General features: G+C 67.1%; 110 protein-coding genes and 4 tRNA genes (2 of these 114 only partly in view). 63 read left to right on the forward strand and 51 right to left on the reverse strand.

The window, feature by feature from the left end; all coding sequences use genetic code 11:
• On the reverse strand, window positions 1-910 hold the 5' portion of the coding sequence (locus LX13_RS04060) for a mandelate racemase/muconate lactonizing enzyme family protein (RefSeq protein WP_253660003.1). The gene continues 194 nt to the left of window position 1, outside the view; the window shows 910 of its 1,104 coding nt (coding positions 1-910); its start codon is at window positions 908-910; its stop codon lies beyond the left edge, outside the window.
• Window positions 907-1,857 carry a LysR family transcriptional regulator gene (locus tag LX13_RS04065; RefSeq protein WP_253660004.1) on the reverse strand — a complete coding sequence of 317 codons (951 nt, stop codon included), beginning with the start codon at window positions 1,855-1,857 and terminating at the stop codon, window positions 907-909. Before LX13_RS04065 ends, LX13_RS04060 begins: the two co-directional genes overlap by 4 nt.
• A 222-nt stretch (window positions 1,858-2,079) precedes the next feature.
• Between LX13_RS04065 and benA the strand changes: the two genes are divergently transcribed.
• The 7 genes from benA (at window position 2,080) to LX13_RS04100 (ending at window position 12,047) form a co-directional block, all read left to right on the forward strand.
• Window positions 2,080-3,444: a benzoate 1,2-dioxygenase large subunit gene (gene benA, locus LX13_RS04070; protein ID WP_253660005.1), complete on the forward strand. Its 1,365-nt coding sequence runs from the start codon at window positions 2,080-2,082 to the stop codon at window positions 3,442-3,444.
• Between the two features lies 1 nt (window position 3,445).
• On the forward strand, window positions 3,446-3,979 hold the full coding sequence (gene benB / locus LX13_RS04075; protein WP_253660006.1) for a benzoate 1,2-dioxygenase small subunit: 534 nt from the start codon (window positions 3,446-3,448) through the stop codon (window positions 3,977-3,979).
• A gap of 38 nt (window positions 3,980-4,017) precedes the next feature.
• Window positions 4,018-6,738 carry a benzoate 1,2-dioxygenase electron transfer component BenC gene (benC, locus tag LX13_RS04080; protein ID WP_253660007.1) on the forward strand — a complete coding sequence of 907 codons (2,721 nt, stop codon included), beginning with the start codon at window positions 4,018-4,020 and terminating at the stop codon, window positions 6,736-6,738.
• A gap of 58 nt (window positions 6,739-6,796) precedes the next feature.
• Complete coding sequence (locus tag LX13_RS23400) at window positions 6,797-9,517, forward strand: helix-turn-helix transcriptional regulator (RefSeq protein WP_253660008.1); 2,721 nt, start codon at window positions 6,797-6,799, stop codon at window positions 9,515-9,517.
• Between the two features lie 82 nt (window positions 9,518-9,599).
• The gene (locus LX13_RS04090; RefSeq protein WP_253660009.1) at window positions 9,600-10,898 is read left to right on the forward strand and encodes a PAS domain S-box protein; all 1,299 of its coding nucleotides are present in this window, start codon (window positions 9,600-9,602) and stop codon (window positions 10,896-10,898) included.
• A gap of 117 nt (window positions 10,899-11,015) precedes the next feature.
• Window positions 11,016-11,171: a DUF6131 family protein gene (locus LX13_RS04095; protein WP_253660010.1), complete on the forward strand. Its 156-nt coding sequence runs from the start codon at window positions 11,016-11,018 to the stop codon at window positions 11,169-11,171.
• A gap of 12 nt (window positions 11,172-11,183) precedes the next feature.
• Window positions 11,184-12,047 carry an LLM class F420-dependent oxidoreductase gene (locus LX13_RS04100; protein WP_253660011.1) on the forward strand — a complete coding sequence of 288 codons (864 nt, stop codon included), beginning with the start codon at window positions 11,184-11,186 and terminating at the stop codon, window positions 12,045-12,047.
• A gap of 18 nt (window positions 12,048-12,065) precedes the next feature.
• Here the strand turns inward: LX13_RS04100 and LX13_RS04105 are convergent, their stop codons facing one another.
• Window positions 12,066-12,923 carry an SDR family oxidoreductase gene (locus LX13_RS04105; RefSeq protein ID WP_253660012.1) on the reverse strand — a complete coding sequence of 286 codons (858 nt, stop codon included), beginning with the start codon at window positions 12,921-12,923 and terminating at the stop codon, window positions 12,066-12,068.
• Window positions 12,924-13,005: 82 nt separating this feature from the next.
• Between LX13_RS04105 and LX13_RS04110 the strand changes: the two genes are divergently transcribed.
• A complete protein-coding gene (locus tag LX13_RS04110; protein WP_253660013.1) occupies window positions 13,006-13,722 on the forward strand; it encodes a TetR/AcrR family transcriptional regulator in 717 nt (238 codons plus the stop codon).
• 3 nt (window positions 13,723-13,725) lie between these two features.
• On the opposite strand, the gene LX13_RS04115 is transcribed toward LX13_RS04110, so the two are convergent.
• On the reverse strand, window positions 13,726-14,337 hold the full coding sequence (locus LX13_RS04115) for a flavodoxin family protein (RefSeq protein WP_253660014.1): 612 nt from the start codon (window positions 14,335-14,337) through the stop codon (window positions 13,726-13,728).
• Window positions 14,338-14,689: 352 nt separating this feature from the next.
• On the opposite strand from LX13_RS04115, the gene LX13_RS04120 reads away from it, so the two are divergent.
• The 3 genes from LX13_RS04120 to LX13_RS04130 are packed head-to-tail and all read left to right on the forward strand — an operon-like array spanning window position 14,690 to window position 17,656.
• On the forward strand, window positions 14,690-15,355 hold the full coding sequence (locus tag LX13_RS04120; RefSeq protein ID WP_253660015.1) for an SDR family oxidoreductase: 666 nt from the start codon (window positions 14,690-14,692) through the stop codon (window positions 15,353-15,355).
• Between the two features lie 35 nt (window positions 15,356-15,390).
• Window positions 15,391-16,158 carry an SDR family NAD(P)-dependent oxidoreductase gene (locus tag LX13_RS04125; RefSeq protein ID WP_253660016.1) on the forward strand — a complete coding sequence of 256 codons (768 nt, stop codon included), beginning with the start codon at window positions 15,391-15,393 and terminating at the stop codon, window positions 16,156-16,158.
• A gap of 58 nt (window positions 16,159-16,216) precedes the next feature.
• On the forward strand, window positions 16,217-17,656 hold the full coding sequence (locus LX13_RS04130) for a sensor histidine kinase (protein ID WP_253660017.1): 1,440 nt from the start codon (window positions 16,217-16,219) through the stop codon (window positions 17,654-17,656).
• Here LX13_RS04130 and LX13_RS04135 read toward each other — a convergent pair.
• On the reverse strand, window positions 17,620-18,306 hold the full coding sequence (locus LX13_RS04135; protein ID WP_253660018.1) for a response regulator transcription factor: 687 nt from the start codon (window positions 18,304-18,306) through the stop codon (window positions 17,620-17,622). The two genes, LX13_RS04130 and LX13_RS04135, sit on opposite strands and share 37 nt — an antisense overlap.
• A gap of 76 nt (window positions 18,307-18,382) precedes the next feature.
• On the opposite strand from LX13_RS04135, the gene LX13_RS04140 reads away from it, so the two are divergent.
• The 8 genes from LX13_RS04140 to LX13_RS04175 all read left to right on the forward strand — a co-directional run bounded on the left by LX13_RS04140 (window position 18,383) and on the right by LX13_RS04175 (window position 24,787).
• A complete protein-coding gene (locus LX13_RS04140; protein WP_253660019.1) occupies window positions 18,383-18,874 on the forward strand; it encodes a DUF2231 domain-containing protein in 492 nt (163 codons plus the stop codon).
• Window positions 18,875-19,010: 136 nt separating this feature from the next.
• Window positions 19,011-19,733 carry a VIT1/CCC1 transporter family protein gene (locus tag LX13_RS04145; RefSeq protein WP_253660020.1) on the forward strand — a complete coding sequence of 241 codons (723 nt, stop codon included), beginning with the start codon at window positions 19,011-19,013 and terminating at the stop codon, window positions 19,731-19,733.
• 50 nt (window positions 19,734-19,783) lie between these two features.
• Window positions 19,784-20,485, forward strand: coding sequence for a phosphatase PAP2 family protein (locus LX13_RS04150; protein WP_253660021.1), 702 nt, complete (start codon window positions 19,784-19,786; stop codon window positions 20,483-20,485).
• Between the two features lie 65 nt (window positions 20,486-20,550).
• The gene (locus LX13_RS04155) at window positions 20,551-21,315 is read left to right on the forward strand and encodes a COG4705 family protein (protein WP_308214707.1); all 765 of its coding nucleotides are present in this window, start codon (window positions 20,551-20,553) and stop codon (window positions 21,313-21,315) included.
• 190 nt (window positions 21,316-21,505) lie between these two features.
• Window positions 21,506-22,288 (forward strand): COG4705 family protein, encoded by a 783-nt coding sequence (locus tag LX13_RS04160; RefSeq protein ID WP_253660023.1) that lies wholly within the window; start codon window positions 21,506-21,508, stop codon window positions 22,286-22,288.
• Window positions 22,285-23,529, forward strand: a complete 1,245-nt coding sequence (locus LX13_RS04165; protein WP_253660024.1) for an MFS transporter — start codon at window positions 22,285-22,287, stop codon at window positions 23,527-23,529. The genes LX13_RS04160 and LX13_RS04165 overlap by 4 nt, the downstream gene beginning before the upstream one ends.
• A gap of 67 nt (window positions 23,530-23,596) precedes the next feature.
• Window positions 23,597-23,824 carry a hypothetical protein gene (locus LX13_RS04170; protein ID WP_253660025.1) on the forward strand — a complete coding sequence of 76 codons (228 nt, stop codon included), beginning with the start codon at window positions 23,597-23,599 and terminating at the stop codon, window positions 23,822-23,824.
• 66 nt (window positions 23,825-23,890) lie between these two features.
• Window positions 23,891-24,787, forward strand: a complete 897-nt coding sequence (locus LX13_RS04175; RefSeq protein WP_253660026.1) for a LysR substrate-binding domain-containing protein — start codon at window positions 23,891-23,893, stop codon at window positions 24,785-24,787.
• 19 nt (window positions 24,788-24,806) lie between these two features.
• Here LX13_RS04175 and LX13_RS04180 read toward each other — a convergent pair whose 3' ends face one another.
• The 4 genes from LX13_RS04180 to LX13_RS04195 are packed head-to-tail and all read right to left on the reverse strand — an operon-like array spanning window position 24,807 to window position 29,003.
• Window positions 24,807-25,595, reverse strand: coding sequence for an enoyl-CoA hydratase/isomerase family protein (locus LX13_RS04180; RefSeq protein WP_253660027.1), 789 nt, complete (start codon window positions 25,593-25,595; stop codon window positions 24,807-24,809).
• Window positions 25,592-26,587, reverse strand: coding sequence for an acyl-CoA dehydrogenase family protein (locus LX13_RS04185; RefSeq protein ID WP_253660028.1), 996 nt, complete (start codon window positions 26,585-26,587; stop codon window positions 25,592-25,594). The genes LX13_RS04180 and LX13_RS04185 overlap by 4 nt, the downstream gene beginning before the upstream one ends.
• On the reverse strand, window positions 26,584-27,768 hold the full coding sequence (locus tag LX13_RS04190; RefSeq protein WP_253660029.1) for an acyl-CoA dehydrogenase family protein: 1,185 nt from the start codon (window positions 27,766-27,768) through the stop codon (window positions 26,584-26,586). The genes LX13_RS04185 and LX13_RS04190 overlap by 4 nt, the downstream gene beginning before the upstream one ends.
• Window positions 27,765-29,003 (reverse strand): CaiB/BaiF CoA transferase family protein, encoded by a 1,239-nt coding sequence (locus LX13_RS04195; RefSeq protein ID WP_253660030.1) that lies wholly within the window; start codon window positions 29,001-29,003, stop codon window positions 27,765-27,767. The genes LX13_RS04190 and LX13_RS04195 overlap by 4 nt, the downstream gene beginning before the upstream one ends.
• 178 nt (window positions 29,004-29,181) lie before the next feature.
• On the opposite strand from LX13_RS04195, the gene LX13_RS04200 reads away from it, so the two are divergent.
• Window positions 29,182-29,451, forward strand: a complete 270-nt coding sequence (locus LX13_RS04200; protein ID WP_253660031.1) for a DoxX-related protein — start codon at window positions 29,182-29,184, stop codon at window positions 29,449-29,451.
• A gap of 1 nt (window position 29,452) precedes the next feature.
• Here the strand turns inward: LX13_RS04200 and LX13_RS04205 are convergent, their stop codons facing one another.
• Entirely contained in the window at window positions 29,453-29,806 is a 354-nt protein-coding gene (locus LX13_RS04205; RefSeq protein WP_253660032.1) for a winged helix-turn-helix transcriptional regulator, read from the reverse strand.
• 64 nt (window positions 29,807-29,870) lie between these two features.
• Entirely contained in the window at window positions 29,871-31,334 is a 1,464-nt protein-coding gene (locus LX13_RS04210) for an MFS transporter (RefSeq protein WP_253660033.1), read from the reverse strand.
• 164 nt (window positions 31,335-31,498) lie between these two features.
• Between LX13_RS04210 and LX13_RS04215 the strand changes: the two genes are divergently transcribed.
• Both LX13_RS04215 and LX13_RS04220 read left to right on the forward strand, forming a co-directional pair.
• Window positions 31,499-32,149 carry a helix-turn-helix domain-containing protein gene (locus LX13_RS04215; protein WP_253660034.1) on the forward strand — a complete coding sequence of 217 codons (651 nt, stop codon included), beginning with the start codon at window positions 31,499-31,501 and terminating at the stop codon, window positions 32,147-32,149.
• Entirely contained in the window at window positions 32,146-32,805 is a 660-nt protein-coding gene (locus tag LX13_RS04220) for an enoyl-CoA hydratase/isomerase family protein (RefSeq protein WP_253660035.1), read from the forward strand. The genes LX13_RS04215 and LX13_RS04220 overlap by 4 nt, the downstream gene beginning before the upstream one ends.
• Window positions 32,806-32,838: 33 nt before the next feature.
• On the opposite strand, the gene LX13_RS04225 is transcribed toward LX13_RS04220, so the two are convergent.
• The 7 genes from LX13_RS04225 to LX13_RS04255 all read right to left on the reverse strand — a co-directional run bounded on the left by LX13_RS04225 (window position 32,839) and on the right by LX13_RS04255 (window position 40,204).
• A complete protein-coding gene (locus LX13_RS04225; RefSeq protein ID WP_253660036.1) occupies window positions 32,839-33,984 on the reverse strand; it encodes a PucR family transcriptional regulator in 1,146 nt (381 codons plus the stop codon).
• Window positions 33,985-34,007: 23 nt separating this feature from the next.
• Window positions 34,008-34,835 (reverse strand): SDR family NAD(P)-dependent oxidoreductase, encoded by an 828-nt coding sequence (locus tag LX13_RS04230; RefSeq protein ID WP_253660037.1) that lies wholly within the window; start codon window positions 34,833-34,835, stop codon window positions 34,008-34,010.
• On the reverse strand, window positions 34,832-36,589 hold the full coding sequence (locus LX13_RS04235) for an alpha/beta fold hydrolase (protein WP_253660038.1): 1,758 nt from the start codon (window positions 36,587-36,589) through the stop codon (window positions 34,832-34,834). The genes LX13_RS04230 and LX13_RS04235 overlap by 4 nt, the downstream gene beginning before the upstream one ends.
• Window positions 36,586-37,449, reverse strand: a complete 864-nt coding sequence (locus tag LX13_RS04240; protein WP_253660039.1) for a short-chain dehydrogenase/reductase — start codon at window positions 37,447-37,449, stop codon at window positions 36,586-36,588. Before LX13_RS04240 ends, LX13_RS04235 begins: the two co-directional genes overlap by 4 nt.
• Window positions 37,446-38,936: a flavin-containing monooxygenase gene (locus LX13_RS04245; RefSeq protein ID WP_253660040.1), complete on the reverse strand. Its 1,491-nt coding sequence runs from the start codon at window positions 38,934-38,936 to the stop codon at window positions 37,446-37,448. The genes LX13_RS04240 and LX13_RS04245 overlap by 4 nt, the downstream gene beginning before the upstream one ends.
• A complete protein-coding gene (locus LX13_RS04250; protein WP_253660041.1) occupies window positions 38,933-39,490 on the reverse strand; it encodes an acyl-CoA thioesterase in 558 nt (185 codons plus the stop codon). Before LX13_RS04250 ends, LX13_RS04245 begins: the two co-directional genes overlap by 4 nt.
• A 156-nt stretch (window positions 39,491-39,646) precedes the next feature.
• A complete protein-coding gene (locus LX13_RS04255; protein WP_253660042.1) occupies window positions 39,647-40,204 on the reverse strand; it encodes a TetR/AcrR family transcriptional regulator in 558 nt (185 codons plus the stop codon).
• A gap of 137 nt (window positions 40,205-40,341) precedes the next feature.
• On the opposite strand from LX13_RS04255, the gene LX13_RS04260 reads away from it, so the two are divergent.
• Window positions 40,342-42,066 (forward strand): N-acyl-D-amino-acid deacylase family protein, encoded by a 1,725-nt coding sequence (locus LX13_RS04260; RefSeq protein WP_253660043.1) that lies wholly within the window; start codon window positions 40,342-40,344, stop codon window positions 42,064-42,066.
• A 10-nt stretch (window positions 42,067-42,076) separates the two neighbouring features.
• On the opposite strand, the gene LX13_RS04265 is transcribed toward LX13_RS04260, so the two are convergent.
• From LX13_RS04265 to LX13_RS04280, 4 genes are all read right to left on the reverse strand, one after another.
• On the reverse strand, window positions 42,077-43,198 hold the full coding sequence (locus LX13_RS04265; protein ID WP_253660044.1) for a GGDEF domain-containing protein: 1,122 nt from the start codon (window positions 43,196-43,198) through the stop codon (window positions 42,077-42,079).
• 208 nt (window positions 43,199-43,406) lie between these two features.
• Complete coding sequence (locus tag LX13_RS04270) at window positions 43,407-44,162, reverse strand: SDR family NAD(P)-dependent oxidoreductase (protein ID WP_253660045.1); 756 nt, start codon at window positions 44,160-44,162, stop codon at window positions 43,407-43,409.
• Entirely contained in the window at window positions 44,159-45,730 is a 1,572-nt protein-coding gene (locus LX13_RS04275) for an AMP-binding protein (protein ID WP_253660046.1), read from the reverse strand. The genes LX13_RS04270 and LX13_RS04275 overlap by 4 nt, the downstream gene beginning before the upstream one ends.
• Before the next feature lie 9 nt (window positions 45,731-45,739).
• Window positions 45,740-46,867: a DUF5938 domain-containing protein gene (locus LX13_RS04280; RefSeq protein WP_253660047.1), complete on the reverse strand. Its 1,128-nt coding sequence runs from the start codon at window positions 46,865-46,867 to the stop codon at window positions 45,740-45,742.
• A 160-nt stretch (window positions 46,868-47,027) separates the two neighbouring features.
• On the opposite strand from LX13_RS04280, the gene LX13_RS04285 reads away from it, so the two are divergent.
• Both LX13_RS04285 and LX13_RS04290 read left to right on the forward strand, forming a co-directional pair.
• Window positions 47,028-47,663: a TetR/AcrR family transcriptional regulator gene (locus tag LX13_RS04285; protein WP_253660048.1), complete on the forward strand. Its 636-nt coding sequence runs from the start codon at window positions 47,028-47,030 to the stop codon at window positions 47,661-47,663.
• Between the two features lie 39 nt (window positions 47,664-47,702).
• Entirely contained in the window at window positions 47,703-49,073 is a 1,371-nt protein-coding gene (locus LX13_RS04290; RefSeq protein WP_253660049.1) for an FAD-binding oxidoreductase, read from the forward strand.
• A 30-nt stretch (window positions 49,074-49,103) separates the two neighbouring features.
• Here the strand turns inward: LX13_RS04290 and LX13_RS04295 are convergent, their stop codons facing one another.
• Together LX13_RS04295 and LX13_RS04300 are read right to left on the reverse strand one after the other, a co-directional pair.
• Window positions 49,104-50,450 (reverse strand): outer membrane protein assembly factor BamB family protein, encoded by a 1,347-nt coding sequence (locus LX13_RS04295; RefSeq protein WP_253660050.1) that lies wholly within the window; start codon window positions 50,448-50,450, stop codon window positions 49,104-49,106.
• A gap of 41 nt (window positions 50,451-50,491) precedes the next feature.
• Window positions 50,492-51,859: a hypothetical protein gene (locus tag LX13_RS04300; RefSeq protein WP_253660051.1), complete on the reverse strand. Its 1,368-nt coding sequence runs from the start codon at window positions 51,857-51,859 to the stop codon at window positions 50,492-50,494.
• A 111-nt stretch (window positions 51,860-51,970) separates the two neighbouring features.
• Between LX13_RS04300 and LX13_RS04305 the strand changes: the two genes are divergently transcribed.
• Both LX13_RS04305 and LX13_RS04310 read left to right on the forward strand, forming a co-directional pair.
• Window positions 51,971-53,383 carry a 3' terminal RNA ribose 2'-O-methyltransferase Hen1 gene (locus tag LX13_RS04305; protein ID WP_253660052.1) on the forward strand — a complete coding sequence of 471 codons (1,413 nt, stop codon included), beginning with the start codon at window positions 51,971-51,973 and terminating at the stop codon, window positions 53,381-53,383.
• Window positions 53,380-55,875 (forward strand): polynucleotide kinase-phosphatase, encoded by a 2,496-nt coding sequence (locus LX13_RS04310; RefSeq protein ID WP_253660053.1) that lies wholly within the window; start codon window positions 53,380-53,382, stop codon window positions 55,873-55,875. Before LX13_RS04305 ends, LX13_RS04310 begins: the two co-directional genes overlap by 4 nt.
• Before the next feature lie 11 nt (window positions 55,876-55,886).
• Here the strand turns inward: LX13_RS04310 and LX13_RS04315 are convergent, their stop codons facing one another.
• Complete coding sequence (locus tag LX13_RS04315) at window positions 55,887-57,434, reverse strand: long-chain-fatty-acid--CoA ligase (protein WP_253660054.1); 1,548 nt, start codon at window positions 57,432-57,434, stop codon at window positions 55,887-55,889.
• A gap of 146 nt (window positions 57,435-57,580) precedes the next feature.
• Here LX13_RS04315 and LX13_RS04320 point away from each other — a divergent pair, with 146 nt between their 5' ends.
• On the forward strand, window positions 57,581-58,771 hold the full coding sequence (locus LX13_RS04320) for a TetR/AcrR family transcriptional regulator (protein ID WP_253660055.1): 1,191 nt from the start codon (window positions 57,581-57,583) through the stop codon (window positions 58,769-58,771).
• Here the strand turns inward: LX13_RS04320 and LX13_RS04325 are convergent.
• Window positions 58,759-59,835, reverse strand: a complete 1,077-nt coding sequence (locus tag LX13_RS04325) for a spore photoproduct lyase family protein (RefSeq protein ID WP_253660056.1) — start codon at window positions 59,833-59,835, stop codon at window positions 58,759-58,761. The two genes, LX13_RS04320 and LX13_RS04325, sit on opposite strands and share 13 nt — an antisense overlap.
• A gap of 92 nt (window positions 59,836-59,927) precedes the next feature.
• Window positions 59,928-60,755: an SDR family NAD(P)-dependent oxidoreductase gene (locus LX13_RS04330; RefSeq protein ID WP_253660057.1), complete on the reverse strand. Its 828-nt coding sequence runs from the start codon at window positions 60,753-60,755 to the stop codon at window positions 59,928-59,930.
• Between the two features lie 96 nt (window positions 60,756-60,851).
• Here LX13_RS04330 and LX13_RS04335 point away from each other — a divergent pair, with 96 nt between their 5' ends.
• From LX13_RS04335 to LX13_RS04345, 3 genes are all read left to right on the forward strand, one after another.
• Complete coding sequence (locus tag LX13_RS04335; RefSeq protein WP_253660058.1) at window positions 60,852-61,763, forward strand: LysR family transcriptional regulator; 912 nt, start codon at window positions 60,852-60,854, stop codon at window positions 61,761-61,763.
• Window positions 61,764-61,845: 82 nt separating this feature from the next.
• The gene (locus LX13_RS04340; protein WP_253660059.1) at window positions 61,846-62,643 is read left to right on the forward strand and encodes an SDR family NAD(P)-dependent oxidoreductase; all 798 of its coding nucleotides are present in this window, start codon (window positions 61,846-61,848) and stop codon (window positions 62,641-62,643) included.
• Window positions 62,644-62,780: 137 nt separating this feature from the next.
• Window positions 62,781-64,040, forward strand: coding sequence for a hypothetical protein (locus LX13_RS04345; RefSeq protein ID WP_253660060.1), 1,260 nt, complete (start codon window positions 62,781-62,783; stop codon window positions 64,038-64,040).
• Here the strand turns inward: LX13_RS04345 and LX13_RS04350 are convergent.
• Window positions 64,021-65,037: an aldo/keto reductase gene (locus LX13_RS04350; RefSeq protein WP_253660061.1), complete on the reverse strand. Its 1,017-nt coding sequence runs from the start codon at window positions 65,035-65,037 to the stop codon at window positions 64,021-64,023. The two genes, LX13_RS04345 and LX13_RS04350, sit on opposite strands and share 20 nt — an antisense overlap.
• 29 nt (window positions 65,038-65,066) lie before the next feature.
• Window positions 65,067-65,951, reverse strand: a complete 885-nt coding sequence (locus LX13_RS04355) for a helix-turn-helix transcriptional regulator (RefSeq protein WP_253660062.1) — start codon at window positions 65,949-65,951, stop codon at window positions 65,067-65,069.
• 131 nt (window positions 65,952-66,082) lie between these two features.
• Here LX13_RS04355 and LX13_RS04360 point away from each other — a divergent pair, with 131 nt between their 5' ends.
• From LX13_RS04360 to LX13_RS04370, 3 genes are read left to right on the forward strand one after another with little or no spacing between them, the layout of a single operon-like run.
• A complete protein-coding gene (locus tag LX13_RS04360) occupies window positions 66,083-66,553 on the forward strand; it encodes a GAF domain-containing protein (protein ID WP_253660063.1) in 471 nt (156 codons plus the stop codon).
• Window positions 66,554-66,586: 33 nt separating this feature from the next.
• Window positions 66,587-67,177 carry a TetR/AcrR family transcriptional regulator gene (locus tag LX13_RS04365; protein ID WP_253660064.1) on the forward strand — a complete coding sequence of 197 codons (591 nt, stop codon included), beginning with the start codon at window positions 66,587-66,589 and terminating at the stop codon, window positions 67,175-67,177.
• A 20-nt stretch (window positions 67,178-67,197) separates the two neighbouring features.
• Window positions 67,198-67,881, forward strand: a complete 684-nt coding sequence (locus LX13_RS04370) for a type 1 glutamine amidotransferase domain-containing protein (protein WP_253660065.1) — start codon at window positions 67,198-67,200, stop codon at window positions 67,879-67,881.
• Between the two features lie 67 nt (window positions 67,882-67,948).
• Here LX13_RS04370 and LX13_RS04375 read toward each other — a convergent pair whose 3' ends face one another.
• Entirely contained in the window at window positions 67,949-68,536 is a 588-nt protein-coding gene (locus tag LX13_RS04375) for a TetR/AcrR family transcriptional regulator (RefSeq protein ID WP_253660066.1), read from the reverse strand.
• A gap of 128 nt (window positions 68,537-68,664) precedes the next feature.
• On the opposite strand from LX13_RS04375, the gene LX13_RS04380 reads away from it, so the two are divergent.
• The 6 genes from LX13_RS04380 (at window position 68,665) to LX13_RS04405 (ending at window position 75,026) form a co-directional block, all read left to right on the forward strand.
• The gene (locus tag LX13_RS04380; RefSeq protein ID WP_253660067.1) at window positions 68,665-69,552 is read left to right on the forward strand and encodes an alpha/beta fold hydrolase; all 888 of its coding nucleotides are present in this window, start codon (window positions 68,665-68,667) and stop codon (window positions 69,550-69,552) included.
• Window positions 69,553-69,613: 61 nt separating this feature from the next.
• Entirely contained in the window at window positions 69,614-70,333 is a 720-nt protein-coding gene (locus tag LX13_RS04385; RefSeq protein ID WP_253660068.1) for an SDR family oxidoreductase, read from the forward strand.
• A gap of 142 nt (window positions 70,334-70,475) precedes the next feature.
• The gene (locus LX13_RS04390) at window positions 70,476-71,474 is read left to right on the forward strand and encodes an NADP-dependent oxidoreductase (protein ID WP_253660069.1); all 999 of its coding nucleotides are present in this window, start codon (window positions 70,476-70,478) and stop codon (window positions 71,472-71,474) included.
• Between the two features lie 56 nt (window positions 71,475-71,530).
• On the forward strand, window positions 71,531-72,364 hold the full coding sequence (locus tag LX13_RS04395; protein ID WP_253660070.1) for an SDR family oxidoreductase: 834 nt from the start codon (window positions 71,531-71,533) through the stop codon (window positions 72,362-72,364).
• 101 nt (window positions 72,365-72,465) lie between these two features.
• Complete coding sequence (locus LX13_RS04400) at window positions 72,466-74,097, forward strand: AMP-binding protein (RefSeq protein WP_253660071.1); 1,632 nt, start codon at window positions 72,466-72,468, stop codon at window positions 74,095-74,097.
• 35 nt (window positions 74,098-74,132) lie between these two features.
• The gene (locus LX13_RS04405) at window positions 74,133-75,026 is read left to right on the forward strand and encodes an alpha/beta fold hydrolase (protein ID WP_253660072.1); all 894 of its coding nucleotides are present in this window, start codon (window positions 74,133-74,135) and stop codon (window positions 75,024-75,026) included.
• Between the two features lie 11 nt (window positions 75,027-75,037).
• Here the strand turns inward: LX13_RS04405 and LX13_RS04410 are convergent, their stop codons facing one another.
• Complete coding sequence (locus tag LX13_RS04410; RefSeq protein WP_253660073.1) at window positions 75,038-75,634, reverse strand: TetR/AcrR family transcriptional regulator; 597 nt, start codon at window positions 75,632-75,634, stop codon at window positions 75,038-75,040.
• 71 nt (window positions 75,635-75,705) lie between these two features.
• Between LX13_RS04410 and LX13_RS04415 the strand changes: the two genes are divergently transcribed.
• Both LX13_RS04415 and LX13_RS04420 read left to right on the forward strand, forming a co-directional pair.
• Window positions 75,706-76,692, forward strand: a complete 987-nt coding sequence (locus LX13_RS04415) for an ATP-binding cassette domain-containing protein (protein WP_253660074.1) — start codon at window positions 75,706-75,708, stop codon at window positions 76,690-76,692.
• Window positions 76,689-77,522 (forward strand): ABC transporter permease, encoded by an 834-nt coding sequence (locus LX13_RS04420; protein ID WP_253660075.1) that lies wholly within the window; start codon window positions 76,689-76,691, stop codon window positions 77,520-77,522. The genes LX13_RS04415 and LX13_RS04420 overlap by 4 nt, the downstream gene beginning before the upstream one ends.
• A 30-nt stretch (window positions 77,523-77,552) precedes the next feature.
• Here LX13_RS04420 and fdhA read toward each other — a convergent pair whose 3' ends face one another.
• Window positions 77,553-78,770 carry a formaldehyde dehydrogenase, glutathione-independent gene (gene fdhA / locus LX13_RS04425; protein ID WP_253660076.1) on the reverse strand — a complete coding sequence of 406 codons (1,218 nt, stop codon included), beginning with the start codon at window positions 78,768-78,770 and terminating at the stop codon, window positions 77,553-77,555.
• A 209-nt stretch (window positions 78,771-78,979) separates the two neighbouring features.
• Here fdhA and LX13_RS04430 point away from each other — a divergent pair, with 209 nt between their 5' ends.
• Both LX13_RS04430 and LX13_RS04435 read left to right on the forward strand, forming a co-directional pair.
• A complete protein-coding gene (locus LX13_RS04430) occupies window positions 78,980-80,158 on the forward strand; it encodes a GTP pyrophosphokinase (protein WP_253660077.1) in 1,179 nt (392 codons plus the stop codon).
• A gap of 188 nt (window positions 80,159-80,346) precedes the next feature.
• Window positions 80,347-81,096, forward strand: a complete 750-nt coding sequence (locus tag LX13_RS04435) for a hypothetical protein (RefSeq protein WP_253660078.1) — start codon at window positions 80,347-80,349, stop codon at window positions 81,094-81,096.
• A 60-nt stretch (window positions 81,097-81,156) separates the two neighbouring features.
• On the opposite strand, the gene LX13_RS04440 is transcribed toward LX13_RS04435, so the two are convergent.
• From LX13_RS04440 to LX13_RS04460, 5 genes are all read right to left on the reverse strand, one after another.
• A complete protein-coding gene (locus LX13_RS04440; protein ID WP_253660079.1) occupies window positions 81,157-81,447 on the reverse strand; it encodes a DUF6966 domain-containing protein in 291 nt (96 codons plus the stop codon).
• A 117-nt stretch (window positions 81,448-81,564) separates the two neighbouring features.
• A tRNA-Phe gene (locus LX13_RS04445) sits at window positions 81,565-81,638 on the reverse strand.
• A 69-nt stretch (window positions 81,639-81,707) separates the two neighbouring features.
• A tRNA-Asp gene (locus LX13_RS04450) sits at window positions 81,708-81,781 on the reverse strand.
• A 61-nt stretch (window positions 81,782-81,842) separates the two neighbouring features.
• Window positions 81,843-81,915: transfer RNA gene (locus LX13_RS04455), tRNA-Glu, on the reverse strand.
• Window positions 81,916-82,028: 113 nt separating this feature from the next.
• Window positions 82,029-83,543: a DHA2 family efflux MFS transporter permease subunit gene (locus LX13_RS04460; protein WP_253660080.1), complete on the reverse strand. Its 1,515-nt coding sequence runs from the start codon at window positions 83,541-83,543 to the stop codon at window positions 82,029-82,031.
• A gap of 103 nt (window positions 83,544-83,646) precedes the next feature.
• On the opposite strand from LX13_RS04460, the gene LX13_RS04465 reads away from it, so the two are divergent.
• Window positions 83,647-84,321: a TetR/AcrR family transcriptional regulator gene (locus LX13_RS04465; RefSeq protein WP_253660081.1), complete on the forward strand. Its 675-nt coding sequence runs from the start codon at window positions 83,647-83,649 to the stop codon at window positions 84,319-84,321.
• Between the two features lie 94 nt (window positions 84,322-84,415).
• Window positions 84,416-84,491: transfer RNA gene (locus tag LX13_RS04470), tRNA-Lys, on the forward strand.
• A 3-nt stretch (window positions 84,492-84,494) separates the two neighbouring features.
• On the opposite strand, the gene LX13_RS04475 is transcribed toward LX13_RS04470, so the two are convergent.
• Complete coding sequence (locus LX13_RS04475) at window positions 84,495-85,220, reverse strand: GAF and ANTAR domain-containing protein (RefSeq protein ID WP_253660082.1); 726 nt, start codon at window positions 85,218-85,220, stop codon at window positions 84,495-84,497.
• A 214-nt stretch (window positions 85,221-85,434) separates the two neighbouring features.
• On the opposite strand from LX13_RS04475, the gene LX13_RS04480 reads away from it, so the two are divergent.
• Entirely contained in the window at window positions 85,435-85,644 is a 210-nt protein-coding gene (locus tag LX13_RS04480; protein ID WP_253660083.1) for a hypothetical protein, read from the forward strand.
• A 28-nt stretch (window positions 85,645-85,672) separates the two neighbouring features.
• Here the strand turns inward: LX13_RS04480 and LX13_RS04485 are convergent, their stop codons facing one another.
• The gene (locus LX13_RS04485) at window positions 85,673-86,779 is read right to left on the reverse strand and encodes a GlxA family transcriptional regulator (protein WP_253660084.1); all 1,107 of its coding nucleotides are present in this window, start codon (window positions 86,777-86,779) and stop codon (window positions 85,673-85,675) included.
• A 59-nt stretch (window positions 86,780-86,838) separates the two neighbouring features.
• Between LX13_RS04485 and LX13_RS04490 the strand changes: the two genes are divergently transcribed.
• Window positions 86,839-87,423, forward strand: coding sequence for a TetR/AcrR family transcriptional regulator (locus tag LX13_RS04490; RefSeq protein WP_253660085.1), 585 nt, complete (start codon window positions 86,839-86,841; stop codon window positions 87,421-87,423).
• Here the strand turns inward: LX13_RS04490 and LX13_RS04495 are convergent, their stop codons facing one another.
• The gene (locus tag LX13_RS04495; RefSeq protein WP_253660086.1) at window positions 87,424-87,852 is read right to left on the reverse strand and encodes a winged helix-turn-helix transcriptional regulator; all 429 of its coding nucleotides are present in this window, start codon (window positions 87,850-87,852) and stop codon (window positions 87,424-87,426) included. It lies immediately after the preceding gene.
• Between the two features lie 112 nt (window positions 87,853-87,964).
• On the opposite strand from LX13_RS04495, the gene LX13_RS04500 reads away from it, so the two are divergent.
• Window positions 87,965-88,846 (forward strand): aldo/keto reductase family oxidoreductase, encoded by an 882-nt coding sequence (locus LX13_RS04500; RefSeq protein ID WP_253660087.1) that lies wholly within the window; start codon window positions 87,965-87,967, stop codon window positions 88,844-88,846.
• A 90-nt stretch (window positions 88,847-88,936) separates the two neighbouring features.
• On the opposite strand, the gene LX13_RS04505 is transcribed toward LX13_RS04500, so the two are convergent.
• The 4 genes from LX13_RS04505 to LX13_RS04520 all read right to left on the reverse strand — a co-directional run bounded on the left by LX13_RS04505 (window position 88,937) and on the right by LX13_RS04520 (window position 93,518).
• Window positions 88,937-89,410 (reverse strand): hypothetical protein, encoded by a 474-nt coding sequence (locus LX13_RS04505; protein WP_253660088.1) that lies wholly within the window; start codon window positions 89,408-89,410, stop codon window positions 88,937-88,939.
• A gap of 152 nt (window positions 89,411-89,562) precedes the next feature.
• Entirely contained in the window at window positions 89,563-90,246 is a 684-nt protein-coding gene (locus tag LX13_RS04510; protein WP_253660089.1) for a response regulator, read from the reverse strand.
• Window positions 90,243-91,919, reverse strand: coding sequence for an ATP-binding protein (locus LX13_RS04515; RefSeq protein WP_253660565.1), 1,677 nt, complete (start codon window positions 91,917-91,919; stop codon window positions 90,243-90,245). The genes LX13_RS04510 and LX13_RS04515 overlap by 4 nt, the downstream gene beginning before the upstream one ends.
• A 132-nt stretch (window positions 91,920-92,051) precedes the next feature.
• Window positions 92,052-93,518: a CitMHS family transporter gene (locus LX13_RS04520; protein ID WP_253660090.1), complete on the reverse strand. Its 1,467-nt coding sequence runs from the start codon at window positions 93,516-93,518 to the stop codon at window positions 92,052-92,054.
• 204 nt (window positions 93,519-93,722) lie between these two features.
• Between LX13_RS04520 and LX13_RS04525 the strand changes: the two genes are divergently transcribed.
• The 9 genes from LX13_RS04525 (at window position 93,723) to phoU (ending at window position 103,807) form a co-directional block, all read left to right on the forward strand.
• Window positions 93,723-94,631, forward strand: coding sequence for an alpha/beta fold hydrolase (locus tag LX13_RS04525; RefSeq protein WP_253660091.1), 909 nt, complete (start codon window positions 93,723-93,725; stop codon window positions 94,629-94,631).
• The gene (locus LX13_RS04530; RefSeq protein ID WP_253660092.1) at window positions 94,628-95,455 is read left to right on the forward strand and encodes an endo alpha-1,4 polygalactosaminidase; all 828 of its coding nucleotides are present in this window, start codon (window positions 94,628-94,630) and stop codon (window positions 95,453-95,455) included. Before LX13_RS04525 ends, LX13_RS04530 begins: the two co-directional genes overlap by 4 nt.
• Window positions 95,456-95,667: 212 nt before the next feature.
• The gene (locus tag LX13_RS04535; RefSeq protein ID WP_253660093.1) at window positions 95,668-97,143 is read left to right on the forward strand and encodes an ABC transporter substrate-binding protein/permease; all 1,476 of its coding nucleotides are present in this window, start codon (window positions 95,668-95,670) and stop codon (window positions 97,141-97,143) included.
• A complete protein-coding gene (locus tag LX13_RS04540) occupies window positions 97,140-97,976 on the forward strand; it encodes an amino acid ABC transporter ATP-binding protein (RefSeq protein WP_253660094.1) in 837 nt (278 codons plus the stop codon). The genes LX13_RS04535 and LX13_RS04540 overlap by 4 nt, the downstream gene beginning before the upstream one ends.
• A 51-nt stretch (window positions 97,977-98,027) precedes the next feature.
• Window positions 98,028-98,534 carry a nuclear transport factor 2 family protein gene (locus LX13_RS04545; RefSeq protein WP_253660095.1) on the forward strand — a complete coding sequence of 169 codons (507 nt, stop codon included), beginning with the start codon at window positions 98,028-98,030 and terminating at the stop codon, window positions 98,532-98,534.
• A 106-nt stretch (window positions 98,535-98,640) separates the two neighbouring features.
• A complete protein-coding gene (locus tag LX13_RS04550; RefSeq protein ID WP_253660096.1) occupies window positions 98,641-99,633 on the forward strand; it encodes an acyl-ACP desaturase in 993 nt (330 codons plus the stop codon).
• Between the two features lie 139 nt (window positions 99,634-99,772).
• On the forward strand, window positions 99,773-100,858 hold the full coding sequence (dusB, locus tag LX13_RS04555) for a tRNA dihydrouridine synthase DusB (protein WP_253660566.1): 1,086 nt from the start codon (window positions 99,773-99,775) through the stop codon (window positions 100,856-100,858).
• An 85-nt stretch (window positions 100,859-100,943) separates the two neighbouring features.
• Window positions 100,944-103,028, forward strand: coding sequence for an LCP family glycopolymer transferase (locus tag LX13_RS04560; protein ID WP_253660097.1), 2,085 nt, complete (start codon window positions 100,944-100,946; stop codon window positions 103,026-103,028).
• A 101-nt stretch (window positions 103,029-103,129) separates the two neighbouring features.
• Window positions 103,130-103,807, forward strand: a complete 678-nt coding sequence (phoU, locus tag LX13_RS04565; RefSeq protein ID WP_188491478.1) for a phosphate signaling complex protein PhoU — start codon at window positions 103,130-103,132, stop codon at window positions 103,805-103,807.
• A gap of 75 nt (window positions 103,808-103,882) precedes the next feature.
• Here phoU and pstB read toward each other — a convergent pair whose 3' ends face one another.
• From pstB to LX13_RS04595, 6 genes are all read right to left on the reverse strand, one after another.
• The gene (pstB, locus tag LX13_RS04570; protein ID WP_253660098.1) at window positions 103,883-104,659 is read right to left on the reverse strand and encodes a phosphate ABC transporter ATP-binding protein PstB; all 777 of its coding nucleotides are present in this window, start codon (window positions 104,657-104,659) and stop codon (window positions 103,883-103,885) included.
• A 61-nt stretch (window positions 104,660-104,720) separates the two neighbouring features.
• Window positions 104,721-105,626: a phosphate ABC transporter permease PstA gene (gene pstA, locus LX13_RS04575; RefSeq protein WP_253660099.1), complete on the reverse strand. Its 906-nt coding sequence runs from the start codon at window positions 105,624-105,626 to the stop codon at window positions 104,721-104,723.
• A complete protein-coding gene (gene pstC / locus LX13_RS04580) occupies window positions 105,623-106,654 on the reverse strand; it encodes a phosphate ABC transporter permease subunit PstC (protein ID WP_253660100.1) in 1,032 nt (343 codons plus the stop codon). Before pstC ends, pstA begins: the two co-directional genes overlap by 4 nt.
• A 162-nt stretch (window positions 106,655-106,816) precedes the next feature.
• A complete protein-coding gene (gene pstS / locus LX13_RS04585) occupies window positions 106,817-107,926 on the reverse strand; it encodes a phosphate ABC transporter substrate-binding protein PstS (RefSeq protein ID WP_253660101.1) in 1,110 nt (369 codons plus the stop codon).
• 238 nt (window positions 107,927-108,164) lie between these two features.
• Window positions 108,165-109,106 carry a mycothiol synthase gene (gene mshD, locus LX13_RS04590; protein WP_253660102.1) on the reverse strand — a complete coding sequence of 314 codons (942 nt, stop codon included), beginning with the start codon at window positions 109,104-109,106 and terminating at the stop codon, window positions 108,165-108,167.
• Complete coding sequence (locus tag LX13_RS04595; protein ID WP_253660103.1) at window positions 109,096-109,878, reverse strand: winged helix-turn-helix transcriptional regulator; 783 nt, start codon at window positions 109,876-109,878, stop codon at window positions 109,096-109,098. Before LX13_RS04595 ends, mshD begins: the two co-directional genes overlap by 11 nt.
• A 137-nt stretch (window positions 109,879-110,015) precedes the next feature.
• Here LX13_RS04595 and LX13_RS04600 point away from each other — a divergent pair, with 137 nt between their 5' ends.
• The 3 genes from LX13_RS04600 to LX13_RS04610 all read left to right on the forward strand — a co-directional run bounded on the left by LX13_RS04600 (window position 110,016) and on the right by LX13_RS04610 (window position 112,341).
• Entirely contained in the window at window positions 110,016-110,945 is a 930-nt protein-coding gene (locus LX13_RS04600; RefSeq protein WP_253660104.1) for an LmeA family phospholipid-binding protein, read from the forward strand.
• Between the two features lie 251 nt (window positions 110,946-111,196).
• Window positions 111,197-112,030: a sulfurtransferase gene (locus tag LX13_RS04605; protein ID WP_253660105.1), complete on the forward strand. Its 834-nt coding sequence runs from the start codon at window positions 111,197-111,199 to the stop codon at window positions 112,028-112,030.
• A 2-nt stretch (window positions 112,031-112,032) separates the two neighbouring features.
• Window positions 112,033-112,341: a DUF1416 domain-containing protein gene (locus LX13_RS04610; RefSeq protein ID WP_253660106.1), complete on the forward strand. Its 309-nt coding sequence runs from the start codon at window positions 112,033-112,035 to the stop codon at window positions 112,339-112,341.
• A 70-nt stretch (window positions 112,342-112,411) separates the two neighbouring features.
• Here the strand turns inward: LX13_RS04610 and LX13_RS04615 are convergent, their stop codons facing one another.
• Window positions 112,412-112,795 (reverse strand): nuclear transport factor 2 family protein, encoded by a 384-nt coding sequence (locus LX13_RS04615; protein ID WP_253660107.1) that lies wholly within the window; start codon window positions 112,793-112,795, stop codon window positions 112,412-112,414.
• A 69-nt stretch (window positions 112,796-112,864) separates the two neighbouring features.
• Here LX13_RS04615 and LX13_RS04620 point away from each other — a divergent pair, with 69 nt between their 5' ends.
• Together LX13_RS04620 and LX13_RS04625 are read left to right on the forward strand one after the other, a co-directional pair.
• Complete coding sequence (locus LX13_RS04620; protein ID WP_253660108.1) at window positions 112,865-113,350, forward strand: MarR family winged helix-turn-helix transcriptional regulator; 486 nt, start codon at window positions 112,865-112,867, stop codon at window positions 113,348-113,350.
• A gap of 195 nt (window positions 113,351-113,545) precedes the next feature.
• Window positions 113,546-113,855 carry the 5' portion of a heme-binding beta-barrel domain-containing protein gene (locus tag LX13_RS04625; protein WP_253660109.1) on the forward strand. The gene runs 365 nt beyond the window's last position, so 310 of the gene's 675 nt are visible here — the first part of the coding sequence; the start codon lies at window positions 113,546-113,548; the stop codon falls past the right edge of the window.

The raw sequence follows: 113,855 nt of genomic DNA on the forward strand, positions 1-113,855 counted from the left end.
TGCACGCGGTGCCCAGCTGGCCGTCGATCTGGTTACCCATGACCACCTCGAGTCCGAGGCCCTCGCAGAGATGGTGCGTGCGCAGCGAACCGGTGAAACCGGTGCGCGCGGTCTTGATGCTGATCGCGGTCGCGGCACCGGACAGGACCTCTCGGGTGACCTCGGCCGGTGTCGTCGCGGATTCGTCTGCGACGAAGGGGATGTCGAGTTGCCCGACGAGCCACTTACGACCTAGGACGTCATCGGCCGGACACAGTTCCTCGGCCAGGGTCAGACCCAGGTCCGACATCTCTGCCATTGCCCGCGCCGACTCCGAGGCCGTCCACCCGCGGTTGCCGTCGACGTAGAGCTCGACGTCATCGCCGAGACCCTCGCGCAGTGCGCGGACGACGGCGGTGTCGAGGCCGACCGGACGGCGCCCCACCTTCACCTTGAACACGCTGATGCCGTGGACATCCCGCACGCGGTTGGCCTCGTCGACCATCGCCGCGGGGGTGTCGAAGCCGAGCATGTGACAGACCCGCATACGGTCGGTGTATCCGCCGAGAAGATCGCCGACCGGCAGATCCAACGTCCGACCCAGTGCGTCCCAGATGGCCATGTCGATGGCGGCCTTGGCCACCGGGTTACCCACGGTACGACCGAGACGAGCATGGACGACCTCGCGTTCGACCAGGGTCAGCCCGACGATCTGCGGCGCGAAGATGGTCTCGATGACGGCGACGAGGCCCCGCTGGGTCTCGCCGTAGGTGAAGGGTCGCGGCGGCGCGTCGGCGACACCCACGATCCCGTCGTCGGTGTGTACCCGCACCAGGACGTGTTCGGCCGCGTGCACCTCGCCGCTGGCGAACCGAAGTGGTTTCCGGTAACCGATCCGGTACGGAATGGCGTCGATCCGGGTGATCTTCATCGGTTCTCCTTCGAGCCAGTGGTGATCGGCATCGCGATACCGGTGTGTCGGGCGCCGATCTCGCGGGGGATCACCTCGGCGTCCTCCAGCGCCTCGACCAGCGCCGCGACCAGGGCGGACGGCTGTTCGCGAGACCACGCCAACGCGAGCTGGATGGACCCCGCGCCGCCGAGGTCACGGAAGACCACACCGTTGAGCTGCAGTGCGCGCACCGACTCGGGAACGATCGCGACACCCAGGCCGGCGGCGATCAACGCCAGCAACACCGACGTACCCGGCGCCTCGTGCTCACGTCGCGGGGTGAATCCTGCTGCGCGACAGGCCGTGACGACCGCATCGTTGACCGCCGAGTGCGAGTCCGCGTACATGACGAAGTCGTCGTGGGCCAGGTCGGCCACCTCGAGGGCGGGCTCGGCGGCCAACCGGTGGTCCGCAGGCAGGGCCAGGACCAGACTCTCCGACCTGATCGGCCGCACCTCCACGTCGTCGCCGGCGACCGGAGGTCGCAGCACCGCGAGATCGAGACCACCCGTGCGCAATCCGTCGAGCTGCGCCGGCGTCAACAGGTCGCCGTGGACCTCCAGTGCGATTCCCGGTAGTCGCTGGGAGATGATTCGCGCGATCGACGGGAGCTGGTCGAAAGCCGCTGTCCCGGTGAATCCGATCCGGACGAGTCCGAGCCTGCCGTCGGCGATCCGCCGCACCCCCTGCACGCTCTGCTCGACTCCCCGGAGCAGGCGCACGCTCTCCCGGTAGAAGAAGTCACCGGCCGGGGTGAGGCTCACCGCACGGGTCGTGCGCGCCATCAGGGTGACGCCGAGTTCGGCCTCGAGCTGTCGTATCGAATGCGACAGCGCCGGCTGGGCCAGATGCAGTCGCTGCGCGGCGCGTCCGAAGTGACAGGTCTCGGCGACGGCCACGAAGTGGTGCAGATGTCGAAGCTCCATGTGCCCTCCCGTCTGCGGTGTCGGTCGCGCGACGAGCATCTTGCGCGGTGATGCAGACCACAGTAGGTGCGGAATCGATTAATGGCAAAGACTTAATGGTCGCTGATTGAGAGATTTAATCGATCAATCACACCCTGGCCCAGGCCTAGCGCTATGCCTGGTGTGACGAGGGCCACTCGCTGCCAGCATCGGGGTACCGCACCACATCTTCTGGAGGAAACGATGACCGAGATCGCGGACCACGTCCACGCAACACTGGAGAACGCAGTCATCGATGACGCGGAGGCCGGCGTCTACCGGGCGAACCGCCGCATCTTCACCGACGAAGAGATCTTCGAATTGGAGATGAAGCACATCTTCGAGGGCAACTGGATCTACCTCGCCCACGAGAGTCAGATGGCCGATCCGGGCGACTACTTCACCGTGTACATGGGTCGGCAGCCCGTGGTCATCACCCGCGACAAGGCCGGCGACCTGCACTGCCTCATCAACGCCTGCGCACACCGGGGCGCGATGATCTGCCGGCGCAAGACCGACAATCGGACCACACTCACCTGCCCGTTCCACGGGTGGACGTTCCGCAACGACGGCACACTGCTCAAGGTCAAAGACCCCGAGGGAGCCGGCTACCCCGACACCTTCGACGTCGATGGTTCACACAACCTGACCAAGGTGCCGAAGTTCGAGAGCTACCGCGGGTTCCTGTTCGGCAGCCTGAACCCCGACGTGCCCTCGCTCGCCGAGCACCTCGGTGACACGACCAAGGTGATCGACATGCTCGTCGACCAGTCGCCCGACGGCCTCGAGGTACTGCGGGGATCGTCGTCCTACACCTTCGACGGCAACTGGAAGGTGCAGGCGGAGAACGGCGCCGACGGCTACCACGTGACCGCGACGCACTGGAACTACGCCGCGACGACCTCGCGCCGCAACAACGGCGAGTCGAAGAACACCACCAAGGCACTCGACGCCGGCGGATGGGGCAAGTCCGGCGGTGGGTACTGGTCCTATCCCAACGGCCATCTGTGCCTCTGGACATGGGCCGCGAACCCCCAGGACCGCCCACTGTGGGATCAGATGGACACGCTCAAGGAACAGTTCGGCGACGCCAAGGGCGAGTTCATGGTCAAGGGTTCTCGCAACCTGTGCCTCTATCCGAACGTCTACCTGATGGATCAGTTCAGCACTCAGATCCGCCACTTCCGACCGATCGCGCCGGACAAGACCGAGGTCACCATCTACTGCATCGCGCCGAAGGGTGAGAGCAAGCAGGCCCGGTCGCACCGCATCCGGCAGTACGAGGACTTCTTCAACGCCTCAGGCATGGCGACGCCGGACGATCTGGAGGAGTTCCGCTCCTGCCAGCTGACCTTCCGCGCCACCAACGCACCGTGGAACGACATGAGCCGCGGCGCCGAGCACTGGCTGACCGGACCCGATCCGGTCGCCGAGGCACTCGACATGCCCAACGTCATATCGGCGGGTGTGAAGAACGAGGACGAGGGTTTGTTCGGGGTACAGCACGGATATTGGCGTTCGACCCTGCTCGCCGCCGTCGATGGCGACACCACCGGCAAGGGGGCGTGAGATGACGACAACCGAGACCGGTCGCGACACCGCACGGTCGTCGACGTTGATCACTCAGACGAGCATCGAGCAGTTCCTCTACCGCGAGGCCCGCTACCTCGACGACCGCGAGTTCGAACTCTGGCTGACCTGCTACGCCGACGACGTCGAGTACTGGATGCCGTGCTGGGACGACAACGACCTGCTGACCGAGGATCCCGAGACCGACATCTCGCTGATCTATTACCCCAACAAAGGCGGGCTCGAGGACCGGGTGTTCCGCATCCGCACCGAACGATCCAGCGCCACATCGCTCCCCGAGCCGCGAACCAGCCACAACATCAGCAACGTCGAGGTCATCGAACGTCGCGGCGACATCGTCGACATCCGGTTCAACTGGCACACCATGTACTTCCGGTACAAGACCGTCGATCCGTATTACGGGACCTCGTTCTACACGATCGACTTCTCCGGGGAATCCCCGCTGATCCGCCGGAAGACGGTGGTGCTCAAGAACGACTACATCCACCACGTCGTCGACGTGTATCACTTCTGAACGCGCCGACCCCACTTCTGATCTCGAAGGGTTCTGTCATGAGTCACCGCGTAGCACTGTCGTTCGAGGACGGTGTGACCCGCTTCGTCACCTGCGAGGTCGGCCAGACCGTCGCCGACGCCGCCTACCGGGCGCGGATCAACATCCCGCTCGACTGCCGCGACGGTGCCTGCGGAACCTGCAAAGCGCAGTGCGAGTCCGGGGAGTACGACGGTGGTGACTACATCGACGACGCCCTGACCGCCGACGAGGCCGACGACGGGTTCTGCCTGCCCTGCAGCATGACCCCCGAATCGGATCTGGTCCTACAGATCGCCAGTACCTCAGCGGTGGCCAAGACCCAGGCGGCGACGCACACGACCACGGTCAGCGCGGTGGAGAAGCTGTCCCCGACCACGGTGCGCCTGGCGGTCGCAGCACCCACGGGCAGCGGGTTGGCCTTTCTCCCCGGGCAGTACGTCAACATCGCGGTACCCGGGAGCGACGAGACGCGGTCGTACTCGTTCAGCTGCCCTCCCGGATCAGAGGAGCTGGAGTTCCTCATCAAGCTGATCCCGGGCGGGCTCATGTCGGCCTATCTCGACCGCGCCGCCGTGGGCGACGAGATCTCGTTCACCGGGCCGAACGGGAGCTTCTTCCTGCGCGAGGCCGAACGTCCCGCCCTGCTGCTCGCAGGCGGAACCGGTCTCGCACCGGTCCTGTCGATCCTCCGCAAGCTCGAGCGCGATTCGGATCCCCGACGCACACATCTCGTGTACGGGGTCAGCACCGACGACGATCTGGTGGAGCTGGACACTCTCGCCGAACTCGCGAAGAGCCTGCAGTCGTTCACCTTCGAGCACTGCGTGTCCGACGAGAAGTCCACAGCGGAGAACAAGGGATACGTCACCAGCCTGATCCGTCCCGAGCATCTCAACGACGGAGATGTTGCGGTCTACCTGTGCGGTCCACCGCCGATGGTCGAATCCGTGCGCACACACTTCTCCGACGAGGGCGTCGAACCCACCGGCTTCTACTACGAGAAATTCGCGCCCTCGTCTGCAGTGGCCCCACGACCCGATGCCGGCGACGACGACCCCGACACCGGAGTCGAGGCGGAAGAAGCCGCCGACGTCGACACCGCGGAGAGCCCTCCGGCGCCGCAGGTGGTCGTGTCCGCCGACGTGCTGCTGATCGCACCCGATCCGGTCGCACGAACCATCGCCGGACAGAACGCTTTCGGCTCTCGGGACCTCGAGAGCCCCTCCCGCGCAGCATCACCGGTGTCGCCGGCGGACGAGATGATCGCCATGCGATCGGTGGCCGGGCAACGCGTGGCCCGGGCCGGCTCCGACGCCGAGGTCGTGTCACTCGACCGCGACGGGGGGTTGACAGAGAACCGCGAGGCACGTGCCATCGCGGGTCAGCAGGCCTGGCCCGCCCGCGACATCGCTCCGCTGGTACCGCGACCGGAACCGGTCGCCGCTCCTGCCGACGCGGTCGCCGGAGGCACCTACGAGATCGGCGAGGAACACCCGTCGGTGCACGAGTCCGACGCGGTGTTCGAAGCGCGGCGCGCTCTCGAACTCGGTGCGTTGGAACTCGTGATCGGCCGCATGTCGTCGCAGAAGATCGCCGGCTACCGCCTGCTCGCCGAGGTCACCACCCGTTACGTCGACGGAGACCGATTCGTCGACGCCGCCGCGTACACCGAGACCAACGCCGCGTTCCACGACTACCTGTTCACGCAGACCGGCAACGAGCATCTCCTGCAGGCGTATCAGGCCCTGGGCGTGAAAGCCGCGATGGCCGAGGCGCTCCGGAATGCGACATGGTGCGATCCGCTGTGCGCGCAGGATCATCTCGACATCGTCGACGCCTTCGAGGCGCAGGACCGGGAGCGGGCGCGCACCCTCATCGCCGAGCACGCCGAACGGTCGAAGATCACGATGAAGCGCGCCATGCAGGACACCGTGGCGGCCAAGCGACCCGCCTTCGTCAGCCCCGGCCGCTTCGCAGGCAAGGTCGTCCTGATCACCGGGGCGGCACAGGGTATCGGCGAATGGGTCGCGAGACGAGTGAGTGCCGAGGGCGGATCGGTCGTCCTGGCCGACCGCTCCGAGCTCGTCGAGGCGCTCGCCCTCGAACTCGCCGACGGGGAGATCTCGGCGACCGGCGTGATGGCCGACCTCGAGACCTGGGACGGCGCATCGAAGGTCGTCGACGCCGCACTCGCCGAGCACGGCCGCATCGATGTCGCCGTACATGTCGTCGGCGGGACCATCTGGGCCAAGCCGTTCGCCGAGTACCCGCCCGAGCAGATCGAGAGGGAGGTCTCCCGCTCCCTGTTCCCCACGCTGTGGTCGTGCCGAGCGGTGGTGGGACACATGATGGAGCGGGGTTCGGGCACGATCGTCAACGTCTCGTCGGTCGCCACCCGGGGGATCCACCGTGTTCCCTACGCCGCGGCCAAGGGCGGGGTCAACGCGATCACCTCGGCGCTCGCGTTGGAGGCGGCGCCGTTCGGTGTGCGGGTCGTCGCGACCGCGCCGGGCGGCACCGATGCTCCGCCGCGCCGCATCGCCCGGGGGCCCGGCCCGGCGACCGATCAGGAACGCGATTGGTATCAGTCGATCGTGGACCAGACCGTCGAGTCGTCGTTGCTCAAGCGCTACGGGACCCTCGACGAGCAGGCCGCGGCCATCTGCTTCCTCGCCTCGGACGAGGCCTCGTACATCACCGGGACGATCCTCCCGGTGGCGGGCGGAGACCTGGGCTGAGCGCCTGCCTGCACGCACTTCGCGACGGCCGGGTGCCGCCGACGATTAGGGTCGCGATGTGAGCCCGGTTCCCGATCTCTCCGACCGCCGCGCGATCCGCGAGGAGATCGTCCGCGCGGTCGCCGGTGTGCCCGCGTCGGGTGCCGTTCTGGTGACAGTCGACGGTCCGGCGGGCATCGGCCGCACGTTCGAACTGAACCGAGTGGCCGACGACCTCCGAGCGCAGGACCCGCTCGTGAAGGTGCTGCGGGTCGGGGCAGTTCGGTGGGAGTCCTCGGTGTCGTACGGACTGCTCCACCAGCTGTGGCCCGACATCGACGTGGCCGCCGGCGACGAACCCCAGACCGTCGCACGAGCTGTCGCGGATGCGGCGTCCGACGGTGACGAGACCACCGTGATCGTGGTCGACGACGCCCACCACGGCGATGTGGAGTCACTGCGTGCGATCGCATCCGCCGTGCGTCACCATCGCGATCGTCGGTTGGCGGTGATCTGCACACGTCGCCCGTTCCCCGCCGGGACAACCGCGGTCCACGAGGTGCTCGACCGGGTCGCCGACATCGCGGTGAGCGTGCCGCGACTCGGTGAGAAGGACATCGTCGCCATCGCAGCGGCGCGCGGGATCGTGTTGTCCCCAGCCGCGGCAACCCATCTGACACGCCACTCCGGCGGTCGACCCCGACCCGCCGCGGCGCTGCTCGACGAGCTGCCGCCCGAGGCGTGGAAGACCGTGCATCCCGAACTGCCCGCACCCGGCCACGTCGCCGCGGCGGTCCGGGAGGAGCTCGCGGAGGTCACCGCCGACACCCGCCGGATGATCCAGGCGGTCGCTGTCCTCGCCGGTGCGCACCCCCTTCCCATCGTGTGCGCCATGGCCGAGATCGCCGATCCGTGGTCCACGCTCGACGACGCCGAGCGGTCCGGTCTGGTGGTCGTACGGGGTGGATCGACCGCAACCATGGTCGACACCCCGGATCCGATGGTGCGCGCGGCCGTCGTCGCGACGATGTCGCGGCAGGCGGTGGCGCAGTGGCACAGCCGAGCCGCGGACACGGTCACCGATCCGGCCGACGCCCTGATCCACGTGGCCGCGTCGGGCGCCCTGCCCGATGCGGTGGTGTCGGATCGACTGCACGATCTCGCTCTGGCGCGTGGCGCCAGCGGTGAATGGGGCACGGCCGCAACGCTCTATCGACTCGCCGGCAGGTCCACGCCCGACCCGAGACGTCGGGAGGAACGCCTGACACGCGCCGTCGACGCGTTGATCGCGGCGGGCGACGTCCCCACGGCTTCCGGATACGTCGCCGAGCTGGAGAGTCTGCCGGAGACACCGTTGCGGGACTCCGTGCTCGGGTACCTGGCCATACTCCGCGGCCGACCCCAGGAAGCCGACGCGCGCCTGCGGAGAGCGTGGGAGATGGTGCGTACACGTCACGAACCCGATGTGGCGGCGATGATCTGCCATCGCGAGGTGCTGCACAATCTCGCCCGCTGCAACGGCGACCTCCTCGTCCAGTGGGCCGATCGTGCCGTGGACCTCGTCGGTGCCGAGGACCCGACGGCGGTGGAGGCACAGGCGATCCGCGGGCTCGGACTCGGCAGTACCGGACGGACCGCAGAGGCGCTCGCCAGCTACCGGGAGCTGTGGGGACAGGCCGGCATCGGGGCCGTCGGTCAGCGGGTCCAGATGGGCGCCGGATGGCTGCACCTGGCCACCGACAACATCGAGCTGGCGCGTGCGGAACTCGAGGCCGCGGCCCCGACCGACTTCCTCGGCGGATCCACGCGGATCTCGTTGTGGGCGCACGCCTGGCTGGCGCGGGCCCACTTCGTGACCGGCGACTGGGACGCTGCGCTCCGTCTGGTCGACGCGGGCGTCGATCTCGTCGAACGGTCCGGCGCATCACTCATCCGTCCGCTGCTGCAGTGGACCGCCACCCAGATCCATGCGTTACGGGGTGATTGGGATGCCGCCGATACGAGCAGCCGACGCGGCGCGGCCGGCGCACGCGACTACGAGATCATGCGAGTCCCTGCGGCACTCGCGCAGGCAGCGGTGGCCGAGGCCCACGCCGACTACGCCGGCGTCCTGCGCGCCCTCACCCCACTGACCGAGGCGTGGGCGGTCACCGATGTCGCCGAGCCCGGCTTCTGGCCGTGGCCGGATGTGTACGCGAACGCACTCGTCCAGGAGGGGCGCCTGTCGGAGGCGGAGTCGTTCCTGGTGGTGCACGAGGAGCGGGCGGCCGCGCGGGGCAATCGTTCGGCGGGCGCGCGGTTGGCGTGCGCCCGCGGCCGTCTACTCGGGGCCCACGGTGACGTCGACGGGGCACGGGCCTCGTTCGACACCGCGCTGGCAGCTCTGGAACCACTCCCTCTGCTCTACGACCGCGCCCGGGTGAACTTCGCGTACGGCCAGACCCTGCGGCGGGCGGGGAAACGTCGCGAAGCCGATGTGATCATCAGCGCCGCCCGTGAGGGGTACCTGGCGATCGGCGCCACCACCTACGTCCGTCGCTGCGATCGTGAACTCAAGGCCGGCGGTGTCCGCGCCGATCTGAAGAACCGTGCACACGACGACCTCACCCCGCAGGAGGACGCCGTCGCGGGACTCGTCGCCACCGGTCTCTCCAACCGCGAGGTCGCCGCGGAGCTGTATCTCTCGGTCAAGACGGTGCAATTCCATCTGACCCGCGTCTACGCGAAGATGGGTATCCGCTCGCGGACAGAATTGGCCGCGACCCGCGCGAGCGACCCCGAGGGCCCGGACCAGGGCTGAACGGCGCATCTTCCCGCACGACGGTCCGCCACGCATGGCACCATCGACGTCAACGGACACGGGCGGATCGGGGGGCGAGTCGATGAGTGCATCCCGAGCCGACGACAACGGTGTTCTGCGACGGGTGCTCGACACCGTTCCGGCGTTGATCGGGTACTGGGACGCCGGCCTGCGCAACGTAATGGCCAACCACGCCTACGCCGACTACTTCGGCCTCCGGCCCGACGAGGTGCGAGGCATGCACGTCCGTGACGTGCTCGGCCCGGCTCTCTTCTCCTCGAACCGCGAGTACATCGACGGCGCTCTGCGTGGCGAACACCAACAGTTCGATCGAACCCTCACCGACGCCGCCGGGCAGATCCGCCACACCCAGGCGACCTACATTCCCGACGTCGTCGACGGGGTGGTGGCCGGCTTCGTCGTCCACGTCGTCGATGTCTCGCCGCGTATCGCGGCGGAGCGGGCGCGCGACGACGCGGTGACATTGTTCGAGACCTCGATGCTCAACGCGGCGATCGGGCAGGCAGTGATCGATGCGTCCGGCCGCTGGCTGCAGGTGAACCAGGCAATGTGCGAGCTGACCGGGTACAGCGCGGACGAACTGCGACAACTGTCGTTCCGCGACATCACCCATCCCGATGACGTCGCCGCTGCCGACCTGCACGTCGCGCAACTGCTCGACGGAGAGCGCACACAGATCGAGTCAGAGAAGCGCTACATCCGCAAGGACGGTCAGACGGTGTGGGTGCAACGCAACGCCGTCATCGTGCGCGCGAGCGGCGGCCACTCCGACGACATCATCATCGCCCAGATCCAGGACATCACCCGACGCAAGAACGCGGAGGCCGCACTGGCCCGACAGGCCGTCACCGACGCGCTGACCGGCCTGGGGAACCGCCACTCCCTGATGGCTCAGATCGGAGCACTCGCCCACCCACGCGGCGCCGGGATCGGTCTGCTGTTCCTCGACCTGGACGGGTTCAAGACCGTCAACGACACCTACGGACACGTCGTGGGCGACGAGCTGCTCGTGGCCGTCGCCGGCCGGATCACCCGCACCATCGGGGATCTCGACATCGCCTGCCGGATCGGTGGCGACGAATTCGTGGTCATCATCTTCTCCGCGGCGTCGCAGGAGGAGATGGAGAACCACCGCGTCGAGCTCAAGCGCGCAGTCGGCGGCACCTACGATCTGGCGTCGCTGTCGGCGACGATCACCATCGCCGCGTCGGTGGGTTCGAGCTGGTCCGGGGGCGGCGATCACCGCGATCTGCTGGCCGTTGCGGATCAACACATGTACCGGGACAAGGTCGATACCCGCCGACAAGCCGTTGTCGCCCAGACGATCACGCCACCGAACCTGGAACTCGACGATCGTTAGCGGATTACGAGCTTGGGTTGATGTCGCACTTCCGGACCTGCCAGGCAATTGGCGGGTTAGGGTCAGAATCACAGTCCAGCAGCGGCTCGACCATCCGTAGTTCTCTCGGAGGTACACGTGATCACACTCGGCGTCATCCTGCTCATCATCGGCTTCATCGCCAAGATCTCCATCCTGTGGACGATCGGTATCATTCTCGTCATAGTCGGACTCGTCCTCGTCGTCCTGGGCCGGACCGGCCGCAAGGTGGGCGGGCGCGCACACTACTTCTGACAGGGGATCGAATTGCCTGAGCTCGACGGTGTTGGCATCTGGAGTTCTCAACTGCGGTACGGAGATCCAGCTGAAGCGGCCGAGTCCGCAGCCGAACTGGAAGCCCTCGGTTACAGCGCGCTGTGGATCCCCGATGTCGGTGGGCCGGTGTTCGATTCGGTCGGCAACCTCATGGGCGCCACCGACCACCTGGTCGTCGCCACCGGCATCCTCAACCTCTGGATGCACGAGCCCGCCGACGTGGCCGACGCATATCACTCACTCGTCGGCGACCACGGCGATCGCTTCCTGATGGGGATCGGCGTGAGTCACGCGCCGCTGGTCGACGCCGGCGACCCAGGGCGATACACGAAGCCACTCGCCTCCACCAGGGCGTTCCTCGACGCCATCGACGCGACCGAGCACCCGGTACCCACCGACGCCCGGGTGCTGGCCGCGTTGGGACCGAAGATGTTGGCGCTGTCGGCATCCCGCGCGAACGGATCGCATCCCTATCTGGTGACACCGGAGTTCACCGCCGGCGCCCGTGAGGCGCTCGGCTCCGAACCGCAACTGCTGCCGGAGCAGACCGCGATCCTGACCACCGATGCCGACGAAGCACGCCGCATCGGCACCGAATGGTTGCGCGCCTATCTGCAGTTGCCCAACTACGCGAACAACCTGTTGCGGTCCGGTTTCACCGAGGACGACCTGACGTCGGTGAGCGACAAGCTCTTCGACGCGATCATCGCGTGGGGTGACGAGGACGCCATCGTGCGGCGGGTGCACGAGCACCGGGACGCCGGCGCAAATCACGTGTGCGTGCAGGTCCTCGATGCCGATCCCCAGGCGTTCCCGCGCGAGCAGTGGCGTCGCCTGGCGTCAGCGTTGACCTAGGGAGCGGTCGACGCGTGATCAGTGCGCCTCCGGCGACTCGAGTTCGTCGCCGACGGATCGGGGTTCACGACCCAGGAGTTCTCCGAGCACAGGATCGATGCCGGCGAAGTATCCGTCTGCCGCCGCGCGGTACATCCCGAGCATGAACCGCGCGGCCGACTCCGGCCGCCCAGCGGCCACCTGTGCGGTGATCCACTCGTCGACGTCCATCAGGACCCGTCGGATCGTTCGTCCGGCCACCTCAGAGGCGGTCGTCGCGACGTCCTCGAATGTCGGTGCAGCACCGGCGGTCAACGTGATCGGTCCGTCGTGGGAACCATCTGTGGCGATGATCGCCGCCGCGGCTTCGGCCGCGTCCGCTCGCGACGTCCACGACACCGGACCGTCAGCCGGGACCGTGATCACGCCGGTCTCGCGCCACGGCCCGGCCATCCAGGTGAGGCTGTGAGCGTAGAAGCCGTTGCGCAGCGAGGTCCACGGCAGCCCGGACTCGGCCAACAGGCGTTCGGTCGCCGCATGGTCGCGGCCCGGGCCGAACGGCGTGTCGTCGGCCGCGCCCTGGTGGCTCGTGTACAGAATGCGGCCCACACCTGCGGTCACGGCCGCGTCGATGGCGTTGCGGTGCAGCGCGACCGCGTCCGCATGGGGATCGTTGGAGGACACGAGCAGCAGCTGGTCGGCCCCGTCGAAGGCGCTCGGAAGCGAGGCAGGATCGGCGTAGTCACCCCGTCGCACGGCGACCCCGAGTTCGGCGAAGCGACCGGCTTTCGAGACATCCCTGACCGCCACCGAGATCTCATTCGCGGGCAGGCGTTCGAGCAGGTGGTCGACGGTCGCGCCGTTGAGTGCGCCGGTCGCTCCGGTGATGACGATCATGGTCAGACCTCGATATCGTTGAAACCGTTATATTGTTATCGGTGGAAACACGACGGTAGCAGAAAACCGTTATCGTTGGAACGTGACCGACTCGACCAGCACACGAGACGACATCCGGACGCGGATCGTCGCGGTCTCCGCCGCACTGTTGCGTGACCACGGCGCCTCCGCGGTGACCACCCGCAGGGTCGCCCAGGACGCCGACGTACAACCGCCGACCATCTACCGCCTGTTCGGCGACAAGGACGGCCTCCTCGAGGCGGTCGCCGAACATGTCCTGGCCGAACATGTCTCGACGAAGAGAAGGATCACCGCCGCCGCGGAGTCGGATGGTGTCGATCCACTGGTCGACCTCCAGGACGGATGGAGAACACAAGTCGAGTTCGGCGTCGCCAACCCGGAACTGTTCCGTCTGATGACCGACCCGCAGCGGATGTCGAATTCACGCGCCACCGAGGCTGGGATGGAGGTCTTTCGGACTCGGATACGCAGGGTCGCCGAGACAGGTCGTCTGCAGGTGAGCGAGGCCCGCGCCCTCGGACTCGTTCAGGCGGCGGGCGTGGGGGCCATCCAGGTCCTTCTCGCGACACCACCCCAGGACCGGGATGCCGACCTGCCGGGAGACCTTTTCGACGCCGTCCTCCACCAGATCCTGACCGATGCCCCGACCCGCGACGAGGACGACCGGACAGCGGCCGCCGTGGCATTCCGTGCGATCACGCCCTCTCTCGGGATGCTCAGCGCCTCCGAGCGAGGGCTGTTGGGTGAGTGGCTCGACCGGGTGATCACCGAACTCTGAGTCTCACTCGTAGGGCGGGTACGTCTGGGCACCGAGTTGTCGGGCGAGGTGCGCCGCGTTGCGCGCCAGAGCGGCGGTGGTCGACGCGACCGCTTCGGGCACCTCGGGGAGATCGATGTAGTCACGCGAGCCCATCGCCTCGTCGTTCCAGTAGGTCGATCCCTGCGCAGGAATGGAACAACCGACGTCGTTGAGCGCCTGGAACACATCCGCGACGATCTTGTGGGCACCGTCCTCGTTGCCGACGACGGCGACCGTTCCGACCTTGCCCACCATGCCCGGACGCCCACCCGAGTCGGTGAACGACAGCTCCGCGTCCAGACGTTCCAACACCCGCTGGGCGATGCTCGACATGTGGCCCATCCACGTGGGTGTGGCGATGATCAGGATGTCGGCGACCGCGACCTGTTCTCGGATCTGCGGCCATTCGTCGCCGTCGCCCATGTCGACCTCGACACCGGGCTTGATGTCGAAGTCGGCCATTCGCAGGATCTGGGTGACCACGTCGTGCTTCTCGAACTCTGTCGCCACGTGCTTCGCGATGGTCTCGCTACTCGACTTCGCCGGGCTCGCCTTCAGGCTGCACACCAAGGCGACCGCCACCAGTCCTGCCATGTCTGTCTCCATCTCTGATCGGTGCTGGTCGCAGCCGCGTCTTCTCGACCCAGGCGACCACGGATTGACGTCGATGCGGCGAGAGCACGCGAAGCCGACGGCCAACTGTCCTGCGTGACAAGCGCATACGCTCGAATCACGCAGAGGTGACGTCGGAATCGACGAAGCAGCGGCGTTCTCGGCTACTGCGATCGACGGTACGCCACACCCGTCTGCGGCGCCCCGGTTGTCGGGACCGGCGGGTGATGTTCACACATTTGTCAGACCCTCTCGCTGGTCGGCCGCGGCCCGTCGACCGCGACTCCGACACGTACCGTGGTCACGAGATCCGTGCGACGAAACAGGAGTGACGATGCCGAGTGGCGCAGTGTTCGTGATCGGTGCCGGCCCCGGAATCGGCCGGGCGGTCGCCACGCGCTTCGCGGCGGCCGGGCACACCGTCGGCGTGTTGGCGCGGACGCGCTCCACGATCGACGCCGTCCTTTCCGAGCTGCCCGATGGGGCCGCCGGCGTGACCGCCGACGTCGCCGACGAGTCGTCGTTGCGCGCGGCACTCGACGAGCTCAGCGACCGGCTGGGTGTTCCCGAGTTGGTGGTCTACAACGCCGGGGTCATCCGTACCGACACGATCGATGATCTGGACGCTCGAACACTTCTCGACACCTATGCCGTCAACGTCGGCGGCGCGGTCACCACCGCGGCGACCCTGTTCCCCCGGATGTCGTCCGCGGGCGGCGGGCGCTGTCTGTTCACTGCCGGTATGCCAGATCCATTGCCGGAGTTGGCGAGTCTCTCGCTCGGCAAGGCCGGGCTCCGCGCCCTCGCCGAGCTCCTCGACCGCGGACACCGAGACCACGGTGTGCGGTGCGCGACGATCACCGTGTGCGGACCGGTCGAATCCGGTACCGCCTACGATCCGGACGACATCGCCGAACGATACGAACAGGTTCATCGCACCCCCGAGTCCGAGTGGCAGCACGACGTCCGCTTCGGTGACCCCGCAGACGCAGCCGGCTGACCGGTCGTGACAACCGCCGAGACGAAGGACGACACATGGCACCGTTGACCGGAAAACGCGCTCTGGTGACCGGCGGTGGCCGCGGGATCGGCGCCGCCATCGTTCGTCGGCTCGCCGCGGACGGCGCGGATGTCGCCATCAACTACCGCAGTGGCGAAGAGTCGGCCACCGCATTGGCCCACGAGATCAGCAGCGGCGGAAATGCATCCGTGGCACTGCAGGGTGACCTCGCGAAGGACGGGGCCGCGGCCGACCTGGTGTCCCGCACAGTCGACGCGCTCGGCGGTCTCGACATCCTGGTGAGCAACGCCGGTGTCGAACACTTCGGCGCGCTCGAGACCATCACCCGCGCCGATGTCGACCGCGTCTTCGGCATCAATGTCAGCGGACAACTGTTCGCCGCGCAGGCCGCCGCCGCGGTCATGGGCGAGGGTGGGCGCATCGTGTTGACCTCGTCGGTCAGTGCCCGCATCGCCGTCACCCATCACACCCTTTACGCCGCCAGCAAGGCCGCGGTGTCGGCCATGGCGCTCAATCTCGCGCCGGAACTGGCCCGCCGGGCGATCACCGTCAACGCGATCGCACCCGGTGGCACCCGGACCGACATGGCAGCAGAGAACGCCGCCCGCTACACCCGCCCTCAGTTGCAGGACCTACCCACGGAAACGCAGATGTCCCTGCTCGGTTCCGTGGGCCGACTCGCCGAACCGTCCGAGATCGCCGCTGCGGTGGCGTTCCTCGTCTCGCCGGACTCCTCGTACGTCACCGGGTCGACGCTGGCCGTCGACGGTGGGTGGATGTGAATTCGGGGCTCTTCGGCGCCTGGGCGTTTCCACAGGTCGTCGGATCTACTCTCGTGAGATGGGCGATCCCGGAACCGTGAGCAGCCGTACGACCCGGCTGCGCAGACGTATGGCCGGGGTACGAATCCGCCTGACGGTCATCGCCACCCTGCTGCTCGCGATCGCTCTTGCCCTTGCCGCCGCGATCATGCTGCTCGTTCTGCACGAGTCGCTGCTGAACGCCGCCGACGGGGCCACGTCCGCTCGAGCGGGTCAGATCGCCCAGGCCTTGCAGAGCCAAGCCCCGGCCACCATCGACGCCGGATTGCTGACCCCGTCCAACGACGTCGACGCCATCCAGATCGTCAGCCCGGACGGAACGGTGCTGGCCGGCACACCCAACGCCCGCCGGAGTCCGCTGTCAGGCAGTGTCGCCCCGGGCGCGCGACGCACCGTGGACGACGCGCGCATGCGGGCGGGCGATGACGAGTACCGCGGCAGCGTTCTCGGGGTGACGACCCCGATGGGACCGTTCACCGTGATCGTCGGTGCCGCCGAAGGACCCATCGACGACGTGGTGCTGACCGTCGCGGTGCTCTTCTGTGTGGTGTTCCCGATCATCCTTCTCATGCTGGGCGCTGCGGTCCACTACGTGGTCGGGCGCACCCTCCGACCGGTGGAGCAGATCCGTTCCCAGGTTGCATCGATGTCGAGCTCCGACCTGAGCCGACGGGTGTCGGAACCCGACACGGGCGACGAGATCGCCACGCTCGCATCGACGATGAACCAGATGCTGGACCGGCTGCAGTCCGCCCGGGAACGTCAGCTGCATTTCGTGGGCGACGCCTCCCACGAACTACGCAGCCCGTTGATGACGATCGTCGGCATGCTCGATCTGGCGCATACCAGCGGTCGACCCCTCGACATCGACACGATCGACACGGTGGTCCTACCGGAGGCGCATCGCCTGCAGACCATGGTCGCCGATCTGCTCCTGCTGGCGAGGGCCGACGAGCACGGCGTCCCACTGACCGTGGAGGACGTCGACCTCGACGACATCGTCGACGCCGAGGCGCGTCGTCTCGAGCGGCTCGGACGGGTGCGGGTAAATGCGCACGTCGAGGCGGTACGGGTGCGGGGCGATCGCGACAAGCTGACCCGCGCCGTACGCAACCTCGCCGACAACGCCGAGCGCCACGCCCGCGGTCGTGTCGAGATCTCGATGTCCAGGGATACCGACGCCGGCACCGCATCGGTGACCATCAGCGACGACGGGCCCGGCATCCCCGAGCCGGATCGACAGCGGGTGTTCCACCGGTTCGTGCGACTCGACACCGATCGTCAACGATCAAGCGGCGGTTCGGGCCTGGGGCTCGCGATCGTCGCCGAGATCGTGCACGCACACGACGGCGACGTACACGTGGCCGACGCGGTCGGCGGAGGCGCGGCCGTGACGGTCGTCCTCCCACTCCCGGGCGCGGATCAGACGGACGAGCCACCGTCGGCGGCGAGTCGATAACCCACACCTCGAACGGTCTGAAGGGCGGTACGTCCGAACGGGTTGTCGATGCGGCGCCTCAGATACCCGGCGTACACCTCGACCACGTTCTCGTCGCCGTGATAATTGCTGTCCCATACCGACCGGAGGATGTCAGCCTTGCTGATCACCGTTCCCTTGTTCCGCATCAAGAACTCGAGCATCGAGAATTCCCTGGGGGTCAGGTCGATCTCGGTGTCGCCGCGCCAGACCCGGTGACCACCGGGATCGACGGACAGGTCTCCCGCGGTCAGCGTCACCGGCCGCTGCGGTGCGCCGCGGCGCACCAGCGCTCGCAGTCGGGCGACGAGGACCGCGACCGAGAACGGCTTGATCAGGTAGTCGTCGGCACCGAAATCGAAGGCATCCACCTGGTCGTAGTCGCCGTCTTTGGCGGTCAACATGAGGACGGGTGTCCACACCTGCCTCTTCCTCAGCTCCCGGACCACCTCGTATCCGTTCAGCCGGGGCATCATGATGTCGACGACCAATACGTCGTAGGTGTCGGTGCTCGCCGCGAAGAGACCGTCCTCGCCGTTGTCCTCGACATCGACGACCCAGCCCTCCGCGACCAGTGTTCGTCGCACCGTCTCCGCGCCGTTGCGGTCGTCCTCGATCACCAGTACCCGCACCGTGTCAGTATCCCCCGCTGGGCCGATTCACGATTCTCAGCACCCTCTCAACAACCGACGCCTACCGTCACGACCCATGGACAGTTTCAACGGCTTGCCCCTGCACCCACTCGTCGTGCACTTCGTGGTGGTGCTGATCCCGTTGTCCGCCCTGTTCGCCGTCCTCGGGGTGGTGTGGCCGGCCGCGCGCCGCAAGCTCGGCATCATCACACCCATCGTCGCCGCGGTGGCCCTGGCGTTCACACCGATCGCCACGAGCGCAGGGGAGTCACTGGAGAAGAAGACACCACCGAGCGCGGTTCTGGATCGCCACACCGAGTTGGGTGACCAGATGATCTACTGGGCCGCTCCCCTGTTCGTGTTCGCCTTCCTGTGGTGGGCCTTCACCAGCGAGTGGTTCCGCGAGAGCGCGTGGTTCAACGACCGGGTGCCCGCGTTGACCCACGGCCGAGCGCAGGTGGCGATCGCGTCGACCCTGGGGGTTGTGCTGGTGATCGTGGCCGTGGGCGCGGCGATATGGGTCTATCGCATCGGCGACGCCGGCGCCCGATCGGTCTGGTCGGGTTAGAACAGCCTGTCCTGCCTTCGGCCACTTTCCCACGCGCACATGTGATCCGCACTACAGACAGCGAACCCAACTCGCCCGGTTGAGGTTTGGCTGCACTGCCTGGACGCCGAGAGCGCGATCGGCTTACATGGAACGCATGTCAGCGAGCCCGCCCACTCAGCACTCCGCCGAACCGCACGCCTCGGCGCCCGGCAACAAACTGAATTGGTTGCGCGCCGGTGTGCTCGGAGCGAACGACGGCATCGTCTCGACGGCGGGAATAGTGATTGGGGTCGCAGCCGCATCCGCGGATCGCGGTCACATCTTCACCGCGGGGATAGCCGGTCTGACCGCAGGCGCCGTCTCGATGGCACTCGGTGAGTACGTCTCGGTCAGCACCCAACGCGACACCGAGAAAGCGCTTCTCGCCAAGGAGAGCGCCGAACTCCGCGAACAACCCGAGGAGGAGCTCGAGGAGCTCGCTGCGATCTATGAGGCAAAAGGGTTGACCCCGGAGACCGCCTGGCAGGTCGCGACCGAGCTGACCGAGAACGACGCTTTCGCAGCACATGTCGACGCCGAACTCGGTATCGACCCCGAAGAGCTGACGAATCCCTGGCAGGCCGCGATCTCGTCCGCGATCTCGTTCACCACGGGCGCCGCGCTCCCATTTCTGGCGATCATGCTTCTGCCACCTCATCTTCGGATACCGATCACCTTCCTCGTCGTCGCCGTCGCGCTGGCCCTGACCGGTTTTCTCAGCGCCACCATCGGTGATGCGGGCCGCGGCCGCGCGGTACTGCGCGTGACAGTCGGGGGCGTCATCGCCATGGCCGTGACCTATTTGATCGGGACGCTCGTGGGGACTGCCGTGGGCTGAGGTCGCAGCGACTCAGCGTCACCACAGGATCGGACCATCACAGTGGTCTGATGAAATCTCTTCCCATCCGAATCGAGGTCGCGTTCGCGCTCGTCGCAGCGGTGGTTCTGCTCGGCGTGGCAATCGCACTGCGGTTCAATCCCCTCGGGTCGGTAGACCACCACGTCCTGAACTGGATGCTCGATCATCGCTCGACCGGTGTCACATCGGTGGCAACCACCGTGACCGATCTGTTCGCCCCGTTGTGGACAGGCATGTGGACCGTTCTCGCGGCCGCGATCCTGGTCGTGCTGGATCGCACCTTGATCCGCGCGATCACGCTCCTTGGAACGGTGGCACTCGCCGGCGCCGTCTGCGAGCTCATCAAACTCGCCGTTGACCGGCTCCGCCCACCAAAGTTCGACCAGGTCGCCTCACCGGAGCTCGCGATGTCGTTTCCGTCCGGCCACGTGACCGGTGCGGCCGCACTGCTGATCGGCCTCGCCGTCATCGCGACGACCACCGCACGTTCGCGCACACGGTGGTGGGCTGTGGCCATGGCGGTGGTCGCGGCGTCGGTGGTCGCATTCACCCGTCTGTATCTCGGTGCGCACTGGTTCTCCGACGTCGCCGCGGCGACCGTGCTGGCCACCGCCGCTGTCATCGCGGCACCGCTGCTCGTCGCTCTCGGCGTCCGTTTGCTGGAACCTCACACGTCCGTCCGCGGCCACCGCCTGCTCGCGACCAACCCAACCGCATCTACGAAGGGCTGAACCTCATGCACGGCAGACAGATCCGGTCGAACACACCGAGCACGCGTGGGCAGGCGCTGAGCAAAGTGCCTGAGGTCACCATCTTCTTCTGGCTGATAAAGATTCTGGCCACCACCGTCGGAGAGACCGCAGCCGACTACCTCAACATGACACTGGGTTTCGGACTGACCAACACGACCATCGTCACCGTGTCACTGCTCGCGATCAGCCTTGCTGCACAATTCGCCGTCCGACGCTACCTCCCAATTCTCTACTGGTGGATCGTCGTGGTCATCAGCGTGACGGGAACCCTGATCACCGACAACCTCACCGACAACCTCGGTGTCCCACTCGCGGTCACCGCAACGGTGTTCGCTGTCGCGCTCGCAGTGGTTTTCGTCACGTGGTATCTCGTCGAGAGGACGTTGTCGATCCACTCTATCCGTACACCGCGCCGTGAGGCGTTCTACTGGTTGGCGATCCTGCTCACCTTCGCGCTCGGGACCGCTGCGGGAGACCTCATCGCGGAGAAACTCGATCTCGGTTACTCCTGGTCACTGGTGCTGTTTGCCGCGCTGATCGGTGTGATCACGTTCAGCCACTATCGATTACGTCTGGACGCGGTCGTCGCTTTCTGGGCGGCCTACATCATCACCCGCCCACTCGGCGCCTCGTTGGGGGATCTGCTGACCCAGCCCACCGATTCCGGCGGACTCGCATTGGGGACAGCGGTGGTGAACCTCGTGTTCTTCGCGGTGATCATCGCGCTCGTCGGTTATCTGACCGGAACCGAGGTGGACCGGCTCGAACAAGGCAGCCGCCACTCGGACGTGACGTCGGTCCCATCGTGATCGACTGTCCGGTGCACCACGAGGACCACGAAGCGGTTCGGACCGCGATCGCGAGATCGATGAACGTGGCGGCGGTGTATGCCGTCGGCAACGGCTCGCTGAGTCACACCACGTTCATCTGGCCTCAGCGCCTGCTCAGCATCCTCTCGCCACACTGAACTCTCACTTCGACAACCAGGAGGGTTGCGCCTTGCCGACGCCACACACCGCACGCGTCCATGCCGAACGGTCGACGCACTCACCGCTGATGCGGGTACCCGAGGTCACTGCGATCTTCTGGACCATCAAGATCCTCACCACCGGGATGGGCGAAACCCTGTCGGACTTCCTCGGCACCCACGGAAACGAACTGGTGAACGGGGCCGGGATCGTCCTCGTCTTCGCCGCTGTGTTCGTCGTCCAGTTCCGGGTGCGTCGGTACGTCCCCGGCGTGTACTGGACGTGCGTCGCGATGGTCAGCGTGCTCGGAACCGTCGTCGCCGATGTCGTGCACCTCGTGGGTGTCCCGTACGCGGTGACCAGCGTGGTGTTCCTGGTCGCGGTCGGGGGCATTCTCTTGCTGTGGAAGCGCGACACGGGGTCGTTGGACGTCCACACCATCACGACGCGCACACCGGAGCGGTACTACTGGGCCACGGTCATGGCCACCTTCGCCCTGGGCACCGCGCTCGGTGACCTCACCGCGAGCTCGCTGCATCTCGGCTACCTCGCCAGCACATTGGTGTTCGGTGTCGCGATCCTCATCCCACTGGTGGCATGGCGGCGCGGGGCCGACCCGGTCATCGCTTTCTGGATCGCCTACATCCTGACCCGCCCCCTCGGCGCGTCCGCCGCCGATTGGCTGGCCGACGCGAAGCACCGGAGCGGGCTGGGGTTCGGCACCGGCCCGGTGACCGCGGTGTGGCTCGCCGCGATCATCGCCCTCGTGGGCTACCTGGCCGCCAGGCAGCGTTCGGCTTCCACACCCACGTGACATCTCGCACGGACACCGATCACAGACTGTCCGCCTGGCGGTTCATCACCACGTTCGGGATCGTCAGTCTGCTCGCCGACGTGGTGTACGAGGGCGCGCGGTCCATCACCGGACCACTGCTCGCATCCCTCGGCGCCGGCGGTCTCGTCGTCGGGATCGTCACCGGTGTCGGTGAGGCAGCCGCGTTGGGACTGCGCCTGCTGTCGGGGCCGTTGACCGATCGCACACAACGGTTCTGGGCATGGAGCATCAGCGGATACACCCTGACGATCGTCTCGGTCCCACTCCTCGGTCTCGCCGGAGCGCTGTGGGTCGCTGCCGCACTCGTGATCGCCGAACGTGTCGGCAAGGCCGTCCGCAGCCCGGCCAAGGACACGCTGCTCTCCCACGCGACATCGGTCACCGGACGGGGCCGGGGATTCGCCGTCCACGAGGCTCTCGACCAGATCGGAGCCGTGACCGGGCCGCTGGTGGTCGCGGCGATTCTCGCGGGCACGGGCAACGACTACGGTCCCGCCCTCGGCGTGCTCGCGATACCCGGGGTCCTCGCACTCTCACTTCTGCTGTGGTTACGCCGTCGTGCACCCACACCGGCCGACTACGAGACAGAACCCGTCCTCCTACCGTCCGTCACGGTGACGACCAGGGCGGCGGCGACTGTTTCACTGCCCCGGGCATTCTGGACCTACGCGGTGTTCACCGGAGTGACCATGACCGGCTTCGCGACGTTCGGCGTCCTCTCGTTCCACATGGTGCATCGAGGCGTGATCTCCGCGGCATGGGTGCCCGTCATCTACGCGGCCGCGATGGGCGCGGACGCCGTGTCGGCACTGGTCTCCGGATGGGCGTACGACCGGTTCGGCTCCGTGACGCTCGCCGCGCTCCCGATTCTCGCCGCTCTGATCCCGTTTCTGGCGTTCACGACGACACCGGCGGTCGTGCTCGTCGGAGCGATGGTGTGGGGAGCATCGGTAGGCATCCAGGAGTCCACTCTGCGCGCGGTGGTGGCGGATCTCATCCCACCGCGACGCAGGGCCACCGCCTACGGCATATATGCGGCGGTTCTCGGGGGCGCCACCGCGATCGGCGGGGCTCTCACGGGGTTTCTCTACGACGTGTCCGTACCGGCCCTCGTCATCGTCACCGCCGCGATCCAACTCACTGCGCTCGCTGTCGCCGCCGTCGTACTCCTGCAGAGGCGAGCTCGTGAGCCCGCACGCGACGAAGCTGCACCGCACTGAACCTGGTTCCTCGGATGCGATCGATGCTCTCAGCGTCTTCTCAGGACCGGCGGTCCACTGTGGGCGCATGTGGAACCCGACTGTCGACGCCACCGTCATCGTGCACCCCGGCAGCGACCGCGAGACGTCGGGACGGATCGTCGACGACTTCGGCGAGTTCGATGCCCACGGCGTCGAAGCCAACTCGAAGCACATCTCCGACCCTGCGCGGCGATGGGCTGTTCTGACCGACGACGGTGCACTGGTTTTCGTCGACACGCACCAGCTCGCTGCCGCTCCGGGCACATCTGGGTAGCAGTCGATCGCTGATCCGGATGCCGGACCGTATCTGGCACCGTCATGCCGGATTACAGTCCATGACGTGGAGATCTCCCAGCGAGCCCTGGAGCAGTTCGTTGCGGTCGCCGACGAGGAGCACATCGGCCGCGCCGCGACGCGGTTGATGATGACGCAGCCCCCGCTCACGCAGGCCATCCAGCGACTCGAGCGGGCGGTGGGCGTCGAGTTGTTGGAGCGGTCGCGGCGCGGTGTTCGGCTCACCGCGGCAGGTCGGTCCTTCGCCGACGACGCCCGCCAGTTGCTGGTCGCACAGCGCACGGCCATCGAACGGGCTCGACGGATCGCCGACGGCGCCGAGGGTGACCTGCGGGTCGGATACGTCGCCGGACTCGCCCACGAGACGGTGCCGCGACTGCTCGGGCTGGTGCATCAGGAAATGTCGGGGGTCCGTGTCCACCTGACCCAGCGGTCCTCGGCCGAGCTGGTCATCGCGGTGCGCGCCGGGAGCCTCGACATCGCGCTCGCGCGCTCGCCCCTGGCCGACCACGGCGGCGTCGACCTCCGTGCGCTGCCCGACGAACGTCTGGGTGTTGCGGTGCCGGCCACGCATCGCCTCGCCACCTCGTCGTCCGTCCAGCTGATCGAACTGCGTGACGAACGATTCGCCCTGCTGCCCGACGCATGGTCGGAGCTGGGCGAGCAGGTGCAGTCAGCCTGTCGCCGAGCGGGCTTCGTCCCCACCGTCGCCGCCCGTGCCGACGGACTCCCCGGGTTGCTCGGACATGTCGCGGCCGGCGGGTGCGTCGCGCTCGTACCGACGTCGGTGGCGTCGACGACGGCCCCCGGGGTGTCGGTGGTCGCGGTGGCCGACGTCGACGAGGATCTGACCTTGCGCACCTGCCTGGTGACCCGCTCCGGAACCGCCGATCCGATGGTCGATCGCGTGGTGGCCCTGCTCGGTTCGAGACCGATCACCTGAGGGGACCACGCGTGTGACGTCACCGTCCGAGGAAATGCGGCGCCCGGCGCTCGGTGAACGCGCTCATCGCCTCGGCCGAGTCGGCGGTCGACTGCACGACCGCCTGATGCGAGGCGATGAGATCCAGCGACGTGCGGAGATCACCGTGCGCACCCGCCCTGACCGCGCGTTTGATCAGTTGGATCGCGATCGGCGGCTGTGCGGCCAACCGATGGACCATCGTCTCGAGCGCGGTGCGCATCTCGTCGAACGGGTGCACCTCATCGACCAGGCCCCACTCCAAGGCGGTTGGTGCGGAGACGAACTCACCGGTCCACAGCATGCGCAGGGCGCGTGATCGTCCGACGATGGGCGGCAGGTGGTGGCATCCGCCGTCGCCGGGGACCAGTCCGACGCGGATGTACCCCTCCGAGAAGCGGGCCGTGTCCGCCGCGATGCGATAGTCGCCGGCCAACGCCATGTCGAGACCGGCTCCCACCGCGACACCGTTGAGACCGAACACCAGAGGCTTGGCGAGATTGTCGGCCGCGAGAGCCACCGGTTGGACGTACTCGGTCATCAGTTGCCGACTGGCCAACGGCGAGTCCGACCCCTCCTGCAGGGCCCCCAGATCGGCACCGGCGCAGAACGCGTCCCCGGATGCCGTGACCGCCACCACGCGTACCTCCGGGTCGGTGTCGAAACGCCGGTACGCATCGGTCCACTCGCGCAACATGTCCGGGGTGAAGGCGTTCTTCTTCTCCGGCCGATCCAGCTCGATCCAACCGACGTGGTCGCGGATGGTGACGTGGATTCCCTCGGTGCTCACAGTGTCTCCTCGGTGGTTTCGGTGATCATGGTCCAGAGTCCGTCGGCGCCGGAGACGATGGCAGCTGATCCGAGCTGCGTGGCCCAGTCGCCGGAATCGATCGCCTCCCGCCATGCCCACAGGCGTGTCGTGAACTCGTGCAGCTCGCTGAGTTCGGTGAAACCAATTGCGCCGTGCAGCTGATGGGACAACCGAGCGATCTCGCCTGCGGAGGCACTCGCCTGCACGACTGCGGCCATCACGGCGTCACGCGCGGCCGCATCCAGGGGTGATGGGTCGGCGGCCACGAGGTGCCGACCCGCGAGGGCGGAGACCGCTCGAACCAGGGCGACCTCCTCCAGCAGGATCGCCTGGTTCTGCTTCACCGCCTGGAAGTGATCCAGCGTGCGTCCGAACTGCCTGCGCGTGGCGGTGTGCATCACGGTCATCTCGGCGCATCGCTCCGCCGCCCCGGCGATGAGCAGTGCATGTACCGCTGCGATCCGCAGTCGGGTGTCGTCGGCCATCTCGCGTCGCACCGGTGCGGGATCGGCGACCGTCATTCCGTCGAAGACGAGTGTGGCCAAGGGATTCCCGGCCAGATCGGTCTCCGCGTCGAAGATTGTCACGTCCGAGGTCGCATCGAACACCACCGGGCCGCCGGGGGTGTCGACGAGGACGATCACGGTGTCGGCGTCGCGCGCCCAGGGCACCCGGGCGATCATCCCGGACACCACCAGGACCGTGTCGGTCCCCACGGCGCCCGCGGGACCCACCGACGAATCGGCGTCGACGTCGCGGTACCGGACCGCGAGCGAGTCCGACTCGGCGACGGCCACTGCCACCGACCCCTCCGGCACGGACAACCCCGCCGCCCGCAGGAGGGGGCCGGCAACGAGCAGGGTCTCGCCGATCGGCGTCGCGGCGGCGCGGTATCCGGCCTGACGCACGTCGTCGATGTCGGTGGCGCGGGCGCCGGGAGTGTTTGTCGTGGTGTCTGTCTGAGTGCTCATCGTGCGCTGACCTCCTTGGTGATGACCCCGCGCAGGATCTCGTTCGTACCGCCGCGCAGGGTGTATCCGGGTGTGTGGAGCAAGGCGAAGGCCAGCAGCTCAGCGTGACCACCGATCGTGGCCGACCTGCTGGGGGCGACCGGTGAGACGGCACGGACCTGCTCGACCAGATCGCCCTCGAACCGGGTACCGAGGTCCTTGACGATCGCGGCCTGCACGTCGGGTGAGGCGCCGGCCTGCAGCGCCGACGCAACGCCCAGCGACATCGCGCGCAGCGAGATCAGGCGGGCGACGAGACGTCCCACCACCGACTGCTGGTGCTGCGACGTCGACACCGATGCCAGTAGCCGCACCAGCGATGTCAGCACGGGCAGCGTCGACAGGAATCGTTCAGGTCCGCTTCGCTCGAAGGCGAGTTCGCCGGTGACCTGACGCCACCCGTCCCCCTCCGCCCCGAGGACACGATTGTCGGGTACCACGACGTCGACGAGGTGCACGGCGTTGAAGCGATGCTCCCCGGTCAACAGGCGGATCGGCTCGACCCGTACCCCCGGGGCACGGAGATCGACGATGAACTGGGTGAGTCCCTCGTGACGGTCCTCGTGGTCCGACGATCGAGCGAGCACGATGGCGTGGTCATTGAGATGCGCACCGCCCGTCCACATCTTGGTGCCGTTCAGACGCCAACCGCCCTCGATGCGCTCGGCACGGGTCTGCACCGATGCGAGGTCCGAGCCGCTCTCGCGTTCGCTCATGCCGATCGAGAAGAAGCATCGTCCGGCCGCGATCGCGGGCAGGAAGGTCCGCTTCTGTTCCTCGGTGCCGTGCGTCAGGATCGACACACCGGCCTGACGATCGGACACCCAGTGCGCGGACACCGGGGCGCCGGCGGCCAGCAATTCCTCGATCACGACGTACCGCGCGATCGGACCGGCTCCGCTGCCGCCGAACTCGGTGGGCAGTGCCATGCCGACCCATCCCCTCTCCGCGAGACGTTCGCTGAACCCGCGGTCCCATCCCGACAGCCATGAGTCCGGGCGTCCCAGCACGGTTCCTCTCGCGCCTTCCTCGGCGATGAAATCCCGCACTTCGCTGCGCAACTCCTCCGCGAGGTCGGGAAGCAGCGGATCGGGGAATCGGACCAGGTTCGCCACTGCCAGTGCTCGGTCGTCGGCGGTCATCGGTGAGCTCCGTTCAGGTCGGTGGTCGTTTCGGTCGTCGAGAGAAACGTCGAGCACCCGATCTCGGCGAGCACCTCGTCGGTGTGCTCCCCGATCGACGGGCAGTGCCGCATCGACGGATTGGGGTCCACCGAGTAGCGGATCGGATCAGCTACGAGGCGATAGGTCCCCTCCGTCGGGTGCTCGGCATCGACGACGAGCCCTCCGGTGACCGCGTAGTCGGTCTCGGTGGCCGCCTTGAGATCGAGCACCGGCGCCGCCGGGATGCTGACCCGGTCGCAGAACTCCTGCCACTGGGCCGAGGTCCGCGCCGGCGTCAGTTCGGCGACGAGTCGATACAGGTCGTCGGCATTGTCGGCTCGGGTGGCCATCGACCGGAACCGCGCGTCGTCGATCAGATCGGCGCGGTCGACGAAGGTGAAGAAGTCGCGCCAGTTGCGATCGTTGTAGGGCAGGATGCACATCCAGCCGTCGGCGGTCCGTTGCGCCTTGCGGGTGGTACTCAACGCGCGCCGATATCCGAAGGGCGCCTCCGGGTCCAGGGTCGCCGCCGCGAGATGTTCGACGAGATTGAAGGCGAGCATGGTGTCGACCATTGGCACCTCGATGTCCTGCCCCTCCCCGGTGCGGTCGCGGTAGACCAGCGCCGCGAGAACCGACTGCGCGATCTGCATCCCGCAGATCTTGTCGGCCAGAACGGTGGGCACGAAGTACGGTTCGCCGGAGACCTGGTGGTTGAGAGAGACCAGGCCCGATGCCGCCTGGATGATGTCGTCGTAGGCGGCACGGTCGCGCAATGGGCTGTCGCTTCGGAAGCCCTGTCCGCGTGCGTAGATCAATCGCGGGTTGATGGCCCGGAGGGCCTCCGCGGTCAGGCCGAGACGCTCCATGGCCTGGGGGCGGACGTTGGTGATGAACACGTCGGCGGTGGCGACGAGGGCCTCGATCGCCTCCCGTCCGTGCGGCGCCTTGGCGTCGATCACCACGCTTCGCTTGTTGCGGTTGAGATTCAGCGTCGCGCCGCTCATCCCGGGGTGGCGGGTCTCGCCCATGCTGCGGGTCATGTCGCCGCCCGGGGGTTCGATCTTGATGACGTCCGCTCCGAGGTCGCCGAGTTGCCTGGTCGCGTAGGGCGCCATGATCACGCTTGCGAACTCGATGACCCGTATGCCTGCGAGCAGCCCGCCGGCGCGTGAGTCGGGTTGAGGTACTGGATCTTTCGTCTCTGTTGCCATGTCCTCATCACACGGCAGGATCCCTCCCGCGTCCAATATCAATCACCCGGCCACTGATATTGCGAACAGTATGGATGGACAATCACGGAGACGGCCATATCCGTCGCTCTTGTTTTGAGAGCAGGGGTGCGCTTGACTCTGAGGTGAGATCGCAGTCATCCCCACGTGAAGGACATCCATGAGCAACCAGGCCGCATTCGTTCCCACCGCCGTCGGAGTCACCCTGGCCGCGACCGGTGTCGCGCACTTCGTGGCGCCGCAGGCGTTCCAGGCGATCACCGTGCAGGCGTTCCCCAAGGACACCGACACGTGGATCAAGCGCAACGGCTTCACCGAGACCGTGGTGGGCGTAGCGATCGCGATCCCCGCGACGCGCAAAGCGGGGTGGGTCGCGCTCGGCGCCTACGTGGCCTTCCTCGGCTCGCAGATCGTTCTCGCCAACAAGTGATCTAGGGCCCCGGCGGCGGGTCGAACTTCGCGGCCCACTCGGTGACCCACCCGACCAGCGGCTCGCCTGCCGCAAGGAGTTCGGTGCCGTCGACGGTGAGCGCGTAGCCGTCATCGGTCCGCGTGATCAGATCCACGCCGCGGAGCTCGGCCAGGCGGGTGTTGAGTGTGCTCGCGGCCAGGCCACCGGCGCGTTCCTGCAGCGCCCGGAACGACGCCGGTCCGTCGGAGAGTGCCCACAGCACCCCCAGTGCTGCTCGACGCCCCAACAGATCGAGCAGCACCATGATCGGGCGTCCGGTGGTCGAACCACGTACCGGCTGCCCGGGTCGCGGCGTCGCCTTCGCCCTGTCCATGCCGACGATGCTAGCGGCGCCACGACGTGCTCGCTCTTGTTTCCAGAGCGTTCCGCCGGCACGGTCAGTCGTGACTCTCGGCGGCGTTGCGTGAGTCGGAGAGCGTGAGCGCCCCACCGACCGCGACGATCCCGACGACGACGGCGAGCACCGCGTAGGTGATCCGCTCCCCCTGGAAGAACGAGTCGATCACGGTGTTGCTCCAGGCGCCGATCGGCAACTGGGTGGTGACCAGGGCCGCGATGAGGGTGCCGACCACCGCGGTGCCCACGCTGGTGCCGACCTCCTGGGCGGTGTCGTTGAGGGCCGCGCCGATCGAGGTGCGGTTGGCGGGCATGGCGTCGACCAGAGCGATCGCGCAGATGGTCATCACGGTGCGCAGCCCGATCGTCATCAGGACCATCGAGGCCGCGATGGCGACGTATCCGTGCTCGACGCCCCACGACAGGCCCCCGAGGGAGCCGGCGAGGCAGAGAGCGCCGATGACGCAGGCGATCCGGTGGCCGAAACGTGCGGCGAGCCATTCCGAGAGCGGTGTGGCCGCGATCATCGTCACGATGATCGGGAGGTTCGCCAGTCCGGCTCGCATCGGGCTCCACCCGTAGGCGTACTGGAAGTGCAGGATCAGACCGAACATCACGCTCGCCATGGCGATCGACGTTCCGATCTGTGCGATGGCGGCACCCCGAACCGTTCCGCTCGAGAACAGTCGGAGGTCCACCATCGGCGCGGCACTGCGGCGTTCGTGCCAGACGAAGGTGGCGCCGGCGGCCACGGCACCGAGGATCGAGGTGACGGTCAGGGCCGAGAGCCAGCCGTGTTCCACCCCGCTGGTCAACGACCAGCACGCCAGGCCGATCGTCGTGATGCTGAGCAACGCGCCGGGCAGGTCGAGCTTGTCGGCCGTGAGGTCGCCGGGGCGGTCGGCCGGAACTCCCAGGCGGACACCGATTCCGGCGATCAGCGCGATCGGCGCGTTGACGACGAGCAGCCACTCCCACCGAACGTGGGCCAGTGCGGTGCCACCCAGGACCGGCCCGAGGACGAATCCGGCCATCCCGACGACGATCATCACGGTCATCGCTCGCATCCGCAAGGTCTTGTCGTCGAAGAGCCGGAACACCAGCGAGTTCGTGATCGGCGCCATCGCCGCGGCCGCGACACCGAGCGCCGCGCGCAGACCGATGAGTTCGCCGGTGGAGGCCACGGCGAGGACGAGCAGGCTCACCGAGCCGAACACGCCGAGTCCGATCAGCAGCACCCGGCGGCGGCCGAACCGGTCTGCGATCGATCCCGCGGTGAGCAGCAGGCCGCCGAAGGTCAACGAGTACGCGCCGGTGACCCACTGCAGCGCCGTGGTTCCGCTGCCGAGGTCGCGGCCGATCGTCGGCAACGCGATCGACAACAACGTGTTGTCGACCATCTCGACGAAGAACGCCAGGCACAGCGCGGCGAGCGGGATCCACGCGGCGGCGAGAGAGATGTAGGTACGCGACGGTGCGTCGAGCGCGGTGTCGGTGGTGGTCATGAGAACTCCTGATCAGCGAGGTGTGCCATGACGGTAGGAAGCCGCGCTGTCACGGACCTGTCGCGCGCTGTCGCCCGCACGACAGGCCCGTCCCGGTGCGGCCGACGACGGTGTCGCGCTCGGCGTTGTCAGTTCCAGAGCGCGCGCTCTGTTATGGTTCGACCATGCCCCGACCACGGACGCACGACCTCGACGCGGTGCTGGACGCCGCGCAGAAGCTGGCCGTCGACGCCGGCGCCGCCGCGGTCACGGTGCGGGCATTGGCCGAGGTCACCGGGGTGTCGAACGGGGCGATCTACCACGCCTTCGGTTCTCGGGCGGGCCTTCTCGGTCGGGTCTGGCTCCGCGCCGCGACCCGGTTCCTGGCCGTGCAGAGCGACGCAGTCGATGCCGCCCTGCACTCTGGCCAGACGCCGGAGACCGCGGTCGATGCGATCATCGCCGCCGCCGACGCCCCGGCGGCCTTCGCGCTCGTGTCACCGCAGCAGGGACACTTCCTGCTGACGGTGCGGCGTGGCGAGCTGCTCGGCGACAGCGACATCCCGGCCGACATCGCCGACGAACTGCGGATCCTCGACACCCGACTGACCCGTTTGTTCATCACGCTGTCGACGGCGTTGTGGGGACGATCCGATCGTGAGTCGGTGGCCGTCATCAAGGACTGCGTCGTCGAACTGCCCACCGCCTTGCTGTTGCGCGGACGACGAGACCCCGATCCGGCGACGCGCGCGCGCCTCGCCGCCGCGGTCCGGGGCGTCCTCTCGATCCAATTGCCCGACAGCCCGACGACATCCACCCGAAAGGCCACCTCATGACCGCAACCGTCGACCACCGCGACGACATCGCCGTCCTCACCCTCGGCGACGACGAGAACCGCTTCTCCCCGGACTGGCTCGACACCGTCAACGCGGCACTGACCGAGATCGAGTCGACCGCCTCGGGCCTCGTCACCGTGGGCCACGGCAAGTTCTACTCCAACGGTCTCGACCTCGAATGGCTCATGGCCAACGGCGACCGCGCCGACTGGTACGTGGATCAGGTGCAGGAGCTGTTCCACCGGATCCTGACCTTCCCGCTGCCCACGGTCGCCGCGGTCAACGGCCACACCTTCGGTGCGGGAGCGATGTTCGCGGTCGCGCACGACTTCCGCATCATGCGGGAAGACCGCGGCTACTACTGCTTCCCCGAGGTGGACATCAACATCCCCTTCACCCCGGGGATGGCCGCGCTGATCCAGGCGAAGCTCAGCCCACAGACGGCCATGACCGCGATGACAACCGGCCGCCGTTACAGCGGCGCCGACGCGCTGGCCGCGGGTCTCGTCGACGGAACCGCGGCCGAATCCGAGATCGTCTCCGCCGCAGTCGATCGCCTGACCCCCATCACCGGCAAGGATCGCACCACCCTCGGCGCCATCAAGACCACGATGTTCGCCGGCGTCAGTGCCGCCCTGCATCAGGGCCGCTCCTGAGACCTCCGGTCGCACAGGACAACGTCGGGCGTCTCACCGGCGATTGAGAAGCCACCAGGTGAGCACCAGGTCATCGGTTCGGTCGAGGTCGAGTCCGGTGAGCGAGCCGAACCGACTGACACGATTGCGGACGGTGTTGCGGTGCAGGAACAATGCCGCTGCAGTGTCCTCGACTCGTCGGTCGTGGCGCAGGAACGACGCGACCGTGTCGATGATCTCGGCTCCGACATCACCGCGTTCACGAAGCGGCGCGAGGTGGACGTCGGCGAGGTCGCGGGCGGTGTCGTCGTCGAACGCCAGCAACGGGAGTGCTCCGAGCCCGGCGAGATGGACCAGGCCCGTCCGGTCGAAGCGAGCCGCGATGTCGAGGGTGTGTCGGGCGCGACGGTACGACGTCCCGGCGTCGACCGGCAGTTCGGCCGGCCCCACCGCCACCAGCGCCCCGAGCTCGAGATCGTCGGGCAGCGAAGGCAACAGCGCCACGTAGTACGAGTCGACGACCGCGTCGACCACCGGGACGTCCCGGGAACCGCACCGCAGCCGGATGGTCGCCCGGACCTCGGAGTCGAAGCGCGGGTCATCGTGGTCGGCGCAGACCACCCGGTACCGATGATCGGGCTGCACACCGTGTTCGGCCAGACGGGCAGGCAACGACGTCGGGACGAACTCACCCTCGACCAACCGACGGAGAAAGGTGCTGCGTCGCGCGGCGAGCGACACCGCGTCCTCCTGCAGCACCGCGTTGATGACCGCCGAGTACGAGGTGGCCCAGTGCCACATCATGTCCTGCAGGTCGTCGATCACCTCGGGGCTCATGCCCTGCTCCGTCGCGCGGGCCCGAACGATCTTCGCGAGCAGGCGAGCACCCACCTGGATGCTGTGGGCGACCAACTCGAGCGGGATCTGCTGCGTCGACCACCTGCGGGCGAGTTCGGCGAGTTCGGTGGTGTTGATCTGCGGGGTGTCGCTGCGCACCTGGCGCAGGACGATGTGGAGAACGGCGCGGGTGTTGCGCTCGATCTCGTCTCGAGCGATCAGATCGTAGACCGGGATGCGCTTCCGATAGAGCGCGGTCAATTCCGCTGCCATCGAGTCGATCTCGCCCTCGGCGTCATCGACCAGCGAGGCGATGTGTCCGGCGACCTCGCGCTCCCGCCTGCCCGATGTGTCGTCGTCCACTCGCGTCACCCTCGACCGTTTCGTCATGCGTCTGCGCTGAGCCGTCGGATCTCCGGTGCCACCTTTCGGCTGCGGTGTGTGAACACCGAGGTCTGCAATGCGGCACGCGCGAGGAGCAGACCCCATCCGACACGAGGGTAGATCATCCGCGACGCGCGCCGCTCGATCGCCGAGACCAGATGCGGGGTGATGGCATCGACGGTGCTGACGGCCCCGAACGGACCGGGCAGCGCCCCCAGCAGTGCGGCGAACGCAGGTTGCGTCTCGAGCTTTCCGCTCACCATGGCCGTGTCGATCCACCCCGGGTGGAAGGACCCGACGTCGACACCGGTCCCCGACAGCTCGAGTCGTAGCGAGTCGGCGAACGCCTCGAGTCCTGCCTTCGCCGCGGCGTAGGCGCTGTGCCCGGGTTGGTGCGCGAACGAGGCCCACGAGCAGGTCATCGCGACGTAGCCTCTCGATGACAGCACCGCAGGCAGCGCGGCACGAACGATGTTGTGCGCGCCCACGAGATTGACGTCGATGACGCGTTGCCAGTCACCGTCGGCGAGCGAGTCGACGGGCCCGAACACCGACACACCGGCGTTGGCCCAGACCACGTCGATGCGTCCGTGGTCGGCGATCACCTCGTCGATGACCCGGGTGCAGGCCGCAGGGTCGGTGACGTCGAGGACGTAGGTGCCGACGTCGACGGGAATGTCCGCCGCGGCACGGGCCAGTGCGTCCGCATCGCGGTCGAGCAGGACGACCCGGGCTCCGCGTTCAGCAGCCATCCGAGCCGCCGCGGCGCCCAATCCACCGGCGCCGCCGGTGATCACGAGAACCTGGCCCGCCACGGGTGATGGGTTCATCGGTTCTCCTCGGATCGCGTCGGTAGGTCGATGATCGCGAGCGCCGATTCGGCGACACTGCCCAGGATCAGGTGCGATCCGCGGCGGACCACCGACGTCACCATCGAGTAGTCGACGCTCGACGACTGCAGATCGTGCACCACGCGTCCGTCGCGGTCGACAGCCATCACCCACGTGGTGTCGACCCCGGTACGCAGGTATTCCGGCAGCGCGTAGACCAGTCGCCGGAGGAACCCGGGAAGCGTTGCGAGCGTGTCGAACCGCCGGTCCCGTGGGTTGGCCACCGAGATCCAGATGAGATCACCGTCGGCCGAGATGTTGTCCGGGAAGCCGGGCAGGTTGTCGATGAGGACGTGGCCGCCTCGCTCGCCGTGGATGCCCAGTCGGAAGCTGCCGGATTCGGCCACCGCGATCCGCGACTCGTCGTCGTCGACTACGAGGCCGTTGGCGAAGTCGAGTCCGTCGACCAGAGTGCGGACGGTCCCGTCGGTGTCGCGAACCAGCAGGCGTCCGGTACCGGAGTGTTCGAGCAGGTCGGCGAGATAGTCCTCGAACGGGAACCGTCGGGTGGAGGTCGTGAAGTAGATCCTCCCCGATCGGGCACGCACCACGTTCGACGCGAAGTTGACCAGTTCGCCGTCGATCTCGGCGACCAGGACGCTGACATCGCCGCTGTCGACGTCGACCTGCAGCAGTCCGCGTTCGCTGTCGCAGACGAGCAGGGTGCGCTCGTCGACCACCGCGATGCCGAGTGGTCGGCCGCCGGTGTCGGCGATGGTCTCGATGGTCGGGGTCGCGTCGTCGCGCAGGGTGACGCGCAGAATTCGTCCGTCCTCGACGCCGGTGAGGATCCGACCTTCCGCGTCGAGACGCACGTCCTCCGGACCGCGCCCCGGCAGCTCCACACGCCGGAACCCGGTCAAGGGAAGTGCGCTCTCGGGTCGGCCGGCCCGCTCCGGTGTCGGCGGTGGCGTCCACCGTCGGGGCCGGAGCGTCGGGGCCGGTCGATGCGGTGCGGTGATCGGTGCGGCCGTTGTCGCCTCGTCTTGGACGACCGCCGCGACTGCTCCCGCCGACGACCACGGCGCGCCGTGACCCTCGTGGGCCAACGGATACGCGCGGCGCCCGGGTCCCGTCGCCGAGAGCGCCATGGCGGACGGTTCCACGCGGCGGTCTTCGAGCCCGTAGACCACGTCGACCGGACACGACACCGCCGACAAGCGGTCACCCAGGGGTGCGACGTCGACGTAGTGGTCGATGGCGCTGCTCTCGGCGACGAACTCACCCAGGGTCCGTGCCGCTAGATCGTCCACCGCGAACTGCGGGACCCGGCGACTCGGCGCGAACGCGGTCCCCAGGCCGCGGCGTAGTCGCGCGGGTGGGAGCACCGACCAGACGGCGGTGCCGAGCAGCGGCATCCGCAGCACGCGTTCGGAGACACTGCTCGCGGTGAGGCGACTGGCCACAGTCGGCGGGGTGGCGACGAGGATCAGCCGGTCGACCAGTGCGGGGAACTGTTCGGCCAGCGCCGTGGCGACGAGACCACCCCGGGAGTGCCCGACCACCGTCGCCGGTACCGAGTCGTTCGCGCGCATGAGCCGCGCGACGATCAGGGCGTCGTCGGCGATGGAGGCACCACCCACGAGATGTGGTGTCAGCGATCTCACCGTGTCCCCGAGCAGCTCCTCGACCCGCGTCCAGGTCGCGGGCGAGCCACCGAGTCCGTGCAGCAGAACGATGTTCGGGCGCGTCATGCCGGTTCGGTTGCCCGCAGTGCAGACACCTCGCGCTCGAGGGCGGGGACCGTCGACGATGCGCGCAGGCCCACCGCGATGTCCCAGAGGCGCCCGGTGAACACACCGCGAACCTTGTCGACCGCGGCCAACGCAGCAGGGACGTAGATCTTTCGGCTCCGGTTCTCGATGCCCGCCACGAACGCGGCGGCACAGTCGTCGACGTCGGTGACCACGTTGAACGGCCAGGGAAGACGCTGGATGCCCTCGCGTACGGCGTCGATCCGGTCCTGCGCCGCGTACATCGGGGTGCGGATCCACGCCGGGTGCGCGACGCCCACCGACACTCCCTTGTGGGCCACCTCGAGCCGCAGTGACCCGCCGAACCATTCGACGCCTGCCTTCGACGCGGCGTAGGCCGATCCGCCGGGGACGTTCTTCAACGCAGCGGCCGACGACACGAGCAGGATGTGTCCGCGCTGGTCGATCACATGCAGCAGCGTCGCGTGGACGGTCCGTATGACGCCGATGAGGTTGACCTCCACGGTCCGCGCCAGCGCATCGATGGGGGTGACCGCCACGGTTCCCGCCTCGGCGACACCGGCGTTGGCGACCACGATGTCGATGCACCCGTATTCGTCGATCACCGCGGCGACCGCGGACTCGAGTGAGGCGCTGTCGGTGACATCTGCGCGCAGGCCGAGGTGTCGGTTCCCGTTCGCATGCGGCAGGGCGTCCGCGGCCTGCGTGCTGTCGGCGCGGTCGAGGATCACCACGTGGGCGCCTTTGGCCGCCAACGCCGCCGCGGTCGCGGCACCGATCCCCGATGCGCCGCCGGTCACGACAGCGACTTTCCCTGCGACCGAGATCCTGGGGCTCATGGCTGTCCTCCTGCTGTTCGTGTCAGATGGTCTTCGGAGCGGAATGCCGTTGCCCGCCTGCGGTATCCGACGACTCCCGATGGCCACAGGTTGCTGTTGCGGCCGGTGGGGTCGAGGTACCAGCTCGTGCAGCCGCCGCTTGTCCACACGGTGCCGTCGGTGAGTCCGTCCACCTCGCGGGCGAAGTCGCGCTGGGCTGCGTCGGTGGGTTCGACCGTGGCCGCGTCGCGCTCGGCGCTCAATCGCATCGCCGCGTCGATGTAGCGCAGCTGCGACTCGAACATCATGATCACCGAGGTGTGTCCCAGGCCGATGTTGGGGCCGTGCATCAGATAGAGGTTCGGGAACCCGGCCACCGATGTCCCCATGTAGGCGCGCGGGCTCTCGCCCCAGTCTTCGGACAGGGTGTAGCCCTGGGGTCCGGTGACCGCGTCGGTGAGCGGTAGACGGCTCGTGTGAAAACCGGTCCCGAAGATGATGGCGTCGACCTCGTGCGTCACGCCGGCGGTGTCGACCAGTCCGTGCGCCGTGGCGCGGTCGATGCCGGTGGTCTGGACGTCCACGTTCGGTTGCGCCAGCGCCGGATAGTAGCTGTCGGAGATGAGAATTCGCTTACACCCCATCCGGTAGTCCGGCGTCAGCTTCGCGCGCAGGGCCGGATCGGACACCGCATGTGCGAGGTGCTCGCGCCCCTCCTTCTCCCCGATGGCCATCAGCCGCGGGTGCCGGAACGCCGCCAACTTGACCTCCCGTAGCGCGTAGACCTTCGCGCGACGCAGCTTCTGGACGCCGGGTATCCGTCGGGTGGCAGTGCGAATGCGACGTGAGATCGGCGCGTCGTTGCGGGGCATCACCCACGGTGGGGTCCGCTGGAACAGCGTCAACGACGACACGAGCGGCTGGATCTGCGGGACGAACTGGATCGCCGACGCTCCTGTGCCCACGACCGCGACCCGACGGTTCGTCAGATCCACCGAGTGGTCCCACTCCGCGGAGTGGAAGACCGGCCCCTCGAACTTGTCGAGGTCGGCGATGTCGGGGATGGCCGGGTCGGCCAGCGCGCCGGTGGCGAGGACCACGTGGTCGGCGGTCGAGGTGCCGCGTTCGGTCTCCAGGACCCAGCGCGACCGTGCGGTGTCCCAGGTGATCGAGTCCACCGCGCACCGGGTACGCAACCGGGGCAGCAGACCGTGGTCGCGGGCGACGCGCTCGAGGTAGGCGCGGATCTCTGACTGGCGCGCGAAGGTGTTCCGCCACTTCGCACTCGGCGCGAAAGAGAACGAATACAGCACGCTCTGCACGTCGCACGCCGCGCCCGGATAGGTGTTGTCGCGCCAGACCCCGCCCAAGGATTCGGCGCGTTCGAAGATCACCACACTCCCCTGATGATGGTGAGTCAGGCGGATCGCGGCGCCGACGCCGGCGAATCCCGACCCCACGATCGCCAGGATGTGGTGGTCGTCGCTCGTGGTCTCGGTGCGGGTCATGCGGGTTCTCCTTGCGATGAGGCCGTGGCGGGTCGGTCGGCCGCGGCCTGGGTTCGGATCGCCTCCGACCAGTCGCCCACCCACGTCGGGAGGGAATCCGGCAGCGCCACATCGACGTCGAGGGCGAGGACTTGGTCGGGAAGGACCGACTCACCGGTTCGATCCAGGTAGCGGATGGCGACGACGGCGGTTGCGTGAGTCCGCTCGCCGACGTGGAACTCCTGCTCGAAGTAGACGTTTCGGTCGTCGACGCCGATCAGTGCGGTGCGAACCTGATAGCGGGTACCCAGCGTCAGCGGTCGGCGGTAGCTGATGGTCTGTGCGACGACCACCGGGTGCCACCCTCGGGTCCGCAGACGACGCCACAGTCCGGTCTCGGACATGTAGGCGATCCGGGCTGCGTCGAGTATCGACAGGTAGCGGCCGTTGGTCATGTGCATGAGCAGGTCGAGATCGGACGGCAGCACGCGGAACGTGGCATCGAGTCGATCACCCACCCGTGCAGATCCGTCGGCCCGCAACGGCCTCATCGCGATGATCCATCGCACGGTCATCAACACGCCATCACTCCCCGCCAACCCGTCTCGGACACAGGGACAATGTTCGAGGACATGTGACGCCGTCGACAGGGACACACCGACACGATCGAACGGTCGACGGTGTGCACGTGCACACCGGACCCGCTCACGGCAGGTCGGGGGCATGACCGGTCAGGGTCGCGTCACGAGTCCCCGCACCACGTCGCCCAGCAGGGTCGACGGGACAACCCCGTCGTCGGCCAGGGCCTCGACGGCAAGACCGTTGATCAGTCCGAGCACCACGAACGTCATCTCCTCGGCCGAGATGTCGATGTGCACCGATGTTTCCGCCAGGACAGTCTCGATGCGCTCGGTGACCTGAGCCCGGACCGTCCGACGGTGCTCGGCGAACGCCGCCCGCCGTTCCGGGTCACGCATCGCCCGAGCCCAGTACTCGAAGAACAGCATCTGCCATTCACGGTTCTGTCCGATCGACGCCGTCAACCGCGCACTGAGCTCGTCGATCGCCTCGTCGACGGTTGAGGGCAGGTTGCCGAGAACCCCCACTGCGATGTCGGTACGCGCGTCGATCTGCTGTTGCAACAGCGCGTAGAACAGGTCGTCCTTGCCGCCGAAGTTGGAGTAGACCGCACCTTTGGTGAAGCCCGCCGCCTCGGCGATCGCGTCAACGCGAGCATCGGCGAACCCTTTCCCGGCGAACTCCAGGCGCGCGGCCTCCAGGATTCGCACGCGCACGTCCTCCCGCGACGGGCGCGAGAGCGCAGTTCGGTGGTTCGGCACCGGCCAAGCGTAACGGGCAACTACGATACTGTCGGTATCCAATACCTTTGGTATCGAGATAGAACCCCAACCGGCCAGGAGCCCGCATGCCGCACTTCGACGTACTCATCGCGCACGGAACCGTATTCAACGGTGACGACACCCCACCGCTGGTGGCTGATGTCGGCGTCACCGGCGACACGGTGACCGCGATCGGCGATCTCTCCGCCTCGACCGCGACGAGGACCATCGATGCGCGCGGGCGGTGGGTGATCCCGGGCATCCTCGACGTGCACACGCACTACGACGCCGAGGTCCTCACCAATCCTGGCCTCAGCGAGTCGACTCGGCACGGCGTCACCACGGTGGTCATCGGGAACTGCTCGCTGTCGACGGTGCACGGCGAACCCGACGACGTCGCGGACTGTTTCGCGCGTGTCGAGGCGCTGCCCTGGGATGTGGTGGCAGGTGCGGTGAAGGAACACAAGGTGTGGACCGACGCCGGCAGCTACGTCGAGCATCTCGATTCCCTGCCCCTGGGGGCCAATGTCGCCGCCTTCCTTGGCCATTCCGACATCCGTACAACGGTGATGGGACTCGACCGGTCGACCCGGGAATCGGCGACGCCTGCCGAGGTCGATCAGATGAGTGCGTTGCTCGGCGACGCGCTCGACCACGGCTTCGTCGGACTGTCTACCATCCGGAGCTCCTTCTCGAAGTTGGAGGGAACCCGGTGGCCCGCGCGACAGCTCCCGTCGACGTACGGCACATGGCGGGAATTCCGCCGACTCAACCGCGAGGTCCGCTCCCGCGGCCGCGTGCACCAGAGCACCCCGAACTTGACCCGACGCCTCGAGATCGCGAAGTACTTCGCACAGTCGATGCCGTTTCGTGGCCGCCCTGCCATGCGGACGAGCCTCATCTCCGCGGCCGACATCAAGGCCGACCGTTCGGTGATCAAGGCCGCAACCGTCAGCGCCCGCATCATCAACCGCGTCTTCGGCGCCGACTTTCGATGGCAGCATCTCCCGGTGCCGTTCGAGGTGTACGCCGACGGCGTCGATCTCGTCGTCTTCGAAGAATTCGGCTCCGGCACCGCGGCTTTGGACATCCGCGACGTCATGGAGCGCACCGAGCTGTTGAAGGACGAAGACTACCGCCGCTCGTTCCGCAAGGACATCGCCAAGCGCTTCGGACAGCGTGTGTGGCATCGCGATCTGGGTGACGCCTACATCGTGGCGTGCCCGGACGCCTCGGTGGTCGGGCGGTCGTTCGCCGACGTCGCCGGCGAACGCGGCATCGACCCCGCGGACGCACTGCTCGACCTCGCCGTCGAACACGGTACGGATCTGCGCTGGCGTACGGTGATCGCCAACGACCGCGATGACGAACTCGACTCTCTCGCGCGGTGCCCCGATGTTCAGGTCGGCTTCTCCGATTCCGGTGCGCATCTGCGCAACATGGCGTTCTACAACTTTGGCGTCCGGTTCCTCGAACGTTGTCATGCGCGGGCTTTCATGCCGGTGCACTCGGCAGTACACCGGCTCACCGGGGAACTCGCGGACTGGTACGGACTCGACGCCGGCCACCTACAGGTCGGGCGACGGGCTGATATCGCGGTCATCGACCCCGCCGGCTTCGACGGCTCCTCATCGGCCTACGCCGAGGCCGAACTTCCCGGCACCGGGGTGTCACGGATGGTGAACCGCAACGACTCGGCAGTGGCGGCGACCTTGGTGGGCGGTCAGATCGTGGCTGAATACGGCATGGTCGCAGCCTCATCGGAGTCATCACCACGAGCCGGACGCTTTCTCCGGGCCGCCACGCGCTGACCGCAGTGGACTAGAGCGAATCGCCGACGATCGTGTCGTCGCCCTGTGTCGCAGTGACCGCGTCTCCCCCGCTGCGTTTGGTCGAGTAGAGAACGCTGTCGGCGCGGGCGAGCATCATCCGAACCGCCTCGTCGGACGGCGGCCAACAATCGAGGACTGAAGTGCAGACCCCGATGCTGAGGGTCGGCGACTCGTCACCCGGACGTTCCGCAACCGCAGCCCGGACCCGCTGGGCGAGCACTGTCGCGGTGTCGGAGTCGACGTGGGCGATGACCACGAACTCGTCGCCGCCGAACCGCGCGAGCGCGTCCGCGTGGTCGCCGCAGACCGTGGACAGAATCCGGGCGACGTCGACGAGCAGTCGGTCGCCCTGGTGATGACCGTGGGCGTCGTTGAGCGGCTTGAACTTGTCGATGTCGGCCATGAGCAGGCTGACGGGCGCGTCCGACGGGTGGCGGATGACCGAGTGCGTGACCGCGGCGTGGAAACCACGTCGGTTCAGCAGGCCGGTCAACGGGTCGGTGAACGAGTTGCGGGCGTCGTTGCGCAGGAAAGTGATCGCGACCTGTCCGCCCACCAGACCTGCGGTGCAGACCGAGGTCTGAACGACCATCAACACCAGGGCCGTGACGACGTCGGTGTCGGTGGCGGCCAGGACGTAGCTGCCGGTCCCGATGACCACCGCCAGGACCCAGACGTTGTGGGCGATCATCACCTGCGGGCTGTGCAGGAACATGAGGTACAGCCCGGGCAGGACGTAGAGCGACAGCAGGGCCAGTGCGACGGTGCCGGTGGGCGCCGCGGCTGCCAGCGGCAGCCCGGCCAGCTCCCCGACGATCACGAAACCGAGCGACACCCGTTCGCTCGGCCACGGAAGCGGAGCCCACCACCACAGTGAGATGAGTGCGAACAGGACCACCGCGGTCCCGGCCCAGACGGTGACCGCGATCCCCTGGTCGCCGTCGATCAGCAGCGCTGCGCCGACGGCCGCCAACATCGCGTAGCCGACCGACACCAGCATCCGATCGAGCCGCAACCAGGCGTGGGACTGGGCGAAGGCGTGGACCCACGCGTATTCGAACGGCTGCTCGAGCCACCAGCGCAACAGCGCTCGGGACGATTTGTCCCGCATGGGTGCCGCACCGGGTCCAGGTGGAAGCGGATGCGGCAACAACGGCATAGCGGGCCCTCACCGGTGTCCACAGGTCGAACCCGTGGAGGATGTCTGATCTGCCTCAGCGTATGGCACACCCGACACGGGCCCGACGCCTCCTAGGACTTCACGCGGCAAGGAACCCGACCGGCGACGCGACGGCCCGGGTGGCCGTCGCGTCGGGGACTCAGACCAGCGACGCGGTCAGCCCACCGTCGAGGATGTAGTGGCTGCCGGTGATCCACGACGCCCGATCGGACGCGAGGAACGACACGACCTCGGCGATGTCCTGCGGCGTACCCAGACGGCCCTGCTTCGCGGCGATCAGATCCCCGAACGGGACCTCGGTGGCGGCCTCGAAGTCGGGGATGAGGCGGTCGACCATCTTGGTGTCGGCGAACCCGGGGCACACCGCGTTGACTCGCACCCCGGTGGGACGCATCTCCACCGCGGCCACACGGGTGAGCTGGATGAGCGCCGCCTTCGTCGCGCAGTACGACCCCAGCAGCGGGCTACCGCCGACGCCGGCCACCGAGGAGATGTTGACGATGTTCCCCTTCGATTCGATCAGCGGACCGATAGCGGCCTTCATCGCCAGGAACGGTCCGCGCACGTTGACCGCATAGATCTTGTCGAAGCTCTCGGTGGACTGTTCCAGCAGCGGCGACGACACCTCGATGCCGGCGTTGTTGACCAGCACGTCGAGACCGCCGAGGATCTCGACCCCCTGCGCGATCGCCGCCTGCACCTGGGCTTCGTCGGTGACGTCGCAGTTGGCCACACCGGCTGCACCGATCTCGGATGCGGTTGTCGTCGCAGCATCTTCGTTGATGTCGCTGATGACGACGCGAGCGCCGTTGGCGATGAAGAGTTCGGCGATGGCTCTGCCGATCCCGGATGCGGACCCGGTGACGAAAACCCTCTTGTCGTTCAGTTCGGTCATGATTTCTCAGTCCTTTCGATGGTGGGCACTGCGGTGTTGTTCGCCATGATGGTTCGGACCTCGGTCTTGAGGACCTTGCCCACCTTGGAGCGGGGAAGATCGATCCAGATCTCCACCTGCTTGGGTGCTTTGACGCTGCCGATCCGTTTCTTCACGAACGCGATGAGCTCGTCGGTGGTGGCGGTTTGGTCGGTCCGCAACTCGACGGCGGCGGTGACCCGTTCGCCCCACTTGTCGTCGGGGAGCCCGATCACCGCGCTCTCCTTGACAGCCGGGTGCGCGAGCAATGCCTGCTCGACCTCGGCCGAGTAGACGTTGAAACCTCCGGTGATGATCATGTCCTTCGCCCGGTCGACGACGTAGAGGAAGTTGTCGTCGTCGAGGTACCCGATGTCGCCGGTGTGGTGCCACCCGTACGCACTCACTTCGGCAGTGGCGTCGGGGTTCTGGTGATAGCCGTCCATCACGAGCGGACCGCGGACCACGATCTCGCCGCGCTCACCGTTCTCGACGAGCGCGCCCGCAGCGTCCATGATCGCCACCGTGGTCAGTGGTGTCGGCGTTCCCGCCGACCCCAGTCGTTCGGTGGCGATGCTCCCGTCGGGGCGGAAATGAGCTGCGGGAGCAAGGGTTGCGATCATGTTCGGCGCCTCGGTCTGCCCGAACAGCTGCCCGAGGACCGGACCGATACGGGTCAGCGCCTCGGCGAGACGCGTCGGCGACATCGGTGCGGCGCCGTACCAGAGGCATCGCAACGACGACAGATCGGTGGAGTCGAGAGCGGGATGATCCAGGACCCCGTAGATCACCGTCGGCGGCAGGAACGCATGCGTGATGCCGCGCCCGGCGATCAACGACAGGAACGTGCCGATGTCGGGAGCCGACATGATGACGACCTCACCACCGAGACTGAGAACGGGGAACGTCAGCACCCCGGCGGAGTGCGTGAGCGGCGCCAGCGCGAGATACCGGGGGCGATCGCCGAAGGGGTAGCTCATGAGCGCCGACGCGGTCGACGTCATCATGTTCTCCTCGGTGAGGCGAACACCTTTCGGTTTCCCGGTGGTCCCACCGGTGCCGGCCAGCATGGCCAGTCCCCCGGCCGGTCTGCGTCCCTCGTCGAGAGTGCTGTGATGCTCGGCCAGCCAATCCTCGAACGCCAGTGCGCCGTCGACCTCTGCGTCGAGGCACACGAGCCATTCCAGTTGCGGCAGTTGATCCCGGATGCTGTGCACGAGTCCGGCGAACGCACTCTGGAAGAACAAGAATCGACAGCCGAACAGGTCGAACAGCTGGCGATTCTCGTCGGCTTCATTCCGGGGGTTCACCGGACACCAGACCGCTCCCGCGCGGGAGATCCCGAAGACACACGTGAGTGCGAGGGGGTCGTTTCCCGAGAGCACGGCCACCCGGTCGCCGGTCTCGATACCATTGTGCTGCAACGCGGCCGCGATCCGAACCGTCTGATCGCACACCTCACCGTAGGTTCGCGTCACCGCGCCTGCGCTGAGACAGGGGGCGTCCCGACCGAGGGACGCTCCCTTGTCGAGGTAGTCGGACAGTTTCACCGACCGACCTCAGCTGTGTTCGGTGACAACGGGGTCGAGCACGAGACCGAAGGCCTTCAGCACGCCGAGCAGCTCGCGGTGACCGAACGCCTGGCAGCTCGAGGCGAATCCGACCGCCCGGGGCGGTGCCTGCAGCAGGTGCGACGCGGCGAAAGCGTTGAGCAGCGCGGTCTGCTTGTAGTTGCAGTTGCCGTAGATGACGCAGTGTTTGCGGCCGAGGGGACCCGAGGCGTAAACGGAGTCGAGCGAGGTGTTGATGCGCGGGTTCTCCCTCGGCGGGGTCTCGCTGCGGATCGACGACGAGATCGCGTCGATGATGCCGAACTTCTCGGCGTCGGACTTGCCCTCCATCTGCTCGAGCGCGGCCGCCACCATCTGCGGGACCCCGAGCATCAGCGGGCGGTTGATGACGCCACCGAGCGCACGGGCGTTGGCCACGCGCGGATCGTTCTTGAACCACACGGGGTGCGAGGTCCCGCCCCACGGCAGGGCCAGTCCCAGATCGTGCTGTCCGGGGACCACGACCTGGTAGATGCCGTCCTCGGCGGGCCACTCGACGTACTCGTTCTGCTCGAGGTAGTAGGCCTTGGAGAACGCCGCGTTGGTGAGGATGGTGTTGGTCGAGGCGACGGTGGGGTGCCCCTTCCAGAAGACCTCGATGTCGAGGGTGTCGAGACCCGGGGTCTCCAGGCAGATGTTGGCCGCGATCTCGCCGATGCTGTACATCTGCGCCAGTCCCGGCGTGAAGACGAGGCTCTGACCGGCGAACTCGGCGCCGTAACGCTGTTCCGCGGCGATCATCCAGTCCTGCTCACCGTTGGTGTCGGTGTAGTGGGCGCCGATCTCGAGACAGGCCTGCGCGACCTCGTGGCCCCACCGCGAGAACGGGCCGACCGTGTTCAGCACGACCGTCGCTCCGCGGAACGCCTCGACCAGCGCGGCCGTCGTGTGTTCGACCTCCACGATCTCGTGATCGACGGTGTCGATCCCCGGGACCGCACCGACGACCTCGGTCAGTCGAGCGTGATTCCGGCCGGCGGCGAGGAACGGGATGTTGTATTCGCGCAGGTACTCGCAGATCAATCGGCCGGTGTATCCCGACGCTCCGTAGACGACGACGCGCTTGTCGGTAGGCATGTGCTGAACCCTCTCGTTGTGTGTTGTGGGCCACAGTAGGTCTGTTTTTGGACAGACGTCAAGAAAAATCTTGACGAGTGCCCAATATTCGTTTTGGGCCCTGCGGCCGTACACTGAGACCCGCGCTACCCACCCACGACCTGCGACGAAAGGATCCGACGTGACACAAGTCGTCGATCCGCGCGCTCGCATCGAGCTGCGGGCGCGGGACAAGTTCCAGGCCAAACGCACCGAGTTGGCGCAGGCCACGCTGCACACGCTGGCCGAGCTCGGCTACGCGCGGACGTCGCTGCGAGAGATCGCGCAGAACTCCGAGTACAGCCACGGGGTCCTGCACTACTACTTCTCCGACAAGCTGGACCTGTTGTCGCAGGCCGTGTCGCTCTACGAGGCCACCTGCGTCACCCGGTACGACGAAGCAGTCGAGGCGGCCACCAGTGCCGAGAAGTTGTTGGCCGACTTCGAGAACGCCTACTTCCACACCCTCGTGGCGGACGCGAAGATTCATCGCCTCTGGTACGACCTGCGCAATCAGAGCCTGTTCGAGGCGTCGTTCCGTTCCGAGGTCCTCGACATCGAGGGCCGGCGCGAGGCCATGATCTGGCGCGTCGTCGTCCGCTACTGCGAGTTGAGCGAACAACGCACTGCCGCAGTCGATCAGGGTGTCGCATACATGCTGCTCGACGGGATCTTCCACCGCGCTCTGCTGGCTCATTTCGCGGGTGACGCGGACGTCGTCACCGAGGGCCGCGCACAGCTGCGGGCGGCGTTCGCGATCTTCCTCGCCGACGACTGAGCACCTCCGGCCGCCGACGCCGCAGCTAGTGTCGATGTCATGTCGTTGCTCGACCTGCTGAAGAGTTCGTTACCCGCTGATCGCCTGGTTCTCGACCCGGACGTCGTCGCGACCTACCACCATGACGAGGCGGAATGGGCTCCGTACGGCGCTCCGCTCGTGGTGGTCCGCCCGCGCGCTGCCGACGAGGTCCAGGCGGTGGTGCGTGCCTGCCTCGCCCATGAGACGCCCGTCGTCACCCGCGGTGCCGGCACCGGATTGTCCGGCGGCGCCAACGCCACCGCGGGGTGCGTCGTGATCGCGCTCGACGGGATGAACTCCATAGTGGAGATCGACCAGCTCGAGCGGTACGCCGTGGTCGAGCCGGGCGTCATCAACGACGACCTACGGACGGCGTGCGCCGAGCACGGCCTCTGGTACCCACCGGACCCGGCGAGCTCACCCTGGTCGACGATCGGCGGCAATGTCGCCACGAACGCCGGTGGTCTGTGCTGCGTCAAGTACGGCGTGACACGCGACTACGTGTTGGGGATGCAGATCGTCACCGGCACCGGCGATCTCGTCCGTCTGGGACACAAGACGGCCAAGGGTGTGGCCGGCTACGACCTCGCCGGGCTGATGGTCGGCTCGGAGGGCACGCTCGGGATCATCACCGAGATCACGGTGAAGCTGCGACCGCTACAGGACCCGCAGCGCACCGTGGCCGGCTACTTCGATTCCATCGTCGACGCCGGTCGCGCTGTGAGTGCCGTTGCCGCAGCGGGATTGACGCCGTCCGCGCTCGAACTCATCGACCGCCAGTGCCTGCTCGCCGTGGATGCGTGGAAGAACATGGGGTTGTCGGTGGATGCGAACGTCGTGCTGTTGGGCCGCGTCGACACGCCCGGATCGATCGGCGACCAGGAAGCAGAGAAGATGCACGCCTGCTTCTCCGAGGCGGGCGCGACGTGGGCCGCGGTCTCGACCGACGCCGAGGAGGCCGACGCATTGTTCGCCGCTCGGCGACTCGCCTATCCCGCGATGGAACGCCTCGGACCTGTGCTCACCGAGGACGTCTGCGTCCCCAAGAAGCATGTTCCGGAGATGCTCTCGAGGATCGAGCAGATCGGCATCGAGTTCGGGACCACGATCGCGAACATCGCGCACGCCGGCGACGGGAATCTGCACCCACTGCTGATCACCCCGCACGGCGACGACGAGGCCCGAGCGCGCGCTCAAGCGGCGTTCGCGACGATCATCGACGCCGCACTCGAACTCGGCGGGACGGTGACCGGCGAACACGGCGTCGGGCTGTTGAAGAAGGACGGCCTGGTCCAGGAACTCGACCCCGTTGTCCTGAGCATGCATCGCGCCGTGAAGGCTGCGCTCGATCCGCACGGGATCCTCAACCCGGGCAAGGTTTTCAGCTGAGCCGACACCTCGGCTCGACGATCCGTCCGGTCACAGGGGTGCCAGACCGATCATCCTGCGGTCCGAGGAGAAGATCCACCCGTCGCCGTAGGCCTCGGCCGCACCACCGGACGAGAACGTATCGGGGTCGGGGTCGATGGCCGAGAACGGTGCGGTCCATCTCGTGCGGCCGCTTCGGATGTCGAACGCGGTCAGAGCACTCCCGTCGTTGCCCAGGACAACGGTGCCTGCGGAGGCGAGGGGTTGGAAGTGCTCGGTCTTGTCGTTGCGCCACCTGCGTTTTCCGGTTCTCAGGTCGATGCCCGTCTCGCTCACATCGCTGTCACGCAGGTAGACGGTGTCGGCGGCGATCGCCGTCACCGCGCCGATGTCCTGCCCGGCGACAAGATCTTTGCCGGCCCACAGACGCTTGCCGGTGGAACGGTCATAAGCAGCATCGCCCAGGAGAACCGGCGCGTCCGCATCGTCCTCGTCGTTCTGGTTGCTGACCCGCTGCACGGCCGTGCTCCTCGTACTGGCGAGTACCTTTCCGTCCGGCCCGCGCAGGACCTGCTCCGAGACCTTTCCACCGGTGCTCCCATCAGTGTTCGACTGCACCAGAACACCACCGGGCGCGAGACGCGCATCCTGCACGCGGTAGTCGCTGGTGCGCCACAGTTCGGCGCCCGACCCCGCGGCGAACTGCGCCATCTCCGAACCCGTCCGTACCAGGCCGACGCCATCGATGACGGTGAGGACGTTGTCGGTCTCGTAGATGCCTTCGTAGTCGCCGCCGATGTCAAAACCGTGCGTCCAGTTCGACGACACGTCGGAATACGAACCCGAATGCACTCGCACATCGTTTTCGTCGAGACTTCCCTCTGCGACGTAAAGGGTGTCCGACGTGGTCGTCAGACCGAACACGTTCTCGGCTATCGGACGGCGAGCCGTCAGGCCGGAGTCGATCTCGTAGGTGACGATCGTGCTGCCGGTGCCACCGCCGATCGCGTAGCAGTAAAGCTTTCCGCCGAGTGGTGTCGGGCTGCATTCCTCGATGTCGGCTGCGGGCGCTTTCCAACGCACGCTTCCGTTCGCGGGGTCGATCCCGAGCATGACGGCATCGCCGAGAACGTATTGATCGGTGGGGCTTCCCGCGATCGTCAAGAGCGTGTCGCCGGCGAGCAGGAGCCCAGGGTTGCCCGACCGGTAGGACGCTCCCCCGCGTGGATCAGAGAATTCGCCGAACGAGCGGCCGAGATACGTCGCGGCATCGAGTGACCAGGCGACGCCGGGTGCGTCGGTGTGCGTACCAGCACCCGCTCTGACCGAACTCGATGTCGGCGATGAGCGGTCCATCACCACGACCACCGCCGCGGTGACCGTCACAACCGCGGCCACCGCAGCAACTATGAGGGCCCAGGTGCTCTTCTCGCGGACTCTCACAGCTCCAATCCCGGAGTGAGCGCGATCTCCTCGAGTTCCGCAGGCGGCAGCGCGGGCGCAAACGACGAGCGAGAGACCACTGCGACCTGATTGCCGTTCGGCCTTGTCACAATGACGGTCGTGGACATCTCCGACTGTGCGGCTCCCGGATCGTCGATGGGCGCGGTCGAGTAGAAGCTACGCGACATCGAGATGACTGTGCCGTCACCGAGTCGTCGAATCGAGGTCCGCTCCCCTGAGGTCGGATCGGGTCGCTCTTGGGCGGGCGGCGATTGGCCGCCTGCGATCGAGATGTCGAGTCGTGGCAACGAACCCGCCGCCGGGACCGTGGTGCACAGGCCGTTGTTCGTCGAACCGCTGATCTGCAGCGGAGGCGGCCGGCGGTCGCGGAAATCGATGGTGGCGAGGACGCGGTCCAATCTCGCGGCTTGCTCGCGAGTCACTTCTGGTCCGTCTGCGCCTCCGTAGTACGCAAGGCATTCGTCGCGTGGTGCGGGCGTTCCGGCCGGTACGGCAGTACTGACGCGAAGCCCGGGATCGCCGGCCATACGGACCAGATCGTCGATGGCGAGCGGTATCTTGCCGCTGTTCTGCTTCTTGTTGTCACCGTAGGCGTCGTCGGCGATGGCCTGAATCCATGACCCGTCGCCCGCGTAGGCGTACGCCGAACGTCTGTTGGTGCGGACGCCGTTGATCTCCTGCCAGGTGTCATGCACGTCGACCACGGTGGCGTCGGACAGCACGCGACGCGCGTCGAGCTGTCCCGCCACGCAGGGCGGCACCTTCGCGGAGGTTTTCTGCACCACCACCTGCAGGCTCCCCCGGGCATCACCGTTTGTCACCGACCCGTAGGCGTTCGTCGACCCCATCGGGTCGGGGTCACCGAAGTCGGTGATGGGCTGGAAGACCAACGACTGCGACTCGGTCGCGAACTGAAGCTCGGCCCCCGCCGGCAGGAGTTGCCTCAGCGCATCCGACATCGCCGTCGCCTTGGGTCCGGTGAACCACGGGAACCGGGGGTTGTCGTACGAGGGCTCGCCGGTGGTGAAGCTCGACGTGATCTTGCCGTCCCCGGTGTCGGGCACCTCGACCGTGTCGCACCCGGGGATGGGCGCCTTGGGATCGAACGGTTCGTCGACCACCCTGTTCTCGGTGGGGGCGGCAGCACTGGACGGCACATCACTGGATGATGGCGGGGCGGTCGTCAGTTCCGACTCCGGTCCGGGTAGCAGCAGGCCGACGATCACCACCGCCACGGCGATCACCGACACGGCGATGAGTCCGTACGTCCACACGCGTTTCGTGCGGGAAGGCGTGGGTTCGTCCGCCGGTTCGTCACGCTCGGGATCGGTCACGGACGCCATGTCGTACATCTGATCAGGAACGTTACTTACCGGGAGTATTTTCCCGGTTCTGGCAATTCGCACGGCGAAAAACCCCGGGATTCCGGGGGTGGTGTGCTGCACACTGGCCGGATGCTGTTGACCATCTCCGCGGAACGATCACCGTCCCTGCCGACGCCGGCCGATCTCGGCTACCTGCTGCACAAGCACCCGGATCGTGTCCAGCCGTTCCCCGTCTACGGCGGGACCGCCCACGTGTTCTACCCGGAGGTCAGTGCCGAGCGGTGCACGGCGGCTCTGGTGCTCGAGGTCGATCCGGTGGCGTTGGTCCGCGGTCGATCGGGATCGCGGGACGGGTTCGCACTGGGCCAGTACGTGAACGACCGGCCCTACGTCGCGTCCTCGCTGTTGTCGGTGGCCATGGGCAAGGTGTTCCGCTCCGCGCTGGGCGGCCGCTGCCCGGGACACGAGGCCCTGCTGGCATCCGACCTACAGCTCACGGTCACCGTTCCCGCGGTTCCCGGAGATCCTGATCTGTTGCGGCGGTTGTTCTCCCCCATCGGCTGGGAGGTCACAGCCTCCGAGATCGAGCTGGACGCGACGCGACCGGAATGGGGTGCCGCTCCGGTGGTGTCGTTGACGCTGAACGGATCTCACCGCCTGGCGGACGCCCTGAGTCATCTCTACGTGCTGCTCCCGGTGCTCGACGATGCGAAGCATTACTGGGTCGACGACGACGAGGTGGACAAGCTCGTCCGGGCGGGCGGGGGCTGGTTGGCGACCCATCCCGATCGGGATCTGATCACCCACCGCTACCTGGCCCATCAACGTGGCCTGACCGACGCCGCCATGGCACGTCTGATCGACCTGGACGACCGTCCCGTCGACGAGGCGCTCGAGGACCACGACACCGCGCCGTCCCGGCCGCTGGTCCGCATCCGTCATGACGCGGTGATCGACGTCGTGCACGGATTGCAGCCCGCCTCGGTCGCCGACCTCGGGTGTGGGTCCGGAGCGCTTCTCGGATCGCTTCTCGAGATGCAGGGCATCACGAGGGTCATCGGGACCGACGTGTCGGACACGTCGTTGCGCAAAGCGGCGAAACGTCTGCACGTCGAGCAGATGACGGAGCGGCAGACCGAGAGGTTGTCGTTGTGGTTGTCGTCCCTGCAGTACGAGGACGAGCGACTGGCAGGCGTCGACGTGGCCATCCTGATGGAGGTCATCGAGCACATCGATTCGGCGAGGGTACCGGCGGTTGCCGCGAACGTGTTCGGGGCGATGCGGCCGGGTCACGTCGTGCTCACCACCCCGAACGTCGAGCACAACGTGCGGTATCCGCAGCTGTTCGACGGCGGCCTGCGGCACGCCGATCACCGGTTCGAATGGACGCGTGACGAGTTCGCCGGGTGGGCGAGCCAGATCGGCGACACCTACGGCTACGACCACCGACTCCTCCCGGTGGGCGACGACGATGGCGGTATCGGTCCACCGACACAGATGGCGATCTTCAGTCGGCGCAGCGGGTCTGGAGATTCTCGATGACCGAACTCGCGATCCCGGAACTGTCGCTGGTCCTCCTCATCGGGACCAGCGGATCAGGAAAGTCGACCTTCGCCGCAACGCATTTCGCGGCCTCGGAAGTCGTGTCCAGCGACGGCTGTCGGGCCATGGTGTCCGACGACCCCGACGACCAGGGCGCCACGAAGGACGCCTTCGATCTACTGGAGTACATCGCGGCCAAACGCCTCGCTCGCGGACTGCTGACGGTCGTCGATGCGACCAACGTCCAGGCGTCGGCCCGTCGGTCATTGCTGGCCGTGGCGAAGGAGCACGATGTCCTGCCCGTCGCCATCGTCTTGGACCTGCCGACCGAGGTTTCTCGCACCCGCAACGCATCTCGGGCGGACCGCGATTTCGGATCACACGTCATCAAGCGTCAGCACGACCAACTGCGTAGGTCGATGCGCGGCCTGAAGCGTGAGGGTTTCCGAACCATCCATGTGCTCGACACGGTCGACTCGGTGGCCGAGGCCTCGATCGCTCGGACGCGACTGTTCAACGACCGCAGAGACGATCACGGACCGTTCGACGTCATCGGGGACGTCCACGGCTGCCGCGAGGAGTTGGAGCAACTCCTCGGTCGCCTGGGCTACACGGTCGATCGCGACGACCGGGGACGGGCGGTTGACGCGTCGCATCCGGACGGACGGCGGGTGATGTTCGTCGGCGACCTGGTCGACCGAGGCCCCGACACGGTGGGGGTGCTCCGTCTGGCCATGGGAATGGTCGAGAACGACCACGCCCTCTGCGTGTCGGGCAACCACGAGGCGAAACTGTCACGTGCTCTGGGCCGTAGAGATGTGACACCGAGCCACGGACTGCAGGAGACCCTTGACCAACTGGCAGGCGAGCCGGACTCCTTCGTGGCCCGGGTCCGTGATTTCTGTGACGGTCTCGTCGCCCACTACCTGCTCGACGACGGCCGATTGGTCGTCGCGCATGCCGGGCTGAAGGAGAAGTACCACGGGCGCGCTTCCGGTCGTGTTCGGGCGTTCGCGCTCTACGGCGACACCAGCGGCGAGACGGACGAGTTCGGGATGCCGGTCCGCTATCCGTGGGCAGACGACTACCGCGGTTCGGCGACCGTGTTGTACGGGCACACACCGGTTCCCGAGCCGGAGTGGGTGAACAACACGCTCTGCCTCGACACCGGGTGTGTGTTCGGTGGGAGTCTGACCGCGCTGCGGTATCCGGAACGCGAGCTCGTGTCGGTGCCTGCCACCGCGATCCACTACGCGCCGGTGCGGCCACCGGCACCGCCGGAACGTGACCCCGAGGTGTTGAAGCTGTCCGACGTGATCGGTCCGCGCGTCCTCGAGACCGAGCACATGGGTCGGATCTCGCTGCGCGAGGAGAACGCGGCAGGAGCGCTGGAGGTGATGAGCAGATTCGCGGTCGCGCCGGGCGATCTGACCTACCTGCCGCCCACCATGTCCCCGGTCGACAGTTCGTCGCGTGTCGATCTGCTCGAGCACCCCGACGAGGCGTTCGCTCACTACTACAAGCGAGGTGTCGAACGCGTCATCTGCGAGGAGAAGCACATGGGATCGCGCGCCGTCGTGTGCGTCAACCGCGACGGATCGGGGGTGATCCACTCGCGTACGGGACGAGCGTTCTTCTCCGACGCGATGCAGATCGCTGTCCTGGGCCGGGTCGCCGATGCCGTTGCGGCCGCTGGTGTCTGGGCAGAGCTGCAGACCACGTCGCTGCTGCTCGACACCGAGATCCTGCCGTGGACCGCGAAGGCCGAGGCCATGGTCCGCAGCCAATACGCACGGGTCGGGGCCGCGGCGACCACATCGCTACCCGCGGTGGTGGACGTGCTCGAGATGGCCGCCGGCCGAGGTGCCGGCGTGGACGATCTGCTCGACCGCACCCGGTCGCGGCTCGGCAACGCCGAACTGTTCGTCGAGTCGTACCGACGCTACGTACGCCCGATCGACACCGAGCTCGGTGTGCAGATCGCGCCGTTCCAGATCCTCGCCGCCGACGGCGCCACGTTCGAGAACCGGGACCACGAGTGGCATCTCGCCGTCGCCGACCGGCTCGTCGACGCGGACCCCGAACTGTTCCGGACGACGCGTCGCACCGTCGTCGACACCGGCGACGAGGCGTCCCGTGCAGACGGCGCGGACTGGTGGACGGCGCTCACCTCCGGCGGCGGCGAGGGCATGGTGGTCAAGCCACTCGCCAACCTCGTCCGCGGACCGAAGGGGCTGAACCAACCGGGCCTGAAGGTTCGCGGACGTGAGTACCTGCGCATCATCTACGGCGCCGACTACACCGACCACGACTCCCTCGCTCGTCTCAAGCAGCGCAATCTGGGCCAGAAGCGGTCGATGGCGCTGCGCGAGTACGCACTCGGCCTCGAGTCGCTGCGGAGGTCGATATCCGGCGAACCGGTGTGGCGAATCCATCAGTGTGTCTTCGGGATCCTGGCCATGGAGTCGGAGCCGGTCGATCCTCGGTTGTGACGGCCGGACGGTCAGCCGACCACACGCTCGGCGTGTTCCCAGTGCGCCTTGCGGATCTCGCGTTTGAGGATCTTTCCCGCCCCGGACATGGGGAGCTGGTCGAGGACCTCGACGCTGCGGGGAATCTTGTAGTTGGCTATCAGCGTCCTGCAGAACTCGCCGAGTTCGTCGACGTCCACCGTGGCGCCCGCGGCCAGGACGACAGCAGCATGGATGCGCTCGCCCCACCGATCATCGGGGATCCCGACGACGGCGACCTGGGCCACGGCAGGGTGTTTCGCGATGGCGTTCTCGACCTCGATCGAATAGACGTTCTCGCCGCCAGTGATGATCATGTCCTTGATGCGGTCGACGACGAAGACATATCCACGCTCGTCGAGGTAGCCGGCGTCGCCGGTGTGCATCCACCCGTTCCGCAGCGCGGCGTCGGTCTCGGCCGGCCGGTTCCAGTAGCCGGTCATGACGTGGTCGCCACGGACGACGATCTCCCCGACCTCGCCGTGGGGCAGGTCGTTGTCGTCGAGGTCCACGACACGCAACTCCGAGTGCGACGCCGGACGTCCGCAGGACCGGGTCAGTGCGGGATCGTCGTGGTCGTCGGCGGTGAGAAGGGTTGCGACCGGGGCCAGTTCAGTCATCCCGTAGGCCTGGGTGAACCGCGCGTTGGCGATGACCGACCGCGCCTTGGTCAGAACGGTCTCGGAGATGGGCGATGCCCCGTACATGACGTGCCGCATGCTCGACAGGTCCGCGGTCGCCGCCTCGGGAGCGTCGATCAGCATCTGGATCATGGTCGGGACCAGCAGCGCGTCGGTGACGCCGTGCTTCTCGATGGCCTCGATGACGCCGGTGGGCGTGAACGACGGCACCATCATGTGCACCGACCCGGTCAGGTTCCCCATGTTCCAGGCGGCGATGTCGGCCAGGTGGAACATCGGCGCGGCGTGCATCAGGACGCCGCCCCGGCCCAGGATGTCGGTGGTCACCAGGCTGCCCGTCGCCGAGGTCAAACAGGCGCGGTGCGAGAGCATCACGCCCTTGGGATCGCCGGTGGTGCCGCCGGTGTAGAACACTCCGTACAGGTCGTCACCTCCACGGCGCGCGTCGTCGACGGGCTCGGCATCGGCGAGCAGTTGCTCGTAGTCGAGCATCCCGTCCGGCGTCATCCCGTCGCCGCAGTAGATGAGCGTCGACAGGTTCGGGGCACGCCGCCGCAGGTCCACTGCGACCGGGGCGAAGTTGTCGTCGATGAGCAGGACGTCGGTGCCGCAGTCGGCGAGTGAGTAGGCGACCTCGGCGACGCTCCAGCGCACGTTGACCGGGTTGACCACCGCGCCCGCCCACGGCACCGCGAGCAGCGCCTCGTGGTACCGGTCGCTGTTGAGGGAGAAGATGCCGACACGGTCACCCTCGGTGATCCCGATCCCTCGGAGCGCACCTGCGAGCCGGGCCACCCTGTCGATGGTCTCGGCGACGGTTCTCGTCCGTCCCCCGTAGATCGTCGATGTCCGCGTGGGGTCGCACTGTGCCGAACGGTGCAGCGCCTGGGTGATGTACATGCGACGATCTCCTCGCAATCGAGACGGTCACGTCTTGTGAATACCAGCATGTGTGACCGGGACAACAGCATGACGCTTTCTGTTCTGTTCGGTCAAGGTGCGTGGGAGATTATGTGAATATCGATTCTCCCCGTCAGGAGCACACCATGACAACGCCCAGTGGGGCTCGGTCGGTGAAACGGCCCGCCAACCGACGCGCACTCATCGCCGCCGCGGCAGCCGAGCTGTTCGCCTCCGAGGGGTACGAGCACGTCTCGATGGGCGAGATCGCCGAGGCCGTCGCCGTCGGCCCGTCCGCGTTGTACCGACACTTCCCGGGCAAGTCGGAGCTGCTGGCAGTGGTGATCGACGACATCGCCACCGACCTGGAGACGATCAGCACCGATCACGACACTCTCGCCACCCTCGTCGGACGCCTCGTCGAGTTCGCTGTCGACCACCGCGACGCAGCCGTGTTGTGGCAGCGGGAATCCCGCCATCTCCCTCCGGAGGTGAACGTTCCTCTCCAGGCCCGACTGCAGAGCGTCTCCGACAATGTGGGTCAGACCATTCGGGACCATCGACGCGGGCTCGACGCCGACAGCGCCCACGTCCTGGCTACCGCGACGCTCGGCGTCATCCTCAGTCCGGCGTTCCATCAGACCGACATGGACCGCGTCGAGTTCATCGCACTGCTGACCGCGATCGTCGGCCGAGTGCTGCATGTCGACGTGCCGGCGACAACCGCGCCGCCGTCGAGCGGATCCGAGAGACTCGTGCGGGCGTCGCGACGCGAGCAGATCATCGCCGCCGCGCTGCGTCTGTTCGCCGAACGCACTTACGCCAGTGTCGGGATGGAGGAGATCGCCGCGGCCGCGCATGTGGCCGTGTCGACGGTCTACCACCAGTTCCCGGGCAAGGCGGAGATCCTGGCGACGGCTCTGCAACGTGGCACGGGATATCTGCAGATCACGCTCGACTGGACCCTCGACACCGCCGGCGATCATCGCGAAGCGCTGACTCGGCTGGTCCGCGGCTACTCCCGTTTCGCGATGCAGCATCCGGAGCTGATCGACGCGCTGATCACCGAGATACGCAGCCTGGACGCGGCATCAGCACGCAATGCCACTGTGGCACAACGCGAATATGTCGCCGAGTGGACCGGGCTGTATCGCCACGAACACCCTGGCGTGAGTCCGGCCGCCGCGACGGTCACCGTCCAGGCGGCGCTGATGATCATCAACAACCTCGCTCGAACCGCGGCATCTCGTGATCGGGCCGACGCCGACAACGTCGCCGCGACCCTGGCCGCGGCAGCGTTGGAACTGACTCCGGTGACGTCGGTTCAGGTCCAGTAGAGCAACTGCGCTTGCGGCAGAACCGATTCGAGTTCGTCGACGAACCAGGTCCGCATCGCCGATATGGTCTCGCGCGGGTAGACGTACTTCACCCCGCCGAATTTGTTGCGCTTGGCCGTGCGGGAGTCCTCGTCCATCTCCAGCTTCGTCGCCGGATACCAGCTGAGCAGAACGTCCTTACTCGACGGGGTGAAGCGGTGGGTGATGATCTCCACGGTGAGGTCGAGGTCGGGGACATCGCGCAGGGCGTCGGCGACATCGGCGAGCAGACGACCGTACTGGTCGCGCCATCCCGGGATCGGCATGATCGGCGCGATGGTCAACCCCACCCGATACCCGGCGAACGCCAGGCGCCGCAACGCCTCGATCCGCGCCGGCATGCGAGCAGTTCCGCCCTCGAAACGGTTGGCGATGTCGTCGGCGTTGACCGACAGTCGCACCCGGGTGCGTCGCCCGTGGTCGATGGTCAGCAGATCGGTGACGTCATCGAACTTGGTGGTGAACCGCAGCGACACCCCGTCGCCGTAGGTACCGGCCCCGACTCGCGCGATGGCCTCTCCCAGAGACCCGGTGACGTGCTCGATGCCCAGCGGGTCGGTGTAACAGGACAACTCGAAGGTGGTGCCCTCGTGGCCGCGCTCCGCGGTCCCCGAGGTGATGGTGCCGCGACCGGCGTGGGTGCCGATGCCGTCGAGGACGTCGTCGATGTTCGCGTAGACGCGGGTGATCGGCGGCCCCGACAGCGACCCGGCGAGATAGCAGTACTGGCAGTGGGCGGGGCACCCCTTGGCCAGGTCGATGCGCCAGTCCGCACTCGGTGGGATGGGCTGTGGTTTCAGCGCGCTTGCCGGTGCCACCACGACGGCGAGGGTCTTCTTCGCGAGCGCGTAGGTCTGCCGCTCGGATTCGCCGCGCAACCCGGTCAGTCGATCCCCGGACATGACGTCGATGTCGGAGACCCCGGCCGCTTCGCACCGCCGGATGATCTCGGCGGTGTGCGGGTACTCGGCGGCCGACCGCGTGATCAGGACCCTCGCCGGGGTCCAGACACGGGTGGGGGCCACCAACATTTCATCCACATGGGTGAAACAGCGCGAGGCCGATGATGCTTCCCGAAGACAACGCGAGCAGGCGGGGCCCCGTCACCGCGCGCCCCTCATGACTCCTCGGCTTCGACGGGGTTGCCGAATGCACGTCGGGACACCCGCTGCCAGGCACGCCAGGTGTCCAGCCGTTCCCGGTAGAGCGCCTCGATCTCGTCGAACACCCGACCGAGGATCAGTCGGGCCGGGGGCTCCGCGGCATCGACGAGGTCGAGAATCGCCGACGTGGTGGCGTCCGGGTCGCCGACCACGAAGTCGTTGGCGAGCTGCGCCCGCACTGGCTCGTAGGCGTCCGACGGTGCGCTCTGACGCGAGCCACGTGAGAGCCAATCGGTGGCGTAGGGCCCCGGCTCCACACACGTCACGCGGACGCCGAACGACTCGACCTCCTGGCGTAGCGACTCCGAGATCCCCTCGAACGCCCACTTCGACGCGTGGTACGCACCGATGCCGGGAAATGCCCGCACCCCACCCTCACTCGAGATCTGCAGGAGCCGGCCACCTCCTTGCCCGCGCAGCACCGGCAGCACCGCCTGGGTGACCCACACCGCCCCGAAGAAGTTGGTCTCCATCTGCGCCCGCAGCTCGTGCTCGGTCAGTTCCTCCACCATCCCGAAGTGGCCGTAACCGGCGTTGTTGACGACCACATCGATCCTCCCGAAACGTTCGCGGGCGTCGGCCACCGCGCGAAAGACCGCGTCACGATCGGTGACATCCAACCGAAGGGGGTGGACTGCGTCGGGATACCTCTCGACGAGGTCGTCGAGGGACGAGACGTCACGCGCAGTCGCCGCGACCCGGTCCCCTCTCCCCAGGGCGCCCTCCGCCCAGAGTCGGCCGAAGCCGGTCGAAGTGCCGGTGATGAACCAAACCTTGCTCATGTGTGTCTCCTCTCGCACTCCACACTCCCGTCGCCGCTCACCTGCCACAAGCGAATGTCTGGCATATGAGCCATTCCGTTCCGGCATCATGGCGATATGGATCTCGACGTTCATCCCCAGCTGTTCCGCGCGTTACGCGCGGTGCTCGACAACGGATCGTTCACCGCGGCGTCGGAGTATCTCGGATACACCCAATCCGCGCTGTCGAAACAAATCGCCGCTCTCGAGGACGCCGCCGGCACGCAACTGTTCGAGCGTGGGCCTCGCGGAGTGCGTCCAACGCCTGCGGCCCTCGCACTGGGACGTCGAGCGACCGCGGTGCTCGACCAACTCGAAGGAGCACAGCGCGACCTGACCGACCTCGTACAACCAGTCTCGGGCCGCGTGCGAATCGATGCGTTCCCAACTGCGGCAATGGATCTGATCCCGCATGCGATCGCGGACATCGCGGCGAAGCACCCCTCCCTCGAAGTCCTGTTCACGGAGTCGTCGACCCCACTGCAGCTCCGCAGGCTTCGTGCCGGGCGACTCGATCTCGCTCTGATCGCAGGAGGCGACGGATTGCCGGACTGGGACCTCACCGGCATCGAGACCGAACCACTGCCCTCCGGAGAACTGCGGGTCGCCGTCCACCGAGCGCATCCATTGGCCCACCACGACCGCGTCACGGTCGCCGATCTCGTCGATCAGCGTTGGATAGCGGGCCGCGGGCGCGGCGGCGAACCGCAGTTCGGGGCGTGGCCCTCGATCTCGGATCCCCATGTCGTGATCGAGCTCGAGAGTTGGTCGGCACGAATCGGGTTCGTCGCCGCGGGCATGGGCATCACCACCATTCCCGCACTGGCGACGGCCATCGTGCCGAGCAGCGTCGTCACCATCGCGGTGAACGATCCCCACACGATGGGCAGGTCGATGCTGCTCGCACGCATCGCCGGTCCGCTGGACAGCGCCACCGCCTCCGTGCGGGACGCGGTGCTGCGGCAGGCCCGGCGCATAGCCGCCCTCTGACCGGGCCTACTTCTTGATCGAAGTTCAAGACATTGTTAACCTCGGACGCCCGAGCACGAACGCCCCCACAGAGGAGCCCGCCATGCCCACGCCCGTTCGAACCGCGCTCATCACCGGAGCATCGGCAGGAATCGGTGCCGCGTTCGCGACCCATCTCGCCGCACAGGGCATCGGGGTCGTCCTCGTCGCCCGCCGCGAGGACCGGCTGACGACCCTGGCCACTGAGCTCACCCAGCGCTACGGAGTGACCGCCGAGGTGATCGCCGCCGACCTGACCGATCCCGCTGCGCCGCGCGCCATCGTCGATCGCACCCGATCCCTCGGCATCGATGTCGACATCCTCATCAACAACGCCGGACTCTCCGGCAGCAAGGCCTTCGCCGACACCCCCTTCACCGATCTGGCCGGCGAGATACAGGTGATGATCACCGCGGTGACCGAGCTCGCGCACCTCGTCGTGCCCGGCATGAAGGAGCGCGGTTTCGGCCGTATCGTCAACGTGTCCTCGCTCGCGGCGCTGTTGCCGCCGGCGGCGAGCCTGCTCTACACGGGCATCAAGTCCTACGTCCTCAACGTCTCCCAGGCGCTCGACATGGAGCTCAAGCCACACGGAATCCACGTGACCGCACTGTGCCCCGGGTTCACACACAGCGAGTTCCACGACGTGATGGGCACCCGCGACACCGCGTCGTCGACGCTGCCCGGGTTCCTGTGGCAGGAGCCGCAGGACGTCGTACGAGCAGGGTGGAATGCCGTCGAGAAGGGCAGGCCGGTCTGCGTTCCCGGGACCGTCAACAAGGTCACCGCGGTGGCCGCGAAACCGGTCCCCACCGGCCTCGGATACCTGCTGGGCAGAACCCTCAACCCGTTCAAGAACTGACCGGTCGACGCGAACGCGACAGGCTCGCCCGCCACCGGAGCGGCGGCGTCCGTGACAGCAATCACATGGGCGAACCACGTCTGCGCGCACACAATGAACGAATGGCATTTCGTGAGCAAGGCAAAGTACCTGTTCGGGTGACCGGCGGATCACTGCTGATGAACCGACTCGGCATGCAGGCACCGATGCAGATGCTGTGGTTCGTCGAAGCAGACGTCCAGCGGAGCCGCCTGGACTGGTTCGCCGACGAACTGGCGGCCGGGCCACTGGGGGCCAGGTTGGTGTCCGCCCGCGTGCCGGGCGCCCGACCGACGTGGGCCGCGAGCAGGCTGCGACCCGTCGTGACCGTCGACCCGGACGTGCCGGTCGGCGACGAATTGGTTTGGGCCGATGAGCAGATCGGCCGGTTCTCCGAAGACGACCTGCGCCATGGCGGTGGATGGCGACTGTCGGCGGCGGCGGTCGTCGACGGGACGTGGGTGGTCTCCCTCGTGGTGTCCCACACCCTCGCCGACGGTCAGGGCGTGGTGGCGGCAGCGGACGCGGCCGCCCGCGGCGATCGGGCACACGCCGTCGCCGACACCACCGGCTCCCACGTCGGGGCCGATGTGGTCGACGCACTCACCGGGGGCTTTGCCGAACACGCAAAAGTGGCTGCCGCCGGGGTGATCCAATTCCTCCCACTCCGCGAACCGGCCCGGGCGGTACGCAACGCGGTCGGGTTCCTCCGCGGCGGTGGCACCACCGTCGACATCGCGCAACCGGTCACCACCGTTGTGGCAGTCGACAGTTCAGACCTCGAGACGATCGCCGAACACGGCGGCGGAACCGCCACCGGCCTGTCGATCGCAGTGGTCGCCAACGTCGCACGGGCCGTGAGCGGAACGACATCGGGCGAGACCGCAGTGGGGATGCCGGTGTCGCGGCGTGCGGACGGCAACGCCGAGACCGGCCTGCAGGTCGGCGTCACCACCGTGCGACTCGGAGACCACACCGGCCGGTACACCGACCTGCGTGATGTCCGGGCCCGCAGCAAGAAGGCCTACGCCGCAGCCGGATCGAACACCGGCGGGATGAACGGGAAGGGACCGTTCCTGTCGAGTGTCGGGCACATCCCGGATGCCGCCGCAGATGTCTTCGAGGCTCCCGCGACGCTCATCCCCCGGGCTCAGGCCGTGCGGGTCCCGGTCGGTTTCCCACTCACCACCGATCAGCTGGGTGCGTTGCGCACGTTCAACGGACCGATCACAGCCTTCACGTTCACCAGCCTGAGCGACACCCTCGCCGACCACATCGAGACCGAGTTCGGGCACTGGGAGGTGCCGATCCGGCGACGGTGGACGACGTCGGTGACGTCGTCCGTCGGCGCGGCGTCCGCTATCGCCGACGTGCGCTGACCACCAACTCGTTGGTGCCGTAGCTGTTGTCGTCGGGATTGACGGTGACCCCGGGTGCGACGATCTCGTCGATGCGGTCGAGGACGTCGGTCGACAGCGTGATCTCGGCCGCCGGCAGGTAGGACTCGAACTGCTCCATGGTGCGGGGTCCGACGATCGCGCTGGTCACGCCGGGGTGGTTGATGACGAACGCGATCGCGAGGTCGATGAGCGCCATCCCGGCCTCGTCGGCCAACGTCGCGAGATCCTCGACCATGTCGAGCTTGCGCTGATTGGCCGCCGACGACATGTCGAACCGGGCGCTGGGACGGGCCGACGACGTCGGCGACGACGCGTTGTCCTTGCGCCACCGACCGGAGAGCCACCCGCCGGACAACGGGCTGTAGGTCAAGGTGCCCATTCCGTACCGCTGGGTGGTGGGTAGAACGTCTTCTTCGATGCCGCGCACCAGGATCGAGTACGGCGGCTGCTCGGTGACGAACCGTTCGAGACGGCGGTCACGCGAGGCCCATTGCGCCTCGACGATCTGGGAGGCGGCATACGACGACGATCCGATGTAGCGGACCTTGCCCTGATGGACGAGGTCGGTCAGAGCGCCCAGCGTCTCCTCGACGTCGACGTCGGGACTGGGTCGGTGAACTTGATAGAGGTCGATGTGGTCGGTTCCCAGACGACGCAGGGAGTTCTCGACCTCCTCGAAGATCCAGCGGCGTGACCCACCTCGATGATTCGGGTCGTCGTCCATCGGCATGAAGAATTTCGTGGCGAGGAACACCGAGTCGCGGCGTGCGGCGATGGCGCCGCCGACGATCTCCTCGGAGACTCCGGCCGAGTAGACGTCGGCGGTGTCGATGAAGTTGATGCCCGCATCGAGCGCACGGTGGATGACGGCGGTTGCGTCGGAGCGGTCGTCATTGCCCCACGGGCCGAACATCATGGCGCCCAGGCACAACGGGGAAACCTGGACGCCGGTGCGGCCCAGAGGTCGGTACTGCATTGTCGAATCCTTTGCTGGTGGAACGGGGGTCAGGAGGTGCGTTCGGTGGGGATGCGTTCCTGGCTGGCGACCCAGGAGGCCAGCATCGCGATCGCGTCGGCGGTCGGGGTACCGGCTGCCGCTGTGTAGATGTTGAGCTGCAGGCCGGGCTCCGACGGCAACTCCATGGCCTCGAAGTCGAGATCGAGGTGGCCGACCACGGGATGGTTCAGCCGCTTGCGGCCGCTGCGATGGAACCGAACGTCCTGGCTCGCCCAGTGTGTGCGGAACAGGTCACTCTGGGTGGACAGTTCGCCCACCAGCTCGATCAGCGCCTTGTCGTGTGGGTTCTTGCCTGCCTCGAGTCGCAGCATCGCAGCGGCGTCGCGGGTGATCTGGTCGTAGTCGACGAAGAAGTCGCGGGCGGCCTCCGGATGCAGGTAGATGAACCGGGTGGTGTTCGCAGGACGACGCGGGTCGTCGAGGACCGGTGAGTACAGCGCCCTGGCGAGATCGTTCATGGCGAGGATGTCGTGGCGGCCGTTGCGGATCCAGGCCGGGGCATCGCTGACGGCGTCGAGTACCTGTTGCAGCACCGGGCGGACGGTTGTCGTCGTGGTGCGCTTGCGGCGAGCGGGGCCGGCGGGTGACTGGTGGGCGAGCGCGAAGAGGTGATCGCGTTCGGCGTCGTCGAGCTTCAGCGCCCCGGCCAGGGAGTCGAGCACGCTGTCGGACGCGCCGGACAGCGAGCCGCGCTCCATCCGGATGTAGTAGTCGACCGAGACGCCGGCGAGCATCGCGACCTCCTCGCGCCGCAGCCCGGTGACGCGGCGGTTGCCGCCGTACGCGGGCAGGCCCGCTTCCTCCGGCGTGATCCGAGCGCGTCGCGAGCTGAGGAAGTCCCGGATCTCGGTGCGCAGTTCGTTCGTGCTCATGACTCGACCCTAGGAGCCGGTACCCGCAGCGGGGAGGACCTGGCAGTACCTGGACCGGGGGTCACTCCCCCACGGCGATCGAACCGCGGTGAACGACCGGATTCGTGGGATCGAATTCCTAGACTGACGAGGTGCCCGCATCGTCAGAGCCCGCCTCCGCAACCGGCGTATACCGCGCGCCCATGATCGGCGGCGCCGACCGTGCCCTCGAGCATGGCGTGTGCGGGATGTCGGCGAGCGACGAGCGTTCTCTGCGCCGCGTCGATCGATTCGAGCACGTACCCGACGGGGCGTTCGTCTGGACGCGAACCGACGACGGTGCATTTTTCCTGGGCCGTCTCTCCGGCCCGCTGCGTGAGGATCACGGCTCCGGGGCCGTCGCCGCCGACCTGACCTACGTGCGGGACTGCCGATGGACAGCCGACCCCGTTCCCGAACACGAGGTGCCCGCGGCGACCCTGCGGACGTTCGCCCGCGGAGGTCGCAACTTCCAGCAGACACACGACCCCGACGTCGGCCGACAGTCGGCAGCGATCTGGCGGGCACGCGGACCGGACTCGGCCTGGACCGACGTCGGAACGGAGATGAACCCGAACCGGTAGACGACTGGTCTACTAGCGCGTAGGGTCATTCTCATGACCGTGACCGAACAGTCCGAGACCCGCGAGGTGATCATCGCGTGCTCGCAGGTTCTGATGGCCCGAAAGGGTTACACGGCAGTCGGTCTCAACGAGATCCTGACGGCAGCTCACGTGCCGAAGGGATCGTTCTACTACCATTTCGCATCGAAGGACGCCCTCGGCGAGGCGATGCTGCGGTCGTACTTCGAGGGGTACCTCGCCGATTTCGACGAGATACTCAGTCGCGACGATCACACCTGGGCCGAGCGGATCGGCTTGTACTTCGCTTCGTGGATCGAGTCGCAGAGCAGCTTCGACTGCCAGGGCAAGTGCTTGGCGGTCAAGTTGGGCGCGGAGGTCGCCGACCTGTCCGAGTCGATGCGAGTCGCGCTGCGTGACGGGATCGGCGAGATCACGAACCGGATCGAGCGGGCGATACGCGCCGGGCTCGACGACGGATCGGTGTCATCGCCCGGCGACCCTGCGGCGACAGCCTCGGCGCTCTATGAGTTGTGGCTCGGCGCAAGCGTGGTCGCCAAGGTGAATCGCTCCACCACGTCGATGGACAGCGCGTTGGCCCACACACGCACGGTTCTGGGTATCTGACCCTCACAAAGGAGAGATAGATGAAGATTCTGATGGTTCTCACGTCGCACGACGCGCTGGGCGACACCGGCAAGAAGACCGGGTTCTGGCTCGAGGAACTCGCCGCACCCTACTTCCGGTTCAAGGACGCGGGCGCCGAGATCGTGCTCGCATCGCCCGCCGGCGGACAACCGCCCCTGGACCCGAAGAGCAACGAGCCCGACTTCCAGACCGACGACACCCACCGCTTCGAGGCGGACGACGCCGCGAAAGCCCAACTCGCCGAGACCGTCGAGCTGAAGTCGGTCAGGCCGAACGACTTCGACGCCGTCTTCTACCCCGGCGGACACGGACCACTGTGGGATCTCGCCGAGGATCGCGACTCGATCGGCCTCATCGAAACCGCCCTGCGCGCCGACATCCCGGTCGCCCTCGTCTGTCACGCACCCGGCGTCCTGCGGCACGTCACCAGCCCCGACGGACAACCGCTCGTGAAGGGCCGCACCGTCACCGGCTTCACCAACGGTGAGGAAGACGGCGTCGGGCTGACCGACATCGTCCCGTTCCTCGTCGAGGACGAACTGATCAAGCTGGGCGGCGACTACAGCAAGGGGCCGGATTGGGCGTCGTACGTCGTCCGCGACGGCATCCTCATCACCGGCCAGAACCCCAACTCGTCAGCCGAGGCCGCAACCGCGCTCATCGATCTGCTCCAGAAGGCCTGACCCACGGCGTGATCCGACCGGGCGGGAGGCGCGACGAGTCCGTCGCCTCCCGCCCGGCCGCTGGTCGTCACCCCTGATGCGCCTGATCGAGCAGCATCTCGACGGTTGATCGGGCGACCACCCATGGCTCGACATCGTCGAGCGATGTCGACAACGCGGCGGCACCCTCATAGAGAAGCGCGATCTGATGTCCGAGTCGGTCCGGATCGTCGACTCCGAGGTCCCGACACAGGTCGATGATCGCTTCGGCGAAAGCCTTTTTCTGCGTGTGGACGAACTCGGTGACCTCAGGCATCACCGAGGCGGCCTCCACGGCCGCATTGTGGAACGGGCATCCGCGGAGCCGGCCACCACCGGGTTGCGGTATCTCGAACAGCAGCATGAGACGTTCACGCGGACCGGCGCCCTGCGCCTGCCGGGGATCGACGACCATCCCGCGCAGGAACGTCAGGTACTGCTCGACCAGGTTCACCTTGCTCGGGAAATATTTGTACAACGTCCTCTTGGACACGTCCGCCTCGGATGCGATCAGCTCCACTCCCGTGGCGTTGATGCCCTCGACGTAGAACAGCCCGGCAGCCGCCGACAGGATGCGGTCCCTCGGGCCCGGTCGGCCCGCGGGCCGACTGGGTTGGCTTCGCGTCGCATTGGCCATCTGGATCACCGCTCACTTCGTTCTCACTGATATCGGTGCCAAATTTACACCGATCGGTTTACAAATGCGAGACGACCACTTATCGTCGTCAGTACACCGATCAGTTTACAGCGTCGAAGAGGTCAGCAATGAGCAGCAACGAGCACGCCACCAACCACACACGCCCGTCGACCGGCGATCCGAAGGTGTTGTGGGCCAACGTCCCCACGCGCACCGTCTCGGTCGGAGGCACCGACTTCGCCTACCGGGCCTACGGTCCGGACCGCGGCGTACCCGTCGTCTTCCTCCACCACCTCACCGCAAACCTCGACAACTGGGACCCGCGAGTGATCGACGGGATCGCCGCACACCACCGGGTGGTCGCGTTCGACAACCGGGGCGTGGGCGCATCCGGGGGCACCACCCCCGACACCATCGAGGCCATGGCCGCCGACGCGATCGCGTTCATCGACGCGATGGGACTCGAGAAGGTCGACCTGCTCGGCTTCTCGATGGGCGGCTTCATCGCCCAGGTCATCCTCGCTCTCCGGCCCGAGCTGGTCGGCAAGGTCATCCTGACCGGCACCGGTCCCGCCGGGGGTGTGGGCATCGACAAGGTGACGCGGGTGTCGTACACCGACTCGATCAAAGCGGTTCTCACGGGCAAGGATCCGAAGCAGAATCTCTTCTTCACTCGCACCGAGAACGGCAAGGCTCGATCGCGTGAGTTCATCGCACGGTTGAAAGAGCGGACCGAGAACCGTGACGACGCGGTGTCGGTAAAGGTGTTCCGGACCCAGTTGCGCGCCATTCACACCTGGGCATTGCAGACCCCGGCCGATCTGAGCACGATCACGCATCCGGTGCTGGTGGCCAACGGGGACGACGACCGTATGGTGCCGACGAGCAACTCACACGACCTGGCCCGACGTCTCCCGAATGCGACCCTGCGGATCTATCCGGACGCCGGTCACGGCGGAATCTTCCAGGAGCACCACCAATTCGTCTCGGCCGCACTGGAATTCCTCGCGGACTGACCGCACGCGATCACCCGTCGGCGCCGCGGGTGCCGACTCATCCCGACAGAAAGTCATCACCATGCCCACTCTCCACGACTCCGTGGTCCTCGTGACCGGAGCCAACGGCGGCCTCGGCCGGCAGTTCGTCACCCAGGCCCTGGAACTCGGCGCCCGAAAGGTGTACGCCGCAGCGCGATCTCCCCGCGACTGGGACGACGAGCGCGTCGTCCCGCTGCGCCTCGATGTCACCGACGGCGAATCCATCGCCGCCGCCGTCGCGGCCGCACCCGATGTGACGGTGCTCATCAACAACGCCGGCGCGGTCCCACCCACGGCCAGTCTCGTCGAACTGCCCGAGGCCGACCTGCGCGCCAACATGGAGACCAACTTTTTCGGGCCGGTCCTGCTCGCGCAGGCGTTCACCCCGGCGCTCTACGCCGCCCGTGACGCCGTGCTCATCGACATCCACTCGGTGGCCAGCTGGTTCGCCTTCGGTGGCGTCTACAGCGCGTCGAAAGCGGCGCTGTGGTCGGCGACCAACTCGCTGCGCCTGGAGCTCGCGCCGAAGGGTGTCCACGTCGTCGGCGTGCACATGGGATACGTCGACACCGCGATGGCGGCCGACGCAGAGTGCCCCAAGTTGGCGCCGGCGGATCTTGTCGCGCAGATCTACGACACGGTTGCCGCAGGCGGTTACGAGGTGATCGGCGACGCCCTCACCGCCGGCGCCAAGGTCGGCCTGAGCGGGACCATCGAGGACATGTACCCGGGCCTGCGCACCGTCGGGGCCTCGTCGTGACCTCCTGCGGTGATGCTCGCTCGGACTTCGCGCTCCACTTTTGTCGCGACGCTCCACTTGTAAGTGGAGCGTGGCTCGGGAACCGGAGCGCGAACCGGATCCTGAGCGATCTCACGTCTGCTCGACCCGAGAAGAGGATCCGTTGAAAGCGTTCGTCATCGACAAGTACAAGGGCCCGGTCCACGCCGCCGAGGTGTCCGTCCCCGCGGTAGGACCGCGCGATGTGCTCGTCAAAGTCGTTGCCGCGAGCGTCAACCCGCTGGACACGTTGGTGCGCAGCGGTGAGTTCAAGCAGCTGCTCAAGTACAGGTTGCCGCTCGTCCTGGGCCACGACGTCGCGGGAACCGTGATCAAGATCGGCAGTGCGGTCACCGGGTTCGCGATCGGCGACGACGTCTACTCCCGCCCCCGGGATCTGCACATCGGCACCTTCGCCGAGTTCATCGCCATCGACGAGGCGGATGTCGCACGCAAACCGTCGAACCTGTCGTTCACCGAGGCGGCGGCGGTCCCGCTGGTGGCGCTCGCGGCCTGGCAGATCCTGGTCGAGCGCGGCAACGTCGGCCCTGGGTCGAGGGTGCTGGTACACGGCGGAGCCGGCGGACTCGGTTCGACGGTCATCCAACTGGCCAAGTACCTCGGTGCGCATGTGGCCACCACGGCAGGAACCAGCTCGATCGACCTGGTGACCGCTCTGGGAGCCGATGTCGTGGTCGACTACCGGAAGGCCGACTTCGCCGACGTGCTCTCCGGTTACGACCTGGCCATCGACGCCGTCGGCGGCGACAACCTCATGAAGACACTGACTGTCCTGAAACCCGGTGGACTCGCCCTCGGTGTCACCGGGCCGCCTGATGCGGGATTCGCGAAGCAGCTCAACGCGCCCAAACCGTTCGAGTGGGTGCTGTCGTTGCTCAGCCGGAAGGTACGCGCGGCAGCGAAGATGGCCGGCGTGACGTACTCATTCTTCTTCATGCGCGCCGATGGTGCGCAGCTCGCGTCATTGGCAGTCCTCTACGAGGCCGGACACCTGCGACCGGTCGTGGACACGACCTTTTCGTTCGATCAGACCCACGAGGCCATCGCCTACGTCGATGCCGGCAAGTCACGAGGCGGCAAGGTCGTCATCACCCACGACTGATCCGCGGCTGCCACCGGCAATCCCGGTCTCCTCTCCACTCACACGAAAGGTTCGACATGTCTTCAGTACTGGTCACCGGAGCAGGACGCGGTATCGGCCTTGCGATCACCAAGCGAATGAGTGCCGCAGGGTGGACGGTGTACGCCACCGCCCGCTCCTCCTCGGCCCTCGCCGAACTCGACGCGCTCGACAACGTCATCGGCATCCCCCTCGACATCACCGATCGTGACGCCATCGCCGCACTTCCCCAGCATCTCCCGACGACGCTGGACGGGGTCGTGAACAACGCAGGCATCATCGTCAGCGGACCCGTCGAGGGGCTGTCGATGGACGAGTTGTCGAAGCAGTTCGACGTCAACGTCGTGTCGCAGATCGCGGTCACGCAGGCGGTCCTCCCGGCTCTGCGAGCCGGCCATGGCCGGATCGTGTTCATCTCGTCGGTCAGCGGTCTGATCACGACCCCCGGCACCGGCGCCTACAGCGCGTCGAAGTACGCCGTGGAATCACTGGCCGATGCCCTACGGATGGAGCTGCGGCCCTGGAAGATCCCCGTCTCACTCGTCGAGCCCGGTCCGATCAAGACCGACATGTGGGGCGGGATGCTCGACGACCACGACGCGATGGCCGCCAAACTGACCGACGAGATCCGCGACCTCTACGCCGCGCATCTGACGGGGAGCCGAAAGCTGCTGGGCCGCATGCAGAAACTCGCCGCCGACCCGAAACGTGTCACCAAGGCCGTCGAACACGCACTCACGTCGTCGCGACCCAGGCGCCGCTACGTCCTCGACGCGGCAAGTCGTGCACAGAAGCTCATGGTGGGAATGACACCCACCGCGGTCACCGATCGCGTCCTCGCGGCCGCCACCACTTCACGGCATTCTCGCTGAACCTATATACAGACAGCTTTTGTCCGTAATAGAGTGCGGGATGTGAGACGACTACGCCGTGCCGCCGAAATCCCTTCCGTGACCGGCCGCCGGGCGCTCCCATGACCATCGGTAGCCACCTGGTGACGGGCGCACGTTCCGCGGTCGAGGCCTCGGTGGAGGGCGTTCGTGGTGTGTCCGTGCTGGTCAGGCGGGGACTCTTCGACCTGCGCCGACCGGACCACGCCCTGCACGCGTACCGGTGCGCGGAGAAGTGGGGTCCACTGGCCGGCACCGTCGCGCATCGCGCCTGGCTGTCGCCCGATGCCGTCGCCATCGTCGACGACGACGGTCCGGTGACCCACCGCGAACTCGACGAATCGTCGAACGCACTGGCCCGGGCACTCGTGGAGGGTGGATTGGGCGAGACATCGGTCGTGGCGGTGCTCGCGCGAGATCATCGCGGTCTGGTGGTCCCCATGCTCGCGGCCGCGAAGATCGGGGCCCGCCTCGTACTGCTGAACACCGGAACGGCCGGGCCGCAGCTTGCCGAGGTGGTCGATCGCGAGGGTGTGGCCATGCTCATCCACGACGTCGACTTCGCGACGGTGGTCGAGGCCGTACCCGCCTCGGTGCCACGGATGCTCACCCACCCGGGCCCTGTCGTCACCCACTCGACACGACCGTTGACCCCGCCCACGACTCCCGGCGGGTTGGTGCTGCTCAGCAGTGGCACGACCGGCACTCCGAAAGGCGCTCCTCGCGAGCGTGTCTCGATCCTGCAGTCGGCGGCATTTCTCGACCGTGTCCCGCTTCCCAGCGGTCGCCCGATGGTGATGGCGGCACCGATCTTCCACGGCACCGGATTGTCCCAGTTCATCCTGGGCCTGGCGCTGGGATGTACCGTCGTGCTCCGTCGTCGATTCGACGCCGAGGCCACCGTGGCTGCGGTCGCCGAGCATCGAGCCGCGTCACTGATCCTGGTGCCGACGATGCTGCAGCGGATCCTCGACCTCGACCCCGACGTGCTCGCCCGCCACGACACGAGCTCGTTGTCGGTGATCCTCTCCGCCGGTTCGGCATTGCCGATCGACCTGAGCCGCCGCGCTGCGGTGGCATTCGGTCCGGTGCTGCACAACCTGTACGGGTCGACCGAGGTCGCCGTCGCCCTGGTGGCCACACCTGACGAACTGCGGCGTGCGCCCGGCACCGTCGGCCGACCCCCGGTGGGGTGTCAGGTGTCCGTCCTCGACGATGCAGGCCTACCGATCACCGAACCCGGCGTGGTTGGCCGCGTATTCGCCCGCAGCGCACTCAGTTTCAGCGGATACACCGACGGTCGCCACAAGGAGATCGCCGACGGCAAGTTGTCGACCGGCGACGTCGGGCACGTCGACGACGAAGGATTGTTCTTCATCGACGGCCGCGACGACGACATGATCGTCTCGGGCGGGGAGAACGTCTATCCGCTCGAGGTGGAGAACCTCCTGACCGAACACCCGCACATTCTCGAGGCGGCCGTCGTCGGCGTGGACGACCCCGACTACGGCTCTCGTCTACGCGCGCACGTCGTTGTCGCGCCGGGCCACACCCTCGACGCTGACGCGGTTCGCGCCCACGTCAAGGACAACCTGGCGCGATACAAGGTGCCCCGTGACGTCGTGTTCGTCTCCGAGCTGCCGCGCAATGCGACCGGAAAGGTGCTGCGGCGGAATCTGACTGACCCGACATCCACCGACACGGCCCATCCGTGAGCGCGGCGTGGTCGGACCTCCGCTCCGTCGTGGCCATGTTCGCACCGACGCGCGCCGTGCCACAGCTACCGGCGCCCGTGGTGCCGTGGACCGAGACGACCGTCGTCGACCTCGGCGAACGCGGCCGCCTCACCGTGCGGCACACGCCGGGCATCGCGGCGTCGACCACGATGCCCGTCGTGCTCCTGCACGGCATCACCCTCGTGGCGGACGTCAACTTCTTCGCGCTCGCGGATCTGTTCGGCGCGGACCGGCCGGCGATCACCTTCGACCTCCCGAACCATGGGACGGGAATCCGCGTCGACGAGTTCACCTTCGACGCGGCCGCCGATGATGTGGTCGCGGTGTTGGACCAGCTCGGCGTCGAGCGGGCGGTGGTGTGCGGGTACTCGCTCGGCGGTATCACCGCCATGGTCATCGCCGATCGTCATCCACGCCGTGTTGCGGGAGTCGTGGTGCAGGCCGCGGCGATGCGGTACGGGGTCGCGGTGCGCGAGCGGCTGTTCCTGCAGTCGGTTGCCGCTGTCCATCGACTACGACTCGATCAGGCCACCCGCACCCTGCCGGCCCGCTACTGGCGCGCCAGTGGCCGCACCAGTGTCGCTGCCGCAGCGCGATGGTCGTGGGTTCGCCAGCAGTTGTCGGTGACCGGGAGAATTCAGCAGTCGACCGTGTGGGACGCCGTCCGACGTGCGGATCATCGGGGATTGCGATCATCCGCTCCGACCGCGGTCCTGGTGCTGAAAGCCGATCGCGTCTGCCCACCCAAGCTGCAACGAGAGACCGCGAAACTGCTGCGGGGCCGGCGCTTCGATCTCGAGGCGGACCACGATCTGCCGGTCGCGGATCCGAGCGCCTACGCGTCGATCACGGACGAGGCGCTGCGGTGGGTGTTCGGATCCATCGCCGAGCAGGATGCCGCTCGCTAGCGCAGCCCCGGTCAGCCCAATCGGCGCACGATCGCGCTCAACTGCTCTGCCGCCCGCTGACGAAACTCCGCCGACCGCGGGTCCAGACCTGTGAGGCGTTTCGCCTCGGCCGGAAAGAGGCTGCCGGACACCGTCATCGCCTCGAGGAACAACAACACGAAGGCCGGGTCGAGCTCGTCGCCGATCTCCCCAGCGCGCTGCCGTCGGCGTAGATCGACCACCTCGACCGAATCGGGCTCGTACTCGACGTCCCCGGGATCCTGATCGAGGTTCTCTCGCAGAAAGATCCGCTCGAGATCCGGGTTGTCCCCGAACGCGGCGAAGTACCGCAGTGCGAGTTCGGGCAGAGGTGTGTCCGGGGTGTCGAACTCGGCCACCAGCGCGTGCCTGCGTTCGGTGACCGCGTTGTACAGACCCTGCTTCCCGCCGAAGTAGTACGCGATGAGCTGTTTGTTGACCCCGGCCCGAGTGGCGATCGCGTCCACGCGCCCGCCCGAGTACCCCTTCTCGGCGAACTCCGCCTGAGCCGCATCCAGAAGTGCCGCTCGACTGCGTTCGGCGTCTCGAACGCGCGTGGAGGGTTCGGGGTGTCGACGTGGGCCCGGCATTCGTCAACCGTACATCACACTTAGTCACCCATTTGGTTGACAAATGTTCTCGGCGGGCGCACGGTTGCACCATGGAAGCAATGCTGCAGGCCCAGGGCCTGATCAAGACCTATGGCACCGTGCGGGCCCTGGATCGGGTAGATCTCGAGGTCCCATCGGGGCAGGTGTTCGCGCTAATGGGACCGAACGGCGCGGGCAAGACCACCCTGGTGCGGGCCATCGCCACGCTGACGCGTCTCGACTCGGGCACGCTTCGTGTCGCCGGCCACGACGTTCGGACCGACAGCCAGTCAGTCCGTCGGGCAATCGGTCTGGCGGGGCAGTTCGCGGCGGTCGACCCCGCGCTGACCGGGCGAGAGAACCTCAGGATGATCGCGAGACTGTTCGGGCACGACCGTCGAGGGGCGCGCGACGCCACCGACCGGGTCCTCGATCAATTGGGTCTCACCGACGCCGGTTCACGAACGGTGCGCACCTACTCCGGCGGGATGCGCCGGCGTCTCGATCTGGGCGCCAGCCTCGTCGGCGCGCCGAAGCTCCTGTTGCTGGACGAGCCGACCACCGGACTAGACCCCAGAAGCCGTAACGAGTTGTGGACGGCGTTGGAGGAGCTGGTATCTCAGGGCACCGACGTCATGCTGACCACCCAGTACCTGGACGAGGCAGATCGGCTCGCGGATTCCATCGCGATCATCGACCGGGGCCGGATCGTGGCGAACGGAACTGCCGAGGAGTTGAAGACCCAAGCGGGCCAGGATCTTCTCGACGTCCGCCTCCATCACTCCGAGGACCTCGTCCGTGCAGCCGAGTTGATCGGCGGCCAACCCACGATCGACCACGCCGAGCGACGCATCACCGCACCGGTACGCGACGGCGCTCCCGAGATGCTCGCCCGCGCCGGGTCATTGACCGACGCCGGCATCGACATCGCCGACGTGGCCCTCCGCCGACCCAGCCTGGACGACGTGTTCCTGGCCCTGACCGGACACCTGACCGAGGGCTCCCCCGATCCGGACGACAACTCCACCAGCGCAACCACACCGAAGGAAGCCGCATGAGCGCGACCACAACTGCCGGCGCCCCGACGGCATCGGTGAACACGCCGGTCGGGACCGCCGGAGCGATCACCACCGTCGGCGCTGTCGCGCTGCGCACCGGCCTGAAGATCCTTCGCAGCCCACAGATACTGGGCATCGCCATCGCGCAGAGTGTGCTGTTTCTGCTGATGTTCCGCTATGTACTCGGCGGCGCCATCAGCACGAGCGGCAGTTCTTACGTCAACTACTTCACTCCGGGCTTCGTCGTCGTCACCGTGCTGTTCAACGCCGGCGGTGGAGCGGTCGCCGTGGCCGAGGAGGCAGCAGCCGGACTCTACGACCGACTGAGATCTCTCCCGATCCCCGACGCAGCGGTACTGGCCGGCCGCGCCCTGGCCGATGCCGCCCTCGTCTTCGGCGTCGCCGTCATCACCCTCGGACTCGGCTTCGCGGTCGGATTCCGCAGCAGCGCAAGCGCGGCCCAGTGGATCACCGCGATTGCACTGCTCGCCCTGGTGTCGATCACCACCGGCCTCATCTTCGTGTGGGTCGGATTGGCAAGCGGCTCAGCGCAGGCGGCCAACGGGCTCGGCTTGATCAGCGTTCCGTTCTCGTTCCTGTCCAGCGCGTTCGTCCCCATCGACTCGATGCCCGGCGTCGTGCAGGCCTTCGCCAAATGGCAACCCCTGACGTTCTTCACCGACTCCTGGCGCGGTCTACTTCTCGGGCCATCCGTGACCGACACGCTGGATCATCCGCTCGCCTTCTCCGTCGTCGGCTCACTCATCTGGTGTGCGGTGCTCGCACTCGTTGCGACACCCCTCGCGCTGCGCAGCTATCGCAAGGATTGAGCTCGGATGTCCAGCTCGGCGAGGTGAACCTCACGCAGCGAGCATGCCGTGTGGGTCGATGACGAACTTCCGGGCCACACCGCTGTCGAACTCCTGATAGCCCCGCGGTGCATCGTCGAGGGTGATGATCGTGGCGTTGACCGCCTTGGCGATCGAGACACGGTCGGCGAGGATCGCATTCATCAACTCGCGGTGGTACGACATCACCGGACACTGTCCCGTGGCGAACGACAGCGACTTGGCCCACCCGGTGCCGAGACTGAGTGAGAGCGCGCCACGCTGCGCGGCGTCGTCGACACCCCCGGGGTCGCCGGTCACGTAGAGCCCGGGAATACCGATCCCGCCACCGGCGGTCGTGACATCCATCAGCGAGTTCAAAACTGTGGCCGGCGCCTCCTGGCCGGAATCGGCTCCGTGCCCCTTTGCCTCGAAGCCCACGGCATCGACGGCCGCATCGACTTCGGGGATTCCGAGGATCTGCTCGATCTGGTCTTGTGGTGACCCCTTGCTGACGTCGACCGTCTCACACCCGAAGGACCGCGCCTGGGCGAGTCTGTCCTCGTTCATGTCACCGACGATCACGACGGCCGCGCCCAACAGTTGCGCACCCACCGCTGCGGCGAGACCCACCGGACCTGCGCCGGCGATGTAGACCGTCGAGCCGGGCTTGGCGCCTGCAGTGATCGCTCCGTGGAAACCGGTCGGGAAGATGTCCGACAGCATCGTCAGGTCGAGGATCTTCTCCATGGCTTGATCACGGTCGGGGAACTTCAGAAGGTTGAAATCGGCATAAGGTGCCATGACGTACTCCGCCTGGCCACCGACCCAGCCGCCCATGTCGACGTAACCGAACGCCGACCCCGGCCGGTCCGGGTTCACGTTCAGGCAGATACCGGTCTTGCGTTCTTTGCAGTTGCGGCAGCGACCGCAGGCGATGTTGAACGGGACCGAGCAGAGGTCACCGACCTTCAAGAACTCGACGTCGCGTCCGACTTCCACGATCTCACCGGTGATCTCGTGGCCGAGTATCAGTCCTTCCGGTGCGGTGGTGCGGCCTCGGACCATGTGCTGGTCGCTCCCACAGATGTTCGTCGAGACGACCTTGAGGATCACGCCGTGTTCGCACTTTCGACCCACGTTGGCCGGGTTGACACCCGGCCCGTCGGCGAGCTCGAGTTTGGGATAGGCGATGTCGTGAACCTCGACCTTGCCCGCTCCTGCGTAGCTGACTGCTCTGTTGTCTGCCATGTCGGACTCCTTTGTCCGTTAGCCAGGGACCGTTGAGCCATCGGCTGGGTCCCCGGCGAAATGTGTAGCGACATAACGCACCGCGCCATCAGCGCGAGCTTTCAGGAGCCCCTCTTTGGCCTGGCCCGAACTGAGCCGCCTCCGAGCGACTGTCCCTCCAGGCACCATAGAACGTTCTCTGGCGTCACATTGCGCGATTCGAATACATGATGTGTGCGTTGGCCTTTCAAGATCCACCTTTGCACTCCCCCGTCACCGCCGATCAGAGACACCCGGCAGGCGTGAACACCGCAGCAGGTGCTTTGCTGCCTGAGTTCTTCGATCGCGCTCCGCGGAGCGCGGCTTCGAGTCGGTGGTGTCGCGCAGCTGGTGCGACTGATCGTTCTAAGGTGTTGTCCAGACCTTCACCGGGTCCAGACCAGAAGGGAGCGACGGTGACCTCGGCAATCGAGAGATACCTTCGTGATTTCAGCCGCTTTCAGAAACTCACCGGGGCGATGGAACGGTCCGTGACGGCACGACTCACGGAGTCCTACATCGCGGTGCACGCAGTTCAGTCCCGCACCAAGGAGCCTGATTCCGCGGCCGGCAAGTTCGCACGACTCGACGAATTCGGGATTTCCATCTTCACGGATCCGCTGCACGAGGTGACCGACCTGGTGGGCGTCCGGGTGATCACCTATCTGACGTCGGACATCGCTCGCGTCGAGCAGGCGTTGACGTCGGCGTTCGAGGTGCGTCAGCGGGTCGACAAGACGTCCGTCACGCAGAACGCCGGCACATTCGGCTACGCCGGTACCCACCTGATTCTCCGCGCCGACGACGAATTCCACTTCGAGGTACAGATCTGCACGGTGCTGCAGCATGCGTGGGCCGAGATCGAGCACGGCATTCGCTACAAAGGTTCGCGCACGTCGCCGTCGGCGCCGATCGACCGCGCCTTCACGCTGGCCGCCGGCCTGATCGAGCTGGCCGACGCGCAGTTCGCTGAGGTCGACGCGCTTCACAAAAGCGATCTGGCGCATGCCCGCGCCACAGAGGAGATCGAGATCGGCACACTGCAGGAGGTGCTGACCGCCGCCCTGCCGGACGTCAATCCTGGGCGCGCGAACGCCTACGAATGGCTGATCACGCTGTTGGCCGCGAACGGCGTCACGGTGCGCGAAGATCTCGACGAGTTCCTCGCCGCCTCCGACGTCGACGCCGTCATCGCGGCGATGGACTACAAATTCGCGCCCACGCACGTCCGATTGGTCGACGATCTCCTGCTCGCCAGGTTCGGCGAGGACCACATCGAGCGGACGGCCGGCATGGCGTCGGACCGCGATCGCGAACCCAAACTCCGCTACCGGCTGGGGCGGCTCACTCAACACAGCCCGCCGAAGTGACGTTGCGATCCGTGGATAGCATCACTTAGTCGTCAAGTGATGCTTACGTCGAACGATGGCATCACATCGGGGAACCGCGGTCGCCTACGAAACGCTGCAGTGGCCGATTCCGGCCGACGCGGGTTACGCCATGGCGGATCTGCGCGCTGCGACGCCAATCGGGCGACTACCGGCCCGCGGTGCCGGCGATGATCGCCGAGCTCGAGACAGACCTGCCTGCACGCGTGCTCGCCGATGCCGACATGGCCGGTCGCGAAGTGGCGAGGTTCGACGCCGAGCTCGGAGATGAGATCGCGCCCTTCGCGTCGGTCCTGCTCCGATCGGAGTCCGTGGCCAGCTCCACCATCGAGAAATCCGCCGCATGCGCACGCGCCATCGCCGAGGCCGAAGCACTCGGTACCACCGGAGGGTGCTTTCGGTCCTCGGTGCGCCGACTTCATCGCTCCCCACCACGAACGGGTTGCGCCCGCGATCGCCGACCTGCTGGCCTTCGCGCGACGCGGCGACATCCCGACGTTGACCCACGTCGCCCCTACTTCGAGGCGCTCGGATCCTACCGAGAGGGAAACCCCGCCCCCATCGTCGAACGACTCTCCGAGGCATCGATCCTCGCCGACATCAACGACCGACACCTCGTCAGCGGCCTCCGGACGATACGCAGTCAGTGGAATTCACAGATCATTGCGCGCAGCGACTCCGCGGTCCATCGCGTCGCAGATCTGCTCATCAGACAACCGGTGTTCGACGCGCTGACTCTGCGGCGCAAACTCGGTATCACCACAGGCAACGCCCGCAGATACATCGACCCACTCGTGACGGCCGGTGTCATCATCGAGTTCACCGATCGCGCGTGCAATCGCGCCTGGCGAGCGCCAGAGGTGCTCGGTGCGCTCGACGGATTCGCCGAACGCGCCGGCCGACGCACACTCGGGACATGAGCTGGAGCACTGGCCCCTCTCCGTTGCGCTCCGCGGAGCGCGCTGACACGGCGATCGGCATCAGTTGGCGTGGCGGATCTGACGCCAGGTCTCGCCGGCAATGAGGTAGATCTCCGATTTCATCCGGTGTGCATCGCCGTCGAGCTGCAGATCGTTCAAACTGCCACTCCCACCGAAAGAGGTGAAAAGACGCTGCACAGCGTAGGGGTCTCCTGCGGCGATGGCCGGTCGGATCTCCCCGATCCGCCGCGCCCAGAAATCCACACCTGCGGTGACGAGCGCGAGTTCGAAGTCTCGTAAGAGCACCAACAGCTGTTCCGGGATATCCACACCGTCCCCGGCGTTGCTCATCACGAGGGCGGAAGGCGCTCGAAGGTGAGGGGGTGGAGGAGTCGTGAACGTGAACAGCCGGTCGACATCACACGAGACTAGGTCGTGGCTAAGGAGGCGTCACGCAGTAACAATGTGTGGCCAGAGTCGGGATCGAACCGACGACCTTCCGCTTTTCAGGCGGACGCTCGTACCGACTGAGCTACCTGGCCGTACGGCAAACATACCGACCGAAATCGGACTGCGTTGCCGCTTACGATCTCTCCTCAGAGAGATCAAAGCGACCCTGACGGGACTCGAACCCGCGACCTCCGCCGTGACAGGGCGGCGCGCTAACCAACTGCGCCACAGGGCCTTGCTTGTACAACACGTGCTCCGGCGTATCTCGAGTTGTCACCTCGAACGCCGGGTCAGCGTACCCCCTACGGGATTCGAACCCGCGCTACCGCCTTGAAAGGGCGGCGTCCTAGGCCGCTAAACGAAGGGGGCCAGTATCTCCGTGGGGAGCTAGATGAGCTTAGGACATCCCCCGTTTATTTCTCAAATCAGCTGGACACAGGCCCGGGGCCGCCGACCTCGGCGACCCCGGGAATCCACTGTGATCAGGCGTGGACGACGACCGCGTCCTCCGGCGTGGCCGGCAGCTTGCCGCTGCGGACCAGTGCGGCTGCGAGCAGTCCGCCGATGGCGAAGATGCCCGCGGCCCATCCGAACGCCGTGGTGTAGCTGTGCACGGCGGCCAGCTGGCCGGTGTACTGCGGGTTCGACGCCACCTGCGACGCGTGGTCGGTCAGGTACGACGCGACGGCACTCGAGGCGATCGTGCTGAGCAACGCGGTACCGACGGATCCGCCGACCTGCTGCATCGTGTTGACCGTGGCCGAGGCGACGCCGGCATCCTCGGCGGAGACACCGGAGATGGCGCCCTGCATGGCCGGAGCCATCGACGACCCGATACCGAGGCCCATGATGATCAGGCCGGGCAGGATGTGCGCGGCGTAGGTGCTGGTCTCGGTCAGCTGGGTCAGGTAGAGCATGCCGCCGGCGGCGACGAGCATGCCGATCGTCATCAGCCAGCGCGGACCGAACCGGGGCAGCAACACTGCCGTCGACATCGTCGCGGTGAGCACCAGGGCGCCGATCATCGGCAGGAACGCGAGTCCGGTGCTGATGGGGCTGAAGCCGAGGTTCTGCTGCAGGTAGTAGGTGAGGAACAGGAAGATGCCGAACATCCCGATGCCGGCGATGAACACCACCAGGTACGAACCACCGCGGGTGCGGTCGAGGACGATGCGCAGCGGCAGCAGGGCGTGCGCGGTGCGGGACTGTAGGTAGACGAACGTCGCGAGGAGCACGGCACCGGCGACCAGCCAGGTGATGGTGGCCCAGTCGGCCCAGCCGTTGGTCTCGGCATTGGAGAAGCCGTAGACGATCGAGAACAGTGCGGCCGAGACGGTCACGACACCGGGCATGTCCAGACGAGGCCGGACGGCTGCCTTCTGCGAACCGATGAACAGCAACGCGCCGACGAGTGCGATCGCGGCGATCGCCAGGTTCACGTAGAGGCACCAGCGCCAGTCGGCCCACTCGGTGAGCATGCCGCCGAGCAGCAGACCGATGGCACCGCCACCGCCGGCGATCGCGCCGAAGATGCCGAACGCCTTACCGCGCTCCTTGGGGTCGGTGAAGGTGGTGGTCAGCAGTGACAGGGCCGCGGGTGCGAGCAGCGCTCCGAAGACGCCCTGGCCGGCACGGGCGAACACCAGCATCTCGAAGTTCACCGCTGCGCCGCCGACGGCGGACATCACGGCGAAGCCGACCAGGCCGACCATCAGCGTGGTGCGCCGGCCGAAGATGTCGGAGAGGCGGCCGCCGAGCAGCAGCAGGCTGCCGAAGGCGAGTGCGTAGGCGGTGACGATCCACTGACGGTCGGCATTGTCGAAGCCGAGCGACGCCTGGGCGTGCGGCAGTGCGATGTTCACGATGGTGGCGTCGAGCACCACCATCAGCTGTGCGAGTGCGAGGACGCCGAGGATCACCCAGCGGAGCCGGTGGTGCCGGTCCCCTGCGCTCTCTCCGACTCCCTGCGGGTCGAGCTCTTTGCTCAATGTGGTCATGAGATTCTCCGTGTTCTGAAATCTAGCGGAGGAACGACCTCCGGTTACGAAGATCACGGTAGCACTAAGTGGAGGTTTGAGCTCCAGTTGATATGGTGTGAGTATGACCACTACCGATACGACTGTCGGGACGGCCGCGATCCGGCCACTCCGCGCAGACGCCGAACGCAACCGCCTGCGCATCATCGCCGCAGCTCGCGAGCTGTTCGCCGACCGTGGGCTCGAGGTGACGCTCGACGACGTGGCCGCCCACGCGGGAGTGGGCGTGGGCACCGTCTACCGCCGTTTCGACAACCGCGACCAGCTCATCGAGGGCGTCTTCGTCGAGCATCTACACGAGGTGGCGACCCGCCTGACCGCTGCCCTCGAATCACCGGACACGTGGAACGGGGTAGTCACGCTCTTCACGTACGTGGGCGAATCGATGGCCGGTGACCGCGGATTGGCCGCGGTGATGATGCGTATCGACCACACCGCCCCGGCCATCGAGACGGCCAAGCTGGCGATGACGTCGCTGATCGAGCAGGTGCACCGACGGGGTGTGGACGAGGGCGTCCTGCGGCCGGAGATCGAGCGCACCGACTTCTTCGCGTTCTTCACCATGCTCTCGGCCGTCGCCGACGTCACGCAGTCGACCGCGCCCGGCACGTGGCGTCGCTACCTCGAACTCATGCTCGACAGCATCCGCGCCGACGGGAACCGACAGCCATTGGCGACACCGGCTCTCACCGACGCCCAGATCCGTCAGGCCCAGGCAGCGCGCTGCCAGACCCGCTGACATCCGACGCGACGCAGCCGTCGAGCCATGTCAGCCGACGACGTGCGCGTCTGTAAACTTCTCTCCGATGCCGCGGATGTTTCCGCGAGCTCATGCCCCTATAGCTCAGTTGGTAGAGCTACGGACTTTTAATCCGCAGGTCGTAGGTTCGAGCCCTACTGGGGGCACCAGCGTCACGATTCCGAGTGCACCGACGGGATCGGATGATCTGCGTCGATCAGCTGTCGCGCGAGCTCGACGACCGGGGTGTTCGAGTCCTGCGACAGCCGCCGGATCAGCTCCCACGCCCGCAGCGCGTCGATGTCGAAGCGCTCCATGATCATTCCCTTGGCCTGCCCGATGATGTCGCGACTGGCCAGCGCACTCGCGAACTGCTCCTCGCGGCGCGCGGCGTGCAGGGCGAGCGCAGCATGGGTCGCGACCGCGATCCCGAGCTCCTCGGCCTCGGCCGTGAAAGCCCCGGGCTGACCGCTGTGGATGTTCAGCGAACCCATGGCGGCATCACTGCGGTACAGCTGGAACGCGATGGTCGATCTGACCGGTGTCTCACTCAGCGCGAGAGCGATGAACTCGGGCCACCGCGTCTCCGACCCGTAATCGTCCGAGCGGACGATGTGGCCTCTCCATTCGGTGGCCGCTTGCACGCACGGGCCCGCCCCTACCGATTCCTGCAGGTGATCGACGTGTTTCGCGATGTCGTCGGTCGGTGCGACCGATACGACCCTGCGTTTGGACACCAGCGTGATACCGGCCCATTCGGCCCCGGGGACCTGTTCGACGGCGGCTGCGGTGACCGAGGTCAACAGGTCCGACTCGTCGGCGGGGAGTTGTTCGAAGAGTTCACGGGCCTTGTCGGCCATCGCGGTCAAGCGGGTCGTGACGTCGTTGTTGTCGCTCAATGTCGGCCTCCACGGGCGCGACACCCTCCGTTGCCGCGCGCTGAACTGGTTGCGCGCCTGCAGCCTTGACGGACAGCAGGCGCGGCAGCCGGTTGTTTCAGCCGCACTCCGACCATTAAACACAATGGCGGTGACGGCACGGAAAGAACCACCTACTCCAATGTTGGTGTGGCATTGACCCACCCGAGGGGGCGCCGTGATGGATCATCGGGTCATGACGACACCGCCGGGACACACACCCGAGGAACTCGACGACGACGCGCTGATCGCGGAGATCAAGCGGTTGCGCGACGCCGTACAGGCCGAGTTCGATTCACTGACCTCCGACGGGGACCGTTCCGGCCACGACGCACGGGTCGCCGAGCTCGACGCCGCCACGAGGGCCGCGAAGGGGCGAGGACTCGACGTACCACTCGGTAAGTGACTGCTGAAGCCACGGCGACCTAGTGCCCCTACGCGGGATCGGCCAGTTGTTCGGCACCGAGATCCGCAGCGATGGAACGACTTTGCGAACGGTCGTCGATACGGGTCACCAACGCTTCACCCTCAGGCGCGCTCTCGTCGACGACGTCGCTCGACACCGTCGACCGGAAGCGGCGCTGGTATTTGCTCGGCGAGATGCCCAGTCGGGCGACGAACGCGCGTCGTAGGGCCTCGCCGCTGCCGTATCCGGCGGCGGTCGCGGTCTCGGTGACCGACAGGCCGGCGTCGAGCTTGTCGCGCGCGAGCGCGAAGCGAACCTGCGCGACGTACTCCGCCGGTGAGCTCTCGAGTTCGGCGCGGAACAACCGGGTGAGATGGCGTGCACTGACACCGGCGTGGGCGGCCAGCGACCGGACCGTGTGCGCCTCGGTGGGATCGGCGCAGATGAGGTCGGTCAGCTCACGGACGAGGTCGCTGCGCGGGACCGGACCGGTCAACGACGCGGAGAACTGCGACTGTCCGCCGGCCCGCTGCATGTAGACCAGCAGCGACTGCGCGACGCGGCGCGCAGCGTGCGGACCGTGATCCTCCTCGACCAGCGCCAACGCGAGATCCATACCCGCAGCCACCCCGGCCGAGCTGTAGACGTTGCCGTCGCGGACGAAGATCGAATCGGGTTCGACGTCCACCGCCGGGTACAACCGGGCCAGGTTGTCGGTGAACTTCCAGTGCGTGGTCGCGCGCCGACCGTCGAGAACCCCGAGTGCCGCGAGGACGAAGGCGCCGCTGCAGACCGACGCCAGCCTCCGGGTGCCCTGGGCGAGACTGGTGGTCGCCGCGAGCACCTCGGGGGTGACGAACCGGCTCGGCGACATCTCGCTGCCCGGGATGATCACCGTGTCGCACCATCCGGCGTCGGCTGCCGCGGCCGACACCGACATCCGCGCGCCGATCGATGTGGCGACATCGTTGCCGTCCGGCGACACCAACACCACGTCGTAGTTGTCGACCGTCTGATTGGCCTCGATGAACACCTCTGCGGGCCCTGCGAAATCCAACATCTTGACGCCGTCGAAGACCAGGATGCCGATACGCCGTCGGGGAACGGGGCCGGTCGGTAGATCGAGCAGCGTCATAGTTATGGAATTGTGCCTCCACAATCCCGATTCCGCCACACATTGCTACGTTTGTCGCCATGGGACGCCCACGCCGGTTCGACGAGAACGCGTTGATCGACGCCGCCGAGGAACTGTTCTGGTCGCGTGGCTTCGACGGCACCTCGGTCGAGGACGTGTCGGCGGCGACCGGCGTCGGCAACGGCAGCATCTACGCCGCGTACTCGAACAAGATGGGTCTGTTCGTCGCTGTTCTCGACCGGTACTGCGACCGCCGGGCGGCGTTCGTGCAGGCAACACTCGACGCCACCGGCGGTTCGGCCAAGCACGCGGTCCGCGTGTACTTCGACGCCGTGATCGCCGACTGCGGGTCGCACCCGGACCGTCGCGGGTGCCTGATGTTGAACACGCTGGCGCACATGGGGGATCGCGTGCCCGCCGTGACCACCGTCATCGGCCGCGCCACGCAACGCATGGAAACCGCGGTGGCACATCGACTCCGCGGGCCGGGATTCGACGAGCTGCCCGAGGCGGAGATCTCGGCGCTGAGCGCTCACGTCGTGATGGTGTCGCAGGGTCTGATCCAACTCAGCCGCCTGGGCACGTCACCACCACGCCTCGCTGAGATCGCCGCTGTGTCAGCCGATCTGCTGCCCACCGCCTGATCAATCACGGTCGGCGTCGAACGTCTTACGGCGAGTGAACACCTCGTCCATGTTCGCCTGGGCCCACTCCTTGACGCCGCCGATGACGTGGTTCAGAGACAGACCCAGATCCGTCAGCTCGTAGGACACCGTCACGGGGACGGTCGGCGTGACCGTTCGGGAGACCAGACCATCGCGCTCCAGCGAACGCAGCGTCTGGGTCAGCATCTTCTGACTGACACCGGCGAGCAGGCGCCCCAGTTCGGAGTAGCGCATCGCACGGGGTTCACCGTCGCATCCGGCTCCGCCGCCACCGAGACCGACCAGGATCAACGTGACCCATTTGTCGGAGATTCGATCCAGCAGATGGCGACTAGGGCATCCGGCCAGGAATGCGTCGTAGTCCACCTTGGCCTGCGCTCGCTTCTGGGCCGCTGTCGTCGTCGCCATCGAACACCTCTTCCTGGTCGGAGAGTTACGCACTTACAGGTGCCTACTTCCCGTTGGGATGCTACCCGGCCAGAATTTCAGGTGACAGACCACCAGAACGAAAGGCACACGAATGAGCACGTCCTCGTCATCCCTCCCCGGCGGAACCTGGCCGTTGGGTGAGCTGGCCATGACCCGCGTCGGCTACGGCGCCATGCAACTCGCAGGACCGGGGGTGATGGGCCCGCCCGCCGACGTCGACGCTGCGATCGAGACCTTGCGCGGGGTCGTCGAACTGGGAATCACCCACATCGACACCGCCGACGCGTACGGACCGCGCATCACCAACGAACTGATCCGAACGGCCCTGCACCCATACCCGAAATCCCTGCACATCGTGACAAAGGTCGGCGCGAGGCGGGACGAGCACGGCGGATGGCCACCGGCACGCGGGCAGGAGGACGTGCGCCGCGCGGTGCAGGACAACCTGGAGACACTCGGCCTCGACGTCCTGGACGTGGTCAACCTCCGCCTGGGCGACGCCACCGGGCCACAGGACGGTTCGGTTGCCGAGCCGTTCGAGACGCTGGTCGAACTCCAGCAGCGCGGCCTCATCCGACATGTCGGGGTGAGCAATGCGACAGCGGAACAGGTCGCCGAGGCCCGCTCGATCGCCCCGATCGTCTGCGTCCAGAACATGTACAACCTCGCCCATCGGCAGGACGACGAGCTGATCGACGAACTCGCCGCCGCCGGTATCGCCTACGTGCCGTTCTTTCCCCTCGGCGGCTTCAGCCCGCTGCAGTCCTCGGCGCTCTCGGCCGTGGCCGATCGATTGGGGTCGACGCCGATGTCGGTGGGCCTGGCCTGGTTGCTCCAGCGGTCGCCGAACATCCTGCTGATCCCGGGGACTTCGTCGTCGACGCATCTGCGCGAGAACACATTCGGTGCCGGGCTCACACTGTCCGATGACGATTGGGCCGCGCTCGACCAGATCGGTCGGCCGGCGCAGTGAACTGTCCATCGGCCTGACACGACGAAGCCGACCGGCGCCGCGCGTGGGGTCGCGGGCACCGGTCGGCGGGGGGGTGTGGAAACTACGAGTTCAGCGTCCTCCGAGCAGACCCTGCAGGGTGTTGTTCAGGCCGGTGCCCACGCTCGTCAGCGTTTCGGTGCCCGCGGTGCCCAGGTTCTTCTGGGTCTCCGAGCCCGCGGTGCCGAGGTTGGTCTGGGTCTCCGAACCGGCGGTGCCCAGGTTCTTCTGGGTCTCCGAGCCCGCGGTGCCCAGGTTCTTCTGGGTCTCCGAGCCCGCGGTGCCCAGGTTCTTCTGGGTCTCCGAGCCCGCGGTGCCCAGGTTCTGCTGAGTCTGCGAGCCGGCAGTGCCCAGGTTCTGCTGCGTCTGGCTGCCCGCGGTGCCCAGCTGGGTGATCGTCTGGGTTCCTGCGGTGCCGAGCTGGTTGAGCAGAGACGGCGCTGCGGACGCGGTGCCCGCGCCCAGAACCGCGGCGAAAGCAGCAGCTGCTGCGACAGATCCGGCGAGAGTTCCGATGCGCTTGGCGCGTGCGATGTTGTTTGTCATGAGTGAGATACAACACCGCGAATTCTCTGTCGAATAGTGCTTTGACCAGGGTTTTCGAAGTAGGGGGATGATCCCCCGATCCCCTATCGGTGATCAGCCGAGAATCCCCCGCATCGATCAGGGGAAATCCCCGCACCCCCTATATCGACCCCCTACGGGGCCGATTCGACACCGGGTAATCGATATTCCTGTTTCGGTCGCCCGGTGCTGCCGTATCGCAGCTTCATCACCAGTTGTCCGTCGGCCACCAGCGAGGCCAGGTACCGACGAGCGGTGGGTGGGGAGATGCCGACGACCGAGGAGAGTTCGTCGGCGAACATCGGGCGCGCCTGGTCTGCGAAGGCCCCGAGAATCGACTTCTCGGTCTGCGAACTCTCGTCCCCACGAGCCTGTGGGACGCGGTCGCCCCGCATGGTCGCCACGGCCGAATCCACCTGTGCCTGACCCAGAGTGGTGGTGTCGACGATGCGCCGGTACTGCGCGTAGCCGGCCAGTCGGCGGGCCAGTTCGGTGTTCTCGAAGGGCTTGATGAGATACGCCAGCGCACCGGCAGTGAAGGCGTGACGGACGGCCGTCGCGCTCTCCTCAGCCGTGACGACGAAAGCGTCGCAACGCATCTCGCGGATCAACTCGATGCCGGAACCGTCGGGCAGGTGGACGTCGACGAGCGCCAGATCGATCTCGGGGTGGTCGACGAGTGCGGTCCGTGCCTCGGCGATGCTGCCGACCCTGGCCTCGGTGCGGAACCCGATCATCGCGTCGGCGATCGACGCGTGCAGTGCCGCCACGCGGAAGTCGTCGTCGACGACCAGCAGCGATAGCTCGTTCCTGCTCATCGGACACCACCCTCACGCAGCACATCGGGGATCCGCGCGACCATGATCGCGCCGCCCAACGGATTCTCGTCCCCGATGCTCTCACCCGTGACTGCGTCGGCTGCCGACCCGGGGTCACCGATCACCACGTCGCCGCCGTGTCCTCGGGCCGACTGCCGGGACAGCGCGAGGCCCATGCCGCGGCCCCCGGGGACCGCGGAGTCGGCATGGGTCGTCACGCCCTCGGTGAACACGTCGCCGGGGTCGGGGACGCTGATGCCGTCACCACTGTCGGCCACAGTGACCAGGAGGTTCGCGTCCTCCATGACAAGCTCGACCTCCACGACCCGCGGTTCGCGACCACCGGTGCGCGCTGCGTCGATGGCGTTGTCGACCAGGTTGCCGACGATGGTGATCACGTCGACCGGCGACACCAACTCGCCGTCCACCCACGTCTGCGGGCCGAGGGTGAGCACGACGCCACTCTCCCGGGCCGCGGCCGCCTTGGCGTCGAGAAAGGCGTGCAGGTGGGGTTCGGCGACGTTGTCGAGGCCCGGCACCTCGATCGCATAGCGTCCGCTGCCGGTCACCTCGTCGAGGTAATCGAGTGCCGCGGCGGCATCGCCCTGACGGATCAGACCGGCGACCACGTGGATCCGGTTCGCCGACTCGTGGCGCTGGGCACGCAACGCGTCGCTGATCGCCTTGATCGACGCGACCTCACGCGTGAGTCCCTCGACGTCGGTGCGGTCGACCACCGACACCACGATGCCGAGGTCACGGCCGTCCTGTCGGACCCGCCGGGAGCTCACGAGCACGATCCGGTCACCGACGGCCGCAGCGCGCGGGATCTCGACCGGGTCGCGGGCCACCTCCAGCACACGCGGCGTCAGGCCGACGGTCTCGATGCGTTGCCCGACGTCTCCGGTCAGCGCCAGCAGATCGCGGGCCCGGTCGTTGATCACCCGCACCACACCACCGGCGTCGACCGCGACGACGCCGTCGCCGATCGAGTGCAACACCGCCTGCTGCTCACGGACGAGCTCGGTGAGCTGATCGGGCTCGAGGCCGAGCGTGAGTCGACGCCATCGGCGGGCCAACGCGATCGACCCGATGATCCCGATCGCCAACGCCACCAACGCGATCGCCGACGTCGTGAACAGGTCGTCGCGGACATCACCGCCGATCTTCTCCGTCGAGATGCCGACGCTGACGAGTCCGATGACCGCACCCGTGCGGGCGAAGATCGGCACCTTGGCCCGCACCGACTCCCCGAGGGTGCCGCGATCGGTGTTGACGTCCTCGTCGCCGCCGAGCGCCCTCGTGGGGTCGGTGCTCAACGGCTTGCCGAGTTCGTCGATCTCGGGGTGCGCCAACCGGATACCGCGGTCGTTGGCGATCACGACGAACAACGCGCCGGTGCGGGCGGCGACCGCACGCGCCTGATTCTCCAACGGTCCGTCGGCCAAGACGGCGCCGGTCGGCGACACCGTGCCGCCTGCCGACGCGTACCGGGCGACCTCGTCACGTACCTGTTGATCGCTGGCCACCGACCGCGCGATCGCCAGTGCGCGCTGGGCGTATTCGTCCCGAAGCCGATCACCGGAACCGGCGATCAGAACCCCGAATCCCACCGCGAGGCTGATCGCGATGACGACGATCTGCAGCAGCAGGACCTGGGTGCGCAGCTTCATGGGTCCGGATCGCAAGGGTCTGGCGCGCATCACCTCACCGACCCGGGCCATCAGACCAGGGTAGGCACCCGGCGGATGACGGGTGCCCACCTTGGACGAGATCGCGGAGCCGACGGTCAGAAAGGGCTCAGCTCACAACGGGATCTGACCGACGAGGACGCCGACCGCCAGCATCGTCAGCGAGACGACGGCCGCGCGCCACAGCACCTTCTTGTGATGGTCGGCCAGCGACACCCCGGCGAGGGCGATGAGCAGCAGGATCGCGGGCACCAGCGGGCTCTGCATGTGGAACGGCTGACCGGTGATGGAGGCGCGGGCCACCTCGGAGGGGTCGATGCCGTACTTGCCCGCGGTCTCCGAGAGCACCGGCAGCACACCGAAGTAGAAGGCGTCGTTGGACATGAAGAACGTGAACGGGATCGACAGGACGCCGATGACGATGGCCATGTGCGGTCCGAGGAACTCCGGCAGGATGGAGGTCAGCCACTGTGCGATGTCGGAGACCATGCCGGTCCCGGACATGACACCGGTGAGTACGGCGGCGGCGAGCACCATCGCCACCACGGCGACGATCGAGGACGAGTGCCGCGTGATGGCGGCCTGCTGCTCGGCGACGCGGGGAAAGTTGATGACCAGCGCGATGCCGGCGGCGATCATGAACAGAACCGGGATGGCGATGACGTCCATACCGAGCACGGCGAGCAGGGCAACGGTCAGACCGGCGTTGACCCACAACAGCTTCGGGCGCAGTGTCTCCCGGTTCTCGTCGAGCGCTCCCCCGGCGAAGCCGGAGTTCTTGGTGTCACCGGCGAAACCGGAGTTCGTGGAACCGGAGTCGGCGGCCGGGGCGTCGTCGGTGTCGTCGGGGCCGTCGCCGGTACCCATCGACCGACGGGGCGGGGTTCCACCGGGGCCGTCGAGAACGGCGATCGAGGAGTCACCGCCGGAACCCGAACGGGCGAGCACGGATTCGCGGATCTCGATCTTACCGATGCGCCGACGCTCCATGATGCCGAGGTGGTAGCTGAACAGCAGCACGACGAGCAGTCCGACGACGAGCGACGGGATCATCGGGACGAACACGTCCGACGGTGAGACGCCGAGTGCCGCGGCGGCGCGGGTGGTCGGGCCTCCCCACGGGAGGATGTTCATCGTGCCGTTGGCCAGGCCGGCGACAACGGTGAGGACCACCGGGCTGACGCCGAGCTTGAGGTACAGCGGGAGCAGGGCGGAGGTGGTGATGATGAAGGTGGTCGAGCCGTCACCGTCGAGGGAGACGATCATCGCCAGGACCGCTGTTCCCAGAACGAGTTTCGCGGGATCGTCGCGGACCAGCTTCACCACGAGGCGGACCACCGGGTCGAAGAGTCCGACGTCGATCATGATCCCGAAGAACACGATCGCGAAGAACAGCATCGCCGCGGTCGGCGCGAGGTCCTTGATCCCGTCGGTGATCATGTCGCTGATACCCAGCCCGGCGCCGGCGAACAGACCGAACGCGACGGGCACCAACATCAGTGCGACCACCGGTGTCGAGCGCTTGGTGATGATGAGGAACATGAACGTGGCCACCATCAGTAGGCCGAGAGCTACAAGCATGTTGGGTACCGCTTCCTTGCGAGGCATGCATTCGGGGCGAAGTGATCTTCGCTACATCTGGAGTCTCGGGGTCGCGTGGATCACAGTCACGGTTGAGCGCGTAAGACTCGTTTTGCGCGTTTTGCTCACAGTTTCGATCGCACACGACGCCGCCGACCAGCCGGTTCCGCTCATCACCGTCGATGCCAGTGCCATGCTGGACTGATGATCGACGTAGTACGCCCCAAGATCGAGGGGTCCGTTGCCGTGGGAGAGGGCCGTCGCATCGGCTTCGCCGAGTTCGGCTCACCCCATGGACGTGCGGTTTTCTGGCTCCACGGCACGCCGGGGGCTCGTCGCCAGATCCCCCTCGAAGCGCGCCGCTGGGCCGACGCGGAGAACATCCGGATCATCGGACTCGACCGGCCCGGCGTCGGGTCGTCCACGCCGTACCGGTACCCGTCGGTCTTCGGTTTCGCCGATGACCTGCGCACCGTCGCCGACACTCTCGGCGTCGACCAGATGGCGATGATCGGCCTGTCCGGGGGCGGTCCCTACGCCCTGGGAGTCGCCGCCGCGTTGCCCGAACGTGTCGTCGTCGCCGGAATCCTCGGCGGTGTCGCGCCGACCGTCGGCCCGGATGCCGTCTCGGGCGGGGCCATGGAACTCGGTCGCCACGCGGCGGGCATCCTGCAGGTCGCAGGCGCGCCCATCGGACGAACGGTCAGCTCGTTCATCCGCGTCGCCCGCCCGATTGCGAGCCCGGCCATCGGGATCTACGGACTGCTCTCCCCCAAGGCCGATCGGCAGTTGCTCGCCCGCCCGGAGTTCAAGGCCATGTTCCTCGATGACCTCCTCAACGGGGGCCGCCATCGCATGGAGGCACCGTTCGCCGACGTCGTCGTGTTCTCTCGTGATTGGGGTTTCCGGGTCGGTGACGTCACCGTCCCGGTGCGCTGGTGGCACGGCGACCGCGACCACATCATCCCGCACCGCCACGGCGAGCACATGGTGGATCTGCTGCCCGACGCGAAGCTGTTCACCATGCCCGGCGACAGTCACCTCGGCGGTCTCGGCATGGCCACCGACATCCTCGCCGAGCTGATGTCGGTGTGGGACAACAGCGGTCGGTGAGGGCGCCTGCTCTGCTGGTGATCGCGGCGCTCGCGCTGGCGGCGTGTTCGACCGCCGACAACACCGACGCGGGACCCACGTCGTCACCTGCACGGACAACGGTCGGGGTCACGCTGCCCCCAACCACGGGCGGCTTCGACTATCAACTCGGCGGGGCGTACCCGCCGCCTGCCGGCGTCACCGTCGTCGAGCGAGACAGCACCACTGATCCTGTGCCCGGTGTGTACTCGGTCTGTTACGTCAACGGTTTTCAGACGCAGCCCGGGGTCACGTGGCCCGATGAGCTCCTCGTCCACCGCAGCGATGGTTCGCTGCTCGTCGACCCGGGGTGGCCCGACGAGCATCTGATCGACCTGTCGACATCGGCCCACCGCAGGTCGGCAGCCGATCGCCACCAGACGACCATCGACCTGTGCGCACGAAAGGGATTCCGCGCCGTCGAGTTCGACAACCTCGACTCGTATACGCGGTCGAAGGGGGCATTCGGAGTCGACGACGCCATCGACTTCGCCCGCATGCTCACCGACCGCGCGCACGATGCCGGGCTCGCGGTCGCACAGAAGAACGCCGCCGATCTCGTCGACCGAGGGCGGACCGAGGTCGGTTTCGACTTCGCCATCTCCGAGGAGTGCGACCGCTACGACGAGTGCTCGGAGTTCGCGAGTGCCTACGGCGACCACGTCTACGACATCGAGTACACCGATGACCTACGCGACAGTTTCAGCGATGCATGTCAACGGTCCGACACTCCGCGCATGACGATCCTGCGCGACCGGGATCTCGTGGCACCGGACAACCCGGCACATCGCTACGACCACTGCTGAGCACGTCACGACGTGCCCGTGCCGACCGTGCCGAAAATGACCGTCGAGCGTGCGGTCTCCGCGCACCAGTTGACGTCCACGCTTCGCCGCCGCACGCTCGGCGCGCATTTTCGGCACGGTCGGCGGTACTTATCGGCACGGTCGGCGGAAAGTTCCGCGCGGTCAGCGGGCCATTGGCGCACTGACCCGGTCTGGTGCTGCTTGGATGAGGCATGACCTTCAGATCGCACGCGCTGCGTAGATCTATGACGCTGCCGCTGCTGATCCTGACGATGCTGCTGGCCGTGATGGCGGGCTCCACGGCGCTGGCGTCGCGTGCCGATGCCGCACCCGCGATATCGACCATCGAGCCCGGCGTGCTGACGGTGGGTACCGAGGGGACGTACACGCCGTTCAGCTACCACGTGAATGGCACCGGCCCGATCACCGGCTTCGACATCGACGTGATCACCGACGTCGCCAAGAAACTCGGTCTGCGGGTCAAATTCGTCGAGACCCCCTTCGACAGCATCTTTCCCGCTCTGGAGGCGCGACGCTTCGACATCGTCGCCAACCAGATCTCGTACTCCGCCGAACGCGCGCAGAGATACGACCTCTCTGACTCGTACGTCGAGTCCGCCGGAGTGGTCGTCACCAAGTCGGATGACAATTCGATCAAATCGGTCAACGACCTGCGAGGGAAGACGTCGGCGCAGTCGCTGACCAGCAACTACGCCGAGATCGCGAAGTCCGCCGGTGCCGTGGTCGAACCCGTGCCGGGCTTCGACCAGGCCATCACCCTCGTCCGTCAGGGGCGTGTGCAGGCCACGGTGAACGACGAGCTCACCGTCAAGGACTTCCTGACCAGGACCGGCGACAAGTCCGTGAAGATCGCGGCGAAGACGCCCGACGTGAGCAAGCAGGTGTTCGCGGCCCGGAAGGGCTCGGGCCTGATGCCTGCCGTCAACGAGCAGATCACCGCATTGCGGTCGGACGGCACCCTCGACTCGACGTACGCCAAATACTTCGATGCAACCGACCGGGCACCGAGCGCCTGGAGCGTGGTGCGCCAGAACCTGGTGCCGCTGCTGAAGTCGGCGATCACGGGGACGATCCCGCTGACGGCGATCAGCTTTGTGATCGGCCTCGCGATCGCCCTCGGGGTGGCACTCGCCCGCATGTCGAGCCGTCGAGCCGTCAGCAGCATTGCCTCGCTGTACATCTCGATCATTCGCGGCACGCCGCTGCTGGTGCAGCTGTTCGTCATCTTCTACGCGCTGCCAGAGCTGGGCATCGTGGTGAGCCCGTTCCCGGCCGCGATCGTCGCCTTCAGCCTCAATGTCGGTGGCTACGCGGCCGAGATCATCCGTGCGGCGATCGAGTCGATCAACAAGGGCCAGTGGGAGGCAGCGGCGACCATCGGCATGAACTACACGACGACGCTGCGTCGGATCATCCTGCCGCAGGCCGCCCGCACCGCGGTTCCACCGCTGTCGAACACGCTCATCTCGCTGGTCAAGGACACATCGCTGGCGTCGACGATCCTGGTCACCGAGCTGTTCCGCCAGGCCCAGAACGCATCTGCGGCGACCTTCCAGTACCTCGCGCTGTACAGCACCGCAGCGGCGTACTACCTGGTGATCTGCCTGGTGTTGTCCTTCGGTCAATCCAATCTCGAGACCCGGCTCAGAAAGTTTGTGGCGACATGACCGATCCGAAGACCCTGCACGGCACCGACGTCGTCGAGGTCGCCGGCCTGACGAAGTCGTTCGACGGTCCCAAGGGCAAGCCCATCCAGGTGCTGCGCGACAACGACTTCTCCGTCGCCCCCGGATCGGTCACCGTGATCATCGGTCCGTCCGGGTCGGGCAAGACCACGATGCTCCGGTCGCTCAACGCCCTCGACATCCCCGACGCCGGCGTGATCCGCATCGGCGAGGTGAGCGTCGACTTCGCCGACCTCGGCACGCCGCGCAAGGGACTCGGATCCGGGCGCAAGCTCACCCGCGCCGACAACGCGCTGCTCGCGAGATATCGCCTGCAGAGCGGCATGGTGTTCCAGTCGCACAATCTCTTCCCCAACAAGACGGTGCTGCAGAACGTCACCGAGGGGCCGGTCATCGTGCAGAAGCGCGACGCCGAGGAGGCCCGCACCGAAGCGCACGCGCTTCTCGAACGGGTGGGCCTGGCCGAGCAGGCCGAGCAACTCCCTCATCAGCTCTCCGGCGGTCAGCAGCAGCGCGTGGGCATCGCCCGGGCGCTGGCGATGAAACCCACCGTCGTCCTGTTCGACGAACCCACCTCCGCACTCGACCCGGAACTCGTCGGCGACGTCCTGGGTGTCATCAAGGACCTCGCCGTCGAGGGCACGACGATGGTGATCGTCACCCACGAGATCCGCTTCGCCCAACAGGTCAGCAACCAGGTGTTGTTCATCGACGGCGGCGCCATCGTCGAGCGCGGCACCCCCGCCGACGTCATCGGGGCACCGAGCAACGAGCGCACCAAGACCTTCCTGAAACGCATTCTCGACCCCGCCTGAGCATCACCGACTCCCAACCAAGCGAGCGCTTGATCGCCTAGGGTGCGGGTCATGACTCCCCGCTTCGACGCCGATGAGTTGACCGCTGCGTTCCAGCAGTTCGAGCAGACCACCGAGCGGTGCGCCGCGACCGGTGCATGGGACCCGTGGGCCGAACAGTTCACCGTCGACGCCGATTACATCGAGCACGCGATGGGGACGATGAAAGGTCGCGAACAGATCCGCCCCTGGATCAAGAAGACGATGGGGTCGTTCCCGGGCAACCACATGGTGGCGTTCCCGTCGCTGTGGCACGTCACCGATCCGGCCACGGCACGGGTCATCTGCGAGATCGACAACCCGCTGCGCGACCCCGGCGACGGGTCGGTGATCACCGCGACGAACATCACGATCCTCACCTACGCGGGCGACGGCCTCTGGTCCTGCGAGGAGGACGTGTACAACCCCATGAAGTTCGGTCGCGCCGCCATGACCTGGTGCGTCCGGGCAAAGGAACTTGGCACCCTCACCGACGAGGCCCGGGCGTGGATGTCCACGACGGGTTCCTACTTCGCCTGAGCTGCGTTGGTATTCGTCACGACACCGTTGCGAAAAGTTGGGTCACCCAGGTCGGTCCCGTAGTCTTGATCCTTGATCACGCACGATGTCGAAGGGGTTGAAGTACATGGCACGCGATCTCACCCAACTCGAGCTCTTGCAGCAGCTGTCACCGGTTGCCGAGGAGAACGTGAATCGCCACCTGGCCGTGGCCAAGGACTGGAACCCGCACGACTACGTGCCGTGGGACGAGGGCAAGAACTTCGCCGCCCTCGGTGGTGTCGACTACTCCGACGATCAGTCCGAGCTCGGTGACGTCGCCAAGGCGGCCATGATCACCAACCTGCTGACCGAGGACAACCTGCCCTCGTACCACCGGGAGATCGCCAACAACTTCTCCACCGACGACGCCTGGGGTCACTGGGTGGGCCGGTGGACCGCCGAGGAGAACCGCCACGGTCTCGCCATGCGCGACTACCTGGTGGTCACCCGCGGTGTCGATCCCGTCGCCCTCGAAGAGGCGCGGATGATCCACATGACCAACAGCTTCACCTCGGTCGGTGTCGGTGGCGACCGCGCCGACGAGGTCGAGGCCCACGGTGGCGAACTCGGCCTGCTGCACACCGTCGCCTACGTGACGTTCCAGGAGCTCGCGACCCGCGTCTCGCACCGCAACACCGGTCGCGCCTGCAACGACCCCATCGCCGACAAGATGCTGCAGCGCATCGCGGCCGACGAGAACCTGCACATGATCTTCTACCGCAACGTCGTCGCCGCGGCGATGGATCTCGCGCCGGATCAGACCATGCGTGCGGTCACCGACGTCATCTGCAACTTCCAGATGCCCGGCGCCGGCATGCCCAACTTCCGTCGCCACGGCGTCCTGATGGCCAAGCACGGCATCTACGACCTCCGTCAGCACCACGAGGAAGTCGTCCTGCCCATCCTGCGCAAGCTCAACGTCTTCGACCGCGACGACTTCGGCGCACAGGGCCAGGCCGACCAGGAACGTCTCGGCCTCTTCGTCGAGAAGCTCGGCGAGGACACACTCAAGTTCGAGGAAATGCGTGATCGTGCGCTCGCCCGTGAGGCGGCAAAGCGCGAGGCGCGGGCTTCGTGAGGTTGTCCTGACCACCCTGATCGACACCCCGACCGCCGCACCGGAGACCTCCGACGCGGCGGTCTCGGTGTCCCCGGGCACACGTCCGGGACTGTCGATCGGGCCGTTCGATCTGCAGAGCCCGGTGGTGTTGGCACCGATGGCCGGCGTCACCAACGTCGCGTTCCGCTCACTGTGCCGCGAACTCGAACTCGCGCGCACCGGTACCGTCTCGGGCCTCTACGTCTGCGAGATGGTCACCGCTCGGGCGCTCGTCGAACGGCATCCGACCACGATGCACATGACGACGTTCGCCCCCGACGAGAACCCGCGGTCGATGCAGCTCTACACCGTCGATCCGGAGTACACCTACGCCGCGGCCAAGATGATCGTCGACGAGAACCTCGCCGACCACATCGACATGAACTTCGGATGCCCGGTCCCGAAGGTCACCCGCAAGGGTGGTGGGTCGGCAATTCCCTACAAGCGCAAGCTGTTCCAGAACATCGTCGCCGCAGCGGTGCGTGCCGTCGAGGGTACTGACGTGCCGGTCACGGTGAAGTTCCGCATCGGCATCGACGACGAACACCACACCCACCTCGACGCCGGTCGCATCGCGGCCGCCGAGGGCGCGAAAGCAGTTGCGCTACATGCCCGTACCGCGTCGCAGCGCTACTCCGGACGCGCGGACTGGGGCGAGATCTCCCGGCTCAAGGACCACGTGACCGACGTGCCGGTGCTCGGTAACGGCGACATCTTCGAGGCGCCGGACGCCGTCGCGATGATGGAACAGACCGGCTGCGACGGCGTCGTCATCGGCCGCGGCTGCCTCGGACGTCCGTGGCTGTTCGCCGAGCTGAGCGCCGAACTCAACGGATTGCCTTGTCCCACACCGCCGAACCTCGGGGAGGTCGGCGAGATCATCGTCCGACATGGGCGTCTGCTCGCCGACCACCACGGCGAGGACAAGGGCATGCGGGAGATCCGCAAGCATGTCGCCTGGTACCTCCGTGGTTTCCCGGTCGGCTCCGACATCCGTCGTGACCTCGCGCTGGTGACCACGGTCGACCAGCTCATCGATCTGGTCGGCACCCTGCCCGCCGATGCCCCGTTCCCGCTCGACGGCCACGGCCCGCGCGGACGACAGGGATCGCCCGCCGCGGTCGCCCTCCCGCACGGTTGGCTCGACGATCCCGACGACGATGCGGTCCCCGCAGGCGCCGAGATCATGCATTCGGGCGGTTAGTGCAGCCCCGCCGGAAACCGTTCCCACTCGGTCATACCGCCTCCTGCCAGTACCATTGGCGAGACATTGACAGCGGAGGAGTTCGGTGAGCGACGACCACACTCCCGAATCCAACGATTCGGGTGAACCTCCGCGTCCCCCCAGGGACGGCAGCCGCCCGTCGGACGCGCGGCCGGACAGCCCGTCCCCCGACAACATCCGGGACGACATCCGGCGCCGTCTGGACCGACCGTCCGACGATGTCCTCCGGGAACCCGCCGGTCGCGGCGGTGTTCCGCGTGGTCGCACCCAACGCCTGACCGTCGCCGAGCTGCTCCGTCAGATGGAGCAGTCCGGCCAGTCCTCGCCCGGACAGCCCACGTCAGGCCCCGCGGCCTCGGGCACGGCACCGTCGTCATCGGCGACATCGAGCCCCACCCCGCCCAGGTCACGACCGTCCGCATCTCGCCCCGCACCGCCCGCCGACATCGACGACGACGCGACACAGACGATCACCCCGGTCCCGGCCGACGCCGACTCGTCCGACACCCCCACGCGAGCGAGCGGCCACCGCCGTCGTCGCAACGCCGGCCCGGCCGTGCTGCCGCCCAGCGACGACCGACTCGCCGAGGCCGCCAGACGCCAACACCGACGCCACGCCGCGACCACGGCCGGTCGAGTCCTCATCGCCGTGGCCTGCGTGCTCGCCCTCGTCGGCACCGGGACCGTGTGGGGCTATCTCCGGGCGACCAACGGGGAGTTCCGCACCATCGAGGCCGTCAACGCCAACGACAAGAACATCCGCAACAAGGACGCCCAGTACGGCGACCAGACCTACCTGATCGTCGGCACCGACACCCGCGTCGGCAAGAACGGCAAAGTCGGAGCGGGTACGACCGCCGACGCCGAGGGCGCCCGTTCGGACACCGTGATCCTGGTGAACATCCCGGCCAACCGCAGCCGCGTGGTCGCGGTGTCGTTCCCCCGTGACCTGCAGATCGACCGCCCGCAGTGCGCCGGCTGGGACAACAACACCGGTACGTACACGAGCGACGTGGTACCCGCCGAGACCGGCGCGAAGCTGAACACCGCCTACGGCGACGGCGGTCCGAAATGCGCGGTCGAGGTCATCCAGCAGCTCTCCGGCCTCAACATCAACCACTTCATCGCCATGGACTTCTTCGGCTTCGAGCAGGTGGTGAACAAGCTCGGCGGCGTGCAGGTCTGCTCGCCCACCCCGCTCTACGACTACGAACTCGGACAGATCCTGTCGAAGGCGGGCTCGCAGAAGGTCACCGGCAAGCGGGCGTTGAACTACGTGCGTGCCCGCACCGTCGACACCGAGGGCAACGGCGACTACGGCCGCATCAAACGCCAGCAACTGTTCCTGTCGTCACTGCTCCGCGGGATGCTCTCCGGCCAGGTCCTGTCCAACCCGGTCAAGCTCAACGGCATCATCAACACGTTCATCAAGAACAGCTTCGTCGATCAGGTGAACACCCAGGACCTGATCAATCTCGGGCAGTCGCTGCAGGGCCTGCAGGCCGGTCGCGTCACCTTCCTGACGACACCGACGTCGGGCACCACGACCGACGGCTCGAACAACGAGATCCCCCGCACCGAGGACATCAACGCGATCTTCGACGCGATCATCAACGACGAGCAGTTGCCCGGCGAGCAGAAGGCCGCCGCACCGTCGTCGTCCTCGTCGTCATCCAGCTCGAGCAGCAGTTCCAGTGCCCCCACGTCGACCGCACCCGAGACCCCGACCCAGGCGACCGCGTCGGCGACGACCCCGGGCAATGTGGGTGTGCGGGTGCTCAACGGCACCGGAACCGCCGGCCTCGCATCGCGGGTGTCCGACAGCCTGTCGCAGCTGGGTTTCGACGTCCGCGGTGTCGCCGACGCCTCGGAGAACCAGACGACCACGGTCGTGCGTTACGGACCCGGCCAGCAGGCCGCCGCCGCGACCGTCGCGTCGATGATCACCGGGGCGGTCATCCAGCCCGACCGCACGGTCAAGTCCGGCGTCGAGGTGCTCCTCGGTAGCGACTACCCGGGCGAGCTGAAGCCGGTACCCGATGCGGGCACGCGCTTGACGGTGACCGAGAACCCGCAGTCGTCGGAGGCCATCGACCTGCCCAGCGACCTCAGCGTCACCAACGGGGCGGACACCTCCTGTAGCGGCTGACGTGCGGTGCGATGGGTCGGATCGGAGGTATCCGCGTCCCGTTCACCACGCGTTCACCGGGATAGAACCGTTCGCTTCGCCGTCACCAGTACCCTTGGCACATGCGTACCGCGTACCACGAGCAGATGGCTGACCTGAACCGCATCCTGGGACACATGTCCCAGCTTGCCGGTGTCGCCATGGAGCGCTCGACACAGGCACTTCTCCAGGCCGACCTCGCCGTAGCCGAGGGCGTCATCTCCGACCACGAGCAGATCGTCCGTCTCTCGGCGCAGGCCGAGGAACAGGCGTTCGCCCTCCTCGCGCTGCAGGCACCGGTCGCCGGTGATCTGCGCGCGATCGTCAGCGGCTTCCAGATCGTCGCCGACGTCGACCGGATGGGTGCGCTCGCGCTGCACGTCTCCAAGGTCGCCCGTCGCCGGCATCCCGCGAAGGCGCTGCCCGAGGAGGTCAACGGTTACTTCGCCGAGATGGGCCGACTCGCGGTCGCCCTGGCGATGAACGCCCGTGAGGTGCTCAACAGCCAGGACCCGTCCGACGCGCTGCGCCTGCAGGCCGACGACGACGCGATGGACGACCTGCATCGGCACCTGTTCACGGTGCTCATGGACCGCGAGTGGCGCCACGGCGTCGCCGCGGCGGTCGACGTCACGCTGCTGGGTCGCTACTACGAGCGCTTCGCCGACCACGCCGTGCTCATCGGTCGGCGCGTGGTGTTCCAGTCCACCGGCAAGACCCCCGAGCAGTTCCTGGAGGGACAGCAGCAGGCCCAGGCCTGACCCGTTCTCGGAGCCAGACGAACAAAGAGCCCCGGCCCTCTCGAGGAGGACCGGGGCTCTTGTCGTCGGTGGGGTCTATCCGAAGCGGCCGGAGATGTAATCTTCCGTGGCGCGCTGCTCGGGGTTGGAGAACATGGTCTCGGTGTCGTTGACCTCGATGAGCTGACCCGGCTTGCCCGTCGCCGCCAGGTTGAAGAACGCCGTCTGGTCACTCACACGCGCGGCCTGCTGCATGTTGTGGGTGACGATGACGATCGTGTAGTCCTTCTTGAGCTCGGTGATCAGGTCCTCGATCGCGAGGGTCGAGATCGGGTCGAGCGCGGAACACGGCTCGTCCATGAGCAGCACCTCGGGCGAGACCGCGATCGCACGTGCGATGCACAGACGCTGCTGCTGTCCACCGGAGAGGCCACCACCGGGCTTGCCGAGACGGTCCTTGACCTCTTCCCACAGGTTCGCGCCACGCAGGCTGCGCTCGGCGACCTCGTCGAGCTCCTTCTTGTTGCGCAGACCCTGCAGCTTGAGGCCGGCCACGACGTTGTCGCGGATCGACATGGTCGGGAACGGGTTGGGGCGCTGGAACACCATGCCGATGGTGGAGCGGACGCTCACCGGGTCGACGGAACGGCCGTAGATGTCCTCGCCGTCGAGCAGCACCTTGCCCTCCACGCGGGCACCGGGGGTGACCTCGTGCATGCGGTTCAGCGTGCGCAGGACCGTCGACTTGCCGCAGCCCGACGGGCCGATGAAAGCGGTGATGGAGCGCGGCGGGACGTCGAGGCTGACGTCCTTCACGGCGTGGAATGCGCTGTAGTAGATGTTCAGGTCTTTGAGGTCGAGACGCTTTGCCATGGTGTCGCTTTCGTTCGAGTCGTTCGAATGTCTGTGGGGCCGAGGGGCCGTCGGAGAGTGGTCAGGCCTTCTTGGGGGCGAACAGGCGGGACACGAGCTTGGCGCCGAAGTAGATCACCGCGACGATCAGTACCAGGGTCAACGCCGCGCCCCAGACCTTGTCGAGTGCGTCGGGACCGTTGTTGTACTGCTGCACCATCATCAGAGGCAGCGACTGCTGATTGCCCTCGAACGGGTTGTTGTTGACCGCTCGGGTGGAGCCGACCAGGATCAACACCGGCGCGGACTCACCCATGACTCTCGCAACCGAGAGCATCACACCCGTCACGATTCCCGAGAGTGCCGTCGGCAGGACGATGCTGACGATGGTGCGCCACTTGGGCACACCCAGCGCGTAGGACGCCTCGCGCAGATCCTGCGGGACGATCTTCAGCATCTCCTCGGTGGAGCGCACGACGATCGGGATCATCAGCAGCACCAGGGCCAGCGCCACGACGAAGCCGGAGCGCGGCAGGCCGAGGGTGGTGCGCCACACGGCGTAGATGAACAGGGCCGCGACGATCGACGGGACTCCGGAGAGGATGTCGACCATGAAGGTGGTGAAACGCGCCAGCACCGACTTGTTGCCGTACTCGACGAGGTAGATGGCGACGAAGATGCCCACCGGGATCGAGATGACCGCGGCCAGCAGCGTCTGCTGGAGGGTGCCGACGATCGCGTTGAACGCGCCGCCGTGCAGCTCGTCGAACTGCCACCAGTCGGCGGACAGGATCGGGCTGATGCCCCGGACGACGAGGGTGACGAGCAACCAGACCAGCGGCGCGAGGGCGATCAGAAGCGCGGCCGAGACCAGCACGAGCGCGGTCCGGTCGGTGAACTTGCGTCGGCCGGTGACCTTGGTGAAGCCGGACGCGTCCCGCTTGACCGGACCGAGGCTGGGATTCGGGGTCTCGAGAGTGGCAGTCATGACTTCGCCTTTCCGGCGACGACCGAGCGGGCCGCGGCATTGACGATGAAGGTCAGCACGAACAGGGTCAGGCCGGCGGAGATGTAGGCGCCGGTCTTGATGGGCGAGTCGAACTCGGCGGCGTTGTTGGCGATCTTGGTCGCAAACGTCTCACCGCTCTCCATCAGGTTGAAGTCCAGCGGACCCGCGGTGGAGATGATGAGCAGCAGCGCCATCGTCTCGCCGAGGGCGCGGCCCAGGCCGAGCATCGAGCCGCTGATGTAGCCGGAGAACCCGAAGGGCAGCACCGAGACCCGGACGACCTCCCACTTCGTAGCGCCGAGGGCGAGTGCGGCCTCACGCTGCGCGGTGGGGGTCTGCACGAAGACCTCGCGGGTGACCGCGGTGATGATCGGCAGGATCATCACGGCGAGGACGATTCCCGCGGTGAGCAGGGTGCCGCCGGTGGAGAGGTTGGCGACCTGAGTCGGTTCCTGGAAGAACGGCAGGAACGAGAGGTTGTCGACCAGCCAGTTGTCGAGGGGCACCAGGGCCGGCCCGAGAACCAGGATGCCCCACAGGCCGTAGACGATCGAGGGCACCGCGGCGAGCAGGTCGACAAGGTAGGTGATCGGCCCGACGAGACGTTTGGGGGCGTACTGGGTGAGGAAGATCGAGATGCCCAGCGCGATCGGCATGGCCAGGATCAGCGCGATCACCGACACGACCAGCGTCGCGTAGAAGAGGTTGGCGATACCGAACTGGAGATCGTCACCCGAGGTGACCCAGTCACCGGTGTAGGTGAAGAAGTTCTCCGAGTTCTTCAGCAGCGCCGGTACCGCCTGGATGACCAGGAAGATCGCGATCAGCGCGATGAGCACCGAGATGACGATGCCGGAGCCGACCGAGAGGGTCCGGAAGATGCGGTCCCCGAGTCGGATCACCGACCCCTTGCCCGGGGCGTCGGGCTTGTCCGCGTTGTCCCCGGTCGGTTCTGGGCCGGGTGCGACGCCGGCCATCGGGTCCGGGCCGCTGATCGATGACGTCATGGATCCTTCTGAGTCAGCCGTCTGGCCGGCGCGCAAGCTGCCACCGTGCACTTCGGTCATGAGCAATGTCCCCCAAGTGTCTCAACTGCGTCCGCGGGGCCGCAATGTCGCGGCCCCGCGGGCGTCAGATGTCGTTCTTCGATCTGGCCCGGTGAATCCGGATCAGCCCAGCGCGTCGACGGTTCCCTGCAGGGTCGTCTTGTAGCTGTCGGGCAGGGCGACGTAGCCCTCGTCGGCCAGGCCTTCCTGGCCGTTGTTCAGGATGGTGGTGAACGCGGACTTCAGGATCGCGCCCTTGTTGCCGGTGTAACCCTTGGAGCAGACGATCTCGTAGGTCGTGAGCAGCAGCGGGTAGGCGCCTGCGGTGTTGGTGGCGAAGAGCTTGTCGGTGTCGACGACCAGGTCCTTGGAGCCGGGGGTCTTGAACGACACGTTCTCCAGCGCCTTGCCCGCGGTCTCCGAGGTCAGCTTGGTTGCGCCCGAACCGAAGTCGAGCTGCGACAGGCTGAGCTTGTTCTGCTCGGCGAAGCCCCACTCGACGTAGGTGATGGAGCCGGGGGTCTTCTTGACGGTGTCACCGACACCGGTCGACTTCGACGCGGCCGAGCCGCCCTGGCCCTTGAACGTCTTGTCGTGCGCGTACGGCCAGTCCGCCTTGGCGGTGTCGCCGAGGAAGCGCTGGAAGTTGTCGGTGGTGCCCGAGCTGTCGCTGCGATGGACCGGGACGATCTTGTCCGACGGGAGGGTCTTGCCCGGGTTCAGTGCTGCGATGGCCGGGTCGTTCCAGGTGGTGATCTTCGAGTCGAAGATCTTCGCGAGGACGCTGGGGTTCAGGATCAGGTCGTCGACGCCGCTGAGGTTGTAGGCGATGGCGACGGGGCCCGCGACCAGCGGGATGTGCCATGCGTCGTTGCCCGCGCAACGGGTCTTGGCGGTGGCGGCCTCGTCGGCCTTGAGGGCCGAGTCCGAGCCGGCGAAGTCGACGTCGCTGCTCAGGAACTTCTTGACGCCGTCTCCCGAGCCGCTGCCGGTGTAGTTGAGGACGATGCCGCCGTTGCTGGCGAGGACATCCTGGAACTTCTCCACGGCCTTCTGCTGGGCGGTGGAACCCTCGCCGCTGACGGCCTGGCCGCTGAAGCTGTTGTCGCCGCTGGCGTCGCCGGAATCGCTTCCGCCCCCGCCGCTGCAGGCCGACAAGGTGAGTGCGGCCGCGACCACGATGCTCGCGGCGACACCGCCGCTGCGCGCAGCCGAGCTCAGGTTGAGTTTCACGCCAAGGTCCTCCGTTGTGTGGTGATGCTTGCTCTTGGAGTGAAAGTTAGGGCGCAGTGGTGGACGGTCCGCCGACAAAAGGTGAACGCGCGGTGAATAGATCAGCCGTCAACATGGTCGGTCGGCCAACACACGGCACAACCCATCAGTCCAGGTGAGAACCGTTTCCGGAGGCAACGAATTGGCGTGAGCAAGCACACACCCGGGCCGGGCCGGGAACGCAAGGTTCGGAGCTTTCTCAGCCGTATGCGACGTCGATGGAGTGCTGCGTGAAACCGAGGCGCGCGTAGGTGTGCAGCGCGGCGGCGTTGTCGCCCTCGACGTACAACTCGACCTCGCCGAGGCCGGTGTCCTCGAGGTACCGGATACCCGCGAGGGTCAGGATCCGACCGAGTCCGCGGCCCTGGGTTCCGGTGTCGACACCGACGATGTAGACCTCGCCGAGTGCCGGCTCGTCCTCGCCATCCGGGTTCGTCACGGCCGGGTGCACCTTGGTCCAGTGGAAGCCCAGCAGTGTGTTCGGGTCGGCGCGGTCGAAGACCAGGAACAGGCCCTCGGGGTCGAACCAATCCGACCCCGTTCGCGCGGTGATCTCGTCGATGGCCCAGCCGCCCTGCTCGGGGTGCCAGTCGAACGCGGCGTTGTTGACGCGGAGGATCTCGGCGTCGTCGCCGCTGCCCTCATAGGTCCGCAGCAGCAGGTCATCGGGGATGTCCAACGGCGGCAACGGGTTGTCGGCGTCGCCGAGCGGGCGACGCAGCGAGAGGAGCTCGCGCAGGGCGGTGAGTTCGAGCTTTGTCGCCAGCGCCTTCGCGCCGGGGAGGTCGCCGTGGGCCCAGATGCGTGCGGGGTCGGGTGCCGTGTCGAGCGCGGATCGGACCAGCGCGAGACCGTGACCGTGCCGCCGGTGACCGGGATCGACGGCTGCCTCGACCATCGACGGTTCGTCGTCGCGACCCGGGGTGATGTTGGCGTAGCCGACCAGCGTGCCGTCGTCGGTAGCCCTGCGCACGACATGGGTGACACCACCGGAATCGATTGCCGCCCGGGCCTGTTCGGACAGACCGTCCACGCCGTCCGCTCTCGCGACGCGCTCGACGAGGTCGCGGGCGGCCGCTGCCGTGGAGGGATCGAGGTCGTCGAGGGTCTCGACATCCGATCCGACGGAGTCAGTTGCCATTGCTGATCGGGCTCAGGACGGTGTCGTCGAAATCGGTGTCGGTCGATTCGTCATCGGGATTCGGTTCGTCAGGTGCCGACCCCTCGGAGGACTCGCCACGGCCACGACTCGGACGGACCGCCTTGTAACCGACGTTGCGGACCGTCCCGATGAGCGCCTCGTGCTCGGGGCCCAGCTTCGCGCGCAGGCGTCGGACGTGGACGTCGACCGTGCGGGTGCCACCGAAGAAGTCGTAACCCCACACCTCCTGCAGCAGCTGTGCACGGGTGAAGACCCGACCTGCGTTCTGCGCCAGGTACTTCAGGAGCTCGAACTCCTTGTAGGTGAGGTCGAGGGGCCGACCGCGCAGCCGCGCGGTGTAGGTGCCCTCGTCGATCACCAGGTCGCCCAGGGAGACCTTGCCGCTCGACTCCTCGGCGGCCACTCCCCTCGTGCGCACCACCAGCAGGCGGAGCCGCGTGTCGAGCTCGGCCGGGCCGGTGTTCGGGAGCAGGAACTCGTCGAGCCCCCACTCCGCGTTGACCGCGACCAACCCGCCCTCGGTGAGGACGGCGACCACGGGCACCGACGACCCGGTGCTGCCGAGCAGCCGACACAGGCCACGAGCAGCGGCCAGGTCGGTCCGGGCATCGACGATCGCCACGTCGGCGTTGCCTGCCTCCATGAGCGAGGACACCTCGGTGGGAACGACGCGAACTGTATGAGCCAGCAGTGACAACGACGGCAAGACGGACTCAGGGGTGGGATCGGCTGTCAGTAACAAGAGATCCACAAACCACTCCGATCTCAATTGATCGCCATATGTACGCTGGCTTACCAACGTGTGCGAGACAGGTGTCAGAATAACCGCAATATGGCCCGAGCCTGTTACCGGCCGTTGATCCGGCGCTGTCGAACGGAGGGTTTCGAGTGCGCAGGACCCTCACATTTCTCGCCCTGGGCCTGGTTGTAGTGGTCGTCGCGCTCCTCGGGATCGACACCGGATTCGCCATCAATGCGGAGCGCAGCTTTGCGCGTGCGTTGATGGAATCGCGGGCATCCGACGGTGAATCGCCTGCCCTGCGCTACGAACCCGAGGTCACGATCTCCGGGTTCCCCGCCACCCGATCGATAGCCGACGGTCATTACTCGGGCATCGGCATCACGGCGCGAGCAGTCGATGCGACCGGACCGGCGACCTTCTCTGGTAACCGGCAGCCCCGAATGGCGCACGCATGCACGGGTGACAATCCTTGTCATGTCGACATCCGATCGCGACTCACCGGTGTCCGGGTCGGGGGGTCGCGGTCGTTGACCCGCCCGTTCCCGCCCGAAAGCGGGTTGCGCGTGGCCTCGGCCAGCGCCTCGACGACGCTGGACACGGTGGCCCTCGGCCGGTTCCTCGGGATCGACGACCTGACGGTGAACACTCCAGCCCCTCGCGGAAAGGCGGGCGGAGGCGGCCCCGGCGACGGCCTGCTCTCCCGGACGTCGGGAATCCTGATGACCGGAACGGTCCAGACGGCGCGGCCCGACGTGCGGGAAGTGAAGGTCAGCGTCACTGTCGACGTATCCGTGCGCAACGGATCGCTGCACCTCGAGGCGACCGGTTTCTACGACGGACCAGAGGAGCACTCGGGCACCACCGTCGCCCCGGACGACTCCGACGTCGTGCTTGGCCGGTTCACCGCCACCCTCCCGCCGTTGCCGATGGCCTGGGGCACAACGGCCACGTCTGCCCGGAGCAGCGGCAGCGACCTCATGCTCGAGGGCACTCCGCATCCCGAGATCTACTCACCGTTGCTGTTCCTCGACGCGGAGAGCGTGCACTGGATGTACTACACCGGTCCGCCCCGATGAGCCGCTGGTCAGATGATCGCGCGGCCTTTGTTACCCTCGACCCCATGCTGACGCGCCGTGAGTTCATGCTCACCCGCCGCCGGGCGATCGACTTCTGTCGATTCGCCACCTGCCGCTGTCGCTAGTCGGGTCCTTCGCGGTCTCACCGCCACCCGACCACATCCGTTCCATCCGCGCCGTATCTCGCTGCGCACATCCCACCGATGAACCCTCGGGCAAAACATCACGTACGTCCCTATGAAAGGAACACCATGGCTCGCTCCGATGTCCTGGTCAGCGCCGACTGGGCTGAGCAGAACCTGAACACCGACAAGGTCGTGCTCGTCGAGGTCGACGAGGACACCACCGCCTACGACGGCGGCCACATCGCCGGCGCGATCAAGCTCGACTGGAAGGCGGACCTGCAGGACCAGGTCCGTCGCGACTTCCTGAACCAGGAGCAGTTCTCCGACCTGCTGTCGACACGCGGCATCGCCAACGACGACACCGTGATCCTGTACGGCGGCAACAACAACTGGTTCGCCGCCTACGCCTACTGGTACTTCAAGCTGTACGGCCACAAGGACGTCCGCCTGCTCGACGGTGGTCGCAAGAAGTGGGAGCTCGACGGCCGCCCGCTGTCGACCGACGCCGTGTCGCGTCAGGGCACCTCGTACAAGGCCGAGGCCCCCGACCTGTCGATCCGTGCGTTCCGCGACGAGGTCATCGACGCCATCGGCACCAAGAACCTGCTCGACATCCGGTCGCCCGACGAGTACTCGGGCAAGATCCTCGCGCCGGCCCACCTCCCGCAGGAGCAGAGCCAGCGTCCCGGCCACATCCCCGGCGCGGTCAACGTGCCGTGGAGCAAGGCCGCCAACGAGGACGGCACCTTCAAGTCCGACGACGAGCTCAAGGAGCTCTACGACGGTGTCGGCATCGATCCCGCCAAGGGCACCATCGCCTACTGCCGCATCGGCGAGCGTTCGTCGCACAGCTGGTTCGCACTGACCCAGCTGCTCGGCTACGACAACGTCAAGAACTACGACGGCAGCTGGACCGAATACGGCTCTCTGGTGGGCGCCCCCATCGAGCTTGGAGAATAGATATGTGTGCAGCACCGAAGCAGGGGCAGAAGTTGCCCGCCGGAGTCGACGTCGAGAAGGAGACCGTCCTGACCGGTCAGGTTCTCGACGCTGACGGATCCCCCGTGGCGGGCGCGTTCGTCCGCCTGCTCGACGGGACCCGCGAGTTCACCGCCGAGGTCGTCGCGAGCGGAACCGGCGATTTCCGGTTCTTCGCCGCGCCCGGCACGTGGACCATCCGCGCGCTGTCGTCGCGGGGCAACGGTGAGACCACCGTGACCCCGGACGGCACCGGCGTGTTCGAACACGACGTCACGGTCGCCCCGAGCTGACCCACGTCCCTTCGACGACGAGTCGCCCCCATCGCATCGCGGTGGGGGCGACTCGTCTCTGCGGGTGTGGCTACCGCGGATCGAGGAACGTGTAGAGCGCGGTGAACCGGCCCGCCCGGACATGCGCGACGTCCATGCCGGTCACCACCGCGGGACCACCCGCAGGCCCGAGGGCCCAGGACACGCGGCCCAGATCGTCGATCACCGCGGGCTCGACGCCGATGGTGAACGTCAGGCCGGGTGCGTCGAGCTGCAGCGTCCGGATCTTCGCGTCGATCGCGTCGTACCCGGACACCGACCCCTCGGCGTCGTAGAAGTGGGCGTTGGGGTCGTAGAGAGCCTCGATCAGCTCGCGGCGGGCGACGTCGTCGGTGGTGTTGAACACCTCGAGAACGTTGCGGCGCATGGCATCTGCGATGGCGTCGGACGAATTGGTGCTGGTGGTCTGCGACACGGGAACCTCTATGGTGATGATCGGAGGGCGGACGTCGCCCGAGTGATCGATGACCCGAAAGTACATGACATGTCACGTAATGACCAGTCGCGGGACGCGCCGTGGCTGACGGCTGCGCAGCAGCAGACGTGGCGTTCGTACATGGGGTTGTCGCTGCAGATGACCTATGAGATGAACCGGCAACTCTCCGAGGACGCCGACCTCTCGCTCGCCGACTATTCGGTGCTCGTCGCGTTGGCCGACAGCGACGACGGACGACGCGGACTGACCGACCTCGCCACCGAGATCGGATGGGAACGCAGCCGGCTGTCGCATCATCTGAAACGGATGTGTACCCGCGGCCTGACCGAGCGCCACCCGTCGAGGACCGATGGTCGGGCGACCGACGCGACCTTGACGTCGGCCGGCCGCGTGGCCCTCGAGGCCGCGGCCGCCGGTCACGTCGACCTCGTGCAGCGACTCTTCTTCGCGCCCCTCGCCGAGCAGGACGTCGTGTCGCTCGGCGAGGTTCTCGACCGGCTGAGATCCCACGTCCGTGACGCGGGCACCCTCTGACCACCCCACGAGTACCGGCGTGACGCGGTCCCGACGTTTCGTCGTAGAATCGACGACGTGGTCATCTTCTTCGAAGTCCTGCTGGTGCTGGCGACGCTCGCGATCGTCTGGTTCGGCCTGTACACGCTGTACCGGTTGATCAACGACGAGTCGTGATCCGCACGCTCACTGCGCTCACACCTCACGGGGACACACATGCCGACCGATGACGCGTCCGGCGCGGAATCGACGCCGCCCGTCATCGCGGGCAATGATGCGATCGCTGCCGCCGAAGAGCGTGCGGCGCACACCGCCGACGCCAACATCCCCAACCTCACCGGGCTCCCGTTGCCCGACGACACCGCCAACCTGCGCCAAGGCCCCGATCTGCATCCGGGCCTGCTCGGCCTGCTTCCACTGGTCGGCGTCTGGCGCGGTCTGGGCGAGGGCAACGATCCGGCTTCGGGCAAGTACCACTTCGGGCAGCAGATCGTCATCAGCCACGACGGGCAGAACTACCTGAGCT

The sequence above is a fragment of the Williamsia maris genome, from assembly GCF_024171815.1.
GTDB classification, from domain to species: domain Bacteria; phylum Actinomycetota; class Actinomycetes; order Mycobacteriales; family Mycobacteriaceae; genus Williamsia_A; species Williamsia_A maris.

Excerpts from the sequence above, each read along its gene's own strand:
- LX13_RS04340 (WP_253660059.1), top strand. The coding sequence starts at position 61,846 with ATGCCCACGCCCGTTCGAACCGCGCTCATCACCGGAGCATCGGCAGGA.
- LX13_RS04350 (WP_253660061.1), bottom strand. The coding sequence starts at position 65,037 with ATGCAGTACCGACCTCTGGGCCGCACCGGCGTCCAGGTTTCCCCGTTG.
- LX13_RS04545 (WP_253660095.1), top strand. The coding sequence starts at position 98,028 with ATGACTCCCCGCTTCGACGCCGATGAGTTGACCGCTGCGTTCCAGCAG.
- LX13_RS04185 (WP_253660028.1), bottom strand. The coding sequence starts at position 26,587 with ATGAGCACTCAGACAGACACCACGACAAACACTCCCGGCGCCCGCGCC.
- LX13_RS04485 (WP_253660084.1), bottom strand. The coding sequence starts at position 86,779 with ATGACGCTGCTCGATCTACCGACCGGCCCCGTTCCCCGACGGCGTATC.
- LX13_RS04315 (WP_253660054.1), bottom strand. The coding sequence starts at position 57,434 with ATGTACATCACCCAGGCGCTGCACCGTTCGGCACAGTGCGACCCCACG.
- benA (WP_253660005.1), top strand. The coding sequence starts at position 2,080 with ATGACCGAGATCGCGGACCACGTCCACGCAACACTGGAGAACGCAGTC.
- LX13_RS04395 (WP_253660070.1), top strand. The coding sequence starts at position 71,531 with ATGTCTTCAGTACTGGTCACCGGAGCAGGACGCGGTATCGGCCTTGCG.
- LX13_RS04205 (WP_253660032.1), bottom strand. The coding sequence starts at position 29,806 with ATGGACAGGGCGAAGGCGACGCCGCGACCCGGGCAGCCGGTACGTGGT.
- LX13_RS04490 (WP_253660085.1), top strand. The coding sequence starts at position 86,839 with ATGGGACGCCCACGCCGGTTCGACGAGAACGCGTTGATCGACGCCGCC.
- LX13_RS04235 (WP_253660038.1), bottom strand. The coding sequence starts at position 36,589 with ATGACGCGCCCGAACATCGTTCTGCTGCACGGACTCGGTGGCTCGCCC.
- LX13_RS04515 (WP_253660565.1), bottom strand. The coding sequence starts at position 91,919 with ATGAAGCTGCGCACCCAGGTCCTGCTGCTGCAGATCGTCGTCATCGCG.
- LX13_RS04215 (WP_253660034.1), top strand. The coding sequence starts at position 31,499 with ATGCCCCGACCACGGACGCACGACCTCGACGCGGTGCTGGACGCCGCG.
- LX13_RS04240 (WP_253660039.1), bottom strand. The coding sequence starts at position 37,449 with ATGAGCCCCAGGATCTCGGTCGCAGGGAAAGTCGCTGTCGTGACCGGC.
- LX13_RS04280 (WP_253660047.1), bottom strand. The coding sequence starts at position 46,867 with ATGCCTACCGACAAGCGCGTCGTCGTCTACGGAGCGTCGGGATACACC.
- LX13_RS04440 (WP_253660079.1), bottom strand. The coding sequence starts at position 81,447 with ATGAGCAACGCCGGGGACGGTGTGGATATCCCGGAACAGCTGTTGGTG.
- LX13_RS04550 (WP_253660096.1), top strand. The coding sequence starts at position 98,641 with ATGGCACGCGATCTCACCCAACTCGAGCTCTTGCAGCAGCTGTCACCG.
- LX13_RS04245 (WP_253660040.1), bottom strand. The coding sequence starts at position 38,936 with ATGACCCGCACCGAGACCACGAGCGACGACCACCACATCCTGGCGATC.
- LX13_RS04365 (WP_253660064.1), top strand. The coding sequence starts at position 66,587 with ATGACCGTGACCGAACAGTCCGAGACCCGCGAGGTGATCATCGCGTGC.
- LX13_RS04260 (WP_253660043.1), top strand. The coding sequence starts at position 40,342 with ATGCCGCACTTCGACGTACTCATCGCGCACGGAACCGTATTCAACGGT.
- LX13_RS04140 (WP_253660019.1), top strand. The coding sequence starts at position 18,383 with ATGGACAGTTTCAACGGCTTGCCCCTGCACCCACTCGTCGTGCACTTC.
- LX13_RS04540 (WP_253660094.1), top strand. The coding sequence starts at position 97,140 with ATGACCGATCCGAAGACCCTGCACGGCACCGACGTCGTCGAGGTCGCC.
- LX13_RS04130 (WP_253660017.1), top strand. The coding sequence starts at position 16,217 with ATGGGCGATCCCGGAACCGTGAGCAGCCGTACGACCCGGCTGCGCAGA.
- LX13_RS04265 (WP_253660044.1), bottom strand. The coding sequence starts at position 43,198 with ATGCGGGACAAATCGTCCCGAGCGCTGTTGCGCTGGTGGCTCGAGCAG.
- LX13_RS04525 (WP_253660091.1), top strand. The coding sequence starts at position 93,723 with ATGATCGACGTAGTACGCCCCAAGATCGAGGGGTCCGTTGCCGTGGGA.
- LX13_RS04145 (WP_253660020.1), top strand. The coding sequence starts at position 19,011 with ATGTCAGCGAGCCCGCCCACTCAGCACTCCGCCGAACCGCACGCCTCG.
- benC (WP_253660007.1), top strand. The coding sequence starts at position 4,018 with ATGAGTCACCGCGTAGCACTGTCGTTCGAGGACGGTGTGACCCGCTTC.
- LX13_RS04200 (WP_253660031.1), top strand. The coding sequence starts at position 29,182 with ATGAGCAACCAGGCCGCATTCGTTCCCACCGCCGTCGGAGTCACCCTG.
- LX13_RS04120 (WP_253660015.1), top strand. The coding sequence starts at position 14,690 with ATGCCGAGTGGCGCAGTGTTCGTGATCGGTGCCGGCCCCGGAATCGGC.
- LX13_RS04620 (WP_253660108.1), top strand. The coding sequence starts at position 112,865 with ATGTCACGTAATGACCAGTCGCGGGACGCGCCGTGGCTGACGGCTGCG.
- mshD (WP_253660102.1), bottom strand. The coding sequence starts at position 109,106 with ATGGCAACTGACTCCGTCGGATCGGATGTCGAGACCCTCGACGACCTC.
- pstB (WP_253660098.1), bottom strand. The coding sequence starts at position 104,659 with ATGGCAAAGCGTCTCGACCTCAAAGACCTGAACATCTACTACAGCGCA.
- LX13_RS04410 (WP_253660073.1), bottom strand. The coding sequence starts at position 75,634 with ATGCCGGGCCCACGTCGACACCCCGAACCCTCCACGCGCGTTCGAGAC.
- LX13_RS04375 (WP_253660066.1), bottom strand. The coding sequence starts at position 68,536 with ATGGCCAATGCGACGCGAAGCCAACCCAGTCGGCCCGCGGGCCGACCG.
- LX13_RS04230 (WP_253660037.1), bottom strand. The coding sequence starts at position 34,835 with ATGAACCCATCACCCGTGGCGGGCCAGGTTCTCGTGATCACCGGCGGC.
- LX13_RS04335 (WP_253660058.1), top strand. The coding sequence starts at position 60,852 with ATGGATCTCGACGTTCATCCCCAGCTGTTCCGCGCGTTACGCGCGGTG.
- LX13_RS04320 (WP_253660055.1), top strand. The coding sequence starts at position 57,581 with ATGACAACGCCCAGTGGGGCTCGGTCGGTGAAACGGCCCGCCAACCGA.
- LX13_RS04220 (WP_253660035.1), top strand. The coding sequence starts at position 32,146 with ATGACCGCAACCGTCGACCACCGCGACGACATCGCCGTCCTCACCCTC.
- LX13_RS04270 (WP_253660045.1), bottom strand. The coding sequence starts at position 44,162 with ATGACCGAACTGAACGACAAGAGGGTTTTCGTCACCGGGTCCGCATCC.
- LX13_RS04370 (WP_253660065.1), top strand. The coding sequence starts at position 67,198 with ATGAAGATTCTGATGGTTCTCACGTCGCACGACGCGCTGGGCGACACC.
- LX13_RS04535 (WP_253660093.1), top strand. The coding sequence starts at position 95,668 with ATGACCTTCAGATCGCACGCGCTGCGTAGATCTATGACGCTGCCGCTG.
- LX13_RS04150 (WP_253660021.1), top strand. The coding sequence starts at position 19,784 with ATGAAATCTCTTCCCATCCGAATCGAGGTCGCGTTCGCGCTCGTCGCA.
- LX13_RS04415 (WP_253660074.1), top strand. The coding sequence starts at position 75,706 with ATGGAAGCAATGCTGCAGGCCCAGGGCCTGATCAAGACCTATGGCACC.
- LX13_RS04385 (WP_253660068.1), top strand. The coding sequence starts at position 69,614 with ATGCCCACTCTCCACGACTCCGTGGTCCTCGTGACCGGAGCCAACGGC.
- LX13_RS04460 (WP_253660080.1), bottom strand. The coding sequence starts at position 83,543 with ATGACCACATTGAGCAAAGAGCTCGACCCGCAGGGAGTCGGAGAGAGC.
- LX13_RS04505 (WP_253660088.1), bottom strand. The coding sequence starts at position 89,410 with ATGACAAACAACATCGCACGCGCCAAGCGCATCGGAACTCTCGCCGGA.
- LX13_RS04380 (WP_253660067.1), top strand. The coding sequence starts at position 68,665 with ATGAGCAGCAACGAGCACGCCACCAACCACACACGCCCGTCGACCGGC.
- LX13_RS04115 (WP_253660014.1), bottom strand. The coding sequence starts at position 14,337 with ATGGCAGGACTGGTGGCGGTCGCCTTGGTGTGCAGCCTGAAGGCGAGC.
- benB (WP_253660006.1), top strand. The coding sequence starts at position 3,446 with ATGACGACAACCGAGACCGGTCGCGACACCGCACGGTCGTCGACGTTG.
- fdhA (WP_253660076.1), bottom strand. The coding sequence starts at position 78,770 with ATGGCAGACAACAGAGCAGTCAGCTACGCAGGAGCGGGCAAGGTCGAG.
- LX13_RS04405 (WP_253660072.1), top strand. The coding sequence starts at position 74,133 with ATGTTCGCACCGACGCGCGCCGTGCCACAGCTACCGGCGCCCGTGGTG.
- LX13_RS04480 (WP_253660083.1), top strand. The coding sequence starts at position 85,435 with ATGACGACACCGCCGGGACACACACCCGAGGAACTCGACGACGACGCG.
- LX13_RS04105 (WP_253660012.1), bottom strand. The coding sequence starts at position 12,923 with ATGATCGTCATCACCGGAGCGACCGGCGCACTCAACGGCGCGACCGTC.
- LX13_RS04465 (WP_253660081.1), top strand. The coding sequence starts at position 83,647 with ATGACCACTACCGATACGACTGTCGGGACGGCCGCGATCCGGCCACTC.
- LX13_RS04250 (WP_253660041.1), bottom strand. The coding sequence starts at position 39,490 with ATGACCGTGCGATGGATCATCGCGATGAGGCCGTTGCGGGCCGACGGA.
- LX13_RS04290 (WP_253660049.1), top strand. The coding sequence starts at position 47,703 with ATGTCGTTGCTCGACCTGCTGAAGAGTTCGTTACCCGCTGATCGCCTG.
- LX13_RS04170 (WP_253660025.1), top strand. The coding sequence starts at position 23,597 with ATGTGGAACCCGACTGTCGACGCCACCGTCATCGTGCACCCCGGCAGC.
- LX13_RS04300 (WP_253660051.1), bottom strand. The coding sequence starts at position 51,859 with ATGGCGTCCGTGACCGATCCCGAGCGTGACGAACCGGCGGACGAACCC.
- LX13_RS04400 (WP_253660071.1), top strand. The coding sequence starts at position 72,466 with ATGACCATCGGTAGCCACCTGGTGACGGGCGCACGTTCCGCGGTCGAG.
- LX13_RS04310 (WP_253660053.1), top strand. The coding sequence starts at position 53,380 with ATGACCGAACTCGCGATCCCGGAACTGTCGCTGGTCCTCCTCATCGGG.
- LX13_RS04495 (WP_253660086.1), bottom strand. The coding sequence starts at position 87,852 with ATGGCGACGACGACAGCGGCCCAGAAGCGAGCGCAGGCCAAGGTGGAC.
- LX13_RS04090 (WP_253660009.1), top strand. The coding sequence starts at position 9,600 with ATGAGTGCATCCCGAGCCGACGACAACGGTGTTCTGCGACGGGTGCTC.
- LX13_RS04605 (WP_253660105.1), top strand. The coding sequence starts at position 111,197 with ATGGCTCGCTCCGATGTCCTGGTCAGCGCCGACTGGGCTGAGCAGAAC.
- pstC (WP_253660100.1), bottom strand. The coding sequence starts at position 106,654 with ATGACGTCATCGATCAGCGGCCCGGACCCGATGGCCGGCGTCGCACCC.
- LX13_RS04125 (WP_253660016.1), top strand. The coding sequence starts at position 15,391 with ATGGCACCGTTGACCGGAAAACGCGCTCTGGTGACCGGCGGTGGCCGC.
- LX13_RS04520 (WP_253660090.1), bottom strand. The coding sequence starts at position 93,518 with ATGCTTGTAGCTCTCGGCCTACTGATGGTGGCCACGTTCATGTTCCTC.
- LX13_RS04510 (WP_253660089.1), bottom strand. The coding sequence starts at position 90,246 with ATGAGCAGGAACGAGCTATCGCTGCTGGTCGTCGACGACGACTTCCGC.
- LX13_RS04420 (WP_253660075.1), top strand. The coding sequence starts at position 76,689 with ATGAGCGCGACCACAACTGCCGGCGCCCCGACGGCATCGGTGAACACG.
- phoU (WP_188491478.1), top strand. The coding sequence starts at position 103,130 with ATGCGTACCGCGTACCACGAGCAGATGGCTGACCTGAACCGCATCCTG.
- LX13_RS04435 (WP_253660078.1), top strand. The coding sequence starts at position 80,347 with ATGATCGCCGAGCTCGAGACAGACCTGCCTGCACGCGTGCTCGCCGAT.
- LX13_RS04210 (WP_253660033.1), bottom strand. The coding sequence starts at position 31,334 with ATGACCACCACCGACACCGCGCTCGACGCACCGTCGCGTACCTACATC.
- LX13_RS04430 (WP_253660077.1), top strand. The coding sequence starts at position 78,980 with ATGTGTGCGTTGGCCTTTCAAGATCCACCTTTGCACTCCCCCGTCACC.
- LX13_RS04355 (WP_253660062.1), bottom strand. The coding sequence starts at position 65,951 with ATGAGCACGAACGAACTGCGCACCGAGATCCGGGACTTCCTCAGCTCG.
- dusB (WP_253660566.1), top strand. The coding sequence starts at position 99,773 with ATGGCCGGCGTCACCAACGTCGCGTTCCGCTCACTGTGCCGCGAACTC.
- LX13_RS04500 (WP_253660087.1), top strand. The coding sequence starts at position 87,965 with ATGAGCACGTCCTCGTCATCCCTCCCCGGCGGAACCTGGCCGTTGGGT.
- LX13_RS04305 (WP_253660052.1), top strand. The coding sequence starts at position 51,971 with ATGCTGTTGACCATCTCCGCGGAACGATCACCGTCCCTGCCGACGCCG.
- LX13_RS04065 (WP_253660004.1), bottom strand. The coding sequence starts at position 1,857 with ATGGAGCTTCGACATCTGCACCACTTCGTGGCCGTCGCCGAGACCTGT.
- LX13_RS04195 (WP_253660030.1), bottom strand. The coding sequence starts at position 29,003 with ATGGCAACAGAGACGAAAGATCCAGTACCTCAACCCGACTCACGCGCC.
- LX13_RS04190 (WP_253660029.1), bottom strand. The coding sequence starts at position 27,768 with ATGACCGCCGACGACCGAGCACTGGCAGTGGCGAACCTGGTCCGATTC.
- LX13_RS04610 (WP_253660106.1), top strand. The coding sequence starts at position 112,033 with ATGTGTGCAGCACCGAAGCAGGGGCAGAAGTTGCCCGCCGGAGTCGAC.
- LX13_RS04330 (WP_253660057.1), bottom strand. The coding sequence starts at position 60,755 with ATGAGCAAGGTTTGGTTCATCACCGGCACTTCGACCGGCTTCGGCCGA.
- pstA (WP_253660099.1), bottom strand. The coding sequence starts at position 105,626 with ATGACTGCCACTCTCGAGACCCCGAATCCCAGCCTCGGTCCGGTCAAG.